This window comes from Tenacibaculum sp. ZH5_bin.1 (genome assembly GCF_042865525.1).
In the GTDB taxonomy this organism is placed as follows: domain Bacteria; phylum Bacteroidota; class Bacteroidia; order Flavobacteriales; family Flavobacteriaceae; genus Polaribacter; species Polaribacter mesophilus.
Genome location: NZ_JBEGIO010000001.1, coordinates 1,576 through 116,918 on the forward strand (window position 1 = coordinate 1,576; position 115,343 = coordinate 116,918).

94 protein-coding genes, 1 tRNA gene and 2 pseudogenes (1 of these 97 running past the window's edge) are annotated in these 115,343 nt (G+C 31.6%); 41 read left to right on the forward strand and 56 right to left on the reverse strand.

Going from position 1 to position 115,343, the window contains the following annotated elements; translation table 11 throughout:
* The 3 genes from ABHQ57_RS00010 to ABHQ57_RS00020 form a co-directional block, all read left to right on the forward strand.
* A partial coding sequence (locus ABHQ57_RS00010; protein WP_389861779.1) for an Ig-like domain-containing protein occupies nucleotides 1-1,162 on the forward strand: 1,162 nt, incomplete at its 5' end.
* A 10-nt stretch (nucleotides 1,163-1,172) separates the two neighbouring features.
* Entirely contained in the window at nucleotides 1,173-2,093 is a 921-nt protein-coding gene (locus ABHQ57_RS00015; RefSeq protein ID WP_167712415.1) for a type IX secretion system membrane protein PorP/SprF, read from the forward strand.
* Nucleotides 2,094-2,105: 12 nt separating this feature from the next.
* Nucleotides 2,106-4,019, forward strand: coding sequence for an OmpA family protein (locus ABHQ57_RS00020; protein ID WP_167712416.1), 1,914 nt, complete (start codon nucleotides 2,106-2,108; stop codon nucleotides 4,017-4,019).
* A 259-nt stretch (nucleotides 4,020-4,278) separates the two neighbouring features.
* Here the strand turns inward: ABHQ57_RS00020 and ABHQ57_RS00025 are convergent, their stop codons facing one another.
* The 5 genes from ABHQ57_RS00025 to ABHQ57_RS00045 form a co-directional block, all read right to left on the reverse strand.
* The gene (locus ABHQ57_RS00025; RefSeq protein ID WP_167712417.1) at nucleotides 4,279-7,092 is read right to left on the reverse strand and encodes a pitrilysin family protein; all 2,814 of its coding nucleotides are present in this window, start codon (nucleotides 7,090-7,092) and stop codon (nucleotides 4,279-4,281) included.
* A gap of 27 nt (nucleotides 7,093-7,119) precedes the next feature.
* Nucleotides 7,120-7,284 carry a PLDc N-terminal domain-containing protein gene (locus tag ABHQ57_RS00030; RefSeq protein ID WP_083574794.1) on the reverse strand — a complete coding sequence of 55 codons (165 nt, stop codon included), beginning with the start codon at nucleotides 7,282-7,284 and terminating at the stop codon, nucleotides 7,120-7,122.
* A gap of 140 nt (nucleotides 7,285-7,424) precedes the next feature.
* Complete coding sequence (locus ABHQ57_RS00035) at nucleotides 7,425-8,777, reverse strand: RagB/SusD family nutrient uptake outer membrane protein (RefSeq protein WP_167712418.1); 1,353 nt, start codon at nucleotides 8,775-8,777, stop codon at nucleotides 7,425-7,427.
* Nucleotides 8,778-8,789: 12 nt separating this feature from the next.
* Nucleotides 8,790-12,200, reverse strand: coding sequence for a SusC/RagA family TonB-linked outer membrane protein (locus ABHQ57_RS00040; protein ID WP_231128357.1), 3,411 nt, complete (start codon nucleotides 12,198-12,200; stop codon nucleotides 8,790-8,792).
* A 195-nt stretch (nucleotides 12,201-12,395) separates the two neighbouring features.
* Nucleotides 12,396-13,553 (reverse strand): FecR family protein, encoded by a 1,158-nt coding sequence (locus tag ABHQ57_RS00045; protein ID WP_167712420.1) that lies wholly within the window; start codon nucleotides 13,551-13,553, stop codon nucleotides 12,396-12,398.
* 94 nt (nucleotides 13,554-13,647) lie between these two features.
* On the opposite strand from ABHQ57_RS00045, the gene ABHQ57_RS00050 reads away from it, so the two are divergent.
* Entirely contained in the window at nucleotides 13,648-14,247 is a 600-nt protein-coding gene (locus ABHQ57_RS00050; RefSeq protein ID WP_047790277.1) for an RNA polymerase sigma factor, read from the forward strand.
* A gap of 210 nt (nucleotides 14,248-14,457) precedes the next feature.
* On the opposite strand, the gene ABHQ57_RS00055 is transcribed toward ABHQ57_RS00050, so the two are convergent.
* Nucleotides 14,458-14,539: transfer RNA gene (locus ABHQ57_RS00055), tRNA-Leu, on the reverse strand.
* Nucleotides 14,540-14,640: 101 nt separating this feature from the next.
* Here ABHQ57_RS00055 and ABHQ57_RS00060 point away from each other — a divergent pair.
* From ABHQ57_RS00060 to ABHQ57_RS00075, 4 genes are all read left to right on the forward strand, one after another.
* Nucleotides 14,641-16,029 carry a dipeptidase gene (locus tag ABHQ57_RS00060; RefSeq protein ID WP_047790278.1) on the forward strand — a complete coding sequence of 463 codons (1,389 nt, stop codon included), beginning with the start codon at nucleotides 14,641-14,643 and terminating at the stop codon, nucleotides 16,027-16,029.
* A 136-nt stretch (nucleotides 16,030-16,165) separates the two neighbouring features.
* A complete protein-coding gene (locus ABHQ57_RS00065; RefSeq protein WP_167712421.1) occupies nucleotides 16,166-16,534 on the forward strand; it encodes a BlaI/MecI/CopY family transcriptional regulator in 369 nt (122 codons plus the stop codon).
* Complete coding sequence (locus ABHQ57_RS00070) at nucleotides 16,534-18,027, forward strand: M56 family metallopeptidase (RefSeq protein WP_389861787.1); 1,494 nt, start codon at nucleotides 16,534-16,536, stop codon at nucleotides 18,025-18,027. Before ABHQ57_RS00065 ends, ABHQ57_RS00070 begins: the two co-directional genes overlap by 1 nt.
* A 98-nt stretch (nucleotides 18,028-18,125) precedes the next feature.
* On the forward strand, nucleotides 18,126-19,226 hold the full coding sequence (locus ABHQ57_RS00075; RefSeq protein ID WP_167712423.1) for a DUF4407 domain-containing protein: 1,101 nt from the start codon (nucleotides 18,126-18,128) through the stop codon (nucleotides 19,224-19,226).
* On the opposite strand, the gene ABHQ57_RS00080 is transcribed toward ABHQ57_RS00075, so the two are convergent.
* Nucleotides 19,221-19,679, reverse strand: coding sequence for an Lrp/AsnC family transcriptional regulator (locus ABHQ57_RS00080; RefSeq protein WP_047790281.1), 459 nt, complete (start codon nucleotides 19,677-19,679; stop codon nucleotides 19,221-19,223). The two genes, ABHQ57_RS00075 and ABHQ57_RS00080, sit on opposite strands and share 6 nt — an antisense overlap.
* Before the next feature lie 163 nt (nucleotides 19,680-19,842).
* Here ABHQ57_RS00080 and ABHQ57_RS00085 point away from each other — a divergent pair, with 163 nt between their 5' ends.
* The 3 genes from ABHQ57_RS00085 to ABHQ57_RS00095 all read left to right on the forward strand — a co-directional run bounded on the left by ABHQ57_RS00085 (nucleotide 19,843) and on the right by ABHQ57_RS00095 (nucleotide 23,221).
* On the forward strand, nucleotides 19,843-21,042 hold the full coding sequence (locus ABHQ57_RS00085; RefSeq protein WP_159489045.1) for an aminotransferase class I/II-fold pyridoxal phosphate-dependent enzyme: 1,200 nt from the start codon (nucleotides 19,843-19,845) through the stop codon (nucleotides 21,040-21,042).
* Between the two features lie 195 nt (nucleotides 21,043-21,237).
* Entirely contained in the window at nucleotides 21,238-22,722 is a 1,485-nt protein-coding gene (nhaC, locus tag ABHQ57_RS00090) for a Na+/H+ antiporter NhaC (protein ID WP_047790283.1), read from the forward strand.
* Between the two features lie 40 nt (nucleotides 22,723-22,762).
* A complete protein-coding gene (locus ABHQ57_RS00095) occupies nucleotides 22,763-23,221 on the forward strand; it encodes a GNAT family N-acetyltransferase (protein ID WP_047790284.1) in 459 nt (152 codons plus the stop codon).
* Here the strand turns inward: ABHQ57_RS00095 and ABHQ57_RS00100 are convergent.
* Both ABHQ57_RS00100 and ABHQ57_RS00105 read right to left on the reverse strand, forming a co-directional pair.
* Nucleotides 23,183-23,434 (reverse strand): hypothetical protein, encoded by a 252-nt coding sequence (locus ABHQ57_RS00100; RefSeq protein WP_167712424.1) that lies wholly within the window; start codon nucleotides 23,432-23,434, stop codon nucleotides 23,183-23,185. The two genes, ABHQ57_RS00095 and ABHQ57_RS00100, sit on opposite strands and share 39 nt — an antisense overlap.
* Before the next feature lies 1 nt (nucleotide 23,435).
* Nucleotides 23,436-25,385, reverse strand: coding sequence for a putative porin (locus tag ABHQ57_RS00105; RefSeq protein ID WP_167712425.1), 1,950 nt, complete (start codon nucleotides 25,383-25,385; stop codon nucleotides 23,436-23,438).
* Between the two features lie 70 nt (nucleotides 25,386-25,455).
* Here ABHQ57_RS00105 and ABHQ57_RS00110 point away from each other — a divergent pair, with 70 nt between their 5' ends.
* Complete coding sequence (locus ABHQ57_RS00110) at nucleotides 25,456-26,055, forward strand: ribonuclease HII (protein WP_167712426.1); 600 nt, start codon at nucleotides 25,456-25,458, stop codon at nucleotides 26,053-26,055.
* A gap of 33 nt (nucleotides 26,056-26,088) precedes the next feature.
* On the forward strand, nucleotides 26,089-27,144 hold the full coding sequence (locus tag ABHQ57_RS00115; protein ID WP_167712427.1) for a nucleoid-associated protein: 1,056 nt from the start codon (nucleotides 26,089-26,091) through the stop codon (nucleotides 27,142-27,144).
* Nucleotides 27,145-27,148: 4 nt separating this feature from the next.
* Here the strand turns inward: ABHQ57_RS00115 and ABHQ57_RS00120 are convergent, their stop codons facing one another.
* Together ABHQ57_RS00120 and ABHQ57_RS00125 are read right to left on the reverse strand one after the other, a co-directional pair.
* The gene (locus ABHQ57_RS00120) at nucleotides 27,149-27,502 is read right to left on the reverse strand and encodes a hypothetical protein (protein WP_159489035.1); all 354 of its coding nucleotides are present in this window, start codon (nucleotides 27,500-27,502) and stop codon (nucleotides 27,149-27,151) included.
* 20 nt (nucleotides 27,503-27,522) lie between these two features.
* Complete coding sequence (locus ABHQ57_RS00125; RefSeq protein WP_047790290.1) at nucleotides 27,523-28,113, reverse strand: alkylphosphonate utilization protein; 591 nt, start codon at nucleotides 28,111-28,113, stop codon at nucleotides 27,523-27,525.
* Between the two features lie 52 nt (nucleotides 28,114-28,165).
* Between ABHQ57_RS00125 and ABHQ57_RS00130 the strand changes: the two genes are divergently transcribed.
* Nucleotides 28,166-28,669 (forward strand): GNAT family N-acetyltransferase, encoded by a 504-nt coding sequence (locus tag ABHQ57_RS00130; protein WP_159509670.1) that lies wholly within the window; start codon nucleotides 28,166-28,168, stop codon nucleotides 28,667-28,669.
* Here ABHQ57_RS00130 and rimM read toward each other — a convergent pair.
* The 3 genes from rimM to ABHQ57_RS00145 form a co-directional block, all read right to left on the reverse strand.
* A complete protein-coding gene (gene rimM / locus ABHQ57_RS00135; RefSeq protein ID WP_159489072.1) occupies nucleotides 28,666-29,193 on the reverse strand; it encodes a ribosome maturation factor RimM in 528 nt (175 codons plus the stop codon). The two genes, ABHQ57_RS00130 and rimM, sit on opposite strands and share 4 nt — an antisense overlap.
* 16 nt (nucleotides 29,194-29,209) lie before the next feature.
* A complete protein-coding gene (locus ABHQ57_RS00140) occupies nucleotides 29,210-29,713 on the reverse strand; it encodes a 30S ribosomal protein S16 (RefSeq protein WP_047790292.1) in 504 nt (167 codons plus the stop codon).
* Between the two features lie 171 nt (nucleotides 29,714-29,884).
* The gene (locus ABHQ57_RS00145) at nucleotides 29,885-30,076 is read right to left on the reverse strand and encodes a cold-shock protein (protein ID WP_028891302.1); all 192 of its coding nucleotides are present in this window, start codon (nucleotides 30,074-30,076) and stop codon (nucleotides 29,885-29,887) included.
* A 239-nt stretch (nucleotides 30,077-30,315) separates the two neighbouring features.
* Here ABHQ57_RS00145 and dnaE point away from each other — a divergent pair, with 239 nt between their 5' ends.
* Nucleotides 30,316-34,689 carry a DNA polymerase III subunit alpha gene (dnaE, locus tag ABHQ57_RS00150; RefSeq protein WP_167712428.1) on the forward strand — a complete coding sequence of 1,458 codons (4,374 nt, stop codon included), beginning with the start codon at nucleotides 30,316-30,318 and terminating at the stop codon, nucleotides 34,687-34,689.
* A gap of 8 nt (nucleotides 34,690-34,697) precedes the next feature.
* A complete protein-coding gene (locus ABHQ57_RS00155; protein ID WP_047790294.1) occupies nucleotides 34,698-35,054 on the forward strand; it encodes a hypothetical protein in 357 nt (118 codons plus the stop codon).
* A 4-nt stretch (nucleotides 35,055-35,058) separates the two neighbouring features.
* On the opposite strand, the gene ABHQ57_RS00160 is transcribed toward ABHQ57_RS00155, so the two are convergent.
* The 28 genes from ABHQ57_RS00160 to ABHQ57_RS00295 form a co-directional block, all read right to left on the reverse strand.
* A complete protein-coding gene (locus ABHQ57_RS00160; RefSeq protein WP_159489029.1) occupies nucleotides 35,059-35,880 on the reverse strand; it encodes a hypothetical protein in 822 nt (273 codons plus the stop codon).
* An 11-nt stretch (nucleotides 35,881-35,891) separates the two neighbouring features.
* On the reverse strand, nucleotides 35,892-37,244 hold the full coding sequence (locus ABHQ57_RS00165) for an ATP-binding protein (RefSeq protein ID WP_231128358.1): 1,353 nt from the start codon (nucleotides 37,242-37,244) through the stop codon (nucleotides 35,892-35,894).
* A 26-nt stretch (nucleotides 37,245-37,270) separates the two neighbouring features.
* Nucleotides 37,271-38,497, reverse strand: coding sequence for a hypothetical protein (locus tag ABHQ57_RS00170; RefSeq protein ID WP_167712429.1), 1,227 nt, complete (start codon nucleotides 38,495-38,497; stop codon nucleotides 37,271-37,273).
* A 57-nt stretch (nucleotides 38,498-38,554) separates the two neighbouring features.
* Nucleotides 38,555-42,970, reverse strand: a complete 4,416-nt coding sequence (locus ABHQ57_RS00175; protein WP_167712430.1) for a DUF4157 domain-containing protein — start codon at nucleotides 42,968-42,970, stop codon at nucleotides 38,555-38,557.
* Between the two features lie 47 nt (nucleotides 42,971-43,017).
* Nucleotides 43,018-44,088: a DUF4157 domain-containing protein gene (locus ABHQ57_RS00180; RefSeq protein WP_167712431.1), complete on the reverse strand. Its 1,071-nt coding sequence runs from the start codon at nucleotides 44,086-44,088 to the stop codon at nucleotides 43,018-43,020.
* Between the two features lie 24 nt (nucleotides 44,089-44,112).
* Complete coding sequence (locus ABHQ57_RS00185) at nucleotides 44,113-45,975, reverse strand: contractile injection system tape measure protein (protein ID WP_167712432.1); 1,863 nt, start codon at nucleotides 45,973-45,975, stop codon at nucleotides 44,113-44,115.
* Nucleotides 45,975-51,080, reverse strand: a complete 5,106-nt coding sequence (locus tag ABHQ57_RS00190; RefSeq protein WP_167712433.1) for a hypothetical protein — start codon at nucleotides 51,078-51,080, stop codon at nucleotides 45,975-45,977. The genes ABHQ57_RS00185 and ABHQ57_RS00190 overlap by 1 nt, the downstream gene beginning before the upstream one ends.
* Before the next feature lie 45 nt (nucleotides 51,081-51,125).
* On the reverse strand, nucleotides 51,126-54,326 hold the full coding sequence (locus ABHQ57_RS00195; protein ID WP_167712434.1) for a hypothetical protein: 3,201 nt from the start codon (nucleotides 54,324-54,326) through the stop codon (nucleotides 51,126-51,128).
* Complete coding sequence (locus tag ABHQ57_RS00200; protein ID WP_167712435.1) at nucleotides 54,314-57,490, reverse strand: baseplate J/gp47 family protein; 3,177 nt, start codon at nucleotides 57,488-57,490, stop codon at nucleotides 54,314-54,316. The genes ABHQ57_RS00195 and ABHQ57_RS00200 overlap by 13 nt, the downstream gene beginning before the upstream one ends.
* 8 nt (nucleotides 57,491-57,498) lie before the next feature.
* Nucleotides 57,499-57,912 carry a GPW/gp25 family protein gene (locus ABHQ57_RS00205; protein ID WP_167712436.1) on the reverse strand — a complete coding sequence of 138 codons (414 nt, stop codon included), beginning with the start codon at nucleotides 57,910-57,912 and terminating at the stop codon, nucleotides 57,499-57,501.
* A gap of 2 nt (nucleotides 57,913-57,914) precedes the next feature.
* The gene (locus ABHQ57_RS00210) at nucleotides 57,915-58,205 is read right to left on the reverse strand and encodes a PAAR domain-containing protein (RefSeq protein WP_159612982.1); all 291 of its coding nucleotides are present in this window, start codon (nucleotides 58,203-58,205) and stop codon (nucleotides 57,915-57,917) included.
* 4 nt (nucleotides 58,206-58,209) lie between these two features.
* Nucleotides 58,210-59,955 carry a type VI secretion system tip protein VgrG gene (vgrG, locus tag ABHQ57_RS00215; protein ID WP_167712437.1) on the reverse strand — a complete coding sequence of 582 codons (1,746 nt, stop codon included), beginning with the start codon at nucleotides 59,953-59,955 and terminating at the stop codon, nucleotides 58,210-58,212.
* Nucleotides 59,956-60,642 (reverse strand): hypothetical protein, encoded by a 687-nt coding sequence (locus ABHQ57_RS00220; protein ID WP_047790303.1) that lies wholly within the window; start codon nucleotides 60,640-60,642, stop codon nucleotides 59,956-59,958. It lies immediately after the preceding gene.
* Entirely contained in the window at nucleotides 60,642-60,803 is a 162-nt protein-coding gene (locus ABHQ57_RS00225; RefSeq protein WP_164505160.1) for a DUF5908 family protein, read from the reverse strand. The genes ABHQ57_RS00220 and ABHQ57_RS00225 overlap by 1 nt, the downstream gene beginning before the upstream one ends.
* A gap of 1 nt (nucleotide 60,804) precedes the next feature.
* On the reverse strand, nucleotides 60,805-61,242 hold the full coding sequence (locus ABHQ57_RS00230) for a phage tail protein (RefSeq protein ID WP_047790304.1): 438 nt from the start codon (nucleotides 61,240-61,242) through the stop codon (nucleotides 60,805-60,807).
* Nucleotides 61,242-61,688 carry a phage tail protein gene (locus tag ABHQ57_RS00235; RefSeq protein ID WP_047790305.1) on the reverse strand — a complete coding sequence of 149 codons (447 nt, stop codon included), beginning with the start codon at nucleotides 61,686-61,688 and terminating at the stop codon, nucleotides 61,242-61,244. Before ABHQ57_RS00235 ends, ABHQ57_RS00230 begins: the two co-directional genes overlap by 1 nt.
* 44 nt (nucleotides 61,689-61,732) lie before the next feature.
* Nucleotides 61,733-63,682: a phage tail sheath C-terminal domain-containing protein gene (locus ABHQ57_RS00240; protein WP_231128359.1), complete on the reverse strand. Its 1,950-nt coding sequence runs from the start codon at nucleotides 63,680-63,682 to the stop codon at nucleotides 61,733-61,735.
* Nucleotides 63,683-63,711: 29 nt separating this feature from the next.
* A complete protein-coding gene (locus ABHQ57_RS00245; RefSeq protein WP_167712439.1) occupies nucleotides 63,712-64,782 on the reverse strand; it encodes a hypothetical protein in 1,071 nt (356 codons plus the stop codon).
* Nucleotides 64,783-64,788: 6 nt separating this feature from the next.
* Nucleotides 64,789-65,364 (reverse strand): DUF4255 domain-containing protein, encoded by a 576-nt coding sequence (locus tag ABHQ57_RS00250; protein WP_047790308.1) that lies wholly within the window; start codon nucleotides 65,362-65,364, stop codon nucleotides 64,789-64,791.
* Nucleotides 65,365-65,646: 282 nt separating this feature from the next.
* Nucleotides 65,647-66,540 (reverse strand): gliding motility-associated ABC transporter ATP-binding subunit GldA, encoded by an 894-nt coding sequence (gldA, locus tag ABHQ57_RS00255; protein ID WP_159489005.1) that lies wholly within the window; start codon nucleotides 66,538-66,540, stop codon nucleotides 65,647-65,649.
* A gap of 56 nt (nucleotides 66,541-66,596) precedes the next feature.
* On the reverse strand, nucleotides 66,597-67,082 hold the full coding sequence (locus tag ABHQ57_RS00260) for a dihydrofolate reductase (protein WP_167712440.1): 486 nt from the start codon (nucleotides 67,080-67,082) through the stop codon (nucleotides 66,597-66,599).
* 18 nt (nucleotides 67,083-67,100) lie between these two features.
* Entirely contained in the window at nucleotides 67,101-67,286 is a 186-nt protein-coding gene (locus ABHQ57_RS00265; protein ID WP_047790311.1) for a hypothetical protein, read from the reverse strand.
* Nucleotides 67,287-67,349: 63 nt separating this feature from the next.
* Complete coding sequence (locus tag ABHQ57_RS00270) at nucleotides 67,350-68,174, reverse strand: thymidylate synthase (RefSeq protein WP_047790312.1); 825 nt, start codon at nucleotides 68,172-68,174, stop codon at nucleotides 67,350-67,352.
* Nucleotides 68,175-68,288: 114 nt separating this feature from the next.
* Complete coding sequence (locus tag ABHQ57_RS00275; protein WP_167712441.1) at nucleotides 68,289-68,471, reverse strand: hypothetical protein; 183 nt, start codon at nucleotides 68,469-68,471, stop codon at nucleotides 68,289-68,291.
* 105 nt (nucleotides 68,472-68,576) lie between these two features.
* Nucleotides 68,577-70,322: a NupC/NupG family nucleoside CNT transporter gene (locus ABHQ57_RS00280; protein ID WP_073182573.1), complete on the reverse strand. Its 1,746-nt coding sequence runs from the start codon at nucleotides 70,320-70,322 to the stop codon at nucleotides 68,577-68,579.
* Between the two features lie 15 nt (nucleotides 70,323-70,337).
* Nucleotides 70,338-70,946 (reverse strand): bifunctional nuclease family protein, encoded by a 609-nt coding sequence (locus ABHQ57_RS00285; protein WP_047790315.1) that lies wholly within the window; start codon nucleotides 70,944-70,946, stop codon nucleotides 70,338-70,340.
* 148 nt (nucleotides 70,947-71,094) lie between these two features.
* Nucleotides 71,095-72,048, reverse strand: coding sequence for an electron transfer flavoprotein subunit alpha/FixB family protein (locus tag ABHQ57_RS00290; protein ID WP_073182572.1), 954 nt, complete (start codon nucleotides 72,046-72,048; stop codon nucleotides 71,095-71,097).
* 101 nt (nucleotides 72,049-72,149) lie between these two features.
* A complete protein-coding gene (locus tag ABHQ57_RS00295) occupies nucleotides 72,150-72,890 on the reverse strand; it encodes an electron transfer flavoprotein subunit beta/FixA family protein (RefSeq protein WP_167712442.1) in 741 nt (246 codons plus the stop codon).
* Between the two features lie 215 nt (nucleotides 72,891-73,105).
* On the opposite strand from ABHQ57_RS00295, the gene ABHQ57_RS00300 reads away from it, so the two are divergent.
* The 12 genes and pseudogenes from ABHQ57_RS00300 to ABHQ57_RS00355 form a co-directional block, all read left to right on the forward strand.
* Nucleotides 73,106-74,086: a pyruvate dehydrogenase complex E1 component subunit beta gene (locus ABHQ57_RS00300; protein ID WP_047790318.1), complete on the forward strand. Its 981-nt coding sequence runs from the start codon at nucleotides 73,106-73,108 to the stop codon at nucleotides 74,084-74,086.
* Nucleotides 74,087-74,164: 78 nt separating this feature from the next.
* A complete protein-coding gene (locus tag ABHQ57_RS00305; RefSeq protein ID WP_073182570.1) occupies nucleotides 74,165-76,693 on the forward strand; it encodes a DUF5686 family protein in 2,529 nt (842 codons plus the stop codon).
* Between the two features lie 104 nt (nucleotides 76,694-76,797).
* The gene (locus ABHQ57_RS00310; RefSeq protein WP_047790320.1) at nucleotides 76,798-77,325 is read left to right on the forward strand and encodes an inorganic diphosphatase; all 528 of its coding nucleotides are present in this window, start codon (nucleotides 76,798-76,800) and stop codon (nucleotides 77,323-77,325) included.
* A gap of 120 nt (nucleotides 77,326-77,445) precedes the next feature.
* On the forward strand, nucleotides 77,446-79,884 hold the full coding sequence (locus ABHQ57_RS00315) for a sodium-translocating pyrophosphatase (RefSeq protein WP_167712443.1): 2,439 nt from the start codon (nucleotides 77,446-77,448) through the stop codon (nucleotides 79,882-79,884).
* A gap of 231 nt (nucleotides 79,885-80,115) precedes the next feature.
* A complete protein-coding gene (gene pabB, locus ABHQ57_RS00320) occupies nucleotides 80,116-81,432 on the forward strand; it encodes an aminodeoxychorismate synthase component I (RefSeq protein ID WP_167712444.1) in 1,317 nt (438 codons plus the stop codon).
* A 66-nt stretch (nucleotides 81,433-81,498) separates the two neighbouring features.
* A complete protein-coding gene (locus ABHQ57_RS00325; protein WP_167712445.1) occupies nucleotides 81,499-82,011 on the forward strand; it encodes a hypothetical protein in 513 nt (170 codons plus the stop codon).
* Entirely contained in the window at nucleotides 82,011-82,835 is an 825-nt protein-coding gene (locus ABHQ57_RS00330; protein WP_167712446.1) for an alpha/beta hydrolase, read from the forward strand. Before ABHQ57_RS00325 ends, ABHQ57_RS00330 begins: the two co-directional genes overlap by 1 nt.
* Before the next feature lie 11 nt (nucleotides 82,836-82,846).
* The gene (gene tilS, locus ABHQ57_RS00335; RefSeq protein ID WP_167712447.1) at nucleotides 82,847-84,160 is read left to right on the forward strand and encodes a tRNA lysidine(34) synthetase TilS; all 1,314 of its coding nucleotides are present in this window, start codon (nucleotides 82,847-82,849) and stop codon (nucleotides 84,158-84,160) included.
* A gap of 25 nt (nucleotides 84,161-84,185) precedes the next feature.
* Nucleotides 84,186-86,150, forward strand: a complete 1,965-nt coding sequence (locus tag ABHQ57_RS00340; protein ID WP_047790330.1) for a cytochrome c biogenesis protein CcdA — start codon at nucleotides 84,186-84,188, stop codon at nucleotides 86,148-86,150.
* A gap of 78 nt (nucleotides 86,151-86,228) precedes the next feature.
* On the forward strand, nucleotides 86,229-86,801 hold the full coding sequence (locus ABHQ57_RS00345; protein WP_167712448.1) for a DUF4126 domain-containing protein: 573 nt from the start codon (nucleotides 86,229-86,231) through the stop codon (nucleotides 86,799-86,801).
* Between the two features lie 32 nt (nucleotides 86,802-86,833).
* A complete protein-coding gene (locus ABHQ57_RS00350) occupies nucleotides 86,834-87,196 on the forward strand; it encodes a hypothetical protein (protein WP_167712449.1) in 363 nt (120 codons plus the stop codon).
* 40 nt (nucleotides 87,197-87,236) lie between these two features.
* A pseudogene (locus ABHQ57_RS00355) lies at nucleotides 87,237-88,082 on the forward strand (YifB family Mg chelatase-like AAA ATPase); the annotation flags it as partial.
* An 18-nt stretch (nucleotides 88,083-88,100) separates the two neighbouring features.
* Here ABHQ57_RS00355 and ABHQ57_RS00360 read toward each other — a convergent pair.
* Nucleotides 88,101-89,084 (reverse strand): hypothetical protein, encoded by a 984-nt coding sequence (locus ABHQ57_RS00360; protein WP_389861824.1) that lies wholly within the window; start codon nucleotides 89,082-89,084, stop codon nucleotides 88,101-88,103.
* A 122-nt stretch (nucleotides 89,085-89,206) separates the two neighbouring features.
* Here ABHQ57_RS00360 and ABHQ57_RS00365 point away from each other — a divergent pair, with 122 nt between their 5' ends.
* Nucleotides 89,207-90,619 (forward strand): hypothetical protein, encoded by a 1,413-nt coding sequence (locus ABHQ57_RS00365; RefSeq protein WP_389861826.1) that lies wholly within the window; start codon nucleotides 89,207-89,209, stop codon nucleotides 90,617-90,619.
* A gap of 13 nt (nucleotides 90,620-90,632) precedes the next feature.
* On the opposite strand, the gene ABHQ57_RS00370 is transcribed toward ABHQ57_RS00365, so the two are convergent.
* From ABHQ57_RS00370 to ABHQ57_RS00380, 3 genes are all read right to left on the reverse strand, one after another.
* The gene (locus ABHQ57_RS00370; RefSeq protein WP_389861829.1) at nucleotides 90,633-91,016 is read right to left on the reverse strand and encodes a hypothetical protein; all 384 of its coding nucleotides are present in this window, start codon (nucleotides 91,014-91,016) and stop codon (nucleotides 90,633-90,635) included.
* Nucleotides 91,006-91,752, reverse strand: coding sequence for an N-formylglutamate amidohydrolase (locus ABHQ57_RS00375; RefSeq protein ID WP_389861832.1), 747 nt, complete (start codon nucleotides 91,750-91,752; stop codon nucleotides 91,006-91,008). Before ABHQ57_RS00375 ends, ABHQ57_RS00370 begins: the two co-directional genes overlap by 11 nt.
* A gap of 173 nt (nucleotides 91,753-91,925) precedes the next feature.
* Nucleotides 91,926-92,780 carry a hypothetical protein gene (locus tag ABHQ57_RS00380; RefSeq protein WP_389861835.1) on the reverse strand — a complete coding sequence of 285 codons (855 nt, stop codon included), beginning with the start codon at nucleotides 92,778-92,780 and terminating at the stop codon, nucleotides 91,926-91,928.
* Between the two features lie 94 nt (nucleotides 92,781-92,874).
* Between ABHQ57_RS00380 and ABHQ57_RS00385 the strand changes: the two genes are divergently transcribed.
* A complete protein-coding gene (locus ABHQ57_RS00385; protein WP_348716368.1) occupies nucleotides 92,875-93,099 on the forward strand; it encodes a helix-turn-helix transcriptional regulator in 225 nt (74 codons plus the stop codon).
* Here ABHQ57_RS00385 and ABHQ57_RS00390 read toward each other — a convergent pair.
* The 4 genes from ABHQ57_RS00390 to ABHQ57_RS00405 all read right to left on the reverse strand — a co-directional run bounded on the left by ABHQ57_RS00390 (nucleotide 93,089) and on the right by ABHQ57_RS00405 (nucleotide 99,693).
* Nucleotides 93,089-94,297 carry an AbiH family protein gene (locus ABHQ57_RS00390; RefSeq protein ID WP_389861839.1) on the reverse strand — a complete coding sequence of 403 codons (1,209 nt, stop codon included), beginning with the start codon at nucleotides 94,295-94,297 and terminating at the stop codon, nucleotides 93,089-93,091. The genes ABHQ57_RS00385 and ABHQ57_RS00390 overlap by 11 nt on opposite strands.
* Before the next feature lie 33 nt (nucleotides 94,298-94,330).
* On the reverse strand, nucleotides 94,331-95,080 hold the full coding sequence (locus ABHQ57_RS00395) for a hypothetical protein (RefSeq protein ID WP_389861841.1): 750 nt from the start codon (nucleotides 95,078-95,080) through the stop codon (nucleotides 94,331-94,333).
* A gap of 1 nt (nucleotide 95,081) precedes the next feature.
* Nucleotides 95,082-98,771 carry a YecA family protein gene (locus ABHQ57_RS00400; RefSeq protein ID WP_389861845.1) on the reverse strand — a complete coding sequence of 1,230 codons (3,690 nt, stop codon included), beginning with the start codon at nucleotides 98,769-98,771 and terminating at the stop codon, nucleotides 95,082-95,084.
* A 166-nt stretch (nucleotides 98,772-98,937) separates the two neighbouring features.
* Nucleotides 98,938-99,693 carry a hypothetical protein gene (locus tag ABHQ57_RS00405; protein ID WP_389861848.1) on the reverse strand — a complete coding sequence of 252 codons (756 nt, stop codon included), beginning with the start codon at nucleotides 99,691-99,693 and terminating at the stop codon, nucleotides 98,938-98,940.
* A gap of 375 nt (nucleotides 99,694-100,068) precedes the next feature.
* Here ABHQ57_RS00405 and ABHQ57_RS00410 point away from each other — a divergent pair, with 375 nt between their 5' ends.
* Nucleotides 100,069-100,674, forward strand: coding sequence for a recombinase family protein (locus ABHQ57_RS00410; RefSeq protein WP_389861851.1), 606 nt, complete (start codon nucleotides 100,069-100,071; stop codon nucleotides 100,672-100,674).
* On the opposite strand, the gene ABHQ57_RS00415 is transcribed toward ABHQ57_RS00410, so the two are convergent.
* A complete protein-coding gene (locus tag ABHQ57_RS00415; protein WP_389861854.1) occupies nucleotides 100,666-102,615 on the reverse strand; it encodes a recombinase family protein in 1,950 nt (649 codons plus the stop codon). The two genes, ABHQ57_RS00410 and ABHQ57_RS00415, sit on opposite strands and share 9 nt — an antisense overlap.
* Before the next feature lie 69 nt (nucleotides 102,616-102,684).
* Between ABHQ57_RS00415 and ABHQ57_RS00420 the strand changes: the two are divergent.
* From ABHQ57_RS00420 to ABHQ57_RS00435, 4 genes and pseudogenes are all read left to right on the forward strand, one after another.
* Nucleotides 102,685-103,389: pseudogene (locus tag ABHQ57_RS00420) on the forward strand (YifB family Mg chelatase-like AAA ATPase); the annotation flags it as partial.
* A gap of 136 nt (nucleotides 103,390-103,525) precedes the next feature.
* The gene (locus tag ABHQ57_RS00425; RefSeq protein WP_047790334.1) at nucleotides 103,526-104,533 is read left to right on the forward strand and encodes a TlpA disulfide reductase family protein; all 1,008 of its coding nucleotides are present in this window, start codon (nucleotides 103,526-103,528) and stop codon (nucleotides 104,531-104,533) included.
* Between the two features lie 103 nt (nucleotides 104,534-104,636).
* Nucleotides 104,637-104,930 (forward strand): hypothetical protein, encoded by a 294-nt coding sequence (locus ABHQ57_RS00430; RefSeq protein ID WP_167712451.1) that lies wholly within the window; start codon nucleotides 104,637-104,639, stop codon nucleotides 104,928-104,930.
* A gap of 82 nt (nucleotides 104,931-105,012) precedes the next feature.
* Entirely contained in the window at nucleotides 105,013-105,519 is a 507-nt protein-coding gene (locus ABHQ57_RS00435) for a ferritin (protein ID WP_047790336.1), read from the forward strand.
* Nucleotides 105,520-105,624: 105 nt separating this feature from the next.
* Here the strand turns inward: ABHQ57_RS00435 and ahcY are convergent, their stop codons facing one another.
* Nucleotides 105,625-106,941 (reverse strand): adenosylhomocysteinase, encoded by a 1,317-nt coding sequence (ahcY, locus tag ABHQ57_RS00440; RefSeq protein WP_047790337.1) that lies wholly within the window; start codon nucleotides 106,939-106,941, stop codon nucleotides 105,625-105,627.
* 62 nt (nucleotides 106,942-107,003) lie between these two features.
* Here ahcY and ABHQ57_RS00445 point away from each other — a divergent pair, with 62 nt between their 5' ends.
* From ABHQ57_RS00445 to arfB, 5 genes are all read left to right on the forward strand, one after another.
* Nucleotides 107,004-107,630, forward strand: coding sequence for a 4'-phosphopantetheinyl transferase superfamily protein (locus ABHQ57_RS00445; RefSeq protein WP_167712452.1), 627 nt, complete (start codon nucleotides 107,004-107,006; stop codon nucleotides 107,628-107,630).
* A 217-nt stretch (nucleotides 107,631-107,847) separates the two neighbouring features.
* Nucleotides 107,848-108,108, forward strand: a complete 261-nt coding sequence (locus ABHQ57_RS00450; RefSeq protein WP_125345427.1) for a hypothetical protein — start codon at nucleotides 107,848-107,850, stop codon at nucleotides 108,106-108,108.
* Nucleotides 108,092-108,724, forward strand: a complete 633-nt coding sequence (gene pnuC, locus ABHQ57_RS00455) for a nicotinamide riboside transporter PnuC (RefSeq protein ID WP_167712453.1) — start codon at nucleotides 108,092-108,094, stop codon at nucleotides 108,722-108,724. The genes ABHQ57_RS00450 and pnuC overlap by 17 nt, the downstream gene beginning before the upstream one ends.
* Nucleotides 108,685-109,338: an AAA family ATPase gene (locus ABHQ57_RS00460; protein WP_167712454.1), complete on the forward strand. Its 654-nt coding sequence runs from the start codon at nucleotides 108,685-108,687 to the stop codon at nucleotides 109,336-109,338. The genes pnuC and ABHQ57_RS00460 overlap by 40 nt, the downstream gene beginning before the upstream one ends.
* Nucleotides 109,339-110,352: 1,014 nt before the next feature.
* On the forward strand, nucleotides 110,353-110,754 hold the full coding sequence (gene arfB / locus ABHQ57_RS00465; RefSeq protein ID WP_167712455.1) for an alternative ribosome rescue aminoacyl-tRNA hydrolase ArfB: 402 nt from the start codon (nucleotides 110,353-110,355) through the stop codon (nucleotides 110,752-110,754).
* 174 nt (nucleotides 110,755-110,928) lie between these two features.
* On the opposite strand, the gene ABHQ57_RS00470 is transcribed toward arfB, so the two are convergent.
* The 4 genes from ABHQ57_RS00470 to ABHQ57_RS00485 form a co-directional block, all read right to left on the reverse strand.
* Complete coding sequence (locus ABHQ57_RS00470) at nucleotides 110,929-111,801, reverse strand: hypothetical protein (RefSeq protein ID WP_167712456.1); 873 nt, start codon at nucleotides 111,799-111,801, stop codon at nucleotides 110,929-110,931.
* A gap of 158 nt (nucleotides 111,802-111,959) precedes the next feature.
* Complete coding sequence (locus ABHQ57_RS00475; RefSeq protein WP_167712457.1) at nucleotides 111,960-112,952, reverse strand: kinase; 993 nt, start codon at nucleotides 112,950-112,952, stop codon at nucleotides 111,960-111,962.
* Nucleotides 112,953-112,957: 5 nt separating this feature from the next.
* A complete protein-coding gene (locus ABHQ57_RS00480; RefSeq protein WP_167712458.1) occupies nucleotides 112,958-113,158 on the reverse strand; it encodes a hypothetical protein in 201 nt (66 codons plus the stop codon).
* Nucleotides 113,159-113,469: 311 nt separating this feature from the next.
* Complete coding sequence (locus ABHQ57_RS00485) at nucleotides 113,470-113,892, reverse strand: hypothetical protein (RefSeq protein WP_389861865.1); 423 nt, start codon at nucleotides 113,890-113,892, stop codon at nucleotides 113,470-113,472.
* 840 nt (nucleotides 113,893-114,732) lie between these two features.
* On the opposite strand from ABHQ57_RS00485, the gene ABHQ57_RS00490 reads away from it, so the two are divergent.
* Nucleotides 114,733-115,343, forward strand: the 5' portion of a protein-coding gene (locus tag ABHQ57_RS00490; RefSeq protein ID WP_389861868.1) for a hypothetical protein. Its footprint extends 172 nt past the window's final position; the window shows 611 of its 783 coding nt (coding positions 1-611); its start codon is at nucleotides 114,733-114,735; its stop codon lies beyond the right edge, outside the window.

A 115,343-nucleotide genomic window follows, 5' to 3' on the forward strand; every position in this document is an offset into this window, starting at 1 on the left:
AGCTGACTCAGACATGACTGTAGAAGCAAGCGTTACTACTACTGATACTGCTGGAAATACTGCTTCTGCTACTGATACTCACCTGTATAATGTAGATACCACAGCCCCAACCCTTTCTATTGTTATTGATGACATCACTCCAGACAATATCATTGATGCAGTAGAAGCTGGAACTAACATCCCTGTGACTGGAACTGTAACTGGTGACTTTAATACGGGTGACACTGTAACCTTGATAATCAATGGAAATACCTATACAGGAACGGTAGACGCTAGTGGAAACTACAGCATAAATGTTTCAGGCTCAGACTTAGCAGCTGACTCAGACATGACTGTAGAAGCAAGCGTTACTACTACTGATACTGCTGGAAATACTGCTTCTGCTACTGATACTCATTCATACAGTTTACTAGACTCTGATAATGATGGAATTCCTGATATTACCGACATTGATGATGACAATGATGGAATTTTAGATACCGATGAAGGAGATGGCAACATAGATACTGATGAAGACGGTATACCTGATAGTCTTGATACTGATAGTGATAATGATGGAGTTCCAGATGTTATTGAAGGAAATGACGATAATAGTGATGGGATACCTGATAGCCTTCCTTCTGGAAATGACTCAGATGGAGATGGTTTGGATGATACTTATGACACAGATAACGGAGGTACCCCTGTAGACATTCCTGATAATGATGGAGATGGTATTCCAGATTTTCAAGATATTGATGATGACAACGATGGTATTAATACTTCAGATGAAAATCCTGGTGACTCTGACCCAACAACCAACGATGCTCTTGATACCGATGACAATGGTATTCCTGACTATCTGGACCCTAACACAAAACCATGTGGTACTCCCTATAACATCATGACTCCTGGTAGTGATGGTGATAATGATATTTTCTTCATCTCTTGTATAGACAGACCTGAATATAGTAATAATACTGTTGAGATTTTCAACAGATGGGGTAACACTGTATACAAAGCCTCTGGCTATAACAATAAAGACGTTGTTTTTAACGGAACTTCTAATGGAAGAACAACAATTAATGTTGATGAAAAATTACCTTCAGGCACCTATTTCTATGTTATCGATTTAGGTGATGGATCAAAACCAAAAGTAGGCTGGTTATACATTAATAGATAAAAAAAATAATATGAAATTAAAACACCTATACACATTAATATTCTTAATACAAATATTAATAAATGTAAATGCTCAACAAGACCCTCAATATACTCAATATATGTATAACACTATGAGTGTGAACCCTGCATATGCTGGATCAAGCGGACACACTATAATAAATGCTCTTGCAAGAACTCAATGGGTTGGTATTGAAGGTGCTCCTGACACTCAAACGCTAAGTTTCGATACTCCTCTAGGCTTTAGCGGCGTTGGGTTAGGTATTAACCTTACTAACGATAGAATAGGCCCCGCCAATGAGATTTTTCTGGATATCAATGCTTCTTATACAGTTCGTACCAGTGATGAGGGAAATTTAGCTTTTGGGTTGAAACTTGGAGCAAGACATTTAAATGTTGATTGGAACAAAGGTATTGTTAAGGATCGAGACGATAAAAGTCTAACTGGAAACATTAATAGATTTTTACCAACTATTGGAGCTGGTATTTATTACTATACTTCTAACTGGTATTTGGGAGCAGCTATTCCTAATTTTATTAACACAGATCATTATGATGACTCTAATAATGGAGGTGATGTCGCAAAAGAACGAATACACTTGTTTTTAATTGGTGGATATGTATTTGATTTAAACGAAAGTATTAAGTTTAAGCCCGCATTTTTAACAAAAGTTGTAAATGGTGCACCTTTATCCCTAGATGTATCAGCTAATTTCCTTTTCAATGAAAAATTTACAGCAGGTATAGCTTGGAGGTGGGATGATTCTATTAGTGCTTTGATGGGACTTCAAGCTTCTAGAAATTTACACATAGGGTTAGCCTACGACCTCACTACCTCTAATTACAGCAACTACAATTCTGGAACCTATGAATTAATGATTAAATGGGAAATATTCAAAGAGCTAGCAATGAAGTCTCCTAGATTCTTTTAATTTATAAATAAAATGAAAAAAGCAATACATTTTTTACTTATAATAGTATTTATACCAATAACCATTAACAGCCAACGAAAGTATGCTGCTAATAGATATTTTGAAGAGTTTTCTTATAAAAAATCTGCTGAATTATATCAATCCATATACAACAAAGGAGATAATTCTTATACTGTATTAAGTAGATTAGGAGATTCTTACTACTTTAATTTTAAATATGTTATGGCAGAAAAAAACTATCAAGAGTTAATGAAACTATACGAAAATTCTGCTAAACCTAAACATATATTTAGATATGCTCAAGTTTTAAAAACTAATGGTAAAATAAAAGAATCTGACAAGTGGCTATTAAAATTAAACAAAAACGATAGTCGTGTGAAGGCTTTAGAAGAAAACACTAATTATTTTGTTGAATACTCTAATCGAGAAAAGACATATATAAACATCCACAACCTATCTAGCAACACTTCTTATTCAGACTTTGGTGGATACATTTATGATAATCATTTATATTTTTCTTCTACCCAACCCAAAACAGAAAAAGGTAAAAAACTCTATCGATGGAATAAGCAACCATATTTAAACATTTATAAAGCAAAACAAAATAACGATTCTATTAAAGTTTTGGATGTGGGTAAACCTATCATTCTTGAAGAATTAAGCTCTAAATATCACGAATCAAATATTGTTGTTTCTAAAGATGGAAAAACAGCTTACTTCACCAGAGATAACTTTGATGGCAAGCGATTAATAGGAGATAAAAATAATATTTCTCACCTTAAAATTTATAAAGCTACTAAAAAAGGAAACTTTTGGGGAGATATAAAAGAACTACCTTTTAATAGTAATAGTTTTTCTTGCGGACATCCTGCCCTTAGTCCTGACGAAAAAACACTTTATTTTGTTTCTGATATGCCAAATGGCTACGGAGATACCGACATTTATAAAATAGCAATTTTAGAAAACGATATCTATGGAAAACCTGAAAATCTGGGCAAAACTATTAATACAGAAAGCAAAGAAATGTTTCCTTTTATAGGGAATGATAATGTTTTATATTTTTCTTCTGATGGACATATTGGCTTAGGAGGTTTAGATGTTTTTGAGGCAAAAATCACTAGTAACTCTTATACAAAACCAGTAAATTTAGGAAGCCCTGTTAATGGTCCTTTTGATGATTTTGCTTTCATTATTAACGACAAGCATACTCAAGGCTACTTTTCTTCCAACAGAAAAGAAGGTAAAGGAGATGATGATATTTATAGTTTTAAAATATACGATTGTAAAGAAAACATTAAAGGAGTTATTTCAGACTCAAAAACAGGAAACCCTATTCCCAATGCTACCGTTCAGCTTATAAACAAACAAGGAGAACCCATTTTTACTAAAACAACTAATAAAGATGGTGGTTATTTATTTGAAAAAATAGATTGTGAAAAGAATTTTGTGGTCGTTGCTTCAAAAAAAGATTATAGAAACTCTCAAAAAAACACAAAAACACTTGACATTAACAAAAGATTAATTACTGAGAACATCCAACTTGAATCTTTAATAAAAGATGATCAAATCATTATAAACCCTATTTACTTTGATTTTGATTTATATAATATTCGTGAAGACGCCGAATACGAGTTAGAACATATCGTTTCTGTCTTAAAAGACAACCCTGATATAAGTTTAAGAATTGAGTCTCATACCGATAGTAGAGGATCCCAAACATATAATAAATTATTATCAGACAAAAGAGCCAAATCTACAAGAGACTATATATTATCAAGAGGTATTTCTCCAAAAAGGATTAAAAGTGCTGTTGGTTACGGAGAAGAACAGTTATTAAACAATTGTAATGATATAAATCAAAATAAGTGCACCGAACAAGAACATCAACAAAATAGAAGATCTTATTTTTATATAGAAAAAAAATAATTCAGTAAATTATTCTAAAATAGCTTTGTGTCATCCTAACAAAACATGCTATTTATCTAGGGGTTAATTTAATTATTTAGCTATAATTAAAATATACTATATCAAATCAATAATTGAAAGCACTAAAAACCACATTAGAAGCTACAACTATTGGAGTTTCTTAAACAATTTGTACTTATAAAAAACAAAAAGGCTTGTGAACTTTTAAGCTTACAAGCCTTTTTTAATCTTAAAACTTTATATTTTAGAACAAAGTTTATTACTTTTTAGAACTTTCTGGTATTAAAATAAACTCTGCATAATTTTTCTTATTGAAATACCTGTTGGCTGCATCAAGAAACATTTTAGAGTCAATTTTATTAATATTTGTTTCGTAATCTAAAATAGATTCTTGTTTTAAGCCATACTCATGCATTTCTCTCAGTTTATATATCCAGTAACTATTCATCTCTAAGTATTCTTTTGTATTAGCTAGTTCTGCTTCTTTAATTTTATTGATATCTTCTTTAGTAGCTCCTTCAATCTTGATTTTTTCAATTTCTTCAAGAACCTTTGCAATTAACTTTTCAACGTTATCTGGATCACAAGTAAACCTTACATTCATTCTATACCAATCGTAGGGCTTATCTGAAGCAAATCCTGAAACCCTTACACCATAAACGCCAGCCATTTTTTCACGCAGTTCTTCGGTCAGTTTAATTTTTAAGAGTTTACCTAATAAGCTTATTTCCTTCTTTTTTTCTAAAGAAAAATTGAGGGGACCCGTAAAGCGCATATCTACCTGACTTTTATCGTCAACACCTTTTACAATTGTCTCTTTAATTACCCCTTCTGAATATCTTAATCCAATATCCTTCCAAGTAGTTTTTTTATTTAGATTTGATGGAAGACTTCCTAAGTATTGGGTTACATAAGTTCTTAGTTTTTCTAATTCAAAACTACCTACAAAAACAAAAGTAAATCCGTTGGCAGAAGCAAAACGTTCTTTATAAAAATTATAAGTATCATCAAGGTTTAATTCGTTTTCAATTTGCTTTTCGGTTAACGGAATGGCTCTAGGGTGACTATTGGTCATAAACTCGCTAATCTTTTTTTCAAAAACATTTCCCGGACTTTTATCTTGGTTTTTGAATAAGTTTTTTAAATGTTCCTTATTTGCATTAAAAACAGCCTCATCTTTATTCGGCTTAGTAAAATGCAAATGGACCATCTGTAACATTCTTTCTAAATCTTTAGAAGAGCTACTACCAGAGAACAAATCATCATAAAAATTAATACGCGGTGTTACCTTTAATGTTCTCCCCATGTTTAGCTTTTTTAAATCGATCTCAGAAATGCCATTAACCCCACTAGAACCAATAATAACACCTGCGTTTCTAGCAGAAACATAAAGAGAATTCGGAGCTACCGAACTTCCTCCAGGTCTAAATCCATTCATGGAAATTAAATCGTTTTGAAACTTTGTCGGTTTCGCTATAACAGTAATACCATTTGCAAATTTCCAAGTGGTAACACCTACTTTATCATTATACACTTCGCTTACAACTCTTCCAGGTTTAGGTGTATTGGACATTAATTGAGCATCGAGCAGTTTATCTTTATAAGCTTCTACTCTCTTTTTCCTTACATTTTTAAGAGTTTTCTTAATCTTTTTTTCAGTTGGCAGTTTTAAACCTTCTTTTTCAACAGCATTTAAAACAACTGCCATATTATCTTTCCTTACCCATTGATTACTAACTTTATTAACCTCATTAACAGTAATGGTTGGAAATACTTTCTTATAAAATTGATACACAAAAGTATCACTTGGAATAGGCTTATTATCGGTAAAATTATCAATGTATTGCTCAGTATAATACTTTGTAGGTATTTTTCCTGTTTCTTTTTGACGCAAGTCTGCGTTATTCAATAAAAAGGCTTTGTATCGTTCTAGTTCAGACGTGGTAAAACCATGTTTTTTTGCGCGTTCGCTTTCTGTAAACAACGCTTCAATACCTTCTTCAATTCTTTCTTCCTTAAGCTTGGCTCTTAAAAAATAACTATCCATGTTACCTAAAAAACTCCCTATACCAGCAGAAGTTCCTAGAAAAGGTGCATTAGGTTGTAAACTGATTTCATTTAACCTCTGACGCAACATCCCCGTATACAAACGTTTTAAAACCTCTTGTCGGTAATCCTTTAAGGTTTGTACTTCAGTTTCTTCTTTTTTAATATATATAGAAGCTTCTACACCTGTAGCCTCTTTATCTCTAACTACAGCAACTACGGGTGCTTTATTTTCTGGTATTTTATAGTATACTCTTTTTTTAGGTTTTTTTACAGGCTCCATACTACTAAACAGATCTTTTACTTTTTCTTCAGTTTCAAGCACATCAAAATCACCAACCAATACCAGTGCCATTAAATCTGGACGGTACCAATCTCTATAAAAACGTTTCATGGCATCGTACTCGGAATTCATAATAACGTCCAACTTACCAATAGGCAATCGTTCTGCATATCTAGAATTATTAGTAATAAGTGGAATAGACTTGTAATACATACGTGCCCTTGCTCCATTTCTAGCTCTAAGTTCTTCTGCAATGATGCCTCTTTCGTTATCAATCTCTTCATCTTCAAAAGTAATACCGTCTGCCCAATCGCGTAACACCTTTAAACTGGTATTAAAGATTTCCTCATCTGTCGGCACTGATAGTTTATAAACGGTTTCATCAAAACCAGTGTGAGCATTCAAATCTGCCCCAAACTCAACACCCAAACTTTGTAAATAATCAATCAGTTTGTTCTTTTCAAAACTCTTGGTACCGTTAAATGCCATATGTTCTACGAAGTGAGCAAGCCCAAGCTGATCCTCGTCTTCTAAAATAGAACCCGCCTTTAGCACCAAACGCAATTCTGCCTTGTTTTTTGGTTTAGCATTATGCTTTATATAATAGGTTAAACCATTGTCTAACTTTCCTATTTTAATTGTCGGATCTATAGGAATCTCTTTGTTTAAATTTTTAATTTGTGCAACGCTGTTAAAACTGAAAAACAGTATGATTGCCGTTAATATTATCGTTATTTTTTTCATTTTTTATATTTATATTTATGTTTAGCTTTATTTCTTTGAAAAAGAATAGCTATCCTTATCTTGTATTTTAGTTCTGGTAATATTATTTTTTAGTTGAAAGTAAAACACATAACCTATTAAAGAAATCATGAGTATTATTATAAGCCAAGCAAGTTTGAAGCTTAGATTTCTATCCCTTGACTCATAAAAAATCTTTTAGAATTCAAATCTGGAGAGCTAATAATAGCTCTATAAATATTTTGTACATCATACAAAATTTAAAGTAGCGCCCAAAGCCTTAGGGGGAAATCTTAAGGCACTACTAAAAATAACTAACTCTAATAATTCATTTTTTAAATACCTTCATAGCCAGGGTTCTGATCTGCCAGAGTAAGCGCCCCGTTACCATTAATTTCTTCTTCAGGAATTGGTAAGATGTATTGGTTAGAACTTGTGATGGAAGCTTTTAAGGTCATTGCTTTATCAAAACGAATAGCAGCAAACCATTCAGCACCATTTTCAAAGGCAAGCTCTCTGGTTATTTCATTAAAAATATCATCTTTCAACTCATCTAAAGTTGTAGCTGATGTATCACCAATACCCGCACGATTTCTTATTATATTTAATGGCGCACTTGCATCTTGTAGCGTAGCTCCACTAAATGCTAACCCTTCAGCTTTTATTAAGTACATTTCGGCTAAACGTAAAAAGTAAGTTGGTCTAAAAACATCTGCATTATTAGTTTTTAAAACAGTGGTGCCATCGTAGGTAAATGGTTGTCTTGGATCTGTATCCATTAAAGTAGCAAACCATGTGTTGTTTGACGTTCTACCTGGGTAAAAGCGTTTTCGATTATTATCCTCTGTGTCTGAGTTTTCATCTCTATAAGTCATAAAAATCATTTCAGATGAATTTAAACCTTTACTAAAAACACTTTCAAAATCTGGCTCTAAACCAGTAGTACCATCATTAATAACCTCATCTGCTAAAGTAGCAGCTTCTAAATATTTTCCTTGATACAACAATACTTTTGCTTTTAAGGCTTTAGCTGCAGTTTTTGATGCGTAATAACTTACCGAATAGTTTGGTGCATCGGCAATTGCTGCATCTAAATCTGCTAAAATTTGAGTATAGCATTCAGCTACTGTACTTCTGGACTTATCTCTAGTAACAAAGTTAGATGGTTCTGTACGTAATATAATTCCTAAATTACTATTATCATCAAAAAATTGACCGAAATACCTTAAAGCATCAAAGGTTGTCATCGCTCTTAAAAAAAGAGCCTCTCCAATAATCTCTTCTCTAGATGTTTCTGAAATCAAGCCACCTGAAAGCTCTGTGGTTTGAAAAATAGTATTATTGGCTACATCCATAACCTTATAAAACATCATCCAAAAGTCTCTAATATAAATATTATCAAACTGTACATTATTGTTTGCAAATTCCCCATGAGCTGCCCCAAAACCAGATTGATTCATTGTACCTATCATAGCACTTGGTATGAGTTCTGAAAACATATAATATTTATCGTTAACTCTTGATGTGATTGTAGTGTAGGCTCCATTTAATAATGCTCTGGCATCTGCTTCACTTTTCACTACATTCTCTGCAACTAAATTATTTGGCGGATCATTTTCTAATACATCTACTAATTCACAAGAATACATTATAAATAATGTAACTATATAAGCTGTTATTTTTCTCATAATTATAATTCTTTAAAACCCTATTCTTACACCTGTAGTAAATACTTTTGCAATAGGAAAACGATTAATATCTCTTCCTGCACTAATATCATTATTATACAAATTAGAAGCCTCGGGATCTGCACCTGGATAACTTGTTACTGTAAATAAGTTTTGAGCTGTGATAAAAACAGAAATATGATCGAAAAACTTAAGTTGATTTAAGGTTTCTTTAGGAAACGTATAACTAAAGTTTAATGTTTTTAATCTTAAATATGAAGCGTCATAAACGTAGTGCGATGATGTTCTGTCATTATTGTTTGGGTCAAAATATACCAGCCTCGGAATGTTTGTATCTGTGTTATCTGGTGTCCATGCATTTAAAATACTGGTATCTTTATTCTCTCCTATAAAAGTACTTGCAAAATTTGTCCCTCTCGCTAAGCTAAATGCTTCTATATCGTTCCCTACAGAAAACGTAAATAATGTAGATAAAGAAAATCCTTTGTAATAAAATGTATTATTGAAACCTCCGAAGAAATTGGGTTGAGTATCTCCAATAACTTCCTGATCTAAAGTAGTAATTCTACCATCAGGAGTTCCATCAGGTCCTGTTAAATCCTTAAATCTTATATCTCCAGGTGATGTTTGACTATTTTGATAAGTCCCTGTTGGTGATGCCGCATTCAAATCATCAATAACCTGTTGATCTTGAAAAAGTCCTTCAGATACATAACCATAAATTAAACCAATTGGACTTCCCTCTTTTAGTCTTCCACCACCAGGAAAACCTGTTAAAAAACCATTTTCATCTTTAAAATCATCAGAAATTCTGGTTAGTTTATTTTCGTTTTTACTCACGTTTAAAGACAAATTCCAAGTAAAATCATCAGTTTTGAACACATCTCCTTTTAATTCTAATTCTACCCCTGTGTTTTTGGTATCTCCTAAATTACCAATAATAGTTCTGTACCCGGTACTTCCAGGTGTAATAGCTGTAAAAAGGGCGTCTTTTGTTTCTTTGGAATAATATCCTATTCCTCCATTTAGCCTCCCTTTAAAAAAAGAAAAGTCTAAACCAAAGTCTAATTGTTCTGTTGTTTCCCATTTTAAGTTAGCATTACCTAATTGAGTAATTATTACCGAGGGATCTGACCCATAATTTTCAGCTTCAAAAAGTGTTCGCCATGCATAATCTCCAAAATCTTGCTGTCCTGTTGTTCCAAAACTTGCTCTTAACTTTAATTCATCAATAAATGAGGCATTACTTAAAAAGTCTTCATTTGAGATTCTCCAAGCAACGGCTGCTGCAGGGAAGAAAGCATATTGATTATCTGGTGCAAACTTTGATGACCCATCTATACGCCCAGATAAGGTTAGTAAATATTTATTATCAAAATCATAATTTACTCTTCCAAAATAAGAAGATAATCCAGAACCAGATTCATAAGAAGAGGCATCTGTAAAAACAGTAGCGTTTGAAATATTGGTTAAAACTTCATTGAAGAATCCTTCTCCCCAACCTTTTATGTTTGAACGTTCATTTTTTTCAAAAGACACTCCTAAAACTGCATTAATATTATGTTTTCCAAATAATCTGTCATAAGTTAATGTTCCTTGCAACATAGTATTTACACTTCTACTCCTACTTTCTTGGGCATAGCCATTACCGTTACCTTGATTTCTATCCCAACCACCTATAAATGTAAAAAGCGGATAGAAGCTTTGTTGGTTGCCTGAATTGTAGTTTACCGAAAAAAAAGTCTTAAAATCTACCCCTTCAGTCAGCTCTAATTGAGTGTATAAAGAACCTAATAATAAGAATGTTTTATTATTATTAGTTACTTTAGAGCGTGCTACTGGATTCTCCATACTATATTGAGTTGAGAAAGAGTAGTTTCCTTCTTTATCAAATACAGGAAGGTCTGGTCTAAAATCATAAGTTAGTTGAGTAAGCCCTCCATCTGCAGCATCTTGTTCTGTAGAAGACAGGTTTACTTTGGTTCCAAACTTCCATTTATCTGTAATTTTTGTATCTAAATTTAATGTAAAAGAGTACCTGTCAAAACCTGTATTTCTATAAACACCATCTTGTGTGTTAATTCCTAAAGATGTAGAATATCTTGTTTTTTCTGACCCACCAAGTACCCTTAGGTTGTAACTGGTAGAAACTGGTGCACCCGGACTTACTTCTTCTTCCCAATTAGTATCTGCATTGCCAAAATAAGAGCCATCTAAAACTGCACTAGTAAAAGCATCATTTCTTGTACCATTTTCAACAGCTGTTGTCCAAGCTCGTTTAAATTGAGCAGCATTTAAGACCTCTAAAGTCCTTGCACTTTGCATAGTTACAGAAACATCAGCCTCAAACTTAGTTTTACCAAAATAAACACCCTGTTTTGTATTTATAATAATTACACCATTGGCTGCTCGTGAGCCATAAATAGCCGCAGCAGAAGCATCTTTTAAAATACTAATAGACTCTATATCTGATGCGTTAATATTACCAATAGGTGTACTGATACCCTCATTATCGAGCTCACTACCTAACCTATTTCCTTCTGATCCCCCTTTAGGTATATTACTACTCGGTACCACTGGAATACCATCAATAACATACAATGGTTGATTAGACCCAAGTAACGACGTATTACCTCTAATTCTAATTCGAGTTGCCGCTCCAGGTTGCCCAGAAGAACTTGTTACGTGAACACCTGCAACCTGACCTTGTAGTGCATTGTCTAAATTAACTGTAGCTGCTTGATTGGTTATACTTTTAACATCAACAGTACCTACTGAACCTGTTAGGTTTTGGCGTTTAACTTTACCATATCCAACAATGACTGTTTCCTCAAGACTTTCAAGTGCTTCTTGTAATTGAATATTAATAACCTTTCTGTTACCAATTTCGACATCTTTAGTTTCATGACCTATAAACGAAACGGTTAATGTTTTTGCATCTTCTGCTAAAGCGATTCTGAAGTTACCATCAAAATCTGTACTAGCTCCTATGTCTGTCCCTTTTAATATAACAGTTGCCCCTATTAATGGCTCACCATAAGCATTGGTTATTTTTCCTATTATGTATTCTTGAAATAACCTACTAACAGAATTTTTAAACTTTTCTATAAACAAAGAGCTTTTGTTCTTGGGAAACAAAATAATTTGTTTATCGGCTACTTTAAAATCAATCCTTTCTTTTTTAAATAGCTTTTTTAATACTTTAGAAAGCATTTCTTCGTTCGATGAAATACTTACCGTTTTATGTTTTTTGAACACATTATTTTCATAAAGAAATTTAAACCCTGTTTTCTGTTCAATTTCAGTTAAAACATCTTCAAGCTTCATTTTTTTACAATCTAAAGTAACTTTTACATTTTGAGAGTATGTATTGGCATGAACCTGAAACAATGTTAAAAAAAACAAAATATATGTGAGCTTCATTTTTAAACTTAGTTTGGGGAGATATCGTATTTCACTTATCCCAATGATGATTTTTTTCATACTTTTGGTTTGATTTAATTGTGTTAGACATTTGAATCACTTTTTTAATCGGAGAATGTTGCAGCATTTTCCGGTTTTATTTTTTATACTGAGGTTTAATTTTTAGTTAGCTTTTTATCATATTATTTTCAGTTTTTATGGATTAATTATTATTTTATTTTCATCAAATTTATATGTGAATTTCCCAGAGTAACTTAAACTTTCCATAACCTGTTCAATATCTTCAACATCAAATTTTGCTGTAAAAAACCTGTTTTTCAAGGCGGTATTGTTATTTATGAATTCTACATTATACTGTCGCTCTAATTTTTTTAATATGGCACTAAACTCAACTTCATAAAGGATAAGCCTGCCACTAATCCAAGCTAAATGCGTTTCTACATCTGTCTCTGTAACTTGTATAGTTTTATTTATTTTATTCCAAGCGGCTTTATTACCTGGCTTTAGTAAAATTGCACTTTCAGGTTTATAGGTTTCTCCTGTTTTATATGTACTTACTGAACCTTCAACCAATACTGTGTTTATATTATTATCTTCGGGGTAAGACGATATATTAAATTTAGTACCCAACACACGCACATCAATTTCATTAGCACTAACAATAAACGGATGCTTAGTATCTTTTGCCACTTTAAAAAAAGCTTCACCACTTAAAAATACATGTCTATTTTTTCCTTTTATAAAATTAACGGGATATTTCAACGATGATCCTGAGTTTAAACTTACTATTGTTCCGTCTGATAATTGCACTTCAAATCTTTTCCCATAAGGGACTGCTAGGGTATTATAAATCAATGTATCGTTTTCATCATTGCTATTATATGCTAGTTGTTTTCCTGATTGAACACCTATAACACGTCCATTAACCTCAATAACTTCAACTGCCTCATCATCATTTATAACTTTAATATTACCATCGTTTAGCTGAAGTGTTATGCTTTCTTCAGGAAGAATAAGTTTGTCATCACTTGTAAAATAACCCTGTATATAACCATATCCTATAGATAAAAATATGAGTATTAATGCAGCATATTTTAAAAGGTTCATTTTTATCTTAGCCAAACGATTTGCAGATTTTTCTATTTTAATAACCCGTAACAAATTTGCCTTAGTTTGGGCAGAATTATATTTTTTCATATTATAGTTAATAGCATAATTAGTTCTTACATAATCGTTAAACAATTTTATATTATCAGGATTATTAAGCCATAGTGAAAGAGTATCCAACTCGCTTGAGTTTGCTTGTTTGATAAGGTATTTTACTATTATTTTTTCGGTTTCTGGAGAAATCATTCAACTCTACTATTTTATAGTATTACGAACCTATTTTACCTTACCCTAACTTTTTCTTAATATTTTTTTTATTTTGCAGAAGAAATTTTATAAAATGCCATATTTTTCAACAGATAATGCATCACTAATTAAAGCCCTTAAAATAGGGAAAACAGAAGCCTACACTTTTTTAGTTGAACAATACAACCAAAAATTATGTGTTTATGCCTTTAGCTTATCACATGACCACAATCTTGCCGAAGATATTGTGCAAAATGTGTTTATTCGTGTTTGGCAACAAAGACACAAACTTAAAAGCGAGTTTGCTATACAAAGTTTTCTCTATAAATTAGTTTACAATGAATTTATTGATCAGTATCGCAAGTTGAAATCTACTATGGCAATTGAGAAAAAACATATTGATGCTTTGGATATTATTTTAGAAGAGGATGATAAAACTGGTATTGAAAAGTTAATAAAACTGGTTAAAAGAGAAATAGAAAATTTACCTCCAAAATGCAAACAGGTTTTTTTATTAAGTAAACAAGATGGTTTAACCAACATTGAAATTGCAGAATACTTAAATATATCTATTAAAACTGTTGAAGCACAAATAACAAAAGCCTTTTCAATTATCCGCAAAAAAGTAGGCGAAAAAACCAATGGTATTTTGTTTTTACTTTTTGGAAAAAATTATGTAAACACTTTTATATAACTATTCAATAACACAAAAGCTTTTATTTAAAAATGCCCTAGAATTATCTCCTCCTTAAACTAAACAACAAGTTAACATATGGATGATAACCTTTTTCTATAGACTTTTGTCATAAAAAAGGTAACATCTTTAACATAACTAAAAGTAATCTAATCAAGTGGTATAAATTGAGACCAATAAAAAAGTCGAAGACTTCTCTTCGACTTTTAGTACGGGCGGAGAGACTCGAACTCTCACACCTCACGGCACTAGATCCTAAGTCTAGCGTGTCTACCAATTCCACCACGCCCGCGTACTTTTGAATTTGTGGATGCAAATATAAACAATACTTGCAAACTACAAAGAAGAAGTATACTATTTTTCTTATTTTTGATGCTAATTAATATATAACACATGCAAAACGTAAAAGATTATATTACTCAACATAAAGATCGCTTTATTAATGAGCTTATCGATTTATTAAAAATTCCTTCAGTAAGTGCAGATCCTGCCTACAATCAAGATGTATTAAACACCGCTGATACTATTAAAGAAAGTTTAGAAAAAGCAGGATGTGATAAAGTAGAAATTTGCGAAACTCCTGGGTATCCTATTGTTTATGGAGAAAAAATAATAGATCCTAATCTACCAACAGTCTTGGTTTATGGTCATTACGACGTACAACCAGCAGACCCTATCGATTTATGGACCTCACCTCCTTTTGAGCCTGTGATTAAAAAAACAGACATTCACCCTGAAGGAGCCATTTTTGCACGCGGTGCTTGTGACGATAAAGGGCAAATGTATATGCATGTAAAGGCATTAGAATACATGACTCATACTGGCAACCTACCTTGTAACGTGAAATTTATGATTGAAGGTGAAGAAGAAGTAGGTTCAGAAAGTTTAGCGTGGTTTGTTCCTAGAAACAAAGAGAAACTTGCCAACGACGTGATTTTAATTTCTGATACAGGAATGATTGCAAACGACATTCCTTCAATTACTACTGGTTTACGTGGATTAAGTTATGTAGAAGTTGAAGTTACTGGACCTAATAGAGACTTACATTCTGGTTTATATGGAGGTGCTGTAGCAAACCCTATCAACATTTTAACACAAATGATTGCTTCATTACACGATGAAAATAATCATATTACCATCCCAGGATTTTATGATAAAGTAGAAGAATTGTCTCGTGAAGAGCGTGATGAAATGGCGAAAGCACCTTTCTCATTAGAAGAATACAAGGCTGCTTTAGATATTGATGATGTTCATGGAGAAGCTGGTTACACTACTAACGAGCGTAACTCTATTCGCCCTACTTTAGACGTAAACGGAATTTGGGGAGGATATACAGGTGAAGGAGCAAAAACTGTAATTGCTTCAAAAGCGTACGCAAAAATTTCAATGCGTTTAGTACCAGGACAAGAATGGGAAGAAATTACTGAATTGTTCAAAAAACACTTTGAAAGTATCGCTCCTAAATCAGTAAAAGTAGAAGTAAAACCTCATCATGGAGGACAAGGATATGTAACTCCAATTGATAATATTGGTTACCAGGCAGCAAGTAAAGCATACCAAGAAACCTTTGGAGTAACTCCTATTCCACAACGTAGTGGAGGAAGTATTCCTATCGTTGCTTTATTTGAACAAGAATTAAAAAGTAAAACTATTTTAATGGGATTCGGATTAAATTCTGATGCCATTCACTCACCAAACGAGCATTTTGGAGTGTGGAATTACTTAAAAGGAATTGAAACTATCCCGTATTTTTATCAATATTTTACAGAATTATCAAAATAATTCACCCTTAATAACATCAAAAAAATAGCCTTGAAACTTCCTCAAGGCTATTTTTTTTTGCAACATTTTAAACTCTACACTTGTAGAATTAAAATTTATTTCTACATTTGTAGAACACAATTCAAATTTTATCGAAATGCAATTATCGAAAACTGAAGAACAAGTGATGCAATATTTATGGAAACTAAAAAAAGCTTTTATGAAAGATATTTTAGCAGAATTTCCTGAACCAAAACCTGCTACAACTACAGTTGCTACACTATTAAAAAGAATGAAAGATAAAGGATTTCTAGATTATACATTAGATGGAAAATCAAGAGAATATTTTCCTTTGGTAAAAAAGTCAGACTACTTTTCAAAGCATGTAAACGGATTGATTAAAAACTTCTTTAATAACTCTGCTAGTCAATTTGCTTCATTTTTTACTGAAAAAACAGATTTATCAGTTTCAGAATTAGAAGATTTAAAAAAAATTATCGATCAGCAAATTAAAAAGCAACAATAATGATAACGTATTTTATCAAATCAGGAATTTGTTTAGCATTGCTGCTTCTCTTTTATCATTTGATATTAGAACGAGAAAAAATGCACCAATTCAATCGGTTTTATTTATTGGGTAGTGTATTATTTTCGTTTATAGCTCCTTTTTATAAGATCTATATAGAAACTATTCCGAATACTTTAAAGGCTGTCCCTTCCTTGATTACAGATTCAAATTTGGATGTAAATCCTGTTAAGGAAATTAGCTATACCCAATATTTATTTCTTGGATATACAATTGTAGCAATCATTTTATTAATCCGCTTTACAAAAAACCTATTTAATATCTTCTTAAAAATAAAACAGTATAAAAAAATAAAAAAAGACAAAGCTACCCTTGTTTTAGTTGACGATTTAATTAGTCCACACACCTTTTGGAACTACATTTTTATCAACAAAGAGGAATACAATTCAAACAAGATTGAAACTGAACTCTATACACACGAGTTAACACATGCTCTACAAAAACACACGTTTGACATATTATTTATTGAATTTTTACAAATCATTTTTTGGATCAATCCAACATTTATATTCCTTAAAAAAGCAATAAAGTTAAATCATGAGTTTTTAGCAGACAACAAAGTGATTACTACACATAAAAATACTACCGAGTATCAATATTTACTATTAAATAGAGCTGCTTGGAACAACGAATATTACTTGGCCAGTAATTTGAATTATTTATTAACTAAAAAAAGATTATTAATGATGACAAAACAAAGTTCTCGTACCAAAATTTTGCTTAAAAAACTGGCAGTAATACCAGTAATAGCAGGATTCACTTTTCTCTTTGCTGAAAGAGTTGAAGCAGAAACAACAAAAAAACATGTACTCTCTACTGAAACTTCAAAAGATTCAATTCCTTCATCAGTAACAGTTTATAAAAAAAGTATTAATCATGAAGACGTGGAAATAACTTATCATGATGAAAAAGGAAATAAAATAACTAAAAAAATCTCAGAATTAACAGAGAATGAAAAGGGACAACTCCCTCCACCTCCAAGCCCTACAAGTAGAATTGTTATAAAAGGTGAAGCTTTAAACATACCTCCACCTCCACCCCATAGCTATGAAGTTATTAGAGAAGAAGAAACCTCAAACATTCCACCTCCTTCAATAAATGCTATCGAATACATATATCAAAACAAAAATGCTGATTTCTATTTCGATAACAAAAAGCTGAGTTATAATGAAGTTATTAAGTTAATTAAAAATAAAAAAGGACTAAGAACCTTAATACAAGCTAAAAACAACAAAAAAACCATCAAGTTTTATAGCAAAAAAGTTACTAAAAACACAAATAACATTAACACCTCTGATATAAAATATTACTTAGATGGTAAACTTATTTCTAAAGAAAAATTACACAAAATTGCACCTAAAGACATAAGAAAAGTTGATGTTAAAAAAAATAAAGATGGTACAGGGTTAGTATATGTAACCAGCAACAAATAACTGATATTTAAAACACATACTTGTTAAAAGCCTCTTAAATGAGGCTTTTTTTGTAACAAAACCCTAAATCACTCGTTACTAAACTATAAGCTTATTTTATGTTAAAACGTTTTTTCCTTCTTTGTTCTGGAGCTGATTTAGATTTGCTTGAAAATTGTGCTAATGGTGAACAAAACAAATATGCTGGTATTGGTGCTACCGTTTTCTTCACTGCTTTAATGGCTACCATTGCTTCTGCTTATGCTTTATTTACAGTTTTTGATAATATTTACACCGCTATTTTCTTTGGTATTGTTTGGGGGTTACTCATTTTTAATTTAGATAGATTTATTGTTTCTACTATTAAAAAAAGAGAGTCTAAACGAAAAGAACTTATACAAATACTTCCTAGATTGTTACTTGCTATGATAATTGCTGTGGTGATTTCTAAACCATTAGAATTAAAAATTTTCGAAAAGGAAATCAATCAAGTATTACTGACTGAAAAAAATCAGATGACTTTGGATAACAAAACTCAAATTGCACAACAATTCACTCCTGAAATAACAAAAATTAATTCTGAAATCACTTCTTTAAAAGATAAGGTCACAACGAAAGAAAGCGAGGTAAATAAATTATATGAAACCTATATAGCTGAAGCCGAAGGAAGAAAAGGCACCAAATTAATTGGCAGAGGACCTGTTTACAAAGAAAAAAGAGATAAACACGATACTGCCCTTGCAGAACTTAATCAATTAAAAGCTGAAAATACCGAAAAAATAAAACAGAAAGAAGCTGCTATTGCTAATTTGATCGAAAGTCAAAAATTAAAAGAAACACAAACACAACCTATTATTTCTAATTTTGATGGATTAATGGCTCGTGTTAATGCTTTAAACAAACTACCTTGGCTACCTTCTTTCTTTATCTTCCTACTATTTTTAGCAATAGAAACTGCTCCTATTTTTGCCAAACTTATTAGCTCAAAAAGTGAATACGATTATAAATTGGAAAACCATGAATCTCAAGTTAAAACTTGGATTCAACAACAAGTTCATCAACGAGAAGCTATTTTACACACTGATATAGACCTCAACAACAAAATATACTCTGATTTAAAAACAGAAGAAGAACTCTACAATTATAAACAAAAGATGGCTCGTAACCTTATGAAGCTACAGGCTGATTCTTTTTATAAAAATCAACAAAATATTTTATAAAGCTATTGCTATTGAGTTTTTAACCTCACCTATTGTAAAAATACTGTGAGTACTTCCAACATGTTTTAATGCTGTAATTTTATTAATCATAAACTCTCTATAAGCATCCATATCTTTCACATAAATTTTTAACACATAATCATAATCTCCACTTACATGAAAACACTCTGTTACTTCTTCTAATTTTTTAATTTCACGCTCAAAAAGAGCTATATAATCTTTGTTATGTTTCTCTAACTTTATATGACAAAAAACTAAAAATGATTTTTCTATTTTGTTTTTATTTAGCAATGCAACATACTGTTTAATGACCTTCTCTTTTTCCAACTTCTTTATTCTCTCATAAACAGCTGTTACAGAAAGACCTAATTGCAATGATAACTGTTTTGTTGTTTGTTTACTATCTGTTTGAAGTAACCCTAATAACTTCTTATCTATATTATCTAACTTCATCTGAAAAAAAATCTATTTTATTACAACTTATCTGAACACAAACTAATAAAAAACTAAATACAAACATAAAATTAGTGTGATTTTCTACAAAAACCGCTTTGTATTGATTTTTAAACAACTAAAACAGAACTTAGTAGTCTACTAATAATTAACTTTAATCGATATGAAATTTAAACCTGCAAACAACATACAAGATCTACAGTACTTTGGAGAATTTGGAGGAGTTAACCCTTCTATTTCAGATTCTTCTACCTATACTTTTTTATCAGCAAAGACTATGTTTGATACTTTTGAAGGGAATACAGATGGTTGTTATTTATACTCTCGCCACTCATCTCCTTCAAACTTATATCTATCTGAAGCTTTAGCTGCTATGGAAGGTACTGAAACAGCTAATGTTTCAGCTACTGGTATGGGAGCCATTACTCCTACTATTTTACAAATATGTGGGGCTGGAGATCATATCGTTTCAAGTAGAACTATTTATGGAGGAACTTATGCCTTTCTTAAAAACTTTACTCCAAGAATAGGAATTGAAACTTCATTTGTAAACATTACAAAGTTAGACAAAGTAGAAGCTGCCATTAACAAAAATACTAAAATGATTTATTGCGAAACTGTAAGCAATCCGTTATTAGAGGTCGCAGATATTAAAGCTCTTTCAGTATTAGCTAAAAAGCATGATTTACAGTTGGTAGTTGACAATACATTTTCTCCTCTATCAATTTCTCCAGCTCAATTGGGTGCCAATATTGTTATTCACAGTTTAACAAAATTCATCAACGGTTCTTCTGACACTATGGGAGGAGTTATTTGTGGAACTGCAGATTTTATCAATTCTCAAAAAAGTGTAATTGATGGAGCAAGTATGTTATTAGGAGCTTCTATGGACTCTTTACGCGCTTCTTCAATCCTGAAAAATATGAGAACTTTACATATACGAGTAAAGCAACACAGTAAAAATGCGAGTTATTTAGCTGAAAAATTTGAAGCTGACGGATTAAAAACTGTATACCCAGGATTACCATCACACCCTTCTCATAAGGTGTTTAAATCAATGATGAATGAAGAATATGGTTTTGGAGGAATGCTAACTATTGATGCTGGATCTCTAGACAAAGCCAATGCTTTAATGGAATTAATGCAGGATGAAAATCTAGGGTACTTAGCTGTAAGTTTAGGTTTTTATAAAACTTTATTTTCAGCTCCAGGGACTTCAACGTCATCAGAAATTCCTTTAGAAGAACAAAAAGAAATGGGACTTACCGATGGATTAATTCGTTTTTCTATTGGATTAGATAATGACATAGAGCGCACCTATCAAATGATGAAAACTTGCATGAAAAAAGTAGGCGTTTTGTAAAACACTTATAATATCTTCTCGATTCTATCATTTTAAACAAAATGAAAGGCACTAAACCATTTCACATTTTTTAAAATGACATTTTTGTTTATATAGTATTTCTATTCAATTTTTTTTAAAAAATATTGTAAACTAATTCGATTTGTGTAATTCTCTACAAAATCGTAACATTACAAGCCGAAAAAAATACCATACATGCAAGACGACAAAAACCTATCTAAAATTGAAATAGAAAATCAAAAAATAATTCAAAATAAAGAGTTGAGTATTTGGGAAGCTTTGATTCCTGTTTTCGCTTTAATAGGTATGCTTGCATATAATGTATATGTATTTGGAGACGATGCTTTAAGTGGAAGTAATCAATTTATTTTATTATTAGGTGGAGCTGTTGCGGCTATTGTAGGTTTTAAAAATAAAGTTTCCTACGAAAGAATGATTGAAGAAGTTGCTGAAAACATAAAATCAACAGCAGGTGCTATTTTAATTTTGTTAATGGTAGGTGCGCTTGCAGGAACATGGCTTGTAAGCGGTATTATACCTTCAATGATTTATTACGGGCTTCAAATTTTAAACCCGACTATCTTTTTAGTAGCTTGTTTAATAATATGTGCAGTTATATCTGTTGCCACTGGAAGTTCTTGGACAACTTCAGCAACAGTAGGTATAGCTTTAATTGGTATTGGTGAAGCTTTAGGTATTTCTTTAGGTATGACTGCTGGTGCAGTTTTATCTGGTGCTTATTTTGGCGACAAGATGTCTCCAATGTCAGACACTACAAACTTGGCTCCAGCCATGGCTGGAACAGATTTGTTTACACATATAAGATATATGACTTATACTACTGTACCTACATTTATAGTAACTATTATCTTTTTTGTTATTTTAGGATTTACCCAAACTACAACTGGTGACGCGAATACTCAACAAATGCTTAGCGACATTAACAAAGCTTTTAATATAACCCCATGGTTATTTCTTGTACCTGTATTAGTTTTAGTTCTAATTATTAAGAAGACACCTCCTTTAATCGCTCTTTTAGCTGGAACCATATTGGGTGGTGCTTTTGCTTTGATTTTTCAACCTCATGTTGTTTCTCAAATTTCTGGAGTTGAAAAGCTAGATTTTGAATCTGCCTACAGAGGAATAATGCAAGCTATAACCGTAGAAACCTCTGTAACTACTGATAATGAAGTGTTAAAAGATTTATTTACTGCCGGTGGTATGAAAAAAATGCTTGGAACCGTATGGTTAATTTTATTAGCAATGGTTTTTGGTGGGGTCATGGATGCTATTGGAGCCTTAGCTAAAATTAGCAGTTTTATGTTAAGCTTATTTGATTCAGTATTCGGATTATTTGCCAGTACTGTTGGTACATGTATAGGTTTAAATTTCACCGCTTCTGATCAATATTTAGCAATTGTTGTACCTGGAAAAATGTACGCACAAGCTTATAAAGATAAAGGGTTGGCTCCTGAAAACTTAAGTAGAACTTTAGAAGATTCTGGTACTGTTACCTCTGTTTTAATTCCTTGGAATACTTGCGGAGCTTATCATTCTGGTGTTTTAGGTGTTCCTGTTATAGATTATGCTTTTTATGCCATGTTTAATTGGCTAAGCCCTTTTACAACATTACTATTTGCTGCATTCAGAATTAAAATAAAACAACTAGCTTCTAAATAATAACGTTTATAAACCTCACCTTTTGTGAGGTTCTTTTTTTATGATTGTAAAAGCTCAAATACAAGACGCTAACTTATTAACTGAAATTGCCATAAGTTCAAAAGCATATTGGGGATATTCCAAAGAACAAATGGAAGAGTGGAAAAACGACTTAACAGTCTCCCCTAAAATGTTTACCAACTGTAATATTTACAAATTTCAAGTTAACGATACTACAGCTGGTTTTTATGTTTTATATCGAGCTAATATTAGAACAAGTTTTTTAGATTTTTTATTTGTCTCCCCTAAATTTATAAACCAAGGAATTGGTTCTAAACTACTAGAACATGTAAAAAAATCTTGTATAGGCGGTTCTTGTGCTGTATTAAATGTTTTATCAGACCCAAACTCGGATGCTTTTTATTTAAAACATGGTTTTGAAATAATTGGGAAACGAGAGAGCAGTATTAAAGGACGTTTTTTATCTGAAATGGAGCTCTATTTTCCTGAAAACATGTAATAAAGTTGATACTATTAAAAGTACCCAAGGAGTTCCATGCAAAAAAACATCAAACCAATCCATAAACTGCATAGCGTGCTCTCCTGAAAAGGCATTCCCTCCTGCTATCCATTGTAACTTTCCAACAATATGTGGTGGTCTAAAAGGTGCTAAACCTAAGGTTAAACTTGCTATTAAAAACAACTTCCAATTTTTTTGCAGCTTTTCTTTCATTTTATATAAACCAGTTCCACACTACTCCAAAACGAATTACGAAATCTCTATACGGGTAATTCGGAGCCGAAAAATAATTCTTTTTTAACACAAAAGAACTTATGTTATCTGCTTTAAAATAAATTCTAGTTCTACGAACCCTAGCATTGAAAAACAAATCTACTGTAGGATATCCTATTTCTGTGTCATTTTGTAAAGTAAACTCAGCTAATAAAGGGTTATACGCATTTGCTTTATATTTTGAAAAGTACTTAAATGTAGCTCCTATTTGTACCAACAAAGGTTTTCCTTTGAACCATTCATCTGTATAGTAAAGTGTATTACGAGTAACAAATTCTGGAACCCTAAAAACACTATTTCCACTTGCTACTTTTTGATACATTAAAGTGTTATCTAAAGCAAACTTTCCAAAGGTAAATTCTTTAGATGCCTTTGCCTTTAAATAGTTTACATCTCCTGAAAACTGTTTCGGTTGACCATTTTCATCAAAATACGTGTAATTACTAATATTAGTGATATCCAACGAAGCATTTCCCCATTTAGACTCAATAACCCCTCCCAATGTACGTGTCCCTATTTGAGAAAAATTATTTTCCCAATTAAAATCATCGTAACTACTTTGATGTAATAAAAAATTAAAATTAGGTAATTTGTTACTTATTCCTAACCTCCCTTTCACAGTAAGTACACTATCTTTTTTATAGAAAGCTTCTCCTGAAAGATAATTCCCTGACAATCGACCACTTCCTGGTGTAAGACTTCCAGAAGCATTTATATGGAAATTTCCAATTCTTCCATTCCAATCAGCTCCAAACGAAATTGCATCTCCCTTCAGCTTATTCTTTGTAATTCCAACTGTATTATTCTGTAAGTTTTCATATCCATATGTATAATTTGATAATTCTGTTTTTACACGAAATTTTCCTAGTACATATTTTGAATTAAAATCTAAAAAAAACTGATTATTATATAGTAAATAAATAGTTTTATTATTAATGTTACTCGAAATATTTGCATCACCAAACATATCTGATGCTGTACCTTGAGTAAATCGATAAAACTTAGAATCTCTAGTAAATGAATGCCCAAGTTTTAAATTAGAAAAGTCTTTTTGACTCACACTATCTTTTGAAGAAAGTAATTTAAAAGTATGTTCAAAATACAACCTTTTAGCATCTAAAGTACTCTCAGCATCATTCAAATTCACATCCATTCTACCTCTATTCCCACTAAAATTAGGATCGTCTGCTAAAAATGCTTCTAAAGATGTCTCTGTCAATCCTCCACTTTCTTGATTAAAAAAATCTTGATTTACAGCATGTCCCCTAATAGCATACTGTCCTTTAGGTGTTTCATAGCTAAAACTTACTCTAAAATTACCTGTACTAGCTAAAGAACGCCTGTAAGCCCCTAAAGAACGAAGTCCTTTATAAGCTATCGAAACGTTAAATCGTTTAGAAAGATTTGTTGTAAAAAGCGCATCCAATACCTGACCTTGCTCTAACCCTGTACGATACATTATTTCTGTTGTAGGGGTGGGCACATGGTAATAATTCACATCTTCAATTTCAAAATAATTGAACATTTTTGCTCTAAAACCTATATTAGGAAACTTAGAAATATTAGTAAAATCGTACCCTAAATTGTTAAAAGTTTGTCCTTGATTATGAAAAGCCAATAATTCAAAATTATCCTTTCGTAAGAAATTGAACTTATACTCTTTTTGAATTGTTAATGTAGTATCTACAATGGTAGTATCATTTTTATGTGATATAATTTTATAATCAGTGTACTTAGTTTTTCCACTAAGTTTTACATTAATCTCATTATCGGGTAATGAATCTGTATCTCTTCCTGGAATTTTTCCAAAACCTCCGTCAACTGTTCTTATTTGGGCAAAAATTATCTGAACACTTATCAAACAAAAAAATACTAAGAAATTTTTCTTCATAACAACAAAAGTAAAATAATTTAACGACAAAAATCGCGATTAATTTCTTTGAAAACTGTTAATTTGTAGCATGTTGCAATTAAACTATAGCGGGTATAAATTAGAAGCGGGTACTGATGAGGCTGGTAGAGGCTGTTTATCAGGACCTGTAGTTGCAGCAGCTGTAATTTTATCAGGTGATTTTCAGCATGAATTGCTAAACGACTCCAAGCAACTTTCTGAAAAAAAACGACAAAAACTTCGACCTTATATTGAAGAACATGCACTAGCTTTTGGAGTTTCTTTTATACATCAAGAAGAGGTTGATGAGCTAAACGTTTTACAAGCATCTATTACTGGAATGCATCGTTCAATAGAACAATTAAATGTACAACCTGAGTTTATTATTGTTGACGGAAACAAGTTCAAACCCTATCAAGAAACTCCACATAAAACCATTGTAAAAGGCGACGCTAAATTTATGAGTATCGCAGCTGCTTCTGTACTTGCCAAAACCTATCGTGATGAGTATATGGAGAAAATTCATCAAGAATTTCCGCAGTATAACTGGCAGAAAAACAAAGGATATCCTACAAAAGAACATCGCGAAGCTATTCGTCAATTTGGAGCAACTCCCTATCACCGAAAATCATTTAAATTGTTGCCAGAACAATTAAAATTGAAACTTTAATTTTTCTATTTTTGTCTTCCAATTTTTTAGAAGATGATTAAAAGAACTCGTACCGAAATTAACAAATGTATTATTCACAAAGTAGCTAACAAATACAATAGCGGGCAGAATGCCTTTTCTGAAAGTCTAGTGCGTTTTGATGAAGAAAGTTACGAATTGTTACTCCCTTTTTTACTGAAGCCTTTCGGTTCAGTTACTCAGAGTTACCGCTTTAGTCATCATGCTGATGTTCGTCTAAACGAAATCAATAAATATACTTCTGATATTTTTGAAGATGATAGCAACGAAGTTTTTATTAAACATTCTAAAAATATTGTTAATCACCTATATGAACAATCAAACTCTGCCAATATTAAAACGGGGGATGTAATTGTAGCTTATTTTGAAGGTATTGAATACAAAGATGTTTTAACTGAAGCCGTTGGTGTTTTTAAAATTGAAAGTAAGGTAGACTTCTTTCAAACCTATTTAGATGACGATAGTTTTGATGTAGTAGTTCAAAAAGGAATTTCAACAAAAAGACTGGATAAGGGTTGTTTAATTTTAAACTCTACTGATGCAGAAGGAACTGTAGTTTTATCGGTAGATAACAACCAATACGATGCGCAATACTGGATTAAAAACTTCTTAAGTGTAAAATATGCTGATGATCGCAACTTACACACTCAGAATTACTTAGAAATGTGCAAGGAGTTTTCTGAAGAGGTTATAAAACCTGAATTTGGAAAACAAGAACAAAGTAATTTCTTAGCTAATACTGTTGATTATTTTAAAGAACATGAAAGTGTAGATTATCATGGCTTCAAAGATGAAATTTTTGAAGAAGACAAGCATAAAGACCTTTTTGAGGATTACAAGCAGCACTTTGAAAAATTAAACGATGTACTAATTCGTAATAATTTTGAAGTATCTGATGTTGTTTTAAAGAAAGAAAAAAGTAAGTTTAAAACTGAAATTAAATTAGACACCAATATTCAAATTAAAATTGATGTTGATGCTCCTGATGCTTCTGCTGAATATTTAGAACAAGGATACGATGAAGACAAGAAAATGAAGTTTTATAAGGTGTATTATAATACTGAGAAGTAAAAAGTTAGTTTAACTCCGAAATTTCTTTTTCCAATCTTTTTTCTAACTCTTTCAATTCTTTTAGTTTTTTCTTATCCTGATGTCTGCTAGAAAAATGATAAAGAATGCAAAAAATCATATAAATAGTTGCGCAAAGCATTACTAACTTTAAATAACTATATTCTGTTTTTTGCAGCATTGATTTTTTATTAGAAAAAGAATGCCCCACACCATAAGTTGGAGCCCAAAAGCTAAAAACAATACCAGCAGCAATTACTTTCCATCTGTGTCTTAACAAAAAATCTTGCTGCCTGATAACGTTCTCTATTTTATATCTTGTTGCTTGTAAATGTTTTTCTTTGTAATATTTAGCAGACATTTTATTCTAAATATAAAAAACTATTCCTTTTCAGCCATTTTTTTTACATAATCGGTAATAATCACAATAGTTTGTGCTCCCACTTTACCTTCAATATATTTAGCATTTTCAGGATCTAACGAAATTCTACGTACAGCAGTTCCTTGCTTTGCTACCATGCTAGAACCTTTTACTTTTAAATCTTTAATCAACACAACATTATCTCCTGCTTGTAAAATAGCTCCGTTTACATCTCTATGAATTATTTTTTCACTTTCATCTAAATGCTCACCTGTAGCTTCTGCAAAACGTAACTCTTCATCTTCTAAATACATCATATCTAACAAATCTTGTGACCATCCATCTTTTTTGACACGGTGTAACATTCTCCAAGCCACAACTTTCACTGCTCTAAACTCACTCCACATACTGTCATTTAAACAACGCCAGTGATTAGCGTCTGTAGCTTCTGAGTTTTCAATTTGCTCAATACAAGTACTACAAGCCAACAAACTCCCATCAACTCCTCCTGTTGAAATTGGTGGTACTTCATAAATTGACAAATCGCTTTTTGATCCGCATAACTCACATTGATTTCCGCTTCTATCTTGTAATTCTTGTAATAAACTCATTTTATTCTTTTTTTGCTTCGCAAAAGTACATTTTTAATTATATATTTAGGCTATGTTATTAGAAAGCGAACGACTAATTATTAAGGAAGCTCTAGTGAGCGATGCACCTTTTTATTTTCAACTATTTAATGATCCTGATTGGATTCAATTTATAGGAGATAAAAATTTAAAATCTATTGAAGAAACCCGTATCTACCTAAAGGATACTTTGTTTAAAAACTCTAAATTAAATGGACTTGGTTTTTTCACGGTTATTTTAAAAGAAACTAACACCCCCATTGGAGCTTCAACAGCACTGCAAAGAGACAAGTTAGATTTTATTGATATTGGGTACGCATTTTTACCCGAAGGAAGAGGTAAAGGATATGCAACAGAGGCTACAAAACTAATTATTGAATACGTCCGTACTAAATTCAAACAAGACAAAGTATTAGCTTTGACGATGCCAAAAAATGAAAAATCTCAAAAACTATTAAAAAACCTAGGTTTTGAGTTTATTGGGATGCAACAAGTTTTTGAAGACGGAGAAGATTGTGTATTTGAGTATGTTTTTTAACTCAAATACAAATCAATTAACCCTTCTGGTGTTTTAACTTTAATAGTCTTAGTATCTCTATCTACTTTTTTAATAAAGTCATCAATCATAGGAATGAAAATCTCTTTTCCGTCTCTATCAATTTCAAATAAAGGTTGAGCTGAAGAGTCATTAATACTTACTATATTTCCTACCTCTCCAAAAGAAGTATCAACAACCTTAAAACCTATCACTTCATGATAATAAAATTTATCTCCAGAAAGTTTAGGAAGCATATCTAATGGCAGGTAAACTTCAGAACGTAAAATAGCTTCGGCATCTGCCTCCGTATCAACATCCTCAAACTTCACTCTAAACATAGTTCCTTTACTCAGGGAAGATTTTTCAATAAAAAAAGGAATCAGATTATTGCCTAAATCGACAAAAACTGATTCCAAATTTTCGTAAAGATCGGGTTCATCAGTATCTAACTTAATAACTACCTCACCCTTAAAACTATGTTTTTTAACGATTTTGCCAAGATAAAAGCAATCTTCTTTTTGCATCATCGTAGTACAGTTTTTATTCTTCGCTATCAGCACCTGATTCAGCAGCAGCATCTTCACTATCTTCTACAGCAGGAGTTGCAGCAGCTATACGCGCTTCGTTTACAGCTTTTTCAGCTTCTAAAGCTTTTGCTTTAGCGTCAGCTTCAGCTTTTGCTAAACCTTCTGTTTTACCAGCAACTTTAGCCGCTTTTTCTTCTAACCAAGCAGTAAATTTAGCTTCTGCTTGCTCTTCAGTTAAAGCTCCTTTTTTTACTCCTCCAGCTAAGTGATTCTTTAATAAAGCTCCTTTATAAGATAAGATTGCTCTAGCAGTATCAGTTGGTTGAGCACCGTTTTGTAACCACTTTACAGCTCCGTCAACATCTAAATCGATAGTTGCAGGATTAGTATTTGGATTGTAAGTTCCGATTTTTTCTAAGAAACGACCGTCTCTTTTAGCTCTTGAATCAGCAGCTACTACCCAATAAAATGGTTTTCCTTTTTTACCGTGTCTTTGTAATCTAATTTTTACAGGCATAATTTTAATTTTTAAGGTTCGCGACCTTGGTTATTAATAAATCTTATTATCTCGTAATAAGTGGGCGCAAAATTATAAAATATTTTTCAAATAACACCTAAAAAGATTTTTTATTAAAATAAAAAAGAGCCTGTTAAACAGACTCTTAAGAAAAATAAATTGTGAGGTATATTATAATACTCTAACGCTAACTGCGTTTAATCCTTTTTTTCCTTCTTTAAGTTCAAACTCAACAGTATCACCTTCTCTAATCTCATCGATTAAACCTGATACGTGTACAAAATGTTCTGTGTTTGATCCTGACTCTGTAATAAATCCAAAACCTTTAGATTCATTGAAGAACTTTACTGTTCCTTCTTTCATTGTAAAAAATATTATATTAAAGTACAAATGTAATCTTATTAATTGATTATCAATCACTTTTTTTCATTTTTATTTTAAAATTAACCTACACTTAACATCTATTTACTGATTACAATCAGCTATTCAAGCCTTTACATTAAGTAAAAACACTCGTTAATAACTTCTCTTAATAACAATGTAAATTCTTCGTATTTTTACACTTTGTTTTATCCAAAACACTTCAATAAGTAATTTTGCCCATGTATTTAATTTTCGATACCGAAACTACTGGATTACCAAAAAGCTGGAATGCTCCAATAACCGATACCGACAACTGGCCTAGAGCCATACAAATTGCGTGGCAATTACATGATGAATTAGGAAATTTAATTGAACACAATGACTTCTTAATACAACCTGACGGGTTCAATATTCCGTACGATGCAGAACGTATTCACGGAATTTCTACTGATTTAGCTATCGAACAAGGAATTCAATTGAGTGAAGGGTTAGAACTATTCAACAAGGCATTACAAAAAACGAAGTTTATTGTTGGTCAAAATGTTGGTTTTGATGTCAACATTATGGGGTGTGAGTTTCATCGTTTAGGTGTTGAAAACAATTTAACAGAATTACCTGTTTTGGATACTTGTACCGAGCATACGGCACAATTATGTCAAATTCCTGGTGGTCGTGGAGGAAAGTTTAAACTTCCAACTCTTACCGAATTACACAATCATTTATTCGGAACAGGTTTTGGAGAAGCACATAACGCTACTGCCGATGTAGAAGCAACTACAAGATGTTTCTTAGAATTAATTCGTTTACGTCAGTACACAGAAGAACAGTTAGACGTTCCTTCTGATTATTTTCAACGTTATACAGAAGCAAATCCGAACCCAATACAGGTAATCGGACTTAAGCACTTAAACCTTAAAAAGGAAAGTGAAAAAATTCGCAAAAGAAAGTCATCTGAAACTGAAGAAGCTAATACAATTTCTACCGCAGAAGGATTAGCAGAACTTGAAGGTGTTAAATTTGCTCATTTACATAACCATACACAGTATTCTGTTTTACAATCTACCATTCAAATTGGTAACATAGTAAATGCCGCTGCTAAAGATAATATGTCTGCAGTTGCCATGACCGATACGGGTAACATGATGGCTGCATTCCATTTTGTACAAGCTGTTATAGGACATAACAAAGCTGCTGAAGCGGCTAATAAAGAAGCCTTAGAAAAAGGAGAAGAACCTACACAAAGTGTTTTAAAACCTATCGTAGGTTGTGAGTTTAATGTTTGTGAAGACCATACCAATAAAAGTCAAAAAGACAATGGATATCAAGTCGTTTTACTTGCTAAAAATAAAAAGGGATACCACAATTTAGCAAAAATGTCTTCCATTGCTTTCGTGGATGGTTTTTACTATGTTCCAAGAATCGACAAAAAAGTTATTGAGCAATACAAAGAAGATGTAATTGTATTAACAGGAAATTTATATGGTGAAGTTCCTAGTAAAATATTAAATGTAGGTGAAGCTCAAGCAGAAGAAGCTTTACTTTGGTGGAAAGAACAATTCGGAGAAGATTTATATATCGAATTGATGCGTCACGGACAAGAAGATGAAAGAGTTGTGAACGAAACTCTACTTTCATTCTCTAAAAAGCATGATATTAAAATTGTTGCTACGAACAATACTTTTTACTTAGATAAAGAAGACGCCAATGCTCACGATATTTTATTGTGTGTAAAAGATGGTGAAAAACAAGCTACTCCTAAAGGTCGAGGAAGAGGCTATCGTTATGGTTTACCTAACGACGAATACTACTTTAAATCTACTGAAGAGATGAAAAAACTCTTTGCTGATTTACCTGAGGCTATTATTAACATTCAAGAAATTGTAGATAAAATAGAACCTTTTGGTTTAGCTCGTGATGTATTATTACCTGCTTTTGATATTCCAGAGGAGTTTAGAGATGAAAAAGATCTTGAAGATGGAGGAAAAAGAGGTGAAAATAATTTTTTACGTCATTTAACCTATGAAGGAGCCAAAAAACGTTATGGAGAAATTACCGATAAAATCCGAGAACGTTTAGATTTTGAGCTTGATGTAATTGCTAAAACAGGGTACCCTGGATATTTCTTGATTGTAGAAGATTTTATTCGAGAAGCACGAAACATGGATGTATCAGTAGGTCCAGGACGTGGTTCTGCAGCTGGTTCGGTAGTTGCTTATTGCTTGTGGATTACTAATATAGATCCTATCCAGTACGACTTACTTTTTGAGCGTTTCTTAAACCCTGAACGTGTATCGATGCCCGATATTGATATCGACTTTGACGATGAAGGTCGTAGCCGCGTAATGGATTATGTAATTGAAAAATATGGTGCTAACCAAGTAGCACAAATTATTACCTATGGTACCATGGCAGCTAAATCATCTGTACGTGATACCGCTCGTGTACTTGACTTACCTCTATTTGAAGCCGATAGAATTGCCAAGTTAATTCCAGGAATGAAATTGAAAAAAATCTTTTCTTTAGATGAGAAAGGATTAAAAGAAAAACTTCGTTCTGAAGAAATAGAAATGGTAAATGAGCTAAAAGCTATTGCCAATGGTAATGGTCTGGAAGCAGAAACCATTAACAAAGCTAGAATTTTAGAAGGTTCAGTTCGTAATACTGGAATTCACGCTTGTGGGGTGATTATCACTCCTGATGATATTACCAAATTCGTACCGGTATCTGTTGCAAAAGATTCCGACATGTATGTTACTCAGTTTGACAACTCAGTAGTAGAAAGTGCAGGATTATTAAAAATGGATTTTTTGGGGTTAAAAACATTAACCCTAATCAAGGATACAGTAAAAATTGTAAAAGCACGCCATGGGGTAGAACTTGACCCTGAGAACTTCCCTATTGATGATAAAGAAACTTATGCACTTTTCCAACGTGGAGAAACCGTAGGTATATTCCAATACGAATCTCCTGGGATGCAAAAGTACATGCGTGAGTTAAAACCTACGGTTTTTGCTGACTTAATTGCAATGAACGCCTTGTATCGTCCTGGTCCTTTAGAATATATTCCTTCTTTTATTAGAAGAAAACATGGGGACGAGGAAATTCAGTACGACCTTCCTGCAATGGAAGAATATTTAGCAGAAACCTACGGAATTACAGTATATCAGGAGCAAGTAATGTTACTTTCGCAAAAGTTAGCTGATTTTACCAAAGGTGAAGCCGATGTACTTCGTAAAGCAATGGGTAAAAAGCAAGCTGCGGTACTAGCGAAAATGAAACCTAAGTTTGTGAATCAAGCAAAGGCCAATGGTCATGATGAAAAAGCCCTAGAGAAAATCTGGAAGGACTGGGAAGCTTTCGCATCTTATGCTTTTAACAAATCGCACTCTACTTGTTATGCTTGGATTGCTTATCAAACCGCTTATTTAAAGGCCCACTACCCTGCTGAATACATGGCAGCAGTACTTTCCAACAACATGAACGACATTAAAACGGTTTCGTTTTTTATGGAGGAATGTAAACGCATGGGGTTAGAGGTATTGGGTCCAGATGTAAATGAATCGTATGCTAAATTTTCTGTAAATAAAGATGGCGCTGTTCGTTTTGGTATGGCGGCAATTAAAGGTGTTGGTGGTTCTGCTGTAAAAGCAATTATTGATGAACGTAAAGAAAATGGACATTACACTTCTATTTTTGATGTAGCCAAACGTGTTGATTTACGTGTTGCTAACAAAAAAGCTTTTGAAGGTTTAGTATTAGCTGGTGGTTTTGATTCCTTCACAAATACTCACAGAGCTCAGTATTATGTGAAAGATGAAAAAGGACAAACTTTTTTAGAAAAGGCTATTCGCTTTGGAAATAAGTTTCAAGAAAATCAGAATTCATCTCAGGTATCTTTATTTGGAGAAGCTTCGGATGTTGATTTACCTGAACCTTTAATTCCTGAATGTGAAACTTGGGGAACTATGGAATTATTAGCTCGTGAAAAAGAAGTAGTAGGAATGTATATTTCTGCACACCCACTTGATGATTTTAAAAATGAACTAAAGTTTTGCAACGCTTCTCTAGCACATTTTAAAAACATCGCTCAATATGAAGGTTTAGGACTTTCTTTTGCTGGAATCGTTACTGATGTACAGCATCGTGTATCAAAAGCAGGTAAAGGATGGGCTGCTTTTACAATGGAAGATTATAACGATAGTTTTGAATTCCGAATTTTTGGTGAAGATTATTTAAAGTTTAAACACTTTTTGGTTCCAAATTCATTCCTATATATCAAAACTACGATCAAACCTGGTTGGACTAATAAAGAAGGTGTGAAAGGTGAACCTAGAGTTGGATTTAATGAGTTTTTACTATTACACGATATTATGGATAAAATGTGTAAAAAACTCACCATAAAAATTCCTCTACAAGAAGTAAAAGACAACACTATAAAAGAACTACAACACTTGTTTGCTACTAACAAAGGCTCACAAAGTTTGTATTTTACCATTTGGGATGCCGAAGAAAAAATAGAGTTAAACTTACCTAGTAGAACAACTAAAATTAAAGTGTCTAGTGAGTTTTTAAAAGCATTAGACGAACAGTTTATAAATTATAAGTTGAATTAATAACCAAAATGCTACCTAGTTATCAAAACAGTATCGACCTATTAACAAATGTAGCTAACCAAAAGTTATATAAACAACTCATAGTTCAACTTAACAAAGATTTTAGTCTAACTGGATTTGATTTAGATTTTTCTGCAAATAGCACCCCTTCTGAGTTAAAAGAGCAACTTCAAAAATCAGTAAAGGAATTAATTTTACATGATTTTAATTCTTATACAAATCTTTTATACCGTATAGATGTTTCTGAAAAAGACACACAAAATATCGAGTCAACAGATATTAATGTATACACCGAATGTCTTACTTTTTTGATTTTAAAAAGAGTTTGGAAAAAGGTTTGGTTTAAAAATCAGTTTACCAAATAAAGCTTTAGTCTGTAATTTCTTCTATAATAGCATCCAAATTATGATTTTCTTCAAAATCGCCCAACCATGTTGCTGTTTCTTCGTGATTTAAAAAACTATTGAGTGCTTCTCGAACTGCTGTTTTGTTTTGTTGTGGTAAATTTTCAATTACTTCTGTTAAGTTACTTAACAAGTGTTTAGGAGAAGTATTTTCTTCATATAACTTAAATGCAATTTTTCCTGTTATATCTAAAAACTTTATATAGTTTGCTTTTGTAGTTATAGGTGTATTGATTCCTAATCTTTCAAAAACTTCTTTGACTACTCCTGAAGTTTGGCGTCCCCAAATACCGTCTACCAAAATTTCTTCTTTATATATATACTTTAAAACTAATTGTAAATACAGTGTTTCTGATTTTGATGTTTGATTATAATCAACAGGTACACTCGTATCAACATGCCAATGATCTTTATGATTTGGGTAGTAATAATTTAATACAATACCAAAGTGTTTTCTTAAAAAAGATTCCATGCCTAAATACAACTCTTTTTGATGAATAAAATTGGTTGTAACTAGAGTTTCATTGCTCCAAAAAACAGCATCTAAATCAAATGCTTTTCCGTGACTATGCTGTCCTGGTTTGTCTACAAAAATTCCTGCTGTTGTAATTACTTCAGGAACTCCTAAAGGACAATGTTCAAAAACCTCTTGAAGTGCATTTTCTAGAATACTTAAGAAGTCTTTATCAACTAAAAAATTACGTTGTTCTCCCCTAGTTCCATAAGGATGATTTGTTAACCTAGCATAATGTAAGGGGATACCATTTATTTGATTGATTGTTCTCATTACTGCTCTTTTTAAAGTTTGATATTAATTGTTTTTCCTTCTTTTGTGTATTCTCTTTTTACTCCTTCTAATAAATATTGCCTTAAAATTTTATTTTCTTTACTACCGATAGTCTTTAAACACGCATATTGAATTACATTTACGATATTGGCTCCTGTAAGGTTGAATTTTTTAGCCAATTCTTCTACAGTAATTAATTCTTCAAGCTCAACCTTATTAGGTAAATTATTTTTCCATAAAGCTAGTCTCTCATCATAGTTTGGTGTTTCAAATTCTATAATATTATTGAAACGACGTGTAAATGCTGTATCAATATTATTCTTAAAGTTAGACGCTAAAATTATAAGACCCGGATGTGCTTCTATACGTTGTAGTAAATATGACACCTCTTGGTTCGCATATTTATCGTGTGCATCACGAACGTTTGTTCGTTTTCCGAAAATAGAATCGGCTTCGTCAAAAAATAAAATCCAATCTTTATTAATCGATTTATCAAAGAGCTTAGAAAGGTTTTTCTCTGTTTCTCCTATATATTTTGATACAACCATAGATAAATCTACTCGATACACATCCTTCCCTGTATACTTTCCTAACAGACCAGCTGTTAATGTCTTTCCAGTTCCTGGGAGTCCACAAAATAACACACGATATCCTGGTTTTATTTTTGAAGCCATACCCCAGTCGTTCATTAATACTTCTTTATAGGCTAACCAATTTTCTATCTCTTTAACATCATTCAGCGTTTTTTCTTGTAATACCAAATCGTCCCATTCTAAACCTGTGGTTATTAAGCTTGCTGGAAAATCTTGACTTAGCTGCGGTTTTAGTTGTTTACCTGTTAAAAATAAATGCACGTATTCTTGAGTAAGAGTTATTTTCCCACTCATTTGTGGTTCTCCATAAGGCACTTTTTCTATCTCAATAATAGAGTTTTTTATGAGTTTACTGTCGCAAAGTATAAAATTTGATATTTGCTTACGATCTTCTATGTCATTTCCTGCCAGAATATATAAAGCTGTTTCTCCTGTTGGAATAATTCCTCTATGGTTTTTTCCTTTTACACCTCCAAACTCAGGAAGCTCTCCTCCATTGGGTAAAAAATCAGAAATAATTGTACTAAAGAAATTTGGTGAAATATTCGGTATTATACTTAAGAACAATAGTACTTTATCTACATAACTCAATTTATTAGTTTTTATAAACGAGGCTATGGTAGAGTTACTCTTTTCAAAATTTATATCCAGTTCTAAAAAATTATTCCCATGAAATTCTATAGACAATCTAGCGTTAATCATCTCTCTTAAAAAAGAAACGACTTCCTGCAAACCTGTTTTTGTATCTATGTTATTTACTAATGTATCCATACTTGCAATAATTTATGTTACAAAACTTACATGCTTCCGATAAATTTTTTTATATCTATATCTGGAAAACAAATTTTCATGTTTTTTAGCAAACTTTTTATCTCAGGGTTTTCTTTAGAATATTGCTTGATAAAGAGGTTTTGCCATCCTGATATTCCCCCGCATTCATATAACTTATTTATGAATTGATTGAAAGTAAGATTGATTTTTATGGGCTCTAAGTCTTTTATAAAATAAAGTAGCACCTCATCATTTTCTATTTTAAATACAGTGTGTCCAGATTCTTCGAAAATGAAAGGATAAAAAGAACCATATTTTTTTTCGTGAGAATCATCTAAACCTAGGTAAGTTGCATAACTGTTTTTCCATTTTTTTAATTCTCCATGGTTTACACCTCCAAAAATTTTCTCAATTCCAATTACTTTAAAATTTGCGAAAGAGTTATCGAAATTCCAGTTTATCTCTAAACCATTAATGTTATATGCCCAACTTACGAATGAACTAGGAAGTTTATTTTGAATGCTCATTTCAGCTTTCCTAACCTCTACATTTGAGCATCCAAAATTTTCTTTTCTCTTTTTAATTTGAGAATTTTCTGGTAAATTCAATTTTATTGATTTTCTTTTAGAAAAAGTAAAATCCCTATTAATAAATTTAGTGTGGAAGTAATCTAAAGATTTAACTTCTAATTTATCTGCTATTATTTCCACAAAACCGTCGTAGCTATATTTCTTAAAATGATTATACGTGTTTTCCGAAATATAATTTTGCCAGTGATATAAACCTCCTGACATAATACCAATTTCAAGATATTTTATAATAGAGATTCCTAATTCAATTTCACTGTGATATATATCTACTCTGATAAGAGTGTATGCGTTTTCTTCTACCTTGACAAAAGTAACATAACCATTGATGGCATCTACATCAAGTGGGATGTATCCTTTTTTAATAAATATTGAAAATGATTTTAAATCTGTTTTAGAAGAATTTATAAAATATTTTTTTAATGACTCTAAATCTGGAATAAACATTCTTCCTGTGCACAATATATCTCGATCCGAAAACCATGTTATAAATAACCCGTTATATGCTAGATAAAACTGAACAAGTTCATCAGGTAAATTATATTCTTTAGATAATGTAATTACTTTTTTTTCTCCTAATGGCTCTCTCTTCTTTATATTAAATATAATTGCATTTTTTATGAATGTTTTTTCTAGTGTTTTTATTTTATCAATTAAATTTATCATCTATTAGTTTTAATAAAATGTTATTTATGAAGGTTTACAACGCTTTATTTTATTGGTTTAAAATTTCAATGCATTTGCATTTACCATTACTGGGATAATGTCTCTGAATGATTCTAATTTATCAATAGTTTGTTGTCGTCTTCTTTTTGATGATGTAGAAGGGTCTATTTCTAAATCCATTTGCCCCCTAAAACTTACAGAGTTCCCAAAAGATTTCCCTCTAATAAATTCTAATATAGTTGGAGATAATAAGTTGTCAAAACTTACTGAAGTTACCGAATCTACTCTAAACTTATCTCTTACGGATAAATTATTATAAGCCCTTGTATATTCACTCTTTGTTGCTGCTCCAATTGTTGGTGGACTTACCAAATTCCAATCAGGAAGGTCTATCCCTAAATTATCATCAACAAATTTACCTCCTAGTGTCCAGCTATTAGCTCCCTTGTTATAGCTGTATTCCCATGCTTCAAATTTTATATTATCCGCATAATTATCTTTCTTAACTCTACCATCATCAGCAAATTGATCAACTCCTCTTCCTTGTTTTGGTGCTTGTTGATTGGTTGGAAACTCTCCTGAATAGTAGGTGACTGTTGCTTTTATTTTTACAACTCCTTGAGCTGATTCATCGTTTGGTCTACTACCAACTCGTTCTTTTACTGGTCCATCAAATTTTTCATATTCACTATTATCACTTTGTGTACCAGGTGTTAAGTTTTCTGGAACACCAAAACCTCCAAATCCCTGATTAATAAGATGTAAACGCTTCCAATGACCTCCTCCTGTAGTTAAGCCTTGTTGAATAGCTTGCCAACCTGCAACGTAAGAACCTCCTGGAGGAGTACCTCCAGACCTATTAGCAGACAACATATCAGCTTCGGCTATATATGCCATATTATTTTGAGGAGTATAGTTATAAACTGGATTTCTGGGTAAGAACCTTCTAAAGTCTGATCTAATTTCAGACATCATCTCACTTAGCTCTCTCATTTTACTATTTAAATTAGTAACAAGCCCTTCAGTATCTGCAGCATTATTTGCCATTGTCTTAATTTCTGTTGCAAGTCTTCTAGCATCTTGCACCAATCTATCGGACTGATCGACTTCGTCAGAATTTAAATACTTAAAAATATCCTTTGGAGTACTATGTACCATTAAATCTGCAGCTCCTCCTTCTACAGCAAACCTAAGAGTATGATTATCTCCATCAGTTTCAGTAAATGGAACTGCTATCTGTGATAAGTTTTCAAGATTATTCTCATTTGTTGCTTCTTCAACCTCAGTTTCTTTCTTAAGATTTCCTCCTTCAGTTTGGTCACGACCTCCCGTATCAATCAAATAATCCCATGTATTTTGCCCATCTAAAACTTGAGCTTCTAAAATTACATCATGATTATTTTCAATAGTATTTAAAACTTCTTCAGCCTCTGCTCTTGATATCTTTCCTTCTTCATCTGCTGCTCTTCTAGAATTCCTTTGTAATTCTTCTTTTGCAGCATCAATTAAACGCTGTCTTTCAGCCTCACTCATTAACGGTATTTGCAATAAATGCCTGCTGTTATTTTCTTCTCCATGTTCTACATAAACAGCTACACTTTCTGCTTCTTCATTTCTTGTTTGAATTTTGCGAATTCCATACCTGCGTTTTACCGTATTAATTTTATCTTCTACTACTCCAATAGTAGGCTTAGGATTTGCATTCTCCATTTGAGATAACTCATCTAAAGCACGCATGTATTTTTGCTCTTCTGAAAGATTACTTAAATCTTCTTCTCTTCTACCAGGTGGCAACCCTTCTCCTTCTCCTGTTATTTCAGGGTTTTCTGTTTGATTACTATTTGCGTTTTCTCCTTGCCATTCTCCTTCAGGACTCGATTCACTGTCTCCCATACTTCGTGGAGGCGGATCAGCCATCACATCTGCTGTAAATTTATCTGGATCAAACTCAACAGGTGACATGGTTAATTCTGGTAGTTCTTCTCCTCCTACTAACCAATCTACATCTGCTCCTATTCCTAAACTATCACCTATTGGATATTGCACTTCTCCTAATGGGTATTCTTCTCTCCCATCTGGTGCAGGTGACCACCATGGGCTGTCTAGTTCATAAAATAAGGCTCCAGATAATTGTAAGAATAATTGAGCTGCTGCTTCAAAATGTCCTTTTAATCTTGACTCTCCAATTTTCCCTCCTTCTGGTGAGTGTTCTTCTTTATACTCAAAAGTTGGTGTAGCTTCTGCATACGCTCTCAACCCTGCAGCTGCAGTAACATTAACTCCTGCTTTTACATCGTGTCCTATTAAAGTAACACCTACTCCTGCTTCGGCTTCTAACCCTAATACCGCAAAAGCATTGATTCCTAAAGTTCCTGTAATACTAAAATTCTGTAAAACAGATGGATCTGTAGAATAGGTTCCTGTAAAACCTACATCTTTTAAAACCAAAGGTCCAAAACCTGCGTTGGCAAACATACCAATACTTGCGAATAAGAATACTTGTCCTACCAGTGGAATACCATATCCCGCTCGTATTTCTACTTCAAAAATATCCACCTTTTTCCCTCGTTGCTCCATCAACTCAATATCTTCTGTTACAACGACCTCACCAACAATAGTTACATGGCCTAAGTGATCAATTCCTATTTTAGCAGTTCCTTGTAGCCAAGGGGTTATAGTTGCTTGTACTTCCCCCCAACCTGCTAATACTTGATTACTTTTAGTTTTTGGAACTGCTACTTGTTCTTGAGCAGGAGCTTCAGCTTCTTGATTCATACTTTCTACCCCTAATGCTGCATGCATCATTTGACGAGAACGTGTTGCATCAGTAACTAATAAAGTTATTTCACCAGAAAACTTTTCTGAATTCATTCTACCTGTACCTTGAATAGTCACTGCCCCATCATCGTACTCAACGGTTAACGATGCACTTATGTTAGCAATATCAGCAGCAATATTTGCTTGTCCACTTAACTTTCCATCAGCTCCTCTTGCTACATTAAATTCTCCAGAGGCTAAACCAGCAATATCTACTGTAGAATTAAGCTCAAAACTTAAATTAGAATCTGTAATTCCTAAACTACCTATTGCTTCTATATAGCCATCTATATTTGCTGATAAATTATTCGCTCTAAAGTTTAACCCACCGTTTTCAAATCTGTTCTCTAAGCCTTCTGCAACTTCTATAGGACTCAACCCTAAGAAACTCATTGCTTCAAGATTTTCATTAATTTTATGGATAATTCCTAGTGCATCTCTAGTAAAAACGTTCTCTCCTGTTCGAATACTTAAAAAGCCTGTAGTACTTTGTTCTTCTCCAAAGCTATTTAATACTAATACAGGAAATACACCAGCATCTCTTAACGGATTTAAAAATGACATTCCACGGACATCTAAATGTTTATTTCCTCCATTTCTTGAGAGCTCAAATTTTTGAGTTTGCCCTTCTGCTGGTCTTCCTAATTTTCGAATTTTAATTGTTCCTTCGAATTGTGCCCCTATTTTAACATTTACATCAAAGTTAGTTGTTCTTGATTCTTGCTCAATATAAGCTAACCAATCATCAGATAGCTGTAATCCATTAGTAATATCTAGAGATTGTGTGGGGGCAACTAAAGTTACCGTATCGGTTCCTCCTTCCGATTTTTGAACATTGTTAACTGCTGGTGAAGCTCCTTGTTGTACGGTATGTGTTAACTCATGCGCTAACAAATGTTTTCCTGATTCTGATGAAGGATTGTATTTTCCTTCATTAAAATAGATGTCATTTCCATTGGTAAATGCTTGAGAACCTAATTTTTTATTCATCTGTACAGCATTACTATCGTTATGAATTCGTACACCGCTAAAATCAGCTCCAAAACCTGACTCCATTTCATTTTGAGTATTTGAAGGTAGTGAACTTCCCCCTCCCTTTGAGCTACTCAAATCACCTTCTAGCGAGGAATTATCGTCTCCTCCAGCCATTTGTAATTGCTGAACTTCTTCTTCCTCTTTTTCTTGAACCTCCTCCTCTTCTTTTTCTTGGATTTCTTCTTCTGGTTTTTGTTGAATTAACTCATTGCTAAATGATGTAGTGTTATCTTCTTTGGCTTGTAGATTTTCTTCTGTTACTTGTTGAGTATTTTCATCTTCTGATTTTTGAACTTCCTCCTCTTCCTTTTGAAGATTATTTTCTGAGGCTAATTGAACTACTGGACTTATAGAATCAACCAAAGGTTTTTGCTGAACTTCTTGTTCGTTAGATTCTTGTTTTTGAATCTCTTCTTCATTTTTCTTTTGAACTGTTGGTGCGAAAAAAGAGTTTGGGGTTTCTTTTCCTTTCGCTACTATTTTATCCGCAGCTCTATCTGCCTCTACCTCATATTTATCACCTGGTTTCCCAATATTTAATTTAGGTTGAATAAAGCTTCCTCCTCCATTTGGTTTTGAAGAAATTGGTTTTGTGGTATGTTGGGTTTTTGGTGAAAACATTGTTCTTATCTAGTTTGTATCTTTAAATTTTTAGGTAACATTATTTTTTATGTTCTTACACTTACATCCCCTTGTAAAACACAATGTGGATTAGTACTGGGAACATGAAATGTAATATAGTAAGTCCCATCTGGCAAACCGCTCCAATTACCTGTATTTGATCGAGTTACAGAAAATGTTTTTTCATCATAACTGGAATCATATATTATTCCTTTTTCATGTAAAATGACCCAGTAATTTCCTGAACCACAATTATCTGTTCCTCTATCCCATTGTGCATTACTTGTCAAAGTCACATTACCATTTGACACTTGAAATTCTCGCGACTTTAAATATCTATGTCTAATAGATATGGTACTGTCAAACCCTCCTGATCCTCCTGATTGCTTTTGTACTTTTTTTTGTACCATTCCTTTTTGCTGAATTGTATGTGTTAACTCATGCGCTAACAAATGTTTTCCTTCTTTGGAATTTGGATTGTATTTTCCTTCATTAAAATAAATATTATTTCCGTGTGTAAATGCCTGCGCACCTATTTCTTGACTCATTTGAGCGGCTTCTGAATCGTTGTGAATGTTTACATGACTAAAATCAGCTCCAAAACCTGATTCCATTTCACTTTTGGTTTGCCCATCCATTTTTTTACCTCCGTTTCCTCCTTTTAATTTACTTTCAAAAGAAGGTTGATTAGATGCTGAAGCGTTATTTTCTGATTTTGACTGCACCGCTTCCTCTTCTTCTTGCTTTTGTACTTTTTCTTCTTTTTCACAATCGTCACATTTGGATTGTATTGTTTCTTTCTCTTCCTTCTTCTGAATTGACTCCTCTTCTTGTTTACTTTGTACAGGTTGCTCATCTTCAGCAGTTTCCATTTTTTGTACTAAAGGTGTTACTTCAGAAGCCAATGGTTTTTGCTGTATTTCTTCTTCATTTTCTTTTTTTTGTATTGAATTAGCTTCATTATTATTTCCTACAACTTTATCAGCCATATTATCTGCTTCAACTTCATATTGATCTCCTTTTCTTCCAAATGCTAGCTTCGGCTGAATAAACAAATCCTTTTTTTTATCTTTTGCTTGAACGTTATTAGCTTCTGGTTTTTTATCTCTTTTAAACATGACTTTTAAAGTTTTAGTTATATTTTACCAATTCGTAAAGATTAATTCCTTCATCCAAGGAAGTTTACATAAGCTTAAATTCCATGGTAATTTGGTATCTATTAAAATATCTTGTGTTTTTCTTTCAACTGTTAGCGTAGGATTGTCCTTGGTTAAATCTAGTTTTCCTTCTCTTTGTAAATACTCATTACGCAATAGGTCGTTTGAAGAGTTTTTTAAAACCGCCCAATTTTGAAGTACTGCTCTTAACAATTCCTCTGATTTTTCTTTAAGTTCATCACTCAGTACTACATTTCTTTCAATAGAACTTTGTATGGGTAGGTTGCACAAAAATTTTTCGAAAATTAAATTGTTTTCAAACTGTTGTTCTTTTTTAGTTGCTACATAATGTAGCAAGTGAACTGCTTCATTGGGTTTGATAATTTTGTTCTCATTGTCTAGAAAACCACATGTATTAAAAAACTGTTTTAAAAAAGGGTGTAATAAAATTAATCCCGCATTTTTTATAAGATGTGATTTAGGCTCGCTTATAACTTCTTTTTTTCTTAGAAAAGTATTTTTTAATGCTTCTTGATGTCTCCTTTTATATTCAGCTCTCTTTCGGTCTTCAGTAATTTTCTCCGTTTTTAAGTTTACTTCTTTATTTTCATAAAGATTCTTACTTTTCGCTTGCATTTTTATTCTTAATTCTTCTTTTACTTCTTTACTTTTCTCTTTTGATGATGTTTGCTTCTTTAAGGTTTCTTTTTTGTTTTTATTCTCTTTTTCTTCAACTGAAATAGGTAATTTAAGACTGTTTATTTCTTTATTTTTAAATGTTAATTTTTCATCTACAATTTTATTCTTCTCTAGATTTTCTTCCTTAATTATATCTTGACCATGGTTGGTAACTTCAAAGTCTATTTTATTTGATTGAATGGTATTTACTTCTTTATCTTTTTTATGATTTTTATCAAACCCTTCAGAAACTTCTATATTTCCTTCTTTTAGCTTTTGATGTTTTTTATCAACATTTTTAAGTTTATTTTTATCAATTTTAATCCCAAGCTCTTTTAGTTTTTTGACATTAATTTGATTTTTAAATATTGTGCTTTCCAAAATCAATTCTCCTAAAAAAAACATTAACTCTTCTGTATAATCCTTTAGAAATGTTGTTCTTTTTAATATTATTATTTCTTCTAGAATTTCATCTACTATTCTTGAAAAATCATTATTAATTGTTGCTTTAATAAAAAACTCCCATACGCTGTTTTTTATCTTACAGTTTGTAAAATCAAATTTTTTAATGGTTGCTAGAAATGATTCATACTCTTTGGGTTTATTAAAAATACTTAGAAATAATATTTGTAACTCGTCAGTCTTAAACTGTTGAATTAATCTATTCTGTTGAACTTGATCTCTTAATGACTTTAAAAAACGTTCTTCAAAAAATTGACTTTCTGTTATTTCAAACAACATCTTTTTTGTAAAACTTTTCTCTTCTTTTTGATTCCACCAAGCTGTTGTACCGTATTGCAAAAAGTGAAAAAAAGTATCTAATTTAGATTCTGTTGTAGTAACCTTTTTTATAGTTAATTTATGCAACTCTGGTGCTTTAAAAATTGCTTTTAGCTTTGTTATAAGTTGTTCTTTTATTTCTCTCTTTGTACTGCTATCGTTTATAGATGCATTGCTATTAGATATATTAACTTCAATATTTAAATTTTCTATTTGTTGAATGTTTGCTTCATACTCGATTTCTTGAGAGTTAAAATATTTTTCTATTTCTGGAAATACTTCTTTCTGTAAAAAGTTTTCGATAGTATTTTTACACTCTTCTGCTACTTTTTTACTTTTCGTATTTACCTCAACAAATGCTTTTTGTATGGTATGTTCTAGGGCAGCCATTATGCGGTTTGTATTAAGTTTTCTTTTATAAACTTAGATATGTATTCGGCTTGAATTTCTACTGAACATTTTCTTAAAAACTCTAATAAAGCTTCTTCTTTTTTTATTTGTCCTTCCGTAAACCCTGTGTTAATTTCAATTAACAAATCTAGGAGGTCTTGTTTGATTTCATCTGACTCTAAAACTGTTTGCTTTTGACAATGAAGAATATTAAAGAATAATCTTACCTGTGCTTTATAATATTTTACAAGTAACGCTCTATTATCAGCGTTCTGTAAAGAAAGCATCCACGTATTATTTAATAAATCTAAAAATAGTTCAGTTAATTGATTGTTGTTTTTTCCAGTTAAATAAGAATTGCTTTTATCGTCTATTATTTTTATATATATATCATTTGTAGGAACTACTACAGTCATGTTAACCTTACTTCCAACAATTCCATCATTCATACTAAATTTATTCGATTTATAGTAATTGTCAATTGCTCCTTTTGTTATTTCCTCACAGGTTTTATCTTGTATTTTTTTTATTTCTATAACTTCTGTTGTTGTATGCTCTCCGCACTTACTTGCTACCGTTAAAGAGACTTTTACTGAATCTCCATCAAAGTTGCTCAGGTCTTCTGTTATTGTTGTTCTTTTTATTTGAGGTTCTCTTTCAACTCCATTAATTACCCAAACATACTCGTCTCCCTTTTCTGAAGTATTTGTTAATGATACTATTCTAGTTTTTGAATCAAAACTATGTGTAAAACTTGCTTGTGGTGTTGCTGTAAGGTTAATTGTTTGTGTTACAAATGTTCCTACAATACCAATACTTACAGTTCCTGAATTAGTTAGTCCAGAATTAGCTGGTACAAACTCCCATGATTTTATTTCTTCATTAAACTTTACATTTCCACCTGTAAGTTGTACTCCTTCAATTTTTGGTCTTACTGCAACAGGATAAGGCTCTTTATCACTTAAACAAAAAGTGGTTGGTATGTTTATTGTAAACTCTGGAAATGCAATAGTCTTTGTAAACTTTGCAGTTGAGAAACAGCCATTACCATCAGTAATTGTAAGTGTTACTGTATATGTATTTTCTATTCCTTCTTTAACTAATAATTTAGGATTAAAAAGTTCAGCTCCCGACTCAATACCATTTACACTCCAATTGAATTTTAACCCTTCTGGTTTTACTCCTTCTGGAAGGATAGCTTCGAAAACTGCTTCATAAAATAATTGTCCATCTTTCCATATAAATCTCGATTCACTTCTTTCTGAAATACTTATTTGCTTAACTTCATGAATCGTGATTCTTGCATTGGTTGTTTGCCCATCTTCTAAAAACTCAATTATTTGACCATAATTTTCAAAAACTGCTACATCAACAACTAGTTCATTGTTTTCAATCGTTACTCCATTTATGGCTCCATCTGCAATGGTTATTGTTCCATTAACATTCGTAAATGGAATTCTTGCTGTTTTTTCTTTAGTAAAATCGATACAATATGATGGTTGAATAGCTAATTCAGATGGTGTTAGTGTATCAAATTTTATTGGATTTATAGATATTTCTTTCGAACATGGTCCTAATGAAATTTTCAATCCTGGGTGTATCTCATTGTTTATATCATCAATTGGCAATCCATAATTTTGAAAAACTTTATTATTTATAGGTGTACGTTCCACTCTGGTACCATCTCCCATAAAGTCCCAAGAGTACTTGATGTTATTAAAGAAATTAGCATTTACAAAATCAGTGTCTTTCCAATGTAACACATAGGTTACTCTTGCTTTCGATTTATTCTCATTATATTCAATAGGTTGTTCTACTTCAACTAATAACTCTAATGCTGGATATACAATAAGTTCACAATCTGTAGGCTCATCATTAACCATAAATTTAATTGGTTTACCTAATAAACTTTTATCTATTTTAGTTACATCAATTTTCCATCTTTTATCTTCTTCATCTAAATAAACTCCTGACTCCACACCTTCAGGCACATTTGCTTTTACTTCTCCATCTAATGGTCTTACAGTAAATAGTAAAGAGTCAATTTCTATATCTTTTTTCAAACAAATAGTACTTACTGGCAAGCTTAAAAATGGTGGTTCTTTAGGAATTATGAAATTCACTGGAGCACAATCTGAACAACACATATACGGTAGCGAAAAATCTGCTACTACTGTATTTTTCAGTGTTTCATTTTCTTTAATTACAGTATTTTCTTCGAAATATAATTTTTTGTTAGTTTCTAAAACAACAGGGTTATATACCTGTAAAAAATATTCATCTTTAGGTACCAAATGGTCTTTAATAATAATACGCATTCCTACAGAACCGTCTTCGTTTATAACTGTTTCTTCAGCTTTTAAAGTTTTAGACATTCCTGTTTGAATCCAAATTCCATTTAAAAAAGCTGAAAAATTACTAACTGTTTCTGCTAATGTTTCGCCTACAAGCACAATATTGTTGCTAATATATTTTGTGTGTGGTGTTTTGAAATAATTCGCATCTACAAATGAAAACTCTATAGTTGAACTTTTATCCCATAGCTTTATTATTCCTCCATTTTTATAACTAATCTCATCTTTACTGATAGCTAAATCTTTCGAGTTTATAAACTTATTTGTAATGTCTAATTCTTTATCTGAAGTTACTGGTTGATTTTTAAATACGATGTTTAGCACTACATCATCAAACGTGTTTTTATCTGTTGCATTTTCGGTAACGTATACCATTACAAAAGTTCCTCCTGGAATAACTCCTGCTTTATGTTCAAGACCTGGATGTTGTTTTACAAATTCTGAAAGTTGTATTCTTTCTAGAATCTTTTTCTTTCTTTTTTCTATTTCTAAAAGTAGTGTTTCTAACTTTTTTCCTGAACAACAAACAATAGATAATTGGTTAATTAATAAACCTAAAATTTGTTTGGTTGAAACTTCCAATGAGGTACTGTTGTACTTTGCTTGTAGGTTTTTTACTTTCTTACAAAGCTCTGTTATTGTTAGTTTATAACTTGTTAGCACAAGACTATCTATATCTCTTATGTTTAATGGTATTTTTGTGTCTAAAATATACGTATGAACTAAGGTTTCTGTAAGGTCTGTTAATATAAAATCACTAAGTGTTGGTTCTTCTTTCCAAACTTCTTTTTCTTTTATAGCCTCGGTTTCTTTATTCAATTCAACAATAATATCGCTCGCGGATCCTTCTTTATTTTTACCTATTACACGATCTATTAAATAGCCTATTGAGTCTTCCTCTTTCGTTAAGTTTTCTTTTACAATATTTTCTTTCTCCAAAAACTTATTATATTCTTTGGTTCCAATATTATACTTATACGCAAAATCTTCCTTAGTACTTACCTCTTTAGAAAGCAAATCCATTCTACTGATGTATTCTTTTACTAATGGAGTTTTTTCTTTTATAGGTTCTTTTTCTAAAACACTTATTTTGTCTTTATAATTAACTACACTATCTACTACTGTATTAACTTTTGGATTAGTTAATTTGAATGCTGAAAAAGTTTTACTTACTTCTGATAAAATGCAATTCTGTTCTGCTCTCCATGCGTTTAACAACATTTTTAAATCTTCAAACTCACATTCGTAATTATTAATATTGATGTTTTGTTTCGTAGTGTTAATGGAAAGTGTTTTTACATCAAAATTTAATCCGTATTTTTTTTTATCGTCCAAAATTTTCGCTAGTGCTTCGCGATACATTTTTCCTTGATGCCCTTCAATTCTATAAAAATCATTGTTATCAATGTTGTATGATAATGGGTTTTGAATTGCTTCTGATTTTTTAAGATTCTCTTTTTGATAGCTTAAATTTTGGTTGTCTCTATAGTTTTTTGTTTTGTTAAAATCCCAATTCTTTAAAAACTGTGAAGAAACGTTGTAATAAAAAGGAATTGCTTTGTCGCTTAAAGGAGTATATGCTTTTGATGGGGTTATTACCACATCTTCTGATTTTGTTTTTCCTATATAATTACTCGAAATAGCAATTGCTCTATTAATTAACAACTGTATTTTTTGAAGGTTTTCATTTTCATGACCTACAATAGTTGATTTATAAAATCGGTGACGTAATTCTGGATATGCTGTTTCTTTTTCCAACTTTCCTAACATTACATGCTTTGGAAAAGCTCCTATATTTGGACAACAGTTTACATTAATATGAAGTAAAAGTTCTTTAATTTCATTATACGTATCTACCAAATCTTTGATAACATCGTACCTGTATTGAAAATCTAATGGAATAGCAAACGGACTATAATTAAATAATGCTTTTATTTTAGTAGTTATTGATGATTTTTGAAATTTTGAGAATATCGTATCAAAACCATCAATTAAATCTACACTTATACTTTTGTCTTTAATTACACTATCAAACTGAGCTTTTAATTCTGAAAATGTTTTGGTGTTTTTCTCATTTAACACCACTCTTTTTGCTTTTACAACAGGTAACTCATCATTAATTTTATACCAATTGTGTTTTAAAAAAATAGTGTCTTTTGATGCAATAGCTTCTAAGTCTTCAATACTTATAAGTAATACTCGTAGCTTATTAATCTGCTCGATACCTTGATTATCACATGTTAGTTTATTACATAATACATCTTCGTTTGGATATTGTTCGAGATACAATAAAACAGCCATTTTTTGTATCTCTGGAAACTCAATTAAAGGGGTATGCGACTCATTTTCTTCACTATGTAATTCCCATAAATTATATTGCTTTTTTTGAGTATTTCTAAAACGCTCGTATTTGCCGTCGGTATCCTCAAATTTTTTGTAGAATGAAAACTTTTTTGATTTTATGTTTTCTTTTATTAAATCAAAAAACTGAATTAAATCTCCATCAGTAGTTACTGCTACTCCTTGAGTGATTTCAATACTCGACACCGCTGTTTTATCTATAGTAAATTTTGGAGTTACCTGAAACCCACAGGCTATTCCAACACCACTTAAACCTAATCTCGACAAACGGTTTTGATCTTCAAAATAGTCGATAAATGTATTGAGTTGTGTTTCTGTTAACACTTGATTAGCATTAAACTTACTATATTCAGTTGTAATTTCTCTTAGTTTCAGGTTAGTCGTTTCCATACGTATTATGTTTTGGCTGTGTTAATAAATAAACACGTACTATTTTTATGAGTTTTCTTCGTTATTATTTTCTTTTTCTGATTGTATGTTTCCTATACTAGATTGGTTTAGTATAATTCTTCCATCTAATGCTTCGTCTTCTGCATTACAATCGGTTAATCTCCCTGATGGATAGATAGTATTTAATTGCTGTATAGCTTGTATTAAATCTAACAGCTCGTTATTTTCTACAGGTTGTTTTTGTTCTAAGTTTGTTTTTGTATACAAGTATGTTTTGTATGCGTTTTCGAACTGTAACAAATCGTTTTCTTCATCTGCAACAGTTCCTTTTCTCTCTCCTACCCAACAAATTCTCGGTAAAATGTGAGATGGAAGTTCTTGCCTGATAACATCTTCCATATAGCGTCTAAAATCTGGGTTTGAAAAACGATATGTATATCCTGGTAAAACAATACTGACTCTATAAGAATAAGGATCAATCGTTCCACAATCTTCACAATCTTTTGCACAAATAGGTAGGAAGTTTTCTATTTTGTTACTCGTGTTTTTTGGTCGTAAAATCATCTGTTCTTCATTATAAATCCCTTTTTCTAAAAAATCTTTTTTTAGTAGGCAGAGAAGTTTCTTTAAAGCATTCTTTAATGCGTTCCTATTTTCATATTCACTTGACTTTGCAAGACTCGATTCACTGTTATCTTCATGCTTTTCACGGTTAACTATATTAAACCAATATTTTACAGAATTTGGTTGTTTTGATAATGTAGCATTATGGATCCTTATGTGCCCAACTCTCTTTTTATCTACAATATCTTTTTTAAATACTCTCTCTAAATCAATTTCTTTTATTTGTAAAACTTGCTGTGTAATTAAATAGAAACCTTCTACTGCAATTTTTTCACTTGCATAGTTTTCTTGGGCTGATAACAAGATGTTTCCATCATTATCTCGTAATTTCCATCGATAGGTATTACTTCCTTCTATTTCTTCGTATATTTCAACATAAGACTCTGTAACATCTGGGCGCAATAGCATATGCTCTACTAAAAACATTCCTTCTTCTGTGAAATCTTTTTTTAGAAAAGAAATTATCTCTAACAATGCTTCTTTTAAATCATTGATGTTAGTATAGTATTTGTATTGCTTTGCAATGATGTAATCAGAACTACTCTTTGGCTTTTCTGGATTGATAACATCAAAAGAATACTTTACTGGAATAGAAGGTTTTGATGGTGTAGATTTATGAATTCTTATGAATCCAATTTGCATATTATTTGTAATCCCCTCTTCAAAAGCTTCCTTTATATCTTTTTCCTTGGTTTGCACAATTTGTGATACTGCAAAGTATAATTCTTCAATAGCTAAAACTTTTTTAGCATAGTTTTCAGTTGCTGATAGTAATATGTTTCCATTAGTATCTTTTAATCTCCATCTATATGTGTTACTACCCTCTGATACTTCATAAATATCTACACTGGTTTCCGTTAAATATCTTCTTTTCTCATTGGAAATCCCCATTAAACGTGCTATTCGTTTTTGAAATCCAGATACGTTATTTGTATACCATAATTTATCTTGGTTTTGTTTGTAATAGTTAAAAGCAAGCCCTTTTTCACTACTAATCACTTTATAATCTTTTAAAAAGGCTTCTTTGTTTAATAGTACAATTTCATCAGTTGCTGTTCCATACAACGCTTTCATAATAAATGTGTATTCTCCAAATCGTTCTGCAAAACGCGCTAACAAATGATCTAAAATAGAATTTCTGCGTTCCACATTGTTATCAAACTGATTGAATAAAAGCTTTGTTAATTCATCATCATTTGATTGTGGATATTCACTTATAAGCTCATCAAAATCTTTAATGTCTTTTATCGCTTGTGTAAAAAATGTTCGCGTTTCTTGTCCGCTAATAGACAATAATGTTTTTACTTCTGATAAGTGTTTGAAATAGGTTGCTAAGATTTGATCGAAAAATGTTAGATAGGCTTTTAATTGTTTTGCTTTTGCTTTCCTTTCATTCGTAACATGTACGGCTAATCCTTCTTGACCGATTCCATAAGTATCCGGGAAATCATTTTGAATAGTAGTGTACTCGTTAGCTCCTATTGAACTTCCTTTTGGCAACGATAAAACCTTGTCTTCATCTGCTATTTGTTGCGATTCTATTTCATCTTCTTTTAATTGTTTTAAATACTCATCTACTCTATCATAGTTTAAGTTGAGAGGAAGGAATCCTTTGCTAAAATTAAACGTACTCTTTTCACATAACACAGGTTTTTTATCAGGGTCAATACAAACTACCCATTTATTTTCTTGGACTATATTTTCATCACAAAAACCTACAGAGATGTCTTTAATTAATTTTACCCCTTCAATGTTCATGATAATTTTCATCACATCTGAAAGGCGCACTTCTTTTCTCAATTCTGCTTTTTTCAGTTCTTTTACATCTATAAATCCATTCTTTAAAATAGGTCCATCAAAAACCTCATCAGTTGCATACCCTTTATCTAGCATTTGCTGAATTGAATAGAACTTTAAAGATGGAGATAGGTAGTTTTCTATTTGGAATAAAATATTAGCATATACCCACTCTTCATCTGCTTCAGGAATTACATCAACATTAGCACAAATAGCAATCGGTTGCGTGTCTACTTCTTTTATTTCTATTAAATCTTCACATAAATTTCTATTCTCATGATAAGCTGTTTTGATATTCGGAAAAATCTGCTCTTTTGTATAACCTTCTTCTAAATCAACTAATAGCGAATACAATCCTTTTAGCTTAAAATCTTTTTGAAATTCTGGTAGAATGTCTTCAAACTTTTTATAGCTTAATTTGTTATTCTTGCAATCAACAAACACTTGTTTGTCATAAACTCGTAGCCAACAATTTTTTACTCCTTCTAAATCAATAAACAATTTTCTATAGTCTAATTCATTGACTGGTTTGGTTGGGAAAATTTCTGAAGCTTTGTAAAATTGTGCTTGTAGCGATAAATTCGAATCTTTGGATGCTAATAAGTTTTCCAATGGTGTATCAATACGCATTCCTAAATCCGTAATGGCATAACACAACATTTCCAAAATAGTAACTCCTGGATCATGTGAATTGAAGTCAGTCCATAACTTACCTCCTAATTTTTCCAAATAAGAGATTCCTTCTTTTCTTAAAAAAGAAAAATCTAAGTCATCTTTGGTAGATATATTCTTTGGTATATTGATATGTTCATTTATAGCTGACATGTTTGTTCTATGATTTTTTTAGTTCCTTTACAGGTAGTTAATACAGTACTTACATTATGTGTTTTAGCAGATACTAATATTGATTTTGGATTACTTGGTTCTATTTTGTACACCTTGGCATCACCATTCATGGTTACATTCTGTAAATAATCTACATAAGTCAGTTTTTCTAAGTAGTCAATCAATATGCTTTTGTGCAGCATAATCCCGAAGGTTACTTCTTTGGTTTCGTCAAACGCCCAAGGTGATAGGAATTTCGTGATGTCAGTTTTTAGCTGCTCGGTGTAATAGTTTTCATCATATCCTTCATAAAAACTAACTTCTAAACCAATCGTTATTTCTTCATAATTAGGATTGATAACTTCAGCTTTTACATGCAAGGTGTTTAATGAATTGATATAATTCGTAACACTATTTAAAGTAGCTTTGCTAACTCTTGGTTGATACATATCAAATACATTTTTATTTACGGTATCTGGTACCACAATTAAAGTAACGTGACCTGCTGCTGTAAAACTTGTTTCTGAAGTATGATTTAAACACTTCACTTTATAAATTTCAGGGAACTCCTGAAGAATTAAGTGTTCATAATCCCATAAAGTTATAGCTCTGTTTTTGTGACGTAAACGCTCGCTTATTCTTCTATAAAAATTAGCATCAGATTCTTCTGTGCTTCCTCCAAATGCATTGTAAGGCTGTGAAACTGATTTTATTTTCGGAATGCGTGTCACCATTTTTTTAATGGTCTCACTAGGTAACCCATTTTTTAAATGATTTACCTCATTATCGTTATTTTTGAAGGTAGTTAATACTGCTTGAGCGTGAATTCCAATCGCTTTACATACTGCATCATATGACTTATTCATCTGGGCTCTAATCCAAGTATATCCTGATGGTAATAATGTATTATTTGAAGTAGCTTCTTTAGGTATTGAAAACTTAACAATTCCTGATTTTAAGAAGTTGTCTGTATTATTAGTAATGATATTATTCTCTAACGTTTTCCATTTATTATTACAAAGAATTGACCATTGTATTTTTTCATTTTCTTCAAAACTTTCTACTAATGGGTTTTCACTTCCTTCTAATACTTGGATTAACAGTGAAAGGTTTTGCTGGGGCTCTACATTTTCTATTCCTAAAAATAAGTGACCTCCTAAACAATACTTAGGAACTAAAAAAGCTTGGACTGTATCTTTATCAAAAACATCGATGATATTTTTTTCCTCCTGTAAATACTTCTTTTCTGCATAATTTTCTTCATGCTGCCCAAACGGATGTTCGTGAAAAAGCTGAATACGATTTCCTTCCAAATTCATATTTTCCATCACAATAGTTTCTTCTGCTATATAATCAACAGAAATTGATTCTACTAATGGTGTATATGGCTCGTTAGGAAGGTTAATGCCTTTGTCTTCTGCACTTACTGCTAATGCGTACAACTTAGGGTACAACTGATGTAAAAATGATTGTTCTAATGTTAGTTGTAAAGGACCAGCTTTATCTATTTCGTAACTACTTCCTGTATTTTTTGCCTTAAACTCTGAAGTATAGGTTATTTCTTCGCTTTCTTCATCTACTTCTTTTTTTAACAAATTCTGGACTTCTCCTATGGTTTCTTTTGCTTCTCCCGCTGCATGTAATAATCTTTTTTTCGTTTTAAAGTAAGTATGGTCTTCTATTATTAATTCTCTTGAATCTATATCTTCACCTAATTCATCTCCATATGTTTCGATTGAAGAGTAACTTGATGGTTTTAAATATGCCTGATACCACTCTTTAAAATCATTTGGAGTGTTTTTCCAGCGTAAGTTTACAGTAAAGTTATTCCACTTTTTTGAAAAGGCCTCGTTATAGCTTACACTAAAATTTGAACCCTCAATAGGACGAGTTGTAAAAGGATGAAATGGTTTTTTGGTTCTTACAACTCCATTATCATTTTCAACAGTTGCTGATTTTACTCCTTTGACATCTGTTTTTATAGTAATCTTCTCTAGCACGTTTCCAGCTAAAAACCTGTAAAAATCATACCCTACTGTAGTTGAAACATCAAACTCAAAACGCACTAACGGATGTGAAGTATTATATTTTGTTAGTAAAAACTCTTCGTTATATCCTACTAATGCACCTGAATCATATCCTAAGCTAAATTTGAAACTTATTTGATTCGTAGTAATTAACACTCCATCATTTACATTGTTAATAGCAACCAATATTGGTTCAATCCATTTTTCTTTTCCACTTCCAAAAATTTGAACTGCTTGCAATAATTTACTTACATCAAAAGAGTTTTCTTCAAAATTATTTTTAAAATTAATGGTAACTGTTACTGTTCTATCTCCTTCTTGTAACCACAACATCGGTGAAGCAATAGAAAACCCAAGTTCAGCATCTGGCAACTCAGTAGCATTCTTTTCACTTGCTGGATACCCAAAAGGGTACCAATATGGTTCGTCTTCTGGTAATTCCTCTTCAATTCCATCTTTCGTATTTGCTACCTCACTTGCTTTTATCTTTTTTAATTCTGCTGTGTTGTTGTTATAAATTGTTTTTATAGCTCCTACTGATGCTTTATTGACAATTAACTCTTCTTCTGTTTCGTATACTAATGGATTACCAAGACTGTCTTTTTTCGCATCCAATAAAATGCCTTCTTCTATTCGTTCATCCGTTATTTTTTTAGCTAGTTCAAAAATTACATGTGCTTGATCAGGGATTGGTTCCCTTTTTTGAACCTGAAGTATTTCTTTGTAATAAAAATCTAAGTGACGTTTGGTTAAATTGTTAAATCGTTCTTTTGAAAGTTCTAATAACTTTAAAAAGCATACGAATAAAGTTAAGTGAGGACTTAATTCTCCTTCTTTAGTATACTCCTCAAGAGTTAGCTGGATATTTTCTTTTAATTTATTGTATTCTCTTGTTCCTCTAAAAGGGATATTTTCAGTGGTTAGTTTTTTGAAAAAATATTGCCAATCTCCTGAAGCTACTTCGTGATTTTCTGTAGAATAATAATTGAGCTTTTTAGCAAAATTATAGGCAAACAATATCCAATCTTCTATGGTAAAATCGTGAAGTTCGAAATTTTCAGGATTCAATGCTTCAATGTATCGTAGCTCTTGACCTGTTCCACTTCGTTGTAATATGTTAGATATGATTTTACTCATGATGTATCTTAGTTTATATCGGTTCCTTCCCCTTTATAAAAAGGAAAAACCACATTGGTTCTACTATTCGTAGCTCTAATTCTATATTCAATTTTTATGACCAACATTCCTTCTAAAGGGTCTGTTTCTGAAACATCAATATGAATTACATCAATTCTTGGTTCGTGATATAAAATTGCTGTTTCTATTAAATCTTTGGCATAGGTTATTAGCGTTCTATCTAACTTCTCAAAAAGAAGCTCTTGCAAATTGCAACCATAGTTAGGTAGCATAACACGTTCTCCTAATCGAGTAGTTAACAGTATTTCTAAACTACTTTTAATGTCTTCTTCTTCAGAAATCATAATGACTTCACTTAGATCTTTTGAAAACTCTGGCGGAAAACCCCAACCTATTCCTAAAAATGCTTTTTTATTTTCCATTATTATCCTATTAAAACTGTTGGTTCTCCTAACACAATAGTTCCTCCATGTGAAGTACTATCTCCCATTCTTGCTGCTGGCATTCCACCTATTAATACTGTTCCTGAACCAGCCACTATACTATCTGGTGGTCCGGTACAAGTAGCCATATCACCCACTCTTGCTGCGGGTAAACCTCCAATTAATACGGTAGGCTCTCCTGCGGGTAAAATTGGTCCTCCAACGTGAGGTACAACTCCTGTAACCATTGGACACACGTGCATGTCTGTTATTCTTGCTGCTGGGTTTCCCATTTTTTTAATTTATTTGAACTAATGAACCTTTTAAAACAGCTATAGCACTTGTTGAAACTTCTGCTCCAGCACTCCCTTCTGCTTTAAATTCTGCATTGGCTGCTATACTCACATTAGTTCCTTCAATAGTTACGTCTCCTGACGCTTTCAATGAAATATCTCCGGCACTTTCCATTGATATTCCATCGCTGTTTATCGTAATTATATTAGAGTTATCATCTTCAATCGTTATGGCTCCTTCATCTTCATCCAGCATAATCATTTTTCCTGCGGGTGTTTCAATGGTGATTATTTTTTTGTCGTCATCAAACAATACCTTCATTTCACTTCTTGTAATGATTCCTTTTTCGTGATTATCATCGGTTGCTGTGATTGGAGATGGTTTTGCGCTACTATGTAACATTCCTAAAACAATAGCATCATTAGGATCATCATTGATAAACCCTACAATCACCTCATCTCCTATTTCAGGACGAAAGAAAATGCCTCTATTTTCTCCTGCATCGGGTGAGGCTACTCTACACCAAATACCTTCTTCTTCGTTATTTACTATGGGAATTTGCACTAGAATCCTATCTTCTCCGTCAGGGTCTTCTTCTAATTGAGAAACAATTCCTACTTGTAAGCCTTGAATAGCTGGTAATAATCCTGAAGCTGGTTTTGCTGAGATTTCAAAGGTTTCAGAAAACCATTCTGTTGATAATCCAAACTGTGCATTGACTATCCAATTTCCTTCTGAAATTACATGTTGAACTCCTGTTACATATACATTTCCGTTAAATCGGTCTCCTACACCTTCTAGTTTTAAAATGGTGTTTGGTTTTACTGACGGGATTCCTTGAAACTTTACACGTCCTCTTACTTTTGCCAATTGTTGAAATAACCATTTGGCATCTGCCCAATCTTGCAGTTCGGTATCGGTAACAACACCTCCGTGTCGTAACTCCATACTTTCTAAACCTATCGTTTTGTTTAAATCTGAAACAGATAAGTTTCCGTTTAAACTTACATTTGGGTCTTTCCCTTCAATTTCGACTACTTCTTGGTCAGCATGATTCCAACTATAAGCTGCTACTTTTTTAACTTGATGACGTGCGTCTATTTCTGCATCAAAATCTAATAAGGAACCTCCGAAGGTTACGGTTTCAATTTCTGACTGACTTACATTGGGTTTGGCTATGGTAATGGTTCCATCATCAACAAAACACAGTTTCCCATTTGCTTGGGCTCTTGAAACTACAAAATCCCAATCTGACGCATTGTATTGTACTAATTCTGCATGATTGTAATTTGTAGATTCTACCTCTTTAGCTAAACCATAATTTCCAATGATTTCTTCAAAAATGTCGCTATCGGTGCTTTCGTAAAAATACTTGCTTTTTCTACCTACAGTCATTTTTACCGCTTCGTCTTTACATTCAACGATTAACTGTGCTGAATTTGCTCTAATTCTTAGATTATGCTTGATAACAATTCCTTTGAAAATGGTTTCTTCATCTGAATGGTAACCTGCAGTAATTTCAATTTCTTTTCCAGGAATTAACAACTCTTCATTACTTAATTTAAAATCTCTCTGTGAAGCTTCTCCATCAATTAAAATAATTTGAGCCGTTGGTATTTTATTTACTTCTTTTGAAACAGTAATATTTTTCACCTCATATTGTTTGGAAAGTTCTTCTCCTTCAATCAAGATTTTAAAAGTGACTAAATCTGCACTTTTTGAAGTTTGTATAGTTCCTGTATTATTCATTTATGCGAATTTTTGTAAGGGTGGAAAAAAAATTTCTTGACCAGGTTGTAATTTTCTGAACTGCATTATTTTATTAACACGAGCTACTTCTAAATAATACTTGGAGTCTCCATAAATACGATGACACATAAGTGGCAAAGTGTCTCCTGATTTTACTTTACGATAATGTGTTAAATCTGGTGATTGATTATTTTCCCTTGCTACTCTTAAATCATCATCAACAGTACCTTTTACCTTAAGCTTTGCACTGGCACGTAATGGTGTTCCATCTGGTGCAAACAATTTATATTCTATAGAAAGATCGACTAAAGAGCCTTTAAAAAGGAGAGCTCCCCATTTAATCATTAAATAGTTAGGTTTGTGCTCCTCTCCTTTATATTCGAATACAATTTTTTTGAATGCTTCTATTTTATCTATGATTCCATCTTTTAGATCACTTTTTCCATCAATGGCTCCACTACTATCAAATAACAAGTCTAAATCTAATTCTTGAGGAGGTATTCTTGTAAACTTAGGCTGAGAACCACTTGTACCTTGCCCTTGCTCTTCAGTATATTCTGGCTTATAAGCAATCATATACTTTTCTGGGTTTATAAGTGTTGTAAACTCTCCATTGGCTACTTCATCCTTAAACTTATCGTCAGAATAGGCCTTTATTACTAATTTTTTTAACTCTCCTTGACTCATTATCGTTGTTTTTGCCTTTCAAGAATATCCATTACTTCTTCCACACATGCTGAAACTATAGCTGCAGTATTTCCGTTTTTTGATCCACTTGTTTTTCCTTGTGATTCTGATTTCTCATCCACATTAATCTTAATATGTAATTCTTTGATGGTTATAGGCATCTTATACTATTTTAAAATAATTATAGGTTAACTCAAGTGTTTCAATAACCAGTTTACTTTCTTCAGCGTTAAAGTCACCTACATTCCATTTTACAGGATATGCATGTTTTACATTCCAAGTTTGTATGGCTTGTTCGTCTTCTCCTAATAACATTACATTGATGTTTACGGGTTGTATTTCAAAGTTTCCTAAAGCTTTTTTACACCACTTGATTACTTCCGAGTCTACAAGCATCCCTCTTTTCAGTACTAAATTTGGGTATTTGGAACGTACAGGTATTTTGTGTTTGAATCTATTTTCTCCTCCTTCGGCTATTTCTTCAGTTTCAAGGTCTACCGTGAGACCTGAAACTGATTGAAATGAGTTGTCGCCGCTTGAAGTTGAGATGTCTTCAAACTCTACTTTAAAACTAAATCCTACTGGTGGATGATAGCTCATTACGATGACATTTTTAGCTTCTCAATTGCCCATTCAGCAGTTTCAATGGCAATTTCATTACCATCAGCTTTTAAATCTGTAGGCTGTACTTTAGTGATATAAGCATTCTGAGCTTCCCATACTACTGCTGGTTGCCCTGTCTCATCTAATAACTTGATGGTTAAGTCTCCTCTAAACTGCTCACCTCCTTCTTGGAAATAAACTGTTTTAGCCCATTGCTTGTAAAACTGTTTACTTTCATCTACAAAGGTTCCTCTCTTCATAGTAATGTTACTATACTCGAACAAGCCTGGTTGTTTTGATTTGTGGTACTCTTTATCTGCTCCTCCACGGTATTCTATTACTTTATTATCAAAACTTAACCCTGATACTTCTGTACAATTAAATTTCGTATCACCAAAGGTTACCTCGAAGGAAAACTTTGGCATTGGATATGATTCTGCCATGATTCTTTATTTTTTATTTATATTTTTTTGGTTAGTTAGTTTACTTATGCTTCTTGCATTTTGTGAGAGAATTTAAGGATGATAAATTCAGCTGGACGTACTACTGCCATACCTATTTCTATGATCATATTTCCTTCTAAAACATCTTGAGCTGTCATGGTTTCTCCTAAACCAACACTTACATAAAATGCTTTTTCTGGCGTAGGACCTGCAAGTGCTCCTGCTCTCCATTGTTGTGTTAAGAAATTATCAATCATTGCTTTTACACGTACCCAAGTGTTTTTATCATTAGGTTCAAAAACAAATTGTTCTGTTGCTTTTTTTATTGACTCTTCTGCCATGTTGAAGAAACGTCTTACAGATACATATCTCCATTCGTTGTCGTTTCCTGCAAGAGTTCTTGCTCCCCATACTAGATTTCCTTTACCTACAAAAGATCGAATTGCATTTATTGATTTACCTGCTACTGTATCTACATTCAAGTCCCTTTGTGCTTCGTGAGAAATGTTAACGGTTGGCTCAATTACATAATTTAAACTTACATTAGCTGGTGCTTTCCATACACCTCTATCAGAATCAACTCTTGCATAAACACCTGCTATGGCACTACTTGGAGGTAATATTAATGGTAAGTTGGATATTTCAGCTTTTATTTGATTATAAAGAGCATCATCTTCAGTTTTTATAACATCTAACGCCTTTACTGTGGCACTTCCACTAGATGTAGGTAAGTTTGTTATTAAATCATCAAGCTCTCCTGAAGCTATTAATGTGTTAATTTTATCTACGATAGAGTCTGTAGAGTCATTATGAATTCCAAGAGCTCTCTGTAAAGAAGGATTGTTTGTTGTAGTTTCTGAGATTTCATTGAAAACTGTAATTTTAGAATCATCGTCATTCAGACGATCCTTCACTTTATTTAATTCTAGCTGTAATGTTTCGATCTCATTAGTTATCCAAGTGTCTAAAGCATTTGCTTCAGCAACTGCAGCACCATCTGTTCTTGCCAAATCTAATGCTTTGTTCAACTCAACTTCTAAGTTGCTTAAGTAGTTTTTAATGCTATTAATTCTTGCTACTATATTAGGAACTTCGGCAACTGCATCTGTATTTTCATCGGGCCCAGACAGATTATCAACAGTAGTAGATATTGCTACAATCTCTGTTAAAAAAATAGATAAATCGGTCGTATCTATTCCCGTTGCAATCAACTGAGCTTCTGCTTGAATATTTCTGGGTAACGCTGTACTTATTGTAACATTTGTAGAAGATTCATCATAACTATAATCTAGAATAGTTTTTATAAATGGATAATAAGCGGCTCCATATTTAAGATAATTTTTGTCTGAACTTATTCTATCTCTTAAAATGCCTACGTTTGGAAAAGAAGCGTCTATAGTATCATAGGTTCTAGTATCTATAATTGTAAAACGGTCTTGTAATTCATTACATTGCGTTAACGCTGAGTTATATAGGCTGTAAAAAGTGGTATCATCTGTTAATGCAGTTGCATCAGGAAACACTATTAAAGTTACTTCATCTACTTTTCTTACTTCAGCTAATCCATCATTAAAATCTGAATCGGAAGTAATGGCTGTTACTTGTGAATCGCTACCATCTAATAAGTTTGATTCACCATACCTACCTACAGAAGTAATATAGCAAGGACCACCTCCATTGGCAAAGTATAATTGTAAACTATAGTACATTAAAAAAGGTGACTTTTCTGCACTATTTGGAGCTTCTACAGACACTTTTCCATCTTCTACAGTTACTTCAATGCCTGTTTCTGCTTTTGCCACACCAAAGTACATTTCATACTCTAACATAGAGCTGATTCGTGTAGGTGTTCCTTTTAAATCTCCTTTTACTTTTCTGGTTGCCTTTTCAGTATAACCAATAAAAGCCGGAATTGCTGTTTCTACTTGAGCTACTGATGGAGGAAACTTTACAATTTCCTCTACGTAGACTCCTGGTGTTTTGTACGCTGACATAATTACTTGTTTTAAATTTTAATTTTTGTTTATATAAATACTTCCGAATAATAATCTTGCGATTCTTTCTTAATACTTTCTGGAGTAGGATTTGGGAAATAATAATCTTCTTGTGGTTCTGGTATAACGTCTTGTTTATCTATCTCTACACGCCCATTAAGTGTCAATGGTTTTTCTTCTGACGTAGTCATTACAAGGTTTTCACTTCTTTTCGTGTAACGCCAAAATGTGCTTCTATTTTCAATACAAATAGCAAACTCAGGAAACTCTTTTAGCAAGCATTGTTTTGAGACATCAAAGACTTCTGTTTCTTCGTTCTTAGCTAATACTTCTTCTGTCAGATTGGTGTTATTGTCTCCTGATATCTGGATTTGAACAACACCTATTACCCCACTATTTTTAATTCTTTGCACAAAAGAATTGATAGCACCTATAACCTTTTGCTCTTCTTCATTTAAAGGAATGGCATTTGTTAGTTTTACTTCTATAGCTTCTAATTGTAAAGCATCAGTGTTTGCTATGGTTACTAAGTTTGGCGTAGTTGTATCAAACTCCTTTTCACTTTCTAGTTGATGTAAAAGCTTTCTTGTTTCACTATCTGAAATCAAAAATGAGCTCCACTTTTTTACCTCCGATATTGTTTCAAATAAATTAATTACTGAGGAACTTTTGTTTGATAAGTAATATAGTTGCTCCTCCTTCTTTTCAATTATGTTAGAAAAATTTTCAAAACAAGGATGGTGTACTTTTAAATAAAAAGTTAACGTTAGTGAATCAGATAAGGTAATTATTGGACTGTATCTATCTACTTCTTGATTTCCTTCTTCTGTAATTACGTTTATCGTTTCTGACAATACTCGAACTCCCTTTTTATGTTTTCTGAGTAATAGTCTGTGATTTTTTAAACTTTTTCTAGTTTCTTCAGTAGGTTGAATTGATAGAAACTTGCTGATATCGTATTGTTCTTCTAAACGTTTTTTTTCTTCTTCTGTAAGAGGTGTTACTCCATTATTTCCTCCATTTAATTCGAAAAAAGTTCGTTCTCCTTCGTTTAGGAAGTAAGAGTGGTATATATTGATATTGAACAGTGTTTTATACATAATCTTTTAATTTTTAATTATTGATTGTTGTTCAATACCTGAGACTACTGTTCCTTCATTAGTTACAACATCCCTTTCTATTTCTAGTAATGTTATTTTGTAAAGTACAGATGGGTATTGCTTACCTCCTAAGGTTCCCCATATATAATTTAACTCTTCAAAAGAAGGTGTATATAGTTGGGTAATAAACTTAAACGTCTTTAAGTCTCCTAACCCATCTATACCTTCAAAGTTGGTGTTTTGATGTGTGAATACTTTTTTCCCCTGGAAAAAGGCTAATATTTTTGTTAAACTCTTTAAAGATTCAGCATAACTGGATTTATCTACACTGAATAAAACATAAAGGTTTAAATATACTTTTGGGTTTCTGTAACTAACTGTAGTTCCTTCTACACGATTATTAGAAGTATTTTTTAGCGCAAATTCTTCTTGTGTATTGATTAATGTTAATGAAATATCTGGAGTGTTTGCTGGGGAATTTCCATCTCCGTCCGCCATAGCTATATTTGATAGGTCTACAGCTTTTTCATCGAAATAATCATTTAATTCTTCGGTAATGATTTGTAATATTTCAAAAATCATTTTAATAGTAAGTTTGGTTAGTTTTGCTTGTAGATTGAAGGGTTAGCAATCAGACATTGTAAAATTAATCGCTCTTACCAAGAGTAATCGCAATGAAAAACTCTTTTAAAAAAGTAGTTTCTCCTAAATATTTTCTAATAGAATTACAGGTAGTAAAAAGGGGGAAATCACCCTTACTTTTTTAAATAGTAAGGCTTAAATTTTGGAGATACCTAGTAAGTAAAACAAAAAACTCCTTACATAATGTATGCAAGGAGTCTTTCTTTTTAGGTTGTTATTTTTCTATTGAGTTAACTCTCTAAATAAACTTTCTAAGTTTTTATTTTCGGTATTTAATCCTAAAATTTTTAACCCATTTTCTTGTGCAAAGTCAAAAATTAATGGACGCATATCTTCTTTTGAATTAAAAACAAGTATCCAGTTATTTTCTAGAGTGTTTTTATACGATACTATATTAGGTAAGCGTTTTATAAACTGTTCTTCTAATTTATAATCAAACGTTACTTTAATTACTTGTTCATTATCTGTTTTAAGTTCTGAAATAGGTTTGTTAATTACTATTTCTCCTTTATTAATAATTATAACTCTGTCACACATTGCTTCTACTTCTTGCATAATGTGTGTAGATAGTAGTACTGTTTTATCTTTTCCTAGTTCTTTGATTAATTGACGTATTTCAACTAATTGATTTGGATCTAATCCTGTTGTTGGTTCATCTAGAATCAACACTTCTGGGTCATGTAGTATAGCCGCAGCTAAACCAACTCTCTGGCGATATCCTTTAGATAGTTGATTAATTTTCTTGTGTGCTTCAATCGTTAACCCTACTTTTTCAATAGTCTCATTAACCTTAGAGTTTTTTATATTGTGTAGAGATGCTTGAAACTGTAAATACTCTCGCACATACATATCCAGGTACAACGGATTATGCTCTGGTAAATAACCTATCTTTTTTTGTGCTTCAATAGGATTTGATATTACATCAATTCCACTTACCAATACAGTTCCTTCTGAAGGCTGAATAAACCCTGTTAAGATTTTCATTGTTGTAGATTTCCCAGCTCCATTGGGGCCTAAAAAACCAACTATTTCTCCTTTTTTTGCTGAAAAGGAAATATTATTTACTGCTTTTTGTGTTCCGTAAGTTTTTGATATTTCAGTAAGTTGTATTGACATTTTGAGTTTTCTGAGTATAAGGATGAAATTCTAAAACAAGTTTAGGATAACAAAAGTTAACGCTTCTCATAAGAAACGAAGCTATAGTCATATTTATTTTTTTCATCAGCTTTAAAATCTTCCCTTGCTACTTCTTTCCATATTTCCATATTTATTTCAGGGAAAAAAGCATCTGCTTCGAATTCGTGATGTATAAGAGTTATATCTAACCTATCAACTAAATTTTGTTCTAAAGCATCCTTATAAATTTGTGCTCCACCTATAATAAATGCATCTTTTCCTTCAGTCAACTCTATAGCTTGCTCAATACTATTAGCCATTAAACAGCCATCAACAAAGTAATTATTGTTTCGAGTAATTATTATAGATGTACGATTAGGCAAAGGTTTTCCAATACTTTCAAAAGTATTTCGTCCCATTAAAATAGGATGCCCTGTAGTAACTTTTTTAAAGCGTTTTAAATCGGCAGGTAAGTGCCAAATTAAGTCATTATCTTTCCCTAAAGCATTGTTTTTTGCAATTGCAGCTATGAGTGTAATCATAAGTTTAGTTTGTGTGGCTTACATATTTTTCACCCATTCTTTAATATATCCTGTAAGATCTCTTTTTTCTGTTGTAGCCTCTTCAAAAGTTTCATTTTTCATGTTATCAACCAACGTGTGGATTGCTTTTAACACATTTTCATCATTAATTTCGGCTATTTTATCGTAGAGATCTTCTTTTAAAACATCAACGTCTATATTCATTTTTATAACTTTTTAGTGATTTCTTACAAAGCTACTAAACAATATATATAAAATAAAGTTAAATTAGACTGCCACAACTCCTTTTATGTGAGGATGCGGATCGTAACCAACCAATTCAAAATCTTCAAAAGTAAAATCTTCAATATTTTTTATGGCTGAATTAATTTTCATTTTAGGAAGAGGTTTTGGCTCACGTGATAATTGCAACTCTAATTGCTCCATATGATTATTATATATATGGGCATCACCAAATGTGTGAATAAATTCTCCTGCTTCATAACCACAAACTTGAGCAACCATCATTGTAAATAAAGCATACGATGCAATATTGAAAGGAACTCCTAAAAATATATCTGCACTACGTTGGTATAATTGGCATGAAAGTTTCCCATCTGCTACATAAAATTGAAAAAAAGCATGACATGGTGGAAGTGCTGCTTTACCATTCACTACATTTTCTGCAAATGACTTTGATGTATCTGGTAACACAGAAGGGTTCCAGGCAGACACTAACATCCTACGGCTGTTTGGATTACTTTTTAAGGTTTCAATGACTTCTTTTAATTGATCTACTTCATCACTATTCCAATTACGCCACTGATGTCCGTACACTGGACCTAAATCACCATTTTCGTCAGCCCATTCATTCCATATACGTACACCATTTTCTTGCAAATACTTAATATTTGTATCACCTTTTATAAACCATAGTAATTCATAAATAATCGATTTTAGGTGTAACTTCTTAGTTGTTACCATAGGAAACCCTTCACTTAAATCAAATCGCATTTGATATCCAAAAACACTTTTAGTTCCTGTTCCTGTTCTATCTCCTTTCTCGTTTCCGTTTTCTAAAACGTGTTTTACTAAATCGTGATACTGCTTCATCCTTCTGCTTTTAATCGTTAAAATTCTTGAACTGTTTAACAACGTAAAAATAAAAAAGCATCTACAAAAAATGTAGATGCTTTTAAAATTATATTAATAAGTTATCAACTATAACTATGCCCAAACGCAAGTTCCGTTACTTTGACAGTAACCGTAGTCACAAAACTCTTGACCATTTGCAAATCTTGTACAACACATGCGTGTACCTTTACAATAGGTATAACGACCTCCGGTAACTTGGTTTTGCTCATTTTTTGATAACACTTTAATTCCTTTTAAACTTTTAAGTTTATTCATGATAGATTTAATTTGGGGGTTAATATTGGTATAAATATATCAAAAAAAAAGAACAAACAAAACTATTGTATTAAAAAACAACCAATTACCTATAACCTTTTATTTTTATCCTATAATCATCCCTGCTATGGTTGCAGACATTAGCGAAGCAATTGTACCTCCAACTAGGGCTTTCATTCCAAACTCAGATAAATTTTTACGTTGACCTGGTGCTAAAGAACCTATTCCCCCTATTTGAATTCCTATAGAAGCAAAATTGGCAAAACCGCACAACATATACGTAGCCATAATTACTGACTTGTTATAGGTTAAATGTGTAGCGCTTGCTGCATTTTTTAAATCAGCTAACTGGATATATCCTACAAACTCACTTGCAGCTAATTTAATACCTAATAGCTGTCCCATTAATGCCATATCTTCTTTAGCAACACCAATTAACCACATTAAAGGAGCGAAAGCATAACCTAAAATAAATTCTAATGACAATGCTTCATAAGGTGTAGTTCCTTCAATTAATTTATTCAAGGAAGTAAATTTCCAATCAAAATATTCAATTCCATCAAAACCTCCTATACTTCCTAAAATACCATTTATCATGGCTATAAAAGCAATAAAAACTAATAACATAGCTGCAACATTCATTGCCAATTGTAAGCCTTCAGTTGTTCCATTAGCTATAGCATCTAAAATATTTGAACCAATTTTTTCTGATGAAACCTGTACATCTGTATTTACTTCTTCTGTTTGTGGGTATAATATCTTGGAAATGATAATAGCTCCTGGTGCTGCCATTACAGATGCTGCTAATAGGTGTTTTGCATATAATAAGCGTAACGCTTCATCATCTCCTCCTAAAAACCCTATATAAGCTGCTAATACTGCTCCTGCTACGGTTGCCATTCCTCCTATCATTACTAACAAGATTTCAGAACGGTTCATTTTTTCTAAGTATGCCTTAATTAATAAAGGTGCTTCTGTTTGACCTAAGAAAATATTTCCTGCTACTGATAAACTTTCAGCTCCTGATATTTTTAAAAACTTAGATAATAACCAAGCTAAGCCTTTTACTACTTTTTGTATTAGTCCTAAATAAAACAATACTGATGTTAATGCCGAGAAAAATATAATGGTAGGTAGTACTTGAAAAGCAAAGATGAATCCAAAAGAATCCATATCAGCAACTAAACCGCTAAATAAAAACTCACTTCCTGCTCTTGTAAAGTCTAACACACTTACAAACAAGCCTCCAACTAGCTCAAATGTTTTTTGAACAAAAGGAACTTTTAAAACCCCAATTGCTATTAATAACTGAAAAGCCAACCCTAATCCTACTGTTTTCCAATCAATACCTCTTCGGTTTGCACTAAATAAAAAAGCAATAATTAGTAATGTTATCATCCCTAGAGCTCCTCTCCACAAACTTTGCATCGAAAAACCTTGACTTGGAATTATCTTTTTTGTTTTACTGACTACTTCTTCAACGTCTTTCCCTAAAACAACTATTGGTTCTGTTGTGAAATTATATAGTATGTTTTTTTCTGAGAGAGTTAAAACTTCATCTGTTAATTCAACCACGTTGTAATAACGAACTGTATCGTTGGGTTGCTTGTAGTTAAAAATTAATAAGTTGTTTTGATGAATATAGTTTCCTGAAGCTTGTAAACTATCTTTTTCTACTAAAGAGTATGTAAAGTTTCCTTCTGATAAAGTAAAAATATCTGTAGGATCTATAGAAACAATTGAATCTCCTTCTGTTGTTGTAATTGATGAGAAATTCCACTTTTTTTCAATGCTTTGGCTAAAAGTTATCATCGTAACGCAAAGCATTATGAAAGTAAATAGTTTCTTCATTTTTAATATTTTAAATTAAGAACGTTTGCTGATTTCATCACGAATTCTAGCTGCCAACTCATAATTTTCATTGGCTACAGCATCGTTAAGTTGTTCGTGTAATTCTTTAAGTGACAAGTGTGAGTAATTATCCTTTCCTTCTTCTTCTATTGAAAACTCGATTTCATCTTCATCAGATTCTAAATCTTCTTCAATTGTTAACTCTTCATCCATTTTTAGATAAATACCTGCTTTATCTAAAATGTTTTCATATGTAAAAATTGGAGCTTCAAATCGAACTGCCAATGCTATAGCATCTGATGTTCTTGTATCAATAACCTCTTCTATTCCTTCTCTTTCACAAATTAAGCTTGAATAAAATACTCCATCAACTAACTTGTGTATAATTACTTGTTTAACGGTGATAGAGAATCGATCAGAAAACGTTTTAAATAAATCGTGAGTAAGTGGTCTTGGTGGACGGATTTCTTTTTCTAAGGCTATTGCTATTGATTGTGCCTCAAACGCTCCTATGATTATAGGAAGTGTTCTGGTTCCCTCCATTTCACTTAGCACTAAAGCATATGCCCCACTTTGTGTTTGGCTATACGAAATCCCTTTTATAGTTAGTTTAATTAAACTCATGTACAATCAATCATCATAAAATACAAAAAAACTGTCTAAATTTAGGCCTTTTGCTTAAAATTTTAGACAGCCTTCTAAAGTGGGCACAATTTACTAAAAATTATGAGTTGAACTCTAATTTCTAGAAAAAGAAAAAATTACCACTATTTTATGCTTGTTTAAAAGCTTTTAATTTTTCTACTAACTGAGGTACAACTTCAAAAGCATCACCAACAATACCATAATCAGCAGCTTTAAAGAAAGGTGCTTCTGGATCTGTGTTAACAACTACTTTTACTTTAGATGCGTTAATTCCTGCTAAATGCTGAATTGCACCTGAAATACCTATAGCTATGTATAAGTTTGAAGCTACAGGCTTACCAGTTTGACCAACGTGTTCGCTATGAGGACGCCATCCTAAATCAGATACAGGCTTAGAACATGCAGTTGCAGCACCTAAAACATCAGCTAACTCTTCAACCATTCCCCAGTTTTCAGGTCCTTTTAAACCTCTACCTGCAGAAACAACAATATCAGCATCAGCAATAGTAACTTTACCAGTTGCTCTATTAATATTTTCAGATTTCACTCCTAATTCAGGTAATGTAGCATCAAAACTCTCAGTAGAACCACTTACCGGATTTTCATGTGCTCCATATGAGTTTTTAGCAACACCCACTACTTTGTTATCAGTTGAAATTTCAGTATTGTTGAAGCCTTTATTTGAGAATGCTTTTCTCTTAACAACAAAAGGACTAGTGCTACTTGGTAATGCTACCGCATTTGAAGCATATCCAGCTTCTAAAGCTACAGCTACTAACGGTCCTACAGTTAATCCATCAACACTAGAATCGATAATTACCGTGTTAGCTCCTTTTGCTTCTGCTACTTGTTTAATAATTGAAGCATATGCTTTAGCATTGAATGAAGATAAGTCATTCTTTACCTCTACTACTTTCTCTGCTCCGTAAGTATATAATTCAGAAGCATCACCTCCATTAATAGTTAACACTACTAAGTCGCTTCCTAATTGTTCTGCTACTTTTTTTCCGTATGAAACAACTTCAAAAGCTGTTTTTTTGAATTTTCCTTCCGATGAATCGGCAAAAACTAATACAGACATATTTATTTATTTTTTAGTCGTTAGTGGTTAGTTTTTAATCATTAAACACTAACAAGTATTTTTATTCTTTCTTTTAAACTCTATTAAAACAGTTCAACTGATTAAATTACTTTTGCTTCGTTATGTAATAAATCAATTAAATCATCAACATTATCAACTAACTTAACCGCTCCTTTTGGTGCTGGTCTTTCAAAATTTTGAGTTGCTGTTGCTGCTGTTGCTCCAGTTGGCTCTACCACGTTTAATGGTTTTTTACGTGCCATCATAATACCTCTCATATTAGGAATACGTAAATCTTTTTCTTCTACAATTCCTTTTTGACCTGCTATCACCATTGGTAAAGTAGAGGATACTTTTTCTTCACCTCCATCAATCTCTCTATTCAAAGTAACATTTGTTCCGTCTACCTCTACACCAACACATCCATTAACAAAGTTAAAATCTAACAAAGAGGCTAACATTCCAGGAACCATTTGTCCGTTATAGTCTGCTGATTCTTTTCCTGCTAATACTAAATCATATCCTCCATTTTTAACAACTTCAGCTAATTCTTTAGCAACCATAAACCCGTCAGTCGGTTCAGCGTTTACACGAATTGCATCATCTGCACCAATCGCTAAAGCTTTACGTAAAGTAGGCTCTGTAGAAGCTCCTCCAACATTCACTACAGTTACACTCGCTCCTTGCTTTTCTTTAAACCACATGGCACGAGTTAAGCTAAACTCGTCGTATGGATTAATAACATATTGAACCCCGTTAGTATCAAACTTTGTATCGTTATCAGTAAAGTTGATTTTTGAAGTAGTATCAGGTACATGACTGATACAAACTAATATTTTCATATATATCGTTGTTTTAAAGAAACTTAATTTTATGCCACGAAGTTAAGGATTTTTTTTAATTTATTATGCGTGCATAATAAATTTTTTCCTTAACATTAATCAGTCTCAAAATTAAGGTATTATTATTACATAATCATTTGTTGTTTTTAAAACTACAATATTACCCCTATTTTTATTATTTTTGCACTCTTGATAAACAACTACTTATAAAACGTATGAAAACAGTACAATTTAGAGAAGCCGTTTGCGAAGCAATGAGCGAAGAAATGCGTAGAGATGAAAGCATTTATTTAATCGGTGAAGAAGTTGCTGAGTATAACGGAGCATATAAAGCCAGTAAAGGAATGCTAGACGAGTTTGGTGACAAACGTGTTATTGATGCTCCTATTGCCGAACTAGGCTTTGGTGGTATTGCTGTAGGATCAGCAATGAATGGTAACCGCCCTATTGTTGAGTATATGACTTTTAATTTCTCTTTAGTAGGAATTGACCAAATTATTAACAATGCTGCAAAAATCCGTCAAATGAGTGGTGGACAATTCAACTGCCCTATTGTTTTTCGTGGACCAACAGCTTCTGCAGGTCAATTAGCAGCAACCCACTCACAAGCTTTTGAAAGTTGGTATGCAAACTGCCCAGGATTAAAAGTAATTGTTCCTTCTAATCCATACGATGCTAAAGGTTTATTAAAAGCTGCTATTCGAGATGATGATCCAGTTATTTTTATGGAGTCTGAACAAATGTATGGTGATAAAATGGAAATTCCTGAAGGAGAATATATCATCCCTATTGGAGTTGCTGATATTAAAAGAGAAGGTACCGATGTTACGGTAGTTTCTTTTGGTAAAATTATTAAAGAAGCATACAAAGCTGCTGACGAATTAGCTAAAGAAGGTATTTCTATTGAAATTATTGATTTACGCACAGTTCGTCCGATGGATCATAAAGCTATTTTAGAGTCTGTTAAGAAGACAAATAGATTAGTTATTTTAGAAGAAGCTTGGCCATTTGGTAGTGTTTCATCAGAAATTACTTTTAGGGTACAAGACGAAGCATTTGATTATTTAGATGCTCCTATTAAAAGAATTACAACTGCCGACGCTCCTGCACCTTATTCTCCAGTATTATTGGAAGAATGGTTACCTAATGCGAATGATGTTATTTCAGCAGTAAAAGAAGTGATGTACCGCAAGTAATTGAAGAAAAAAGAAATTGAAAAAATAAATTAAAATCCTTTTGACTCAGGTCAAAAGGATTTTGTAGTAAAAAAAATAATGAAACATCTTCTTACCTTATTACTGCTACTAACTACCAGTATTTTAAGTGCACAATTAACTATACAAGGTAAAGTGGTTGACGAATTTGACACTCCTATGCCTTTCGTTAATGTAATTCTAAAAAACACCACTTATGGAACCACAACAGACGATAATGGAAAGTTTTTCCTAAAAACCAACAAATATAGGGGCACACTAGAAATTTCCTTTGTAGGTTTTCAAACTCACACTATTAAAGTGAGTCAAAAAACAAAGTTTTTGAATATTGTTTTAAAAGAAGAAAGTAATGAACTTGAAGAAGTTGTTATCGTTACCAAACCTAAAAAAAGGTTAAAGAAAAAAGAAAATCCTGCTTATAGAATTTTAAAAGAAATTTGGAAACGTAAAAGAAAAAATGGACTTGATTTAGTTGATCATTATCAATATAAAAAAAACACATCCATAGAAATAGGTCTTAATAATTTAGACACTCTTTTCTTAAAAAAGATATTTAAGAAAGAATACAAACAAGCACTTCAAGAAATAAAGTATGATAGCGACGGAATAAACTATTATATCCCTATTTATTTAAATGAACAAGTTGCCAATGTGTATGGAGACAACAAAAATAATAATATCAGAGAAGATATAGAGGCTGAAAAATCAGAAGGGCTTAGCGCTCAGGGTTTTATTTTTGACCGAATGGCCAACACCTTTCAAAATATTGATGTTTTTAAAAACAACATTACATTACTTCAAAAGCCTTTTATCAGTCCTTTATCTACTGATGGTTTTTCTACATATGACTATGTTCTTTACGATAGTGTCGTAAACAACAATAAAAAGCTTTACAATATTTATTTCTTTCCAAGGCGCGATGGAGATTTGGCCTTTCAAGGTAATTTTTGGGTAGCTGACAAAAATTTTTCTATCAAAAAATTAAAAATGAAAGTTCATAAAAGTATTAATTTAAACTTTGTAAGAGGACTTAGCTTTGAAAAAGAGTTTGAGGTACGAAACGACAGTATTTACATCCCTACCAAAAATGCTTATGAAGGTGATTTTACATTCATCGATAAAAACGAAAGCAATAAAGGATTAACAATTAAAAAAGATATTACTTTTAAGAATTATGTCTTAAACAAAGCTCTTCCTAAAAACTTTTATGAACAAACTATTGAGAAAATTAGACCTGATCAATATGAAAAAGAAGATTCTTACTGGAAGAATATTCAAACCGATGAAAGTAAAAAAACACACAAACTAATTGAAAGTGTTAAAGAAAAAAAACAAATAAAAAATTTAACAGGATTAATAAACACGGTAGCCAGTGGTTATATAAACACCAAACTAGGTGTTCAAATTGGACCTTTGTGGACTGCTTTTGCCAGTAACCAAGTAGAAGGCTTTAGAACTAAAGTTGGATTCAGAACCTTTGTAACCAAAGACGATCGTTTTCGTTTAGGTGGGCATATTGCTTACGGCTTTAAAGACGAACGAGTAAAATATGGTGCAGAAGCACGTTATCTTTTATCTTACAAACCTAGAATTGCCGTTGGAGTTGCATACCAAAACGATATTGAGCAACTCGGTAGCACTCTTTTAAACACAACACAACTTTTAGGAAGAAGCTTTGGAACAACTGCATTATTTTCAAGAGGAGACAATTTCTTTTTATCTGATGTTGAAAAAATAGCTGCAAACTTTGATTATCAAATTCAGCAAAACTTACATGTAGGTTTTAATTTTTCTCACTCAAAAATTAAATCAGCTTCTGAGAAAGATTTCTCTATGAATTACAGAGATGAAAACGGAAATATTCAATCACAAGTTACTGATGTGGCTTCTGATATTTATGTTTCTTTCACTCCCGGAAGGTTTGTATATGGACTGGGGGTAGAAAGGCGTTTTGGACGAAATGTATTCCCTACTTTTGTACTGAACTACCGAAGAGGTTACAAAGGGCCTTTTAACGGAACTCACAGTTACGATAAAATTCAGTTTAAATACAGCCAACCTATTTTATTAAGTAAATTCGGAACTTTAGACGCTAGTTTTGAAGCTGGAAAAACATTTGGAACAGTTCCAGTTGCCTTATTAAGCCCTATCCCTGCCAACCAAACATTTTCTTTAGTTAAAGACACTTTCGCGCTACTAAATTACTACGATTTTGTAGCTGATGAATATTTGGCAGGACATTTTGAACACCATTTTAATGGTTATATTCTAAATAGAATACCCCTATTAAAAAAATTAAAACTAAGAAGCTTAGTTTCTTTTAGAGCTGCTTACGGGAACATTTCTCAACAAAATAGAGCTATAAATGATGGATTAGTCAATAGTAGTGGAGCGCATAATGTTAACTATAACGCTCCAAACAAACTATATTACGAATACAGTGTAGGATTAGAAAATATTGGATATGGTAACTTACGTTTTCTGAGAATTGATGCTATTTGGAGAAGTAATTATACACCTCCTGCAGGATCAATTGTTGCTCCAACACCTAAATTTGCTATCCGTATTGGTATTAAACCCGGCTTATAATCATACATTTAACCATAAAATACCTTTGTTTTTTCTTTAAAAAAACTAATAAATCACTACTTTTGCAAACCGATTTTTAGAAAACGAAGAAAAGTTTAGAATATATGACCGCAAAAGAAAGAAAAACAGTTGATGTTTTAATTGAAATACCAAAAGGTAGTAGAAACAAGTATGAATACGATTTTGATTTAGGAAAAATTCGTTTTGACAGAATGTTATTCTCATCAATGATGTATCCTGGAGACTATGGATTTATCCCTCAAACTTTAGCGTTAGATGGTGACCCATTAGACGTATTAGTATTGGGTGCTGAACCAACTTTTCCTATGTGTGTTATGGAAGTAAAACCAATTGGTGTTTTCCATATGGCAGACGAAAAAGGGCCAGATGAAAAAATAGTTTGTGTCCCTGTTTCTGACCCAATTTGGAACAGATACAACGATATTACTGATCTAAATCCACACCGTCAAAAAGAAATCACTCACTTCTTCCAAGTATACAAAGACTTAGAAAAGAAAAAAGTTGATATTGGAGACTGGGGTAATGCTGATGAAGCCTACGAAATATTAGATAAATGTTTAGAGCGTTATGAAAATAGCGAACATAAAACAAATGGAGATTTTACTATCTAATTTATAAAAAAATTCCTTTTATAAAACAAAAAACCTCTCAGTTTCAACTGAGAGGTTTTTTGTTTAGTTATTGATTTTGTTATATTTACGAACACTTATAACTAATCAAATAACAATAACATGAAACAAAACATGATATATGTGCCTATTATTTTGGCACTTTTAGGACTCATTTTTATGTATATAAAAATGGTCTGGGTTAAAAAACAAGATGCAGGAAATGATAAAATGAAATCTATTTCAAAAAGTATTAAAGAAGGAGCTCTTGCTTTTTTAGCTGCCGAATATCGATTATTACTAATCTTTGTTATTATCGCTTCATTAGCCTTATTCGGAATCTCTCAGGTAGTAGAAACAACAAGTATTATGATTGTTCCTGCATTTATTATCGGAGCAATATTTTCTGCACTCGCAGGAAACATAGGAATGCGAATCGCTACCGATGCTAATGCACGAACCGCAGAAGCTGCAAAAACTAGCCTGCCCCAAGCTTTAAAAGTATCTTTTGGTGGTGGAACCGTAATGGGGCTTGGTGTCGCTGGTTTAGCTGTTTTAGGTCTAAGTTTATTTTTTCTAATATTTGTTGGTCAATTTATTACAGATGGAGGTAACTTTTACAAAGAAATGACTGTTGTATTAGAAGCCTTGGCTGGATTTTCTTTAGGAGCTGAATCTATTGCTTTATTTGCTCGTGTTGGTGGAGGTATTTATACCAAAGCTGCCGATGTAGGTGCCGATTTAGTTGGAAAAGTAGAAGCAGGAATTCCTGAAGACGATCCTCGTAACCCAGCAACCATTGCAGATAACGTTGGTGACAATGTTGGTGATGTTGCAGGTATGGGAGCCGATTTGTTTGGTTCGTACGTAGCAACCGTATTAGCAGCCATGGTACTAGGAAACTATGTTATTAGAGATATGTCTATAACCTCACCTTTTTCTGATGCCTTTAACGGAATGGGACCAATATTACTTCCTTTAGTAATTGCAGGAGTTGGTGTTATTGCATCAATCATCGGAACTTTTTTAGTAGGAATTAAGGATAATAGTGCAAAAGAAGCACAAGTACAAAAAGCACTAGATACTGGAAACTGGGTCGCTATTATTTTAACGTTAATAGCTAGTTTCTTCTTGATTAAATGGATGCTTCCTCAAACAATGCAAATGAAGTTCTTCGGAGAAGGCTTTAAAGAAGTAGCAGCTATCAATGTGTTTTGGGCTGCCTGTATTGGTTTAGCTGTAGGAGCGTTAATCTCAATGGTTACAGCTTATTATACCAGTTTAGGTAAAAAACCAGTGTTAGCTATCGTACAAAATAGTGCTACAGGTGCAGGAACCAATATTATTGCTGGTCTTGCGGTAGGTATGAAGTCTACTTTTTTATCTGTTTTATTATTTGCAGCAGCTATTTATGGCTCATATTATTTCGCTGGATTTTACGGAGTTGCTTTAGCAGCTTCAGCAATGATGGCAACTACGGCAATGCAATTAGCTATTGATGCATTCGGTCCTATTGCAGATAATGCGGGTGGAGTTGCTGAAATGAGTGAATTAGAAGATCACGTCCGTGAACGTACCGACATATTAGACTCTGTAGGAAATACTACTGCTGCAGTTGGTAAAGGATTCGCCATCGCTTCCGCAGCTTTAACAGCCTTAGCTTTATTTGCTGCTTATGTGACTTTTACAGGAATTGACGGAATAAATATTTTTAAAGCTGATGTATTAGCCATGTTATTTGTCGGTGGAATGATTCCTGTTATATTCTCAGCATTAGCCATGCAATCGGTAGGAAAAGCAGCTATGGAAATGGTCCATGAAGTTCGTCGTCAGTTTAGAGAAATTCCAGGAATTATGGAAGGAACTGGTACTCCTGAATATGCAAAATGTGTAGATATTTCAACCAAAGCTGCTTTAAAAGAAATGATTTTACCAGGCTTAATTACTATCATCACTCCAATTATTATCGGATTGGTTTTTGGTGCTGAACCTTTAGGTGGTTATATGGCAGGTGTTTGTGTGTCAGGTGTTATGTGGGCTATTTTCCAAAACAACGCTGGTGGTGCTTGGGACAATGCTAAAAAATCGTTTGAAGCTGGTGTTGAAATCAACGGAGAAATGACTTACAAAGGTTCTGATGCGCATAAAGCAGCCGTTACAGGTGATACTGTTGGTGACCCTTTTAAAGATACCTCTGGGCCATCAATGAATATTTTAATTAAACTTACGTGTTTAGTTGGTTTAGTTATTGCCCCAATATTAGGCGGACATACTTCTTCTGAAACACATGAAGAGACAGAAAATATTAAAGTTTGGATTGACAAAAATGGTGAAAAACACGAAATAAAACTTTCTACTGATGCTGAATTTACTACAGAGAACAAGTTAGAAAACATCGTTAAAGTGAATATTGTAAAGAATGATGATGGTACTGCTAAAGCTACTATTACTACTACAACTGTTAAAAACGGTGAAGAAACAACTGAAGAAAAAACTTTTGAAGGTACTTTAGAAGAAGTTGAACAAAAAATTAAAGAGTACGAAAACTCAAAAAAAGAATAATACCAGTTATGATTTGAAATTATTGTAAAAGAAAATAATGATTTTTTTTCTTTATTCAAGTTTCAAAAATCAAACATAGCCTTAGCTACGTTTTGTTTTTTAAATGATGAAGAAAGGGAAAAAGGGTGTTTTATTACGGTAATTTCAAGTTGTAAATGGTATAACCCTCAAAATTATATAAAACTCAAACCCGATAGTAGTATTTCTATCGGGTTTCTTATTTTTGTGGCGATGTCAAGAACCGTCCGTATTTTTTCTATAGACACCCCTGAGCTCTTCAAGCAAAAGCTGTTTGTTTGGGCTAAACAATTTGAAACAGCTATTTGGCTAGATTCTAACAATTACGAGCAACAATATAGCTCTTTCGATTGTGCTTTAGCTGTAGAAGAGTTTACTTCTATTAAAACAGATTACTATAATGCTTTTGATAAACTAAAAGAATATCAATCTTTCACCAAAGACTACATCTTTGGTTACATTAGTTACGATGTTAAAAATGATGTAGAAAAACTGACTTCTAAGAATTTTGACGGACTTCATCTTCCTGATTTATATTTTTTTCAACCTCAAAAACTACTATTCATCAAAGGAAATACTGTTGAATTTCATTACTTACAAATGATTGATGATGAATTAGAAGAAGATTTTGAAGATATTATTGAAACAAACCCTTCTATTAATAATTATCAACAAGAAGAAACAGATGAAGTAAAAATAAAACTACGTATCCATAAAGATGAATACTATCAAAAAGTAGAAAAAGTATTAGAACATATACATAGAGGAGATATTTATGAAGCTAACTTTTGTCAAGAATTCTATGCAGAAAACACAGTTATAAATCCATATAAAGTATACACACAGTTAAACAAAATATCGGAACCTCCATTTGCAACGTTTTTTAGAAATGACAATCATTACCTACTATCTGCAACTCCCGAACGATATATTAGAAAAGAAGATTCTAAAATTATTTCGCAACCTATTAAAGGGACAGCAAAACGTTTGATTGACCCGATTGAAGATGAAAAAATAGCTTTTGATTTAGCTCGTGATGAAAAAGAACGGTCAGAAAATATTATGATTGTAGATTTAGTTCGTAACGATTTATCAAGAACAGCTAAAAAAGGAAGTGTCCAAGTAGAAGAACTATGTAAAGTATATTCGTTTAAGCAAGTACATCAAATGATTTCTACCGTAGTTTCAGAAATTGAAAACACCACACACCCAGTTGATGTAATTAAAGATACTTTTCCTATGGGAAGTATGACCGGAGCTCCAAAAATTTCTGCCATGAAAATCATTGAAGAATTAGAAGAAACTAAACGTGGCCTATACTCTGGAACCGTAGGCTATTTTACTCCAAATGGCGACTTCGATTTTAACGTAGTTATCCGAAGTATTTTATACAATTCCGAGAACAAATACGTTTCATACTCAGTTGGTGGGGCTATTACAGCAAAATCTACTCCAGAAAAGGAGTATGAAGAATGTTTACTCAAAGCCAAGGCTATGAAATATGTTTTAACTCACACTAACAAAAGTTAACTATATTTATAGCAAATACTCAGAAAAAGTATTTCTAATCAAAAAACTATTACAAAAAATAAAGAGATGAAAAACACAATTAAACTTATACTGTTCGTTGCTATTATTACATCAATGACGTCTTGTAAAGCAAACAAGTATTCATTTTTAAACGACTATCCTACTAAAAATGTTCCTTTGGTTGATAGTACAAACTTTAGCAATCATGTAGAGGGTAAATTATTAACAAAACCACAACAAGAGCTTTTAAAACTTCCTTCAATTTTTGAAGAACAATTAGATGAAGAGAACGCTAAAATTGGTATTTCTTATCTTCCTAAAATATCAGAAAACTTTCAATCAGTAGTATATTATTTCTATCCAAATAATACTGAGTTAATCTCTATGTTGGTGACTTACGATAAACAATTTAATATAATTAATAGCCAAGTATTGGCTTATGATGAAATTGCGGAAGGAATGTTAAAAACCACCTCTACTCTTAATAAAAATAGTATTGAATTAGTTGAATATATTTCTGACTCTCCTTCTACTATTATTTTTAATATTTTAGAAGACGGAAACATTACAAGAGACTAATGACACACCATACATTCACATTCAATTTTCATAAAACTGAGTTTTTTGGTCAGTATTGGCAACCAGAAGCTGTAAAAGCCATCGTGGTAATTATTCACGGAATGGGAGAACATTCTGGAAGGTATAAACATGTTGCAAAAAAACTAACCGATAATAATTTTGGTGTAGTTACTTTTGATCATTTTGGTCATGGAAAAACAACAGGGAAAAGAGGACACAATCCAGGGTATAATTATGTATTAAAAAGTGTTACTAAACTTATTGAAAAAACTAAAGAGGTTTTTGGTGATAAACCTACGTTTTTATATGGGCACTCTATGGGAGGCAACACTGTAATTAATTACACGCTTAGAGAAAAACATCATCTAAAAGGAGTCATAGCTACCAGTCCTTTTTTACGTTTAGCTTTTCAGCCGCCTGCTTGGAAACTTTCGTTAGGAAAAATAATGCAAAAAATAGCTCCCTCAATTACTTTAGGAAATGAGTTAGATGCTAACGATATATCTCGCGACCCTATTGAAGTTGAAAAATATATAAATGACTCATTAGTTCATGATAAAGTAAGTCCTAATTTTTCTTTATCCTTTATTGATGCTGGTGAATGGGCTATTGAAAATGCATCTTCTTTAAAAACACCTATGTTATTATTACACGGTACAGGCGATAAAATTATTGATTATAAAGGCACAGAGGCTTTTGCTAACAATACACCTAAAGCTAGTATAAAACTATACGAAGGAGGATATCATGAGTTACAAAATGACTTATGTAAAGAAGAAATGTTACAAGATGTTGTAAGCTGGTTAAACACTCAATTACAATAATTATTATTCACATGCTCCAACAATTAGCAAAACATATTGACGAACAATTTTCTTTTTTAAAAGAAAAAAAGTTACTAATTGCTATTTCTGGGGGAGTTGATAGTGTTGTACTAACACACCTCTTACATCAACTACAGTTTAATATTTCGTTAGCACACTGTAATTTTCAACTAAGAGGAAAAGAAAGTGATTTAGATGAACTCTTTATTAAAGAGTTAGGAAAAAGTTTGAACATTCAAACATTTACAACACGCTTTAACACTAATGAATATGCTACTAAAAATAAATTATCAACACAACTAGCAGCAAGAGAGTTACGTTACAGTTGGTTTGACTCCCTAAGTAAAGAAAATAATTTTGATTATATATTAACAGCCCATCATGCTGATGATAATTTAGAGACATTTTTAATTAATCTCTCTCGAGGTACTGGTTTAGAAGGCTTAACAGGAATTCCTTCAATTAATAAAAATATCATTAGACCTTTACTTATTTTTTCTCGTGAAGAGATTATAACCTTTGCCAAAAAAAATAATATTGAATGGCGTGAAGATGAAAGTAATTCAGAAACCAAATATCTTCGAAATAAAATACGCCACCAGATTGTACCTACACTAAAAGAATTGAATGACAGCGTTTTAAAAAACTTCAATAAAACAATTGATCATTTAAAAGAGTCTCAACAAATTATTGATGATAAAATAGCGGACATTACCCATGAAATTGTCTCAAAAGAGGGAGATTTATTAAAAATAAATATTGAAAAACTGTTAAAGTTATCCAACCCAAAAGCATACCTCTACCAGCTGCTAAAGTCCTATAAATTCACGGAATGGAACGATGTTTACAACTTGATTTATGCACAATCTGGCAAGCAGATTTTAACAAAATTTTATACTTTGTTGAAAGACAGAGATTTTTTATTACTTTTACGCACTAATGAAAAAAGTTCCTTTGAAAAGGAATATTTCATTATTAGGGAGGAAAACAAAGAAATTACAGCACCGATAAAGCTGCAACTAAAAAAAGTTCTAAAAAAAACTAACATTAATAAAGAAAACATTTATGTTGATTATGAACTTCTTAACTTCCCTCTAAAACTCAGACGGTGGAAATCCGGCGACTTTTTTTATCCTAAAGGAATGATAGGTCGAAAAAAAGTAAGTAAATATTTTAAAGACGAAAAAATATCAATTGTAAACAAAAATAAAATTTGGTTGCTCTGTTCTAGTAAAAACGAAGTTATTTGGATAGTAGGAAAACGACAAGATAGACGCTTTTTACCAACAGAAAAAACAACCAAACTATTAAAAATTAGTATTTAATTAACCCCATCAAACTACATATAGAATGAAAAAATTCTTTACTCTATTTTTATTATTCATAGGTTTAGCGGTTTATTCTCAATCTGACGATAACCCCGTAGTTGTTACTCCTAAGGTAGAGAAAATCTCTGATACTGAGTACGACTTAATTTTTGACGTGTTAATTGCTGAAGACTGGCATTTATATTCTCAATACAACCCTGAAGATGCTTCACTACCTATGACAATTGCACCAGCAGAAGGACAATCTGGATATACCTTAAATGGTAAAGCAAAAGAAAGTGAAACAGAAACTCAGTTTAGTGAAATCTGGGGAAAAGATGAAATCTTCTTTGTTGACGAAGGTAAGTTAATTCAAAGAATTACTGTTTCAGACTCAACTTTAACAAAAGTTACATTAAATCTTGATGCCCAAGTTTGTAAAGAATACTGTTTACCTTTTGATGAAGATTTTACATTTTCTTTAACAGGTGAAAAAGTAGCACAAACAGTTGCTGAAGTTGATGACAAAAGTAAAGAACTATCTCAAACTTTAAATTTAGACTTAAAAAATACAATTTTATTAAAAAGCTCAACTGACACAAATACTGGTGAAGAAGAGGAAGACAATAGTCTTTTAAATATTTTCCTATTAGGTTTTGTTGGTGGATTATTAGCTTTCCTAACTCCATGTGTATTTCCAATGGTTCCTTTAACTGTATCGTTTTTCACAAAACGTACAGAAAAAAGAGGAAAAGGTGTTGGTAGCGCTATCCTATACGGTTTTTTCATCGTATTAATTTATGGTTTAATAAGTCTTCCTTTTCATTTCTTAGATACTTTAGATCCTGAAATATTAAATAGTATTTCAACAAACATATGGTTAAACCTATTTTTCTTTGTAATACTAATATTTTTTGCAGGTTCATTCTTCGGTTTTTATGAATTAACACTACCTAGTTCTTGGAGTAATAAAGCAGATAGCGCTTCAAATGTTGGAGGCGTTCTTGGAGTTTTCTTCATGGCATTAACTTTAGCTATTGTATCATTTTCTTGTACAGGACCTATTTTAGGTTCATTATTAGCAGGATCATTAAGTGGAGGAGCAATGCAATTATCTGTAGGTATGGTTGGTTTTGGTTTAGCATTAGCTTTACCTTTTGCTCTTTTTGCGATGTTCCCTAACTGGTTAAACACATTACCAAAATCTGGTGGATGGTTAAATACTGTTAAAGTTGTTTTAGGATTTATTGAATTAGCTTTTGCATTTAAATTCTTATCAAATGCTGATTTAGTAGGACACTGGGGAATACTAAAAAGAGAAATTTTTATTGGAATATGGGCTTTAATTGCGTTCCTTTTAGCACTGTACTTATTTGGTTTCATAGGAAAAAGGTATGGTAAAATGACCTTATTTAGAGTTTTAGTAGGAATTGGAGCCTTAGCTTTAGCAGTATACTTAGCTCCTGGTGTAATGGAAAACCCTTCTTGGAGTCAAAATAAATTATTAAGTGGGTTTGCTCCACCTAAATTCCATAGTATATACAAAAAAGACAATCAATGTCCTTTAAACTTAAACTGTTTTAAAGATTTTGATGAAGGTATAGCTTACGCAAAATCTGTTAACAAGCCTGTTTTATTAGATTTTACAGGATGGGCATGTGTTAACTGTCGTAAAATGGAAGAAAACATATGGAGTCAACCAGATATCTACTCATTAATAAATGATGATTATGTATTAATTTCATTATATGTTGATGATCATCAAAGAATGTTACCAGAAGAAGAGCAATTTGATTTTATTAAATCTAATGGGAAAGTAAAAAGAATTAGAACCTATGGTGATAAATGGGCTACTTTCCAGTCTGCTAACTTTAAAACAGCTTCTCAACCATTTTATGTACTAATGAGTCCTGAACTTGAAATATTAAACTCACCTCAACAATATACAGATCACGGAACATACTATAATTGGTTAAAAACTGGTTTAGATAGATTTAACTCTAACTAATTATAATATAAATATTATATATTTAAAAGCCTCTTTTTTAAAAAAGAGGCTTTTTTTATATCTTTCAATAAAAAATATATGACACCAGAAACTATTATCAGCATATTTTTAGGAATTGGCTTAGCTGCTTCCGTAGGGTTTAGAGTATTTTTACCTCTATTTACGTTAAGCTTAGCAGGATATTACAATGTTATTCCATTAAATGAAAACTGGCTGTGGGTAGCAAGTACCCCTGCTATTATAGCATTAGGTGTAGCTACAATATTAGAAATATTTGCATACTATATTCCTTGGTTTGACAACTTACTCGATACCATGGCTGTTCCGTTAGCCGCAATTGCAGGTACTGCAGTAATGGTTTCAACTGTGGCAGATTTATCACCAGTTATTACTTGGGCTTTAGCAATTATTGCTGGTGGCGGAACAGCATCAGCTATAAAGGGCACTGCTGCTTCTACTCGACTTACTTCTACAGCAACAACTGGAGGAGTTGCCAATCCAATTATTTCAACCGTAGAAACAGGCACCTCGTTAGTTATGTCTGCATTTTCTATTTTTTTCCCTATACTGGCTATTATTCTAGTTATTTTGATTTTTATTAGTATACGTAAAATGTTTAAATACATTTTTTCTAAATCAAAAAAGGTATAATTATTGGTGTTATTTTTATAAATCTAACTTTTATGAAAAATAATATTACTACCATCTTTTTAATTACCGTCATTCTTTCTACTTCAGCACAAGAAATTAAGAAAAAAGAGAAAGCCCCTGGAAGCATTTATACTTTCTCCAATACCTATTCTACTTTTTATGATTCATCAACAATAAATAAAAATCTAAATTTAAATGGATTATCATTTTTTATTGTAAGTCAACAAGACATTGACAATAACTCTTTTTCGGTTCCATTTAATAAACTAAGTAAAAAGCCAACTTCATTAATTTATGATGATTATACCGATTATCAGAACAACAATCTTTTAAAAGGCTTCTTAAAAAAGAACGACCCAACTCATTGGAATCCACAGCAAATGCGATTACAGTAAATTTTATTTTTTTCTCTATCTTTAACGAAAAGAGAAAAATATGCTAGTAAAAGTCTATGGAAGTGCTGTTTTTGGTATTGAAGCAACCACAATTATCGTTGAAGTAAATATTGATAAAGGTATAGGATACCACTTAGTGGGACTACCTGATAAAGCTGTAAGTGAAAGTTCGTATCGAATCTCTGCTGCTTTAGCCAACAACAGTTACAAACTCCCTGGAAAGAAAATCATTATTAACATGGCACCTGCCGATATACGTAAAGAAGGTGCTGCCTACGATTTAACTTTAGCTATTGGTATTTTGGCTGCCTCCAATCAAATAAAATCAGAACAGATTGATGAATATATTATTATGGGAGAACTTTCTCTTGATGGAAGTTTACAACCTATAAAAGGAGCTCTACCTATTGCTATTAAGGCTCGTGAAGAAGGATTTAAACACTTTATCCTTCCAAAAGAAAATGCCAAAGAGGCTGCTATAGTTAATGACTTAAATGTTCTTGGGGTAGACAATATTATGGAAGTTATAAACCATTTTGATGGTAACAAACTAATTGAACCTACAACCGTTGACACCCGCGCTGAATTTTACAAGCACATTGACTTTCCTGAGTTTGATTTTGCTGATGTAAAAGGACAAGAATCTATAAAACGTTGCATGGAAATTGCCGCTGCTGGTGGACATAATATCATTCTTATTGGACCTCCAGGAGCAGGTAAAACAATGTTAGCAAAACGTTTGCCATCCATTCTTCCTCCTATGACCTTACACGAAGCCTTAGAAACCACTAAAATACATTCAGTGGTAGGAAAAGTAAAAAATACTGGCTTAATGTATCAACGTCCCTTTCGCTCACCACATCATACAATTTCAGATGTTATTATATAATATGCGGTGGTAATCTTAAAATATATGTTGATTTCTCTTTGAAATAGCTAAATCATTAATATAATTTTCTTTTTCTTCTTCAATTCTCTTTATATACCTTATTATTTCAATTCTATTATTAATGTAAATTGCTTTTAACTTACTAACCCTTTTATCATCAAATAAAAGTTCTTGACTCTCCTCACAAATTGACATTGATAATATTAATATTTCAAAAACCTCATCATTTTTAAAATTAATCTCTTTTTTCTCTAAAGTGATTTTAGCATAATCAATTATAGTCATAATAATAGAAATTAACCTTATTGAGGGATGTGGGTGTGAGTTTTCAAATAAATAAAACTCTTTATCATTACCTTTAAAGGATAATAGATATATTATAATAGGTATTAAAAAAATGATAAATAACCCTTGATAAATTTCTTTATTCGCTCTTGGCAACATTTTTTCGGAATATTGTAAAACATGGGTCGACATCATAACTCCACTAAACGAATCAGCATCCATTTCTAAAACATGCTTTTTTAAATCAAATACATCTGAATTCTCTTCTACCATAGAGTTATTAAGATATTCTGATTTTTGTATTAGATGTGCTAACTCATGATAAAAAGTAAAGTGTAAGCTCATTTGATACATCAAAACAGAAATTGGGAGATCAAAATATGGTTGGAGAAGTTTTACTACTACAACATTATCAAAAATATTAGTTTTCTTTATCTTCTCAATCAAAAAATGAATCGTTCCAATATTTATTGAAATAATATATTTCTCATTTACATCTTTAGTAGCCTTGGCATTTATACTAAGATTATTTTCAAAGAATAGATAAGAAGGATCAATGCCATAATAATAATTATTAATTAAGGTTTCATTATAAAACTTAAATGCTTTTAAAACTTCTTCTTTATTCTGATAAAACTCAAGATCATATATCTCATCAGACGTGATACTTGTATTCAATAGTAACTCATTTATCTTCTCTTTGTAGTAAATCATAATCTCTTTTTGCTTGGAATTTAGGCATTTTTTTCTTAAATTTGATAATATATGAAATCTGTTCTTCTTAAGATTTCTTACAGCAACATCCTTATTATTTTTTTATTATTAATTCATTTTTTATGGAAAGAAATTACATTACTCTTTGTCCTAAGAATTTTGATTTTCAAAAGTTAAAACTTAAGGATGAAAAATTTACTAATTTATCTGAAGTTAGAACTCTTACATATGTTGACAAGGTTTTACAAAGCTTCAGATATAAAATTGACAAGAACACTAATAAAAGTTTTAATAGTAAACTTAAAGCTTGCCCTGAGCTATCTACATCAATTAGTAGTAAATGGTTTAAAGAAACCATTGGTTATAATTATAAAGACTATATTGATTTATTACATGGTTCAATTATGTTTAAATATCCCTATGAGTTAAAAACTAAACCTTTCTCATTTTGTTTAAATGATGCTTCAATTTATTCAGGATTTGAAATTGTAGAGTTAAAACCTAATGGATATAAGGATAAAAAATTTATAAAAAATACATTTAAATATAAACAGCCTTCAAAAGAGTTGAATAAATTTAAATATTTGATTAAGTTTTTTAATGACAAGCTTACTATTGATTATAAAAAAATCAATCAGTATTTAAAAAGTCAGCTAAAAAATGATTCAGATTTAATTAATTATTTAATCAAGGCTCAGAAAACAGTTAACATTCAAAATGGAAATTATCAGTTTAGTTATAGTGAAAATACTGATGGAAGGTTGCATAGTGAGTTTGCGAGGTTAAACAAAGATTTAAGGAAGTATTTGAAGTATGATAATAAATCACTCGTTGAGATTGATTTATCCAATTCAATCCCATACATTTTATCTACAATATTATTAAATACAAATCCTATTAGTAATAAAACTATAGATAATAAATTTATATTTACTAAATACTTATTATCATATATGTTGCAGAATTCTTCTGAAACCCTTTTAAATAAAGAGATTCAAGAGTTTAATAAGTTGTCTTCAAGTGGTGAGCTATACGAAAAATTAATGTTTGAGTTTAGGTTGTTAGAAGAGGGTATAGTTAAATGGACGGTAAACTCAACATTAAACTATAGTTATTTATACAGATATACCCCAAACTATTCTGAAATAGTCAAAAACAGTTCGTATTCTGAATTTAGGAAATTTGTAAAAACCGAATTTTTATCTATGTTGTTCTCAAGGAATTCAACTTATCAAGTAATGGAAATGGTGTTTAGTAATTTATTCCCCAATTTGATGAAGTTAATTAGGAGAATTAAAGTTGGAAATTACAAGCTTTTTTCTCATTTCTTATTTCAATATGAGGCGTATTTAGTATTAGATATACTTGTAAGAGAATTTAATACTCTAAATAGAGGAAAGGTTTTTGTAGCTACCATTCATGATTGTATTGTTACCACTATTGACAAAGAAGATGAGCTTAAAAATTTTGTTTCAAATAGATTAGAAGAAATTTTTGAACATCCACCAAAAATTAAAGTAAAAAGATGGGAGTGATACTTTATTTAGTTTAAATTCTTGAATCTATATTTAAAGATTTATCTAACATTTTAGTTTCATCAAGGTATTCAATTACAACCCTATTTTGAGAGAATTTATTCATTAAAATAATAGTTAGATTTTCAACACATTCTTTTAATATTGTATTAGACAATTGAAATTTAGGATAATTTATAAACTCTAATTTTAGATGCTTTTCCTTTTGATTGTTTAATACAATTAATGATTTAGTAATTGAGCAACTTAAATAAATGTCTTCCTCTTCTATTAAAGTTTTTTGATATTTTGAAATTTCTTCAATGACTAACTCTTTGTCAATTTTCTTTTGGGTGTAGCCATACTCCAATCCTAAATTTACAATAGCTTTAAATGGCTTAACGCTTTTAATTGTCATTATAAAAAACTGAGTTTATTATTTCTAAGTATTCTTTTATAAGCTCTTTAATTTTTTGAAAGTTGTCTGATTTTATATTAGTGCTACCTTGTAAATACAATTTCCTGTTTACTTCTAACATAATTGAACCAACTCTTTTGTCTTTTTCATAAAAATCAATTGGAACAATTGACCCGCTATAAGGTTTATCAACACCAAGACTAAAATCTTTTAACTTAAAAAAGTCAATTGAAGCATCTATGAGTTTTTTAGGGGTGTGAAAACTATCTGTTCCAATATTAAAATCAGGACGATTTAAGGATTGGTCTAAGTCTCTTTTTAAAGGTGTATCAGGAAAAGAATGACAATCAATAATTAATGACTCTCCAAATTCTTTTAACTCTCTTAAAACAGCTTTATTTAGGTCTGAATGATGTTTCCAATAATAGTTTGTGAGAATATTTTCTCTCAACTCCTCAGTAACGATTCGAATAGAGTTTCCATCATCACTTTTCTCATACAATACTCCCATTCCATACTTAAACATCACTTCTTTTGAATTATCTGAAAATCTTTCTGTATCACAGAATATTCTTGAAAAATCTGCTTTTACAGATTCCCATTCCTTAGATTCAAATAACTCATCGGTGTACCAATCTGTTAGTCTTAAAACTTCTTGACTTAACTCTTCTTTGGAAATAACAAATCCATCTTTATTTGGAAACTTAATTGAAGAGTGCGGAATGTGTAAAATCATTTTTTGTCCTGAATTTCTCGTATTTTCGTTTCTAAATATTTTCTTTCAGCAATAATCTTTTCTACGTCTTTGACTCTTTGTTTTTCAGACTTTTTTAAGTCATCATATCTCATGTAGAAATATATTGCTGCATAAAATAATATTCCAAAAACAAAAGCTATCATTGGTAGTCTTTAATCAATTAAATTTCTCTTCTTTAATTCTTTAAAAAACTTATCACATTCATCTCCTTTAAAACTCATTCTATAAATCAAATCATCTACAAATGTATCATTGATAAATTTAAAATTTACACTACTCGATTCCATTTCTGAATGCCCATTAGAAAATATTTCTTGTGAAAACTTGCTATCAGATTTAATATCCTTGAATAAATAATCTATTTGTTCTGTTTTAACAATTTCATTGTTTTCATTCAACAAATCTATAGTTATTTCGTAAGCTCCATAAGGAACATTGTATTTAGATTTGTTTCCAAGCAGTATAGAACCACCGACTCCCCCATAAGAGTTTTTTGTGAGATTATTTTGAATCTTAATATTATCGAGAATATGCTTTCTCAATACTAATTTATTGAACTTAAAGACTTTTTTAGCATCATTACACTTTTCTTCTATCAACACGTCATTTACATCATTGATATTAAGGCAACCTGTTTTTTTAGCAAAATCAAATATTCTACTATCGAATAAAGGAGAAAGACCTTTTGTTGATTCTATGTATAAATGACCTTTATTTCCAATAATATTAAACAAAACCATCCTCTCTTTTCCTTTATCTCCTATGTTTACATAAGCTTTAAATCTATTTGGTTCTTCTACAATGTTTTCAATATTAAAATTCTCTATAGTAATGTGACTATCCAACTTTTTAAGATTCGGGTACGTTTTAATAGCTTCTTTGTGATTTTGAAGTTTTAACTCATATAAGAAATTTTTAAGCAAAAGCTCAACATCACTTTTATTAAAATCTTTGCTACAGCTACATAGAACAATAAGTAAAATAATAGATGTAAATAGTCTTTTCATAGAAATACTTTAAAAGAGTAACAAATCTAATAAAAATTTCAAATATAGGACTATATGCCTATATTAATTATTCAGGAATTCCACAATTTTGAATGTGGAAGAGTCAGAAAAAAAAGAGTTTCTAATTTTATTCGGAAAAAACTTCCGCAAAATCCGTAAATCCAAAAATTACTCCCAAGCAAAATTAGCCATAGATATTGATTCGGATGTTTCCCATATAAGTAGAATTGAAAGGGGTTTAACCAACACTACTGTAATTAAGTTAAAAGAAGTTTCTAAAGTTTTATCAATTCCTGTAGAGGAGTTTTTTAATTTTTAACCCCTCCATATAACCTGAAGTTTTTAGATTCTATTATTGATTCATCATCTTTTTTATAAGGAAAATGTGAACTTATTTCCATAGGCACAATTTTCATTCTCAACTCAGCTTCATTATTTAAAATTCGACTAATGTTAAAGAACATTTTATTTAAACTTTGAAAGTTATACTCTTCATCTTTGTCAGGTCTTTTAAATAAATGAATATTCAAACATTTTTCAGAACTAAAAATTTCTTTTAATAAAGTTTTATCTGTTAAGCTTAAAGAATGTCCAAGTACATAAACCTCATAATCTTCATAATCTTCAATTTCATTAATTAAATCTCTGTACTTTGTGTTTTCTAAATATTGAAAAGTTTTAAAATTTTCTAAATAATTATCATTTTTAGTATCTTTTATTTGTTTGTATTCCTTGGAATCATCATCTCCATATCCAAAAATAATTTTGGAATCTAATTTACCGTGAATAGCAACAACATCTACTTGTGCATAAGTTTGAAAACGTTTAGAACTACGAAATTCACTAAGGTAAAAGTCAATTGTCCATGTATAATTAAAATTAACAACTCTAACTTTACTCTTTTTTCTAAAATTTAGATTGAAAAAAGTTTTTATATTACTGCTTTTAATTGGTTTAATTGTAGATAAATATGTTTTTAATAAATCTTTTATTTCTTTAAACTCAGTATTTAAATCATTAAGAGAAGTGTTTATCCAAGCAATATTACTTTTAGATTCATTTTCATGCTTTAAAATAATATTTAATTCATGGAAATACGCATTTTCGATATCAAACCAATTCTCATATTGATTTGCAAATAACTTACCTAAGAATTTATTATTTAACATATCCTTGATTAATGTTAAATCTTTCTTCAATTCAAGATAAATGAGCTTCTTCCTATCTTCGGTTGTTTTGGCAAGCATTCCTTTAACTAATAACGATTTTATGAAATGATTACCCTCACCACCCACCTTGGTATCAAGTATTGACCGAAGATAAGATTCCTTAAAAATATTTTTTACATCTATAATATCCCTACTTGATTTAGGGTTAAAAAGAAAATGATAAAGATTTAAAGAGATAAAGTTCTCTAAATACCATTCTGAAAAATCATTATAACTTGTTTTTAAATCATGGGCTAAATCAAATCCATTACCAATAATTACTACTGCATTATCACTATTTTTTTTCATATTATTCTCTGTTTATGGAATTAATAATTAATCTTACTTTTTAATTTTACCCTTAAAGGTTACCTTGACTTTATCGGACTTAGGGTAAAAAGTATAGCTTGTGTCTTTCTTGTTGATTATAATATATTGTGAGTTATTCTGACCTATTACTAATTCCTCACTTTTTAAAATCTTATTTTCACTTACTACATCTATCAAGTTTATATAGTCTTTAGCTTTGAATCTCTCTTTTGCAAATTCTTCTCCTAATAGTTTACCTATCACTAAAGTGAATGCTATTATTACAATTAAAAAAACATCATGTTTTTCTTTTTGATGCTTATATATCGCGAATACTAAAAACAATAATATAAAACTATTTCTTATGACACTATAAGTGCTTTTACTGTATGAGAACATGAAAAACATTATATAAAGTAAAGGAAACATTAATGCTATTTTGAGCATTATAACTTGAAGGTTAGTAAAGTATTTTTTGCTTTTGTTTTTGGTTATGTAGAATCCTAAAAACGAAACTAATACCAATAGAATATATAACGCTGAAGAGAAGAAAACACTTATTCTACTAATAGTAAAATTATATATGTCAGAATAATCAAAATGATGAAAATATAAAACTCCATACCATTCAAAATATGTATAAGTAAATGAAAAACAAAAAAGTGTTAGAAGTAACGTGTTCCAAACAACACCTTTAACAGTATCTATTTTTAAATCTTTGTACTTTACTTTTGAATTTTCATCTAAGCTTTTAAAAAAACTTAGTAACTTTCCTTTAATCATTTTATTTAAAAACGTTTTTATTTTTCAGTTCATTAAAAGAATATAATGGGATAGAAATATTTTTTATAAACTTAACAGGTAATTGATTTGAAGAGATAACAATTGATTCAATTCTATATTTATTTTTTCCTAAAGAAAACTTTTCTGAAACTTGTTTAATGTTTCTCTTTAACCATTTTTCTCTTTCAATGTGCTTAGGTAGTTGTTTTTCAGTATAGTTTTTCAAATTACTGCTAAAATCATGCATGACCTTTGCCTGTTTTGTGTTTTTGCATTCAATTGAATATACAATCTTTTTAGAATGATTGAAAGCTAATATATCTACATCTCCATAATTTCTATCGGCTTTTAAAATACCTCTCTCTTTAATTTTAACTTCATGAGGGATAACTTCTAAAGTTGTGTTTGAAATTAACCAATCATATACATTTTGTCTGAATTTTTCCCCTTTTATATTATTCCTTTTTGCTAAAAGCTTATTGATATTTTTATATTTATTATCAACTTTAAGAGTTCCGTTATAAAAAATTGCATAAAGGTTTTCTTCAGCAGATTCAAGGTGTCTAATACTGAATAATATTTGATAGTCTTCATTATATTTTAATTTTAGAATAGGCTTACTTAAATATGATTGACTTCTATTGTACCTCCAAGGAAAAATTTCAGGATAGCTTTTCCTATCGCTTGGGATATCCATTTTACCTCTTGTTACCAAGAGCATTTTGTTTTTAAATGCTAAAATCTCGCTTTGACTTATATCTTTATTTTTATTAAGTATTTCATCAAATTCATTTTCAGAACAAGTGTAAAAAGAAGCTCTATTTTCTATACAGAAATCAATTAAATAATTGATAATATTAGAAATCTTAGATAGAGAAATACCCCAATCATCAGCAAAAGTTTTATCAACTATCTCGTGATAATTATCAACTTTTACTTTTTTACTCTCACTCTTACTATTCCTAAAATTTGACTCAAAAGATTCTTCAAAATCAATAATACTATCATCTGTAACAGCATCTCTATATTTTGATAGTACTTTGGTGTAAAAACCATGATCAATTCCTATTCTTCCTGAAGGTAATAACACCATTTTAGGACTACTTAGATTGTAATATATTGCATCTTTTAATGTTCCGTTATTAATTATTTCTACCATTAGAGCTAATAAAAAATCTACATCATCGTTGTTTATTTTTTTCTTCCCTATGTATGGCTCAGCATTTACAAACTCTATTAAACAGCGAGTTGCTAAGGTTGTTTTAACTCTTCGGTTTTCTTCTTCTGAAAATTCTCTAATGACATTGTCATATTTACTAAAGCACTCTATCCTTGCAGGTATCTGAACATCCCAATTTGCACCTTCATATATTAATGCTTCATGTTTAGCCATCAAGTTCTTCAATAGGTCTAAGCTGTTATATTCTTTTAGTCTCTTTCTTAATTGAAGAATTAAAGAATTAATAATCTTTACTAATAAATTAACTTTTTCTTTATCTGAGCTAACTTTTTTAGGAACTTCTTCGTTTAACCAACCTACATTTTCTTCTAAAACTATGGATATATCAGAATCTTGTATATGTCTTGATTTAGCTATATATAAATCTTGTCTTTTTATACTGTTAGAAGTGTTTGTTAACAACATTTTTGCTCTTCCAAGCGGAATATGATCTTCTAACAATAGTAAAATTTGCTCTTCACTTATTCCTCCTCTATTAGTTAATTTTAATAAATCCCCTAAAGATTGAATTATACAACTCATTAATATTCTTTCTCCATGGTTATCGCTTCTATTTAATGCATTAAAAATTAAATTAGGTAAAATCATTTCAATTTTTCGAGTTGATGGAAAAACTTTATATTCTATTTTAACTTTTTCTAATTCATTTGTGTTTAGGTCATTTGTGTTCAAATCATAAATAGAATCTTTAAATCCGATTATAAACTCAATCGGTAAGTTTTCTAAAGGTATTAAGAATCTACTCAAAGAACTATGTAATTCGTTAAGCCAAAATAATATGGCTTCAAAAAAAGGTTTTACAATAGTAGTTTGATTTTTATTCTTAATTGAAATCCATATAGGGCAATTATATTTTTCTATCGCTTCTCTATATTCTCCATTAAAAATCTCTTCTGATGTATAAATAGGGGCAAAATCTTTTACTTTATATACAGAGATAAAAATAAGTCCCTGATCATTATGAATATAGGGTATAACATGACGATCATTTTTTTGATTCGATTCGATCATTAAATCTCCTTGAATTGAAAAATCAAAAGCAATATAATTAGGAGTAATATCATCACTTAGGAAAAATGATTCGTGGTTTTTCTTGAACCACTTATAGTAACTTAATATAGAAAATTGTGGCAACATCATAACATGTTTAGAAGCTCTTTCTTTTGCTTTAAAAAACTTCCAAAACGATAGGTTGTCAATTTTCCAAATAGTTACTAAGCGTTCTAAATCAAAACAGTCAATAATAAATTGATACTTTGATTCTTTTATTTTTTCAATTCTTGAACTGTATAGACCTATAGTATTTGGGGCAATTATAAAAGAACATAAAAATTCGTGTGATGTGTCATTAATTTCATTTTTTATGATTTTAATTACTTCACTTGCTCTTTTGTCTAAGTTTTTGTCTTTTGCATCTATAAGCCTAACGTAAGCTATTTTGTTAGTGTCTAATCTCCATATAGATTCGTTATCATAAAGAGGTAGTTTTAAGGTTTCTTCTTCCCAAATAGAATGTAAAACTTTACCTACTTCGTATCTTATTGATTCATTATAACCTTCTATCAATAAAGGATATTGATTAACTTCTTTGATTTTATTAATTATAAATTTATTTAAACTCAACATTTCACAAGAAGGCATTGTTAAGATAAACTTATCATTAACTTTAATAAAAGGTTTAAAAGTTAGTGAATTTTCTTTCTTATCCCTATCACTAATAAGATGATTTATGTCAGTAACAAAGTCGTGAATTATGTCTGATTTTATTCCGTTTTGTTTATAAATTTCATCTAATTCATTCTTTGTAAATTCAAATAACTTTGAATACTTAGAAACAAAATCATTATTTGGTATAAATATATCTCCTTGCCAATCTTTATCTTCAGACATATATCTTTTATATCCCATTTTTTCTGCAATACTATTATGAATATGAAGCATAAAAGTTACACCATCTAATATCTTTGTTTTGACTCCTTTATCTATATTTCTGTCACCACGAATTACTGAGTTTATAAGGTTTTGAACTATATGGGTCGAATTAACCGACATCCCAGGAAAAACAATGTTGTTCCCATTATAAAAAATAATATTTTCTGTAAAACACGACTCACAAGGATCGTCTTTCATAGGGTTATGTGGAAAATTCTTCTTTATTAAACTTAGGTACTTAGAGATATTTAATTCAGTATTGTGATCTTGATTTAAGCTTAAACAAATATCTTTTTGTATTTGCTCTAATCTAAATTCTTTGGATTGGTTTTTTGGTAGTACTTGTAGTAAGGCTACTATTTTTAAAAGCTCAACTGAATCGTTTTTTGAAATAAATTCTTTAAAAGAATCTTCTTTATTTACAGTTGTTTTAAAAATCCTTTTTGTATTGATACAACACTTTTTATACTTTATTCCACTACCACAGGGACATGGCATATTCCTCCCTATCTTATTCATTTTTTTTAGCTAAATATAGTAAATAGAAAATTAGACAAACCCTTTTCCTGAAAAAATGATAAAAAGACCAAGAGACCTTCTTCCTGCCCGTGCTTTTTATACTAAAACAACACTAATAAATCCTTCTCTTAATAACACAAGTAAAACATTATAAGTAAAACGTAAATTATTTTTCCTCTTCGTTTAGCTTTTTACCATACTCTTTGAGTTTATTACTTCCTGCTCCAAAATGTATTAATGCCCCAAAAAATAATATACATATTAAAAGGACAGAAGTAACAGGCGTAAACTCAAAATAATTATCTACACAAATCCTGTAAATTGAATAGCCTAAAAAAATTAGAGGGAAAAAGACTAAGCAAATTACCGTTATAAATTTTAACGGAAATTTAGTCCAACTTTTAATTTCATAATCTTTAAATTGATGTAAGACAATGTTGTCAAAGAAGAAATAAGGATTGATAATTTTCCTTGTATAGGAGTATTTGCCCAACTTAAAGAGATTCTTCGCTACTTTTTCAAACAATAAAATTAAAAACTTATTATTTGTATAAATTGTAACATTTTTTAAAAAAAGAAATGTAAAGCAAATAGGAATGAAACTAAGTAAAATGTTCGTATCACTAATTTTTATAAATAAAACTTCTATTTCTGAGTCAACTTTCTTGTTGTCAATTAAAAAATAGATTAAAAAACATACAAGCATTCCAAATGAATTTTTAACCATTCTGCCATTATTGTCTTTTATGTTTTGTGCTATGTAATTGAAGTAATTTAAATTTACCCCTTCACTTTCTATATTTTTATCTTTTGTGTGATTTGTATATACCTCGTCTATTTCTTTATTGAAATTTTTAAAAATATTGTCTATTTCACTCTTAGTCTCATTAAAACTCTCTTGTAAAAAATCTTTTTCTTTCATCTGTTTTTTATTTATTTTTTTGTTTCAAATATAATAGTCTTCTAATAATAATATTTATCCTTTCAATAATTAAACTATTATATATAAAGCGTAATTTATTTTAAAATTATAATTTAAGAGAAGAGTGCGATACCACCTACAATAAACTCCCCCCTCTCTTATGTTTTTTTCCTCATACCCCTATCAAAAAATTATGTAAAAAAATAATTTATTAATAATAAAATATTTTACCGTATCATTTTTAGGTTATAGTTTATTTTTGATACACTTTAACTTTAAATCATTACATGAAATAAAGGGAAAAAACGTACTATTTACACCTACCCTATTATTAATACATCTGATGTTTTTAATTATATTTGTAAAAAAAGTAAAATGAAATGTAGATATATTAGAGTTAGTACTAACAAACAAAAAATTGAACGTCAAAAAAATTATCATTCAAAAGAAGAACATCATTTCATTGATGTTATTTCAGGTACAGTTAAATTTTCAGAAAGAGAGGCAGGTATAGAGTTAATCAAATTAATTAAACAAAAGAAAGTTTCATCTTTGACAGTTGTTAGTATTGATAGATTAGGTAGAGACACTATAGATATTCTAAAAACAATAGAATTCTTTAATCTTAATAATGTGGAACTTATTATTGATAATTTAGGCATAAGTAGTTTAATTAACGGTAAGCAAAATCCCGTGTTTAAAATCATAGTAAGTGTAATGAGTAATATTGCTGAAATGGAAAGAGAAATGATTTTAGAAAGACAACGAAAAGGTATTGAGTTAGCTAAATTAAATGGTACATATAAAGGTCGTTTAAAAGGGACTGTAGAAACTGAGTCAAGTTTTCTTGATAGATATAAAAATGCTCAAAAGGATATAAAAAAAGGAATATCACTTAGAAAAGTTGCTAAACTAAATGATATTTCACTTGGTACAGTACAAAAGGTTAAAAAAGTAATGCTAAATAAATCTTTACTCTAAAGGTATTTTTTGAACTTCACATAAATCTTTAATCCATTTTTCAAAATTAGAATTATATCTTTCTCGATGTTTTTTGTATGTTTCAGAAAGTGATTTGTTTTTTTCTTTATCCTCCATGATGGATAAAATACTTACTCCTATTTCTTCTGAAAAGAAATCTTTATTTTCTGAATAAAACTTAAGAATCTTTTTAAAGTTCCAATCACTAAAATTACCGTGAGGAATAATAGTATTATTTAATAAACTATAGGTATTCTTCTCATATTTATATGGTTGAACATAAAATTTACCATTCTTTTTGATTGATTTGAAATCAAAATCAGAATATTTCAAGATTTCATAAGAGCTACTTTTATGTAAAATTGGTGAATTAATAAAACCTAAATCTTTATGACTAAAAATCACATTATGTTTAGTGTCAAAAAAATAAGTATCAGGTTTGTTTATCTGTAGGTTTAAATATAGCTTAATTTGATACGTATGTATTGAGATTTTATCTTTCAAATTTAGAATCTCTATCCTGTTTATATATTTTTTGATTAACTCTTTTTTCTCTAAGAAAGAAAGTTTTTTTAAATGCTTTTTAAAATCAAAATTATATTCAGATAGAAGTTTTTCTTTATCAAAATAATTCCCTAATTGAACTGATAAATCATTTAACAAAATTTTCTCTTCATTAATATCAGAGTCTAATTTTTTGAATTTCTTTGAAAGATTATCATCATTTAGATCAATATCATTTAATGCTATAAATTCAAGTATTTTATCTTTTTGAGAATTATAATCATTAATTTTTCTTTTTGATTGCTCTATTTCTAACTTTATTTTATCACATTCATTTTCAACATCTTCTAAATTGTTTTTAATTGTATTTAGAATTTTTTTATCCACAAAAAATGTAGACCAAATAAACTCTTCTAATTTGTCAATATTAATTGATCTATTACCACAACCTCCACTCTTTATTCTCTTTGATGCACAATAATAAAAGTTATCACTTTTATCAATTCTTCTTTTCCCATTCATGCTCCTACCACAAATGCTACATTTTAAAATTCCTTTTAATAAATATTGATGATTTACCTTTTTTCCTCTGTGATTAGCATTATTCGGTAAATTATCATTCACTTTTCTCCAATAAATAGGATCAATTATTGCCTCAATATTATAAATTTTATCATTCCATTTTCTCTCTCCTTTATAAAGTCTATTTTTAATTATAGCTCTAATAGTTGTAGCTTTCCATTTAGCATCCTTCTTGTTATAAATAAATTTTTCACCAAATGAATTAGTGTATGAATATGTACCTTTTCCATTCTTACTATACTTTGTTGGTATATTCTCATCGTTTAATATTTTCGCTATGGTAGTAGTTCCAATTCCTTTCATTGACAAATCAAAAATTCTTTTTATTACTTGACTCTCTGACTCATCTATAATTAGCAATCCATTTTCTCCTTTTTTAAAGCCATAGCTTGGTGAAGCATGCACTTTCCCTTCTGAAACATTACGCTCTATTACTGACTTAATTTTTTTTGTTGTTGTAGCTACATATCTTTCATTAATTAATGAAGTTAGTTTAGAATAAAATTGTGAATCATCATTTTCGAGATCAAATTGAACGCCTTTGTCGAAAAACAACTTAACATTATGCTTTAATAAAAGGTTAGAAAACTCAAACCATACTAAGGGGTTTCTTTCTAACCTATCTTGATTAGTAGAAAAAACATGAGTAATATGTCCCAACTTAATATCATTTATTAGGCTGAGAAATTCAGGTCTATTTTTTATATCTAATGTTCCTGAAATATTAATATCACTATAAACCTTGAAATTTAATTTTTGCGAATCAGCAAATAATTTCCCTGCTTTAACCTGATTTTCAACAGATTTACTTTCGTTATCTTCTTCCCTTGATATTCGAGCATAAATACCTAACATAATTTTTATCTTTACTTTAATCTCTTTAAAACATAAATATACAAATTTACCCTCTCATTTTATATATCAACTGATGTTGCGCTCGTAGGTGGAGGACAATATCCACAACCTGGAGAAATATCTTTGGCACATAATGGTGTTTTATTTTTAGATGAACTTCCCGAATTTAAGCGTACCGTTTTAGAGGTAATGCGTCAACCTTTAGAAGATAGAGAAGTTACTATATCACGTGCGCGTTTTACCGTAAACTACCCTAGTAGTTTTATGTTAGTTGCTAGTATGAATCCGAGTCCTTCTGGATATTTCAACAATCCCGACTCACCGGTTACCTCCTCTCCTGCCGAAATGCAACGTTATTTAAGCAAAATTTCTGGTCCCTTGTTAGACAGAATCGATATCCACATTGAAGTAACACCAGTACCTTTTGATAAGCTTTCTGATGAACGAAAAGGAGAAAGTAGTGTAGATATTAGAAAAAGAGTTACCCTTGCTCGTGAAATACAAACAACTAGATTTAAAAACCTTGAAAACATTCATTACAACGCACAAATGAATGTAAAGCAAATTCGTGAATTTTGTAAATTATCAGAAGAAAGTAAAAGCTTATTAAAAGTGGCCATGGAAAAGTTAAACCTATCAGCTAGGGCTTATGACAGAATTTTAAAAGTATCTCGTACCATTGCCGATTTAGCTTCTTCCGAAAATATACTATCCGAACATATTACCGAAGCAATTCAGTATAGAAGTCTAGATCGTGAAGGTTGGTTAGGGTAATTATAAAGTTAAAATTCAATAAAGTATACAACTTTAAGACAGTTAGTGAAATGTTAAAAAATTGTGCTTTCATATAAAATCACTAATTTAGGCGTTTATTTAAAAAGCTAAACAGCAAAATTAAACATACACCCTAATGAAAAAATTAGTTTACTTATTGGCATTTTCTATTGCCTTAGTTTCATGTAAAGAGAAACAAAAAGATTATGTGACTTTTTCTGGAAAAATTACCAACAAAAACTCTGAAACAGTTACTATTTCTAACCCTCAATTTAAATTCAACAAAGTAATTAAAGTTGGTGAGGATGGAACTTTTAAAGATACTATGAATGTAAAAGATGGTTTCTACAGATTTTTTGATGGTAAAGAATATACTGCTTTATACTTAAAAAACGGAGCCGATATTAATATGACGATTGATGCTAAAAAATTTGACGAAACTATAACTTATACAGGGGTTGGTTTTGAAGAAAGTGCTTTTTTAGCTAAAGCTTCATTAGAGCAAAAGAAATTATTTGAAGATAAAGAATTAATGAATTTACCAGAGTTAGACTTCAGATCTAAAGTTTCTAATTTTGTTGATGATTTTAACAAAAGATTTGAAGGAGCCTCATTAGATTCTACTTTTGTAGCAAGTCAAAAACAAAGTATTGCTGGTTTAGAAAATTACTTAACTAAAATGTATAACGACAAGCAATACATTACTAAAAAATTAGCTAAGGGTGCTGAATCTCCTAAGTTTGTTAATTACGAAAACAATGCTGGTGGTACTACTTCTTTAGATGATTTAAAAGGTAAGTATGTGTATATCGATTTATGGGCTACTTGGTGTCAACCATGTAAAAATGAAATTCCTTTCTTAAAGAAAGTTGAAGAAAAATATCACAATAAAAACATCGAGTTCGTAAGTATTTCTGTTGACAGACAAAAAGACTATGAAACTTGGAAAAAAATGATTGTTGATAAAGAATTATCAGGAGTACAATTATATGCTAAAGAAGATAAAGCTTTCATGGATGCGTATAGAGTATCAGGAATTCCAAGATTTATTTTATTAGATCCAGAAGGAAAGATTATAGACTCTAATGCTCCAAGACCTTCTAATCCTAAATTAGTTGAGTTATTTGAATCATTAAATATCTAGTCTTAAAAGACATTTTATAATAAAAAAGCCCGCAAATTTGCGGGCTTTTTTATCCCTTACATTATTTTTCTTTAGATTGATTAAAAATAATTATATTTGCCGAATGAATTTTTTAACAGAAGATGTATCGTTTAAAATATCTTGTGGTGGCAGAAACTGCTACCAGCTAGATTTAGGCTATAAAGTAATAAATTTTACTTTCTGCCAACTATTAGCCTTCAGGAAAAAAGTATTAGAACGCGCTTCGTACGAATCATTAGAAACGATTATCGACGGTGATAACTTCGTACTCCTTTTTGCAACAGACAACAAACACTTATTATTCTTAGATGTACCTCAACTTATAGAATTACGAGAACTTCTTTTAGCTGTTTTTAAGCAGAAAACCCTTTACTAAGACTAGCTTTAAATTAGGTGCTCCATTCTTTTTAAAGCCTTATAATCTGTATCTTTATAGTATTAAAACTAAACAAAATATTATGGAAACAGCAATAAGAAGAGACATGATTTTAGACGTGGAAGTAGTTGATTTGCTAAACCACCAAATAACGATGGAGCAACAAGCTTCTTCTAAATATTTAGCCATGGCATCATGGTGCGACCAAAGAGAGCTTAGAAATAGCGCAGCATACTTTTATAAGCAAGCTGAAGAAGAAAGGGAGCACATGATGAAAATTTTTAAATTTGTTAACGATAATGGCGGTAGTGCAATGTCACCTATAGCTACTGAAGTTGCTCACGAATTTGAAAGCTTACGAGCTATTTTTGAAGCTTCTTTAGATGCAGAAATAGAAGTTACCAAATCTATTCACCACGTATTTAAAACTGCAAGAAAAGTAGGCGATTTCACTTCTGAAATCTTTTTACAATGGTTTGTAACAGAACAAGCCGAAGAAGAAGAAAAAGTAAGAGACATTTTAGACTTAATCGATTTAATGGAAGGTATGCCTTTAAAAATGATTGATGAGCGCATTCCTACTGAATAAAACAAAACGTTTATAAAAAGCATAAAAAAATCCCGCAACAATGTTGCGGGATTTTTTGTGTCTTGATTCTTGATTCTAAAATCTCAAATCTATAATAATCTAAATCTAATATCTATAGTGTTCTGGCTTGTATGGACCTTCAACAGTTACACCAATATATTTCGCTTGGTCTTCACGTAACTCAGTTAACTCTACACCAATCTTAGCTAAGTGCAATTTTGCTACTTTTTCATCTAAGTGTTTTGGTAACATATACACTTCGTTTTTATACGCATCAGAATTGTTCCATAACTCGATTTGCGCTAATGTTTGATTTGTAAATGAGTTAGACATTACAAAACTTGGGTGACCAGTAGCACAACCTAAGTTTACTAAACGTCCTTCAGCTAATACAATAATATCATTTCCTTTAACTGTATACTTATCAACTTGAGGCTTAATTTCAACCTTAGTATCTCCGTAAGTATCGTTTAACCAAGCCATTTGGATTTCGTTATCAAAGTGACCGATGTTACAAACGATAGTCTTATCTTTCATTGCTTCGAAGTGCTCAGAACGAACGATATCTTTGTTACCAGTAGTAGTAATTACGATATCAGCCTTACCTACAACAGTTTCTAATTTCTTTACTTCAAAACCATCCATAGCAGCTTGTAACGCACAAATAGGATCAATTTCAGTAACAGTAACGATAGAACCAGCTCCACGGAAAGATGCCGCAGTACCTTTACCAACATCACCATAACCACAAACCACTACTCTTTTACCAGCTAACATTACATCAGTAGCACGACGAATTGCATCAACTGCAGATTCTTTACATCCGTACTTATTGTCAAACTTCGATTTAGTAACCGAGTCATTTACGTTAATAGCAGGCATTGGTAACGTTCCGTTTTTCATACGCTCGTATAAACGGTGTACCCCTGTAGTAGTTTCTTCAGATAAACCTTTAATTCCAGGAGCTAACTCAGGATATTTATCTAAAACCATATTCGTTAAATCACCACCATCATCTAAAATCATGTTTAATGGCTTCTTATCTTCACCAAAGAATAATGTTTGTTCAATACACCAATCAAACTCTTCCTCGTTCATACCTTTCCAAGCATACACAGGAGTTCCAGCAGCAGCAATAGCAGCAGCAGCTTGATCTTGCGTAGAGAAAATATTACAAGAACTCCAAGTAACCTCAGCACCTAAAGCCTGTAACGTTTCAATTAAAACCGCAGTTTGAATCGTCATGTGTAAACATCCTGCAATTCTTGCTCCCTTTAAAGGTTGCTCATCTTTGTACTCTTCGCGTAAACTCATTAACCCTGGCATTTCAGCTTCTGCCAATTCAATCTCTTTTCTTCCCCAATCAGCTAAAGAAATATCTTTAACTTTGTAAGGAACATATGTCGCGGTTTTTGTGCTCATATTTTTGTATATTTATGTATCTTAAATTTGAGTCGCAAAATTACGAAATAACTTTCTAAAATATGCCTCTTTACAAAACATTAACGGTAAACAACCATGCTAAAGCATTGATTTGGAAGATTGAAGAATCTTTTGAACAACTTTCTAACGGCGTTTCTTTAACAAAAGGAAATCAGCAAAGAGTAAACGGCATGAAGTCCGATTTACACCAAAGAGGCTTTATGAGCGTACGCCATTTGCTAAAAGAAGTTGGCTATACCGATGATGATTTACTATACGATGGTTACGGAAAGCCACACTTAAAAGACGGTAAATTTATTTCAATCACCCATTCATTTACCTTTTCAGCAATTATTATTTCCGATACACAACCTGTGGGGATAGATATTGAAATGCAGCGCGACAAAATTGTGAAAATCGCACACAAATTCACTCCTATAGAAGAATACAAATCCATAGCCAACCACGATGCTTTGGTAAGCAAATTAACCATTGTTTGGGGAGCCAAAGAAAGCTTGTATAAAATCTATGGAAAGAAAAAATTGCTCTTCTTAGAGAACATTTATATTGAAGATTTCTCTTTTGACACCAATCAAACCACAGGAAAAATCTTGTACGAAGGACAAACCTCTGAGTACGACATTCACTTTTTAGAAATGGAAGGATTCACCTGCGTATGCGCTTGTTAAAAAATACCTAGTCTAAAACCCAAAAACCTCGCACTCGCAACTTTACCACTATGAGACTTTGAAGCTCTACATCTTTGCAACTAAAAAACTCTGCCACTCCAAAACTCTGAAAACTCTGCAACTAAAAAACTTTGCCACTAAAAAATCTCCAAAAACCTTTCCCACGCAACAACAACTTAACTTTAGTAACTTTGCATCTTTCTAATTAGGAACAACCATGAAAATATCCGTAGAATTGACCTTAAGTCCGCTTCAGAACGAATTTGAAGAACCAATTATCAATTTCATCAAAAAACTAAGAGCCTCGGGATTAACCGTATTAGAGAATCCGTTAAGCACACAAGTGTATGGAGATTATGATACTGTGATGCATTTGGTGACTTCTGAATTAAAAAATGCTTTTGAATTAATTGACAACGGATTGCTGTTCATGAAAATCGTAAAAACCGATCGTAGCGATTATGAGCCAACTTTTTGATTTCCTTTTTGGGCAGTATGCTGATTACAATCCTATTGATGTTTGGCTAGAAATTATTGCGGTAATTTTTGGGTTTTTATCCGTTTGGTATTCAAAACAGAATAAAATTTGGGTATTCCCTACGGGGATGATAAGCACTGCTATTTTTGTGTACCTCTTGTTAAAGTGGGAACTGTTAGGCGATATGATGATTAACGGGTACTATTTTATGATGAGTATGTACGGTTGGTATATCTGGACGCGAAAAGTAGATTCCACCCATGTAACTCCTATCTCTAGGACAACATCTAAAGAAAAGAAACAAAGCGTAGCCATATTTGTAGCCACCTTAGTTTTTGTCTATGCTGTGTATACCGTTTTTGATAAATGGACGAGCTGGACAGCTTATGTAGACACCGTTACCACTGCCATTTTCTTTGTAGGAATGTGGCTCATGGCAAAACGAAAAATAGAAAACTGGATTTATTGGATTATTGGCGATATTATCTCCGTTCCACTCTACTTTTACAAAGGATTTACCTTTACCAGTTTTCAATATTTATTATTTACCTTTATAGCAATTGCAGGATATTTAGCATGGAAAAAGCACTTACACAACAACCCATCAACCTTGTAAAGGTGGTATTATTTGGACCTGAAAGCACAGGAAAAACAACACTTTCTGGTCAATTAGCACGTCATTATAATACCGTTTGGGCTCCCGAATTTGCGCGTGAATATTTGCAAGATAAGTGGAACAATGAACGTAAAACTTGTGAGCAACACGATTTAATTCCGATTGCTGAAGGACAAATGGACTTGGAAAATGAATTGGCTAAAAAAGCGGATAAAGTACTCATCTGTGATACCGATTTGTTAGAAACCAAAGTATATTCTGAAGAGTATTATGGCGGATTTGTAGATCCTAAATTAGATGAAGCTGCCATTGCAAATACCTACGATATTTATTTCTTAACCTATATCGATACGCCTTGGGAGGCCGATGATTTACGCGACAGACCCGAGCAACGATTGGAAATGTTTAAAGCCTTTGAAAATGCGTTGAAAAAATACAACCGTCCGTATGTATTGTTAAAAGGAGACAAAGAAACCCGATTGAAAAAAGCAGTCGAAATTATTGATGAGTTACTCACTAAAAAAGAAAACTTATACTCTTTTTCCGACACCCTTACCGATTTAGACATGCACTTCATGCACCAATCACCCGACACGCCTAATTATGATATGTAAGTATCGCTAAACGTCATTCCGAACGACGAAGGAGGAGGAATCTCATCAATAAGAGTAACTACTATCCTTTATAGTTCCCAACACTCAACTAAAAGATTTAGCTCCGCTGAACCTTGCGGTTTCTCACTTCCGTTCCACTACAGTTCGAAATGACAACTATTGATTATTATAACATGAAAAAACAACCTGAACGTCATTCCGAACGACGAAGGAGAAGGAATCTCATCAATAAGAGTAACTACTACCCTTTAAAATTCCCAACACCCAACTAAAAGATTTCTCACTTCCGTTCCACTACAGTTCGAAATGACAACTATTAATTTATAACATGAAATAAACAATCTGAACGTCATTCCGAACGACGAAGGAGGAGGAATCTCACTAATAAGAGTAACTACTACCCTTTAAAACTCACAACACCCAACTAAAAGATTTCTCACTTCCGTTCCACTACAGTTCGAAATGACAACTATTAATTTATAACATGAAATAAACAATCTGAACGTCATTCCGAACGACGAAGGAGGAGGAATCTCATCAATAAGAGTAACTACTACCCTTTATAGTTCCCAACACTCAACCATAAGATTTAGCTCCGCTGAACCTTGCGGTTTCTCAGTCACACACTCCTTCGAAATAACGCACGTTTTGTCATTTCGAGCGATAGCGAGAAATCTGCTTAATTCTAGTTACGAATACCCTTTAAAGTTCCCAACTCTCACCAATAAGAGTTACTTCGATTATTAGGCCCCCTTTACAAACAACAATAGATTATTTATATTTGAAACTCCTGTTTTTACAGGAATACAGTAACACCTATTAAAGTAGGTTGACTAAAATTTAAAGCTGTCAATTCGAGTGAATTTTGCGATTGAAAAGAGCATAATTTGTATCGAGAATTTAGGACTTAGACGCTGGAATAGTTCTCGATAAAATTTTTATCTCGTTAGCACTTGATAAAAACCACTCGAACTGACATTGGAAGTTAATTCCGTTAATGCATTCACAAACACTATGAATAAAGAACAACTTTTAAAAGAACTCAACTTTAAAGCCGTACGAAGCTCTGGTGCGGGCGGACAGCATGTAAACAAAGTATCTTCTAAAGTAGAATTAAGTTTTACTATTCAAGACTCTTTAGGACTCTCGGACAAAGAAAAAGCACTGCTCCTTAAAAACCTAGCTAACAGACTCTCTAAAGAAAACACGCTTATACTAAGCTCACAAGAAAGCCGCTCACAACACCGCAATAAAGAATTGGTAACTGAACGCTTTTTTAACCTTTTAGCACAAGCCTTGGTAGTACCCAAAGTACGCAAAGCTACCAAACCTAAAAAAGCAGCGATTACCAAGCGATTGGACGCTAAAAAACAACAGGCTGAAAAAAAAGAAAACCGAAAAAAGTTTCGGTTTTAGGGTTATAAAATAATTTACAATATTCGTGTTTATTATTCCAACGGTATTGTATATGTACAAGTAGCACATTTTACTCAATAATTTTTTATTTTTACAATAACCTTTAAATCACTCATTTTGTTTCGATTAAGCAATTAAACTGCTATTTTTTATATACTTCTTAACTGGTAATAGTTACTCTATACGTTTGGCTACATCTTTTAATAATTCAATTCCTTTGGCTGTAAATGTTCCATTTTCTTCTATAACCCCATATTTACTAAAGCGGTCAAAAAATATTCTTGGATGATTTTCTTTATCAAATTTAATTTTTCTCCTGATAAAACTAATCGGAGCTTCTATAATCATTGAAATATCTAAATTTTCATTCGTTATAAAATTATTAGCCATCTTAGATATTACAAACGGATAATTATGTCGTAATTCATTTTCTCCTTGTCTTAACTCTCTTTTCAAAAAGTGTAGCTCCTTAGATAAAATTGAAATTTCGTTTTCTTTACTTTCTAACTTTTCAAGAACCTCTTGCTTTTCTTTTTCAGAGAGTTTGGCTTTTTTCATTATAGAAGATAGAATTTCATCTTTTTCAGTTCTTTCTTTTTCTAATTTTATCTTTTCTTCTTCGAGTTCTTTTTTTGTTGTCTCGATTTCTTCAGCACTAATCTGAAATCCTCCATCAAATTTATCTCTTAATCCAGTATAACCTTCATCCAAATGTCTCAATCGTTCGCCAAACCCAGCCTCTATGCGACCTAAAATCTCTGAAATATCTTTAGTGAATTTAAATGTATTGTCGTAGAACTTGTTACTGGTGTCTGTAGCCTTGAAATAAAAAGCAACCGATAATGCTATTGCGAAAATTGCCAAAGTGAGAGATAATAAATCTGAAAAACTAAAATTAGAAAAATCAAAAGTTAAGTCAGATACAGCTAATTTATAAGCTATTAATGCAAATAGAATAACTCCTAAAACAATTTTAGCGATACTTTCTCTGTTTTTAATTTTATACTTCAAATTCTCAGGAATTTCGTTTTTTTTCTTGTTTTCCATTTTGTTTTTTAATTATTGCCAAGGGTCTAGTATAAGAATAGTAGCGGATTTTCACGCACTGACTTTTCGGTTAAACACAGACCATTTTTATATTTACTTTGTTTCGTTTTAGCGATTAAACCGCTATTATTTTTATACGTCTTTGTTACCTGCTGGCCTTATCTCCTTATCCTTTTATCAACTAATGCTAAATATTTCATTCCACTTTGGTCAAATAGTTTCTCCGCTTTTTCAATTTTTAGTGCTGAATGAACTGCGCTTACAAATCCAGGAAGTGCTCCAATAAGTGCTCCTGTTGTTTCTGCTGTTTTTAAACCTTGAATTGCACCAATAATTCCACAAGCAGAACCAAAAATTATGTTATTGATTTGACTTTCGTTCATTTTTTTGGAAAGTTCATCTTTACGGATACTCAATTCTTCTATTTTAAGTTTAAATAAATCTGTTCCATTAATCAAGTTTTCATCTAATACGAGTTGTTCAACTTTGTTCTTAAAATCCTTTAAAAGGTCAATATGCTTATCTTTAAACTTTCGTATTTTATTCAAATCGATTTCTTCTGGGAAAGGAATAAGATTGGATAGTATTGTCTGTCTTTTTTTGTTTTCTTCAATGTCTTTATAACTGTAATAGCTTTTTTTAAATCTGTCAGTTGTTGGGCGCATTTCTAATTTTGTACTGATAACAGTGGCTAAATAGTTCATCAAGTGATTAGCAGTATTCTTTTCTACAGAATACCATTCTCCATTATCTCTTTCTGCAAGTCCTAACTGTTCCAATTGATAGAATATTTCTCCATCAAATTTATCTGCGTGAATTCTTGCAGTTGAAAATTTGCTTATGTGTATTTTACCTTTCCTGCCTAATGAAAAGTTTTTTCTTTTCTTTAATAGTCTCTTCTCATTTTTTTCTAAAAATTTAATGAATGGTGTTGAAATTTCCCAAGGGCTTTCTAAAACTTCAATTGGGTTTATTGGAACTACTAATTCACTTCTGACTAATTCAAGCATAAATGGCTCATAATTTCGTTCAGGCGAATAAAAATATTCTTGAGGGACAATTGAACCTATATTATCATAATAAAGTAAAGTTCTTACTGTCCAATCTGTTTCAGGTAAATTTATATAGGGGTAATAGAGTAACTTATCCATAAAATCTATGTTCTTTTTTCAACAGCATATACATCTTTAATATTCAAGAATATTTTATCTTTAGCTCCCATTTCGTCAACTTCTATTTCAAGAGTTGAATCATATTTGGATTTAACAGTCCAGTATAAATCGTAATTAGTTTGGAAGTCTAATTTAAAATAAACTCCATCTCCAACATTTATATCTTCCATTTTGTATTTAGCCATAATTTTATTTTTAGCAGGATGTAGCTTGCAGATAACTCGTTATATACCAAACTTTAGTTCTTTTATCCCGATAAAAACATGGAATATCATAAGGTTTAGCAATCTTTATACGCTATCAAATATATCAAAACCAACACTTTATCAAAAGTAAAGTTATTAACGAGTTACTGTTATTTGCTTATTAATTATAAAAGTGAGTTGCTCTTGCAACTTTTACGAACCTAATACAAAGTATCTATACATTCTTACGGAATCCCATAAGCTCCCCTATTTAGGTTATAAAAGTTGTTTTTTAGAGTAGCAACGGTTCTTTATATCGCTGTTTGGGTCGCTGATACTACGGCATGCTCCGTTAACACCATGGCACGGGTCGCTGATATCACGGCACGCTCCGTTAACACCACGGCATGGGTCGCTGATATCACGGCATGCTCCGTTAACACCACGGCACAGGTCGCTGATACTACGGCATGCTCCGTTAACACCACGGCACGGGTCGCTGATATTACGGCACGCTCCGTTAACACCACGGCACGCTCCGTTGACACCACGGCATGGGTTGCTGATATCACGGCATGCTCCGTTAACACCACGGCATGGGTCGCTAATATCACGACACGCTCCGTTAACACCACGGCACGGGTCGCTGATATCGCGGCATGCTCCGTTAACACCACGGCATGGGTCGCTGATACTACGGCTACCCTCCCACTCTCAAATCTGTATGGATTCAATCCAACGCTCTCGGTCTACGTAGTAACGACTTAGATTTTATATGGAAAAATCTTATTCTAAGCTATTATTCTTTTTCCATTGATGAAAAAGAAACCGACTTTGGAGGTTCATGAATTCCTTTGAAAACCAATAAAAATTAATGAGCTAAACAAAAAATCTAGCCTTAACCATCCTGCACTCAAAAATAATCATCCACAAACCTAAATTAAAATAACTCGCTATCGCTCAAACAGATTTTAATTTTAACGGTTCTTGTGGTGTTATTTTTGGCTTGCCTGCTTATGACGGGGTGCTTTTTTAGTAGTCTCTTTAATCAAAGTATGCTGTTTCGAACTGACAGTAGACAAAAAAAGTATTCGCAACTAGTATAAAAGATATACTTCTGATAGTCTGCCTGTTAAAAAAAAGCAAAAATTAACCTTCGCGTTTGTTTTTTATACCCCAACACTATAATTTAGAAGTGGTTAAGAAAAAGAAACTAACAAAATGCTATGATTGTATCTCTAAAACCATCTAATATTTTATGGGTTTTTAACTAGTGGCAAGGGGCTCTCCTGCTGTTATAATCTTGTTGTTTCTAAGAATTACCTTAGGGTAGCGTGTATTACGCATCCCTAAAAACACACATGTAACTTAAATTAAATATTAATATGGAAACAAGAAGAAAATTCAAAGGTTCAGATGCTTTTTTAGCAGAAAGCGCACGTACAATTTACAACCTATTTACGCAAGATTTGGAGCGTTTTACCGCTTTCAATGCCCGATTTACGAGCGAGTATGCGGCGGCTTTTTTACATCAGATTGATGCGGCAGATACGGTAGTTACCGATGTAAGTACCTTGGCAAAACAAGGGGTGGAAACGCAAAAGGTGTTGATAGAAATGCAAAATGCAAGTCGTGTGTATAATCGTATTAAAAGTCATGCTATGTGGGCCTTCCCTGATAATCCTGCGGTATTAAAAGAGTTTACTACTGGCTATAGAGATGCGAGCAAGAATCAGCCTAAAATGTTGGTGTTTTTAGAAACGTTAGAAAAGGTGGTTACAAATTATTTAGATGATTTGACCGATGTAACGAAAGGCGGAATGCCTGCATCTATTGTGGAAGAGTTGGCAACAATTAAAGACGAATTAAAGAGCGCGAACACTCAGCAAGAGGTATATAAAAAACAGCGTTTGGTAATTACCCAAGATCGTATTTCGGCATTGAACGATTGTTATACAACGCTTGTTCAAATTATAAATACGGCTCAGTTAGTATTTGCCAATGAGCCTGCAAAAAGAGCACAGTATAGCTATCGTCCAACTACAGGAAGCAGCTCTATTACTGATTTTGTGGGACAGGTAGCGCCTAATGAAACCAAGGTAATTACTCAGGTATCGTATGACAAAGAGAGTTTTATTGGTTTTGAAAACAGAGGGGAAACCACACTACAGTTCGACATTAGTAC

Coding starts and splice junctions, on each gene's coding strand:
- ABHQ57_RS00015 (WP_167712415.1), top strand. CDS start 1,173: ATGAAATTAAAACACCTATACACATTAATATTCTTAATACAAATATTA.
- ABHQ57_RS00020 (WP_167712416.1), top strand. CDS start 2,106: ATGAAAAAAGCAATACATTTTTTACTTATAATAGTATTTATACCAATA.
- ABHQ57_RS00025 (WP_167712417.1), bottom strand. CDS start 7,092: ATGAAAAAAATAACGATAATATTAACGGCAATCATACTGTTTTTCAGT.
- ABHQ57_RS00035 (WP_167712418.1), bottom strand. CDS start 8,777: ATGAGAAAAATAACAGCTTATATAGTTACATTATTTATAATGTATTCT.
- ABHQ57_RS00040 (WP_231128357.1), bottom strand. CDS start 12,200: ATGAAGCTCACATATATTTTGTTTTTTTTAACATTGTTTCAGGTTCAT.
- ABHQ57_RS00045 (WP_167712420.1), bottom strand. CDS start 13,553: ATGATTTCTCCAGAAACCGAAAAAATAATAGTAAAATACCTTATCAAA.
- ABHQ57_RS00050 (WP_047790277.1), top strand. CDS start 13,648: ATGCCATATTTTTCAACAGATAATGCATCACTAATTAAAGCCCTTAAA.
- ABHQ57_RS00060 (WP_047790278.1), top strand. CDS start 14,641: ATGCAAAACGTAAAAGATTATATTACTCAACATAAAGATCGCTTTATT.
- ABHQ57_RS00065 (WP_167712421.1), top strand. CDS start 16,166: ATGCAATTATCGAAAACTGAAGAACAAGTGATGCAATATTTATGGAAA.
- ABHQ57_RS00070 (WP_389861787.1), top strand. CDS start 16,534: ATGATAACGTATTTTATCAAATCAGGAATTTGTTTAGCATTGCTGCTT.
- ABHQ57_RS00075 (WP_167712423.1), top strand. CDS start 18,126: ATGTTAAAACGTTTTTTCCTTCTTTGTTCTGGAGCTGATTTAGATTTG.
- ABHQ57_RS00080 (WP_047790281.1), bottom strand. CDS start 19,679: ATGAAGTTAGATAATATAGATAAGAAGTTATTAGGGTTACTTCAAACA.
- ABHQ57_RS00085 (WP_159489045.1), top strand. CDS start 19,843: ATGAAATTTAAACCTGCAAACAACATACAAGATCTACAGTACTTTGGA.
- nhaC (WP_047790283.1), top strand. CDS start 21,238: ATGCAAGACGACAAAAACCTATCTAAAATTGAAATAGAAAATCAAAAA.
- ABHQ57_RS00095 (WP_047790284.1), top strand. CDS start 22,763: ATGATTGTAAAAGCTCAAATACAAGACGCTAACTTATTAACTGAAATT.
- ABHQ57_RS00100 (WP_167712424.1), bottom strand. CDS start 23,434: ATGAAAGAAAAGCTGCAAAAAAATTGGAAGTTGTTTTTAATAGCAAGT.
- ABHQ57_RS00105 (WP_167712425.1), bottom strand. CDS start 25,385: ATGAAGAAAAATTTCTTAGTATTTTTTTGTTTGATAAGTGTTCAGATA.
- ABHQ57_RS00110 (WP_167712426.1), top strand. CDS start 25,456: ATGTTGCAATTAAACTATAGCGGGTATAAATTAGAAGCGGGTACTGAT.
- ABHQ57_RS00115 (WP_167712427.1), top strand. CDS start 26,089: ATGATTAAAAGAACTCGTACCGAAATTAACAAATGTATTATTCACAAA.
- ABHQ57_RS00120 (WP_159489035.1), bottom strand. CDS start 27,502: ATGTCTGCTAAATATTACAAAGAAAAACATTTACAAGCAACAAGATAT.
- ABHQ57_RS00125 (WP_047790290.1), bottom strand. CDS start 28,113: ATGAGTTTATTACAAGAATTACAAGATAGAAGCGGAAATCAATGTGAG.
- ABHQ57_RS00130 (WP_159509670.1), top strand. CDS start 28,166: ATGTTATTAGAAAGCGAACGACTAATTATTAAGGAAGCTCTAGTGAGC.
- rimM (WP_159489072.1), bottom strand. CDS start 29,193: ATGCAAAAAGAAGATTGCTTTTATCTTGGCAAAATCGTTAAAAAACAT.
- ABHQ57_RS00140 (WP_047790292.1), bottom strand. CDS start 29,713: ATGCCTGTAAAAATTAGATTACAAAGACACGGTAAAAAAGGAAAACCA.
- ABHQ57_RS00145 (WP_028891302.1), bottom strand. CDS start 30,076: ATGAAAGAAGGAACAGTAAAGTTCTTCAATGAATCTAAAGGTTTTGGA.
- dnaE (WP_167712428.1), top strand. CDS start 30,316: ATGTATTTAATTTTCGATACCGAAACTACTGGATTACCAAAAAGCTGG.
- ABHQ57_RS00155 (WP_047790294.1), top strand. CDS start 34,698: ATGCTACCTAGTTATCAAAACAGTATCGACCTATTAACAAATGTAGCT.
- ABHQ57_RS00160 (WP_159489029.1), bottom strand. CDS start 35,880: ATGAGAACAATCAATCAAATAAATGGTATCCCCTTACATTATGCTAGG.
- ABHQ57_RS00165 (WP_231128358.1), bottom strand. CDS start 37,244: ATGGATACATTAGTAAATAACATAGATACAAAAACAGGTTTGCAGGAA.
- ABHQ57_RS00170 (WP_167712429.1), bottom strand. CDS start 38,497: ATGATAAATTTAATTGATAAAATAAAAACACTAGAAAAAACATTCATA.
- ABHQ57_RS00175 (WP_167712430.1), bottom strand. CDS start 42,970: ATGTTTTCACCAAAAACCCAACATACCACAAAACCAATTTCTTCAAAA.
- ABHQ57_RS00180 (WP_167712431.1), bottom strand. CDS start 44,088: ATGTTTAAAAGAGATAAAAAACCAGAAGCTAATAACGTTCAAGCAAAA.
- ABHQ57_RS00185 (WP_167712432.1), bottom strand. CDS start 45,975: ATGGCTGCCCTAGAACATACCATACAAAAAGCATTTGTTGAGGTAAAT.
- ABHQ57_RS00190 (WP_167712433.1), bottom strand. CDS start 51,080: ATGGAAACGACTAACCTGAAACTAAGAGAAATTACAACTGAATATAGT.
- ABHQ57_RS00195 (WP_167712434.1), bottom strand. CDS start 54,326: ATGTCAGCTATAAATGAACATATCAATATACCAAAGAATATATCTACC.
- ABHQ57_RS00200 (WP_167712435.1), bottom strand. CDS start 57,490: ATGAGTAAAATCATATCTAACATATTACAACGAAGTGGAACAGGTCAA.
- ABHQ57_RS00205 (WP_167712436.1), bottom strand. CDS start 57,912: ATGGAAAATAAAAAAGCATTTTTAGGAATAGGTTGGGGTTTTCCGCCA.
- ABHQ57_RS00210 (WP_159612982.1), bottom strand. CDS start 58,205: ATGGGAAACCCAGCAGCAAGAATAACAGACATGCACGTGTGTCCAATG.
- vgrG (WP_167712437.1), bottom strand. CDS start 59,955: ATGAATAATACAGGAACTATACAAACTTCAAAAAGTGCAGATTTAGTC.
- ABHQ57_RS00220 (WP_047790303.1), bottom strand. CDS start 60,642: ATGAGTCAAGGAGAGTTAAAAAAATTAGTAATAAAGGCCTATTCTGAC.
- ABHQ57_RS00225 (WP_164505160.1), bottom strand. CDS start 60,803: ATGCCTATAACCATCAAAGAATTACATATTAAGATTAATGTGGATGAG.
- ABHQ57_RS00230 (WP_047790304.1), bottom strand. CDS start 61,242: ATGAGCTATCATCCACCAGTAGGATTTAGTTTTAAAGTAGAGTTTGAA.
- ABHQ57_RS00235 (WP_047790305.1), bottom strand. CDS start 61,688: ATGGCAGAATCATATCCAATGCCAAAGTTTTCCTTCGAGGTAACCTTT.
- ABHQ57_RS00240 (WP_231128359.1), bottom strand. CDS start 63,682: ATGTCAGCGTACAAAACACCAGGAGTCTACGTAGAGGAAATTGTAAAG.
- ABHQ57_RS00245 (WP_167712439.1), bottom strand. CDS start 64,782: ATGTATAAAACACTGTTCAATATCAATATATACCACTCTTACTTCCTA.
- ABHQ57_RS00250 (WP_047790308.1), bottom strand. CDS start 65,364: ATGATTTTTGAAATATTACAAATCATTACCGAAGAATTAAATGATTAT.
- gldA (WP_159489005.1), bottom strand. CDS start 66,540: ATGTCAATACAACTTACTGAAATATCAAAAACTTACGGAACACAAAAA.
- ABHQ57_RS00260 (WP_167712440.1), bottom strand. CDS start 67,082: ATGATTACACTCATAGCTGCAATTGCAAAAAACAATGCTTTAGGGAAA.
- ABHQ57_RS00265 (WP_047790311.1), bottom strand. CDS start 67,286: ATGAATATAGACGTTGATGTTTTAAAAGAAGATCTCTACGATAAAATA.
- ABHQ57_RS00270 (WP_047790312.1), bottom strand. CDS start 68,174: ATGAAGCAGTATCACGATTTAGTAAAACACGTTTTAGAAAACGGAAAC.
- ABHQ57_RS00275 (WP_167712441.1), bottom strand. CDS start 68,471: ATGAATAAACTTAAAAGTTTAAAAGGAATTAAAGTGTTATCAAAAAAT.
- ABHQ57_RS00280 (WP_073182573.1), bottom strand. CDS start 70,322: ATGAAGAAACTATTTACTTTCATAATGCTTTGCGTTACGATGATAACT.
- ABHQ57_RS00285 (WP_047790315.1), bottom strand. CDS start 70,946: ATGAGTTTAATTAAACTAACTATAAAAGGGATTTCGTATAGCCAAACA.
- ABHQ57_RS00290 (WP_073182572.1), bottom strand. CDS start 72,048: ATGTCTGTATTAGTTTTTGCCGATTCATCGGAAGGAAAATTCAAAAAA.
- ABHQ57_RS00295 (WP_167712442.1), bottom strand. CDS start 72,890: ATGAAAATATTAGTTTGTATCAGTCATGTACCTGATACTACTTCAAAA.
- ABHQ57_RS00300 (WP_047790318.1), top strand. CDS start 73,106: ATGAAAACAGTACAATTTAGAGAAGCCGTTTGCGAAGCAATGAGCGAA.
- ABHQ57_RS00305 (WP_073182570.1), top strand. CDS start 74,165: ATGAAACATCTTCTTACCTTATTACTGCTACTAACTACCAGTATTTTA.
- ABHQ57_RS00310 (WP_047790320.1), top strand. CDS start 76,798: ATGACCGCAAAAGAAAGAAAAACAGTTGATGTTTTAATTGAAATACCA.
- ABHQ57_RS00315 (WP_167712443.1), top strand. CDS start 77,446: ATGAAACAAAACATGATATATGTGCCTATTATTTTGGCACTTTTAGGA.
- pabB (WP_167712444.1), top strand. CDS start 80,116: ATGTCAAGAACCGTCCGTATTTTTTCTATAGACACCCCTGAGCTCTTC.
- ABHQ57_RS00325 (WP_167712445.1), top strand. CDS start 81,499: ATGAAAAACACAATTAAACTTATACTGTTCGTTGCTATTATTACATCA.
- ABHQ57_RS00330 (WP_167712446.1), top strand. CDS start 82,011: ATGACACACCATACATTCACATTCAATTTTCATAAAACTGAGTTTTTT.
- tilS (WP_167712447.1), top strand. CDS start 82,847: ATGCTCCAACAATTAGCAAAACATATTGACGAACAATTTTCTTTTTTA.
- ABHQ57_RS00340 (WP_047790330.1), top strand. CDS start 84,186: ATGAAAAAATTCTTTACTCTATTTTTATTATTCATAGGTTTAGCGGTT.
- ABHQ57_RS00345 (WP_167712448.1), top strand. CDS start 86,229: ATGACACCAGAAACTATTATCAGCATATTTTTAGGAATTGGCTTAGCT.
- ABHQ57_RS00350 (WP_167712449.1), top strand. CDS start 86,834: ATGAAAAATAATATTACTACCATCTTTTTAATTACCGTCATTCTTTCT.
- ABHQ57_RS00360 (WP_389861824.1), bottom strand. CDS start 89,084: ATGATTTACTACAAAGAGAAGATAAATGAGTTACTATTGAATACAAGT.
- ABHQ57_RS00365 (WP_389861826.1), top strand. CDS start 89,207: ATGGAAAGAAATTACATTACTCTTTGTCCTAAGAATTTTGATTTTCAA.
- ABHQ57_RS00370 (WP_389861829.1), bottom strand. CDS start 91,016: ATGACAATTAAAAGCGTTAAGCCATTTAAAGCTATTGTAAATTTAGGA.
- ABHQ57_RS00375 (WP_389861832.1), bottom strand. CDS start 91,752: ATGATTTTACACATTCCGCACTCTTCAATTAAGTTTCCAAATAAAGAT.
- ABHQ57_RS00380 (WP_389861835.1), bottom strand. CDS start 92,780: ATGAAAAGACTATTTACATCTATTATTTTACTTATTGTTCTATGTAGC.
- ABHQ57_RS00390 (WP_389861839.1), bottom strand. CDS start 94,297: ATGAAAAAAAATAGTGATAATGCAGTAGTAATTATTGGTAATGGATTT.
- ABHQ57_RS00395 (WP_389861841.1), bottom strand. CDS start 95,080: ATGATTAAAGGAAAGTTACTAAGTTTTTTTAAAAGCTTAGATGAAAAT.
- ABHQ57_RS00400 (WP_389861845.1), bottom strand. CDS start 98,771: ATGAATAAGATAGGGAGGAATATGCCATGTCCCTGTGGTAGTGGAATA.
- ABHQ57_RS00405 (WP_389861848.1), bottom strand. CDS start 99,693: ATGAAAGAAAAAGATTTTTTACAAGAGAGTTTTAATGAGACTAAGAGT.
- ABHQ57_RS00410 (WP_389861851.1), top strand. CDS start 100,069: ATGAAATGTAGATATATTAGAGTTAGTACTAACAAACAAAAAATTGAA.
- ABHQ57_RS00415 (WP_389861854.1), bottom strand. CDS start 102,615: ATGTTAGGTATTTATGCTCGAATATCAAGGGAAGAAGATAACGAAAGT.
- ABHQ57_RS00425 (WP_047790334.1), top strand. CDS start 103,526: ATGAAAAAATTAGTTTACTTATTGGCATTTTCTATTGCCTTAGTTTCA.
- ABHQ57_RS00430 (WP_167712451.1), top strand. CDS start 104,637: ATGAATTTTTTAACAGAAGATGTATCGTTTAAAATATCTTGTGGTGGC.
- ABHQ57_RS00435 (WP_047790336.1), top strand. CDS start 105,013: ATGGAAACAGCAATAAGAAGAGACATGATTTTAGACGTGGAAGTAGTT.
- ahcY (WP_047790337.1), bottom strand. CDS start 106,941: ATGAGCACAAAAACCGCGACATATGTTCCTTACAAAGTTAAAGATATT.
- ABHQ57_RS00445 (WP_167712452.1), top strand. CDS start 107,004: ATGCCTCTTTACAAAACATTAACGGTAAACAACCATGCTAAAGCATTG.
- ABHQ57_RS00450 (WP_125345427.1), top strand. CDS start 107,848: ATGAAAATATCCGTAGAATTGACCTTAAGTCCGCTTCAGAACGAATTT.
- pnuC (WP_167712453.1), top strand. CDS start 108,092: ATGAGCCAACTTTTTGATTTCCTTTTTGGGCAGTATGCTGATTACAAT.
- ABHQ57_RS00460 (WP_167712454.1), top strand. CDS start 108,685: ATGGAAAAAGCACTTACACAACAACCCATCAACCTTGTAAAGGTGGTA.
- arfB (WP_167712455.1), top strand. CDS start 110,353: ATGAATAAAGAACAACTTTTAAAAGAACTCAACTTTAAAGCCGTACGA.
- ABHQ57_RS00470 (WP_167712456.1), bottom strand. CDS start 111,801: ATGGAAAACAAGAAAAAAAACGAAATTCCTGAGAATTTGAAGTATAAA.
- ABHQ57_RS00475 (WP_167712457.1), bottom strand. CDS start 112,952: ATGGATAAGTTACTCTATTACCCCTATATAAATTTACCTGAAACAGAT.
- ABHQ57_RS00480 (WP_167712458.1), bottom strand. CDS start 113,158: ATGGCTAAATACAAAATGGAAGATATAAATGTTGGAGATGGAGTTTAT.